Below are 110863 nucleotides of genomic sequence, written 5' to 3' on the forward strand. Positions count from 1 at the left end.
ATGGCGTTGATCCGTTGGCGGCCCGGGCGACCGGCTGCTGCGCCAGGCAGTCGCCCAGGCCGCTGACAGGTGCCGGTGCCAGCCCTGCACCTCACCCCACGGCCTCTCCGCCACCCGTCCCCGGTGTGCGATGCCGACTGGCATCGTCAGGAAAGGCGAACATGAGCATTGCTGACACGAAGGACCCGGCCATCGCGACCGCCGAGACGCCCCCGCCCATGACGGCTGCCGACGTGATCACCACGGCCGCGCCGGCCGAGGAGGAGGTCGCCGAGGACACCGACGGCGCCGCCGCCGCCGCCGCGTCCGAGTGGGACGACGAGGAGGACACCCTCGCCCTCCGGCAGGCCCGCAAGGACGCCGAGCTCACCGCGTCGACCGACTCGGTCCGCGCCTACCTGAAGCTCATCGGCCGCGTGAAGCTGCTGACCGCCGAGGAGGAGGTCGACCTCGCCCGCCGGATCGAGGCAGGCCTCTACGCCGGCCACAAGCTGCACGAGGCCATCGAGGGCGGCGGGAAGCTCGCCACCCAGCTGCGGCGTGACCTGACCTGGATCGTCCGGGACGGTGAGCGCGCCAAGGACCACCTGCTGGAGGCCAACCTCCGCTTGGTGGTCTCCCTCGCCAAGCGCTACACCGGCCGCGGGATGGCGTTCCTGGACCTGATCCAGGAGGGCAACCTGGGGCTGATCCGCGCGGTGGAGAAGTTCGACTACACCAAGGGCTTCAAGTTCTCCACGTACGCGACCTGGTGGATCCGGCAGGCGATCACCCGCGCGATGGCCGACCAGGCCCGGACCATCCGCATCCCGGTGCACATGGTCGAGGTCATCAACAAGCTCGGCCGGATGCAGCGGGAGATGCTCCAGGAGCTGGGCCGCGAGCCCACGCCGGAGGAGCTGGCCAAGGAGATGGACATCACCCCGGAGAAGGTGGTGGAGATCCAGCAGTACGCCCGGGAGCCGATCAGCCTGGACCAGACCATCGGCGATGAGGGCGACAGCCAGCTCGGTGACTTCATCGAGGACTCCGAGGCCGTCGTGGCCGTCGACGCGGTCAGCTTCACCCTGATGCAGGACCAGCTGACGTCCGTGCTGCAGACGCTGTCGGAGCGGGAGGCCGGCGTCGTGCGGCTGCGGTTCGGGCTCACCGACGGCCAGCCGCGCACCCTGGACGAGATCGGCCAGGTCTACGGGGTCACCCGCGAGCGGATCCGCCAGATCGAGTCCAAGACGATGTCCAAGCTGCGTCACCCCAGCCGCTCCCAGGTCCTGCGCGACTACCTCGACTAGCAGGACCGGCCCCCGCACGGCGCAGCGGCCGGTGACCTGATCGGGTCACCGGCCGCTGCGGCGCGCGGCTTGGCGCCCGACCAGCACTCCTGCGCGGGCCGCGCGGCTCAGGTCTGCTGGAGCAGCCGCCCGAAGGCGGGGGACCGCCGGAGCGTGACCGTCCGCCCGCCGAGCGCGGCGACGTCGAGGTGGTCACGGACGAGCTCCAGGGCGGCTCCGGACAGTGCGGTCACCGACCCGGCGTCGATCACGTCCACCCGCACCGGTTCGCGGCCGTAGCGGCGCTGGAAGGCCGCCACGACGTCGGCGTCCACCGCGCCGGCCAGGCACAGGGCACGCCCGTCGGCGGTGTTCAGCAGCCGGACCAGGCCGCGCGGGCCCGTCGGGGACGACGTCACCCGGCCAGTGTGCGGCGGGATCGACGTCAGGGCTCGTCCGATGTGACGTGAGCCCACCGACTAGGTTCACCACGACGAAGTGCACGGTCGGTTCGATGAGGTGGGCGCAGTGGGCAGGTCGGTGCTGGTGACCGGTGGGAACCGCGGGATCGGGCTGGCCATCGCCCGCTCGTTCGCCGAGGCGGGTGACTCCGTGGCGGTGACCCACCGCGGCAGTGGCGCCCCGGAGGGGCTGTTCGGGGTGCAGTGCGACGTCACCGACGCCGCCGCCGTCGACCGCGCCTTCACCGAGGTCGAGGAGCACCAGGGGCCCGTCGAGGTCCTGGTCAGCAACGCCGGCATCACCCGGGACGGGCTGCTGCTGCGGATGGGCGAGGACGCGTTCACCGACGTCATCGACGCCAACCTCACCGCCGCCTACCGGGTCGCCAAGCGGGCGGCGCCGAAGATGGTGCGCGCCCGCGCCGGGCGGATGATCTTCATCTCCTCGGTCGTCGGGCTGCTCGGCTCGGCCGGGCAGGTCAACTACGCGGCGAGCAAGTCCGGCCTGGTCGGGCTCGCCCGTTCCATCGCCCGCGAGCTGGGCGGCCGCAACATCACCGCCAACGTGGTCGCGCCGGGGTTCGTGTCGACCGACATGACCGCGGAGCTGCCCGAGAAGCGGCAGCAGGAGATCCTCGGGCAGGTGCCGCTGGGCCGGCTGGCCGAGGCAGACGAGATCGCCGGCGTCGTCCGCTTCCTGGCGGGCGAGCAGGCGGGGTACATCACCGGGGCGGTCGTCCCGGTCGACGGCGGACTGGGGATGGGGCACTGATGGGCATTCTGGACGGCAAGAAGATCCTGGTCGCCGGCGTGCTGACCGAGCAGTCGATCGCGTTCTCGGTCGCGCGTCTCGCGCAGGAGCAGGGCGCCACCGTCGTCCTGTCCAACTTCGGCCGGGCCCTGTCGCTCTGCCAGCGGATCGCCAAGCGGCTGCCGCAGGAGGCGGCGGTGGTCGAGCTGGACGTGACGAACACCGAGCACCTGGCGACGCTGGCCGACCGGCTGCGCGAGCACGTCGACGGCCTGGACGGCGTGGTGCACTCCATCGGCTTCGCGCCGCAGGAGGCGATGGGCGAGGGGTTCCCCGAGGTCGCGTGGGAGCACGCGGCGACGGCGTTCCAGGTCTCGTCCTGGTCGCTGGCCTCGCTGACCCAGGCCTGCCGCCCGCTGTTCGGCGACACCGCCTCGGTGGTCGGCCTGACCTTCGACGCCACCGTCGCCTGGCCGGTCTACGGCTGGATGGGCGCGGCGAAGGCGGCCCTGGAGTCGACGTCCCGGTACCTGGCCCGGGAGCTGGGTCCCGAGGGCGTCCGGGTCAACCTGGTCGCGGCCGGCCCGCTGCGCACCATGGCGATGAAGTCGATCCCGGGCAGCGCTCAGTTCGAGGAGGCCTGGGAGGGTCGCGCCCCGCTGGGCTGGTCGGTCACCGACACCGAGCCGGCCGGCAAGGCCGTCACCGCGCTGCTGTCGGACTGGTTCCCGGCCACGACGGGTGAGATCGTGCACGTCGACGGCGGCTTCCACGCCGTGGGGGTATGACGGTCTGGTGACCGACCTCGCTCGCCCCCGGCACCCGCTCCCCGCCGGGGCCTCCATCACCCCTCCCGACCAGCAGCCCGACGAGTCCCCGTCGCTCGCGGTCCGCAACAACGGCGGCGTCGAGCCGGCACGCACGGCGGCGCCGGCCGGGCGCCGTGAGGCGCTGCTGGTGCTCGGCTTCGGTGGCCCGGAGGGCACTGACGACGTCATGCCGTTCCTGCTCAACGTCACCCGCGGCCGGGGCATCCCGCCCGAGCGGCTGGAGGCAGTCGCCGAGCACTACCACCACTTCGGCGGCGTGAGCCCGATCAACGACCAGAACAAGTCGCTGGTCGCCGCGCTCGAGGCCGAGCTCACCGGCGCCGGCATCGACCTGCCGGTCTACTGGGGCAACCGCAACTGGGCGCCCTACGTCGAGGACGCCTGGCGGCAGATGGCCGACGACGGCATCGAGCACGCCTACGTGCTCGCCACCTCGGCCTACGCCTCGTTCTCCGGGTGCCGGCAGTACCACGAGGACGTCGCCCGGGCCCGGGTCGCGCTGGAGCTCGACCCGTCCGCGCCGACCGGCCCGACGGCGGAGAAGCTGCCGCACTACTTCGACGCCCCGGGGTTCGTGCAGGCCAACGCCGAGGCGCTGGCCGCCGCGATCGCCTCGCTGCCCGAGGAGGTGCGCGGCACCGCGCGGCTGGTGGCCACCGCGCACAGCATCCCGAACGCGATGGCCGCGGTGGCCGGGCCGGGCGGGGGCGCCTACGAGGCCGAGCTGCAGCAGGCCGCCCAGCTGGTCGTCGAGGCGGCGGCGCCGGGGCGCGACGTCGACCTGGTGTGGCAGAGCCGCAGCGGGCCGCCGTCGGTGCCGTGGCTGGAGCCCGACGTCAACGACCACCTGCGGGCGCTGGCGGAGTCGGGGGAGACCGCCGTCGTCGTCTTCCCGATCGGCTTCATCTCCGACCACCTCGAGGTCATCTGGGACCTGGACAACGAGGCCGAGGAGACCGCCGGCGAACTGGGCCTGGCCTTCGCCCGGGCGGCGACCGCGGGCACGCACCCGGCGTTCGTCGCCTCGCTGCGGGAACTGCTGGCCGAGCGCCGGGCGGGCGGCGAGCCCCGGCTGGGCACCAACTGCCCGGCGTCCTGCTGCTTCGTCCAGCGCCCGGCCCGCCCGGCGGCCTGACGCCCGCTCCGCACGCTCTCCGTGCGCATCGCCCGTGCTGCGGCGCGGGCACAGCGCACGGAGCGTGCAACGCGGCCCTGCGCGGCAGCGCAGGAGCCGGTGGGACGGCGCGGGAGCGCCGCGGCTCAGCCCCGCGGGACCCAGTTGTAGGCGGCGACCGTCGCCTCGCGGACGGCGGTCGCCAGCGGGCGCAGGGCCTCGTCGCGGGCCGCTGCCTGGGCGTGGGTGACCGCGGCCCCGGGCGCGTCGGCCATCGCCAGGTCCAGCACCTGGGACAACCGCTGCGCCCGGCCGAGCACCGACAGCGCCACCGGGTCGTGGTCGGCCGGCAGCCCGGGTGCGTGCACGGTCCGGGCCAGCCCGGCCAGCAGCCCGGGCACCTCGGGGTTCCACCGGGCGAGGTCCAGCGCGGCGAGCGTGCGGGCGGAGTCGCCGACGGCGAGGTCCAGCGCACCGGAGACCGCCCGCAGGTTGCCCTCCACCGGCGGTGCCAGGGGCGGGGCGCCGTCGAGGGACACCGCCGTCCAGGAGACCGCCTCGGGCCCCAGCGCCTCCGGGACCAGGGCGAGCCGGGTGCCGACGGCAGCCTGCCTGGCCTCCAGGCCGAGCGCCACCAGTCCTGGTACCGCCGGCAGGCCCCGGGTGTCACCGGGCACCGGCAGCACCAGCCGCAGCCGTTCCTCGCCCAGGCCCCGTAGCGCGCTCAGCGCCCAGCCCAGCGGTACCGCCTCGTCGGTGCCGGGCAGCCCGACGACCCGGTGGGCCGTCTCGCCCAGCAGGACGTCGAGTGCCTCGTCGTAGGAACTGCGGCCGGTGAGCCAGGCGGTGGCCCAGACGGCGAACCGGCCGGCGGCGATGTCGTGCACGGTGAACGAGGCTACGACGGCCGCGCCACTGGCCGCCGCCCGACCGACCGGCCATGTCCCGTGGGTGTGGTCCCGTGGGCCGTGCAGGCGTGGGACGGCGACCGGATGGCGCGTTCGCGTGCCAGACTCGGGAGCGTGCCCGCCTGGTTGCTCTGGTTGATCGCCTCAGGCCTGTTCGCGGCCGGTGAGGTCGCCAGCCTGGACCTGGTCCTGCTGATGTTCGCCGGCGGCGCGCTCGGCGGCATGGGCGTGGCCCTGCTGGGTGGGGACCTGCTCCTCCAGGTGATCGCCTTCATCGTCGTCTCGGCCGGGCTGCTGGTCCTCGTCCGGCCCGTCGCCAAGCGGCACCTGGTCGACCGCACCCCCGAGCAGATCGACGGCGTCGCGACCTACGTCGGCCGCGAGGCCGTGGTCAGCCAGCGCGTCGACAACACCGCCGGCCGGATCCGGCTGGGCGACGACGAGTGGACCGCGCGCACCCAGCTCGACGACGAGGCCTACGACGTCGGCGCCGAGGTGCGGATCGTGCAGATCGAGGGACCGGTCGCCTACGTCAGCCATCTCTGAGTCGACGTCCGGGTGACCGGGAGCCCCCAGGGGTCCTCAGGTGGCGCCGGACGGGGCAAGATCAGATCGACGCACCACTCCTAGGAACGGAGCACCGCCCTCGTGGAACCCGCCCTGATCGCTCTGATCGTGATCGCCGTGCTGGTGGCCTTCGTACTGGCCAAGAGCGTGACGATCGTCCCGCAGGCGCAGGCGAAGGTGGTCGAACGCCTGGGCCGGTACAGCCGCACCCTCTCGCCCGGGCTGGCGCTGCTCGTGCCGTTCGTCGACCGGGTGCGCGCGACGATCGACCTGCGCGAGCAGGTCATCTCCTTCCCGCCGCAGCCGGTCATCACCGCCGACAACCTGCAGGTCGGCATCGACACCGTCGTCTACTTCCAGGTCACCGACCCGCGCCTGGCGGTCTACGGGATCGCCAACTACATCACCGGCATGGAGCAGCTCACGACCACGACGCTGCGCAACGTGGTCGGTGGGCTGAACCTCGAAGGTGCGCTGACCGGCCGGGACGGCATCAACTCCCAGCTGCGCACCGTGCTCGACGGCACCACCGGCCCGTGGGGCCTGCGGGTGGCCCGGGTGGAGATCAAGGCGATCGACCCGCCGCCGTCCATCCAGGACTCCATGGAGAAGCAGATGCGCGCCGACCGCGACAAGCGCGCGGTCATCCTGACCGCCGAGGGGCAGCGGCAGTCGGCGATCACCACGGCCGAGGGCCAGAAGGCCGCCTCGATCCTCTCCGCGGAGGGGAAGAAGCAGGCCGCGATCCTCGACGCCGAGGCCGAGCGGCAGAGCCGGATCCTGCGGGCCGAGGGTGAGCGCGCCGCGCTGTTCCTGCAGGCGCAGGGGCAGGCGAAGAGCATCGAGACGGTGTTCCAGGCCATCCACGACGGCAAGCCCGACCAGGGCCTGCTGGCCTACCAGTACCTGCAGACGCTGCCGAAGATCGCGCAGGGCGACGCCAACAAGATGTGGATCGTGCCCAGCGAGTTCAGCAAGGCGCTGGAGGGGCTGTCCAAGCTGGGTGGTGGCGACGACGGTGAGGGGCAGCGCAGCTGGCTGGACGTCGACGCGTCCTCCGGCGCGCAGGGCGCGACCCAGGCGCCGGCGTCGTCCCTGGACACCAGCAACTGGTTCGACTCGAACCTGCCGCCGGCCGCCGAGCAGCCCGAGGCCAAGATCTCGCTGTCCAGCATCGCCGACGCGGCGGGGGAGACGGCGCCGCAGATCCCCAAGCCGCCGCCGCTGTCACAGGTCAAGCAGGACGTGCAGGAGAGCGGCCCGGCCGCCGACCCGCGCAACCGCTCCGCGGACGACGACCCGCTCGAGCTGCCCCCGGGCTGACCCGGTGAACGCCGATGGCCCAGAACTCATCGAGTTCTGGGCCATCGGCGTTCGGCCCTCTTCAGGGGCCCGCCCTGAGCGTGCGAAGGGTGGGGAGAAGAGGGTCCTTAATCCTTGAGCAGGCCCTCGCGGAGCTTGGCCAGGGTCTGGCTGAGCAGCCGGGACACGTGCATCTGGGAGATGCCGATGTCCGCGGCGATCTGCGACTGGGTCATGTTGCCGAAGAACCGCAGGATCAGGATGCGGCGCTCACGCGGCGGGATGGTGGCCAGCAGCGGCTGCAGCGACTCGCGGTACTCCACGCCCTCCAGGGCGGCGTCCTCCTCGCCGAGGGTCGCCGCGAGGGTGGGGGAGTCCTCCTCACCGGAGAGGCGCTCGTCCAGCGAGCTGCTGCGGTAGGCGTTGGCCACCGCCAGGCCCTCGAGCACCTCTGCCCGGGGGATGCCGAGGTGCTCGGCCAGCTCGGACGGCGTGGGGGCGTGGCCGTTCTTCTGCGACAGCTCGCTGACCGCCGCGTTCAGCGAGAGGTGCAGCTCCTGCAGCCGCCGCGGCACGCGCACCGACCAGCCCTGGTCGCGGAAGTGCCGCTTGATCTCGCCGGTGATGGTCGGCACGGCGAAGGAGAGGAACTCCACCCCACGACTCGGGTCGAACCGGTCGATGGCGGCGATCAGGCCAAGGGTGCCCACCTGGAGCAGGTCGTCGAAGGGCTCGCCGCGGTTGCTGAACCGGCGGGCGAAGTGCCGGACCAGCGGCAGGTGCTCCTCGACCAGGATCTCCCGGAGTCGCTCCCGCCGCGGGTCGCCCTTGTCCAGGGTGGCCAGCTCGGCGAACAGCGGTGCGGTCCGCTCGGCCCGCTTGCGGTTGTCCGACATCGGCACCGGGTCAGCAGCCGGCTCCGGGGTCGTTGCGGAGGACTCCGTGGGGGCATCCTTCGGGGTGTCGGTGGGGTCGGTCATCTCGGTCTCCGAGGCGGTGTCGGCGACCGCAGGGGCGTCAGCGGCAGGGGCCGGGGACCCGAGGGGCTCACCGGAGCCGAGGACGGCGTCGTCGGCAGCCGGGGAGTCCGGAGCAGCCGACCGGGTCACCGTGCGACCGACACGTCGGGGTCGGACTGCTCGGTCAGGGCGTCGATCGCGCTGTAGCGCCGCAGCTTCTTGACCAGGCTGATGCAGGCGACGGGTGTGCTCCGGCCGTCGCCGGCCGCCACGATCGACTGGTCGCTCGGGCCGGCCTCGACCGTGTCGACCAGGGTGTGCAGCACGGCCCAACCGAAGCCGTCGCGCGGGACGTCGACCCCGGTCGCCGTCGGCACCCAGGCGTCGATCCGCAGGCCGTCGCGGGCGGCCTCGAAGACGACCGTGAGCGGTGCGTCCCCCAGGGCGACGGAGGACAGCGTGGCGCAGGCCTCGTCGACCGCGAGCCGCAGGTCCTCGACCGCGTCGAGGTCGAAGTCCATCCGCATCGCCAGGTCACCGGTCATCGCCCGCACCGCGGGCAGCTGGGTCGGCGAGGTGGGGACCCGCAGCTCCAGCCGCTCGGTGCGCCGCTCGCCGGTGGCGGCGCCCGTCGTGTCGACCATGCGTCGTTCGCTCCTTCGTCGTCCCCCGCACCCCCGGACGGGAGCGCGGTTGTCCGTCTTCGCGCGCCCGTCCCGCGGCTCCGGTCCGGAGCGCGGACGACGAGCGGCCGCTCAGCGACGGGTGTCGGGCCTGACCCGGCTCCCTTGACGGTAGACCGACCGCCTTGCTGCGTTGCCCACTGGGGCGCACGGCAAACCCCCGTTCACCCGCCGGAGGAGCTGCCACGGCACCCGGTGGGGTGACGTGGTGACCACCCGTGTTTGAGCCCACCCGGTCGTGCACATCCCTCCGGCGTGAGACTGCGGCGCAGTGACGTGCACGCCCCGGGCTGGACCCGGCGTCGCGCTGGCAAGGGGTTCTCCTACCAGGACGAGGACGGGGCGCTGATCAAGGACGACCGGCTGGACCGGTTGCGGGCCCTGGCCATCCCGCCCGCCTGGAAGGACGTCTGGATCTGCCCGTGGCCCAACGGCCACATCCAGGCCGTCGGCACCGACGCCGCCGGCCGGCGGCAGTACCGCTACCACGACGAGTGGCGGGCCAAGCGGGACGCCGCCAAGCACGAGCGGGTGCTGGAGATATCCCACCAGCTGCCCGACGTCCGGGACGAGGTGGTGGCGGCGCTGCGCACCCGCGGGCTCAACCGCGAACGGGTGCTGGCCTGCGCCGTCCGGCTGCTCGACCTCGGCGCCTTCCGGGTGGGCAGCGAGCAGTACGCCGAGGACAACGGCACCTACGGGCTGGCGACGCTGCGCCGCGACCACGTGTCGGTGCGCGGGGAGCGGGTCTTCTTCCACTACACCGCCAAGGGCGGCATCGACCGCGAGGTCGAGCTGCTGGACCGGCCCACCGCCACCGTCGTCCGGCAACTGCTGGAGCGGCCCGAGGACGAGGGGCAAGAGCTGCTGGGCTACCGGCTCGCGGACGGCAGCTGGCACGACGTGACCAGCGACGAGGTCAACGCCTTCCTCAAGGAGGTCAGCGGGGCCGAGATCACCGCCAAGGACTTCCGCACCTGGACGGCGACGGTGATGATGGCCGCCACGTTGGCCGAGACGCCCACCCCGCGCAGCCAGACGGCACGCAAGCGTGCGGTGCGGGAGGCCTACGTCAAGGTCTCCGAGCAGCTGGGCAACACCCCGACGGTGTGCAAGACCAGCTACGTCGACCCCCGGGTGGTCGACCGGTACGAGCACGGCGAGACGGTCGCCGGCGCGCTGGCCGAGGCCGCCGGAGCCCCCGACGACCGGACGGCGCAGCGCACCATCGAGGCGGCGGTCTGCTCCCTGCTCAGCGCCTGACGAAGGACCCCGTCGCCCCCCACGCCTCGCAAGCTCGGCGCGGGCCCCTGCGACGGGGCCGAACGACGACGGCGCCCCACCTCCGGAGAGGTGGGGCGCCGTCGTCGTGTCGCGGCAGGCCTGGGGTCAGGCCTTCTCGGCGATCGTGAACAGGTCGATGAGGCCGGTGACCTCGAGCGGCCGGGTCACGGCGCGGGTGTTGGCCACCAGCCGCAGGCCGACGTCGCGGGAGCGCGCCGACTTCTGGGTCTCGACGAGCACGGCGAGGCCGGCGGAGCCGAGGAACTGGACACCGCACAGGTCGACGACCAGGGCGGTCGGCTGCTGCTCGAGCTGGGTGTCCAGGGACGCGCGCAGCACGGGCGCGGTGAAGGTGTCGACCTCGCCGACGACCGTCACGGTGACCGTGCCGTCGTCGTCGGTGGACGTCGACAGGGTGATCACGTCGTCGAAGGGGGCGTCGTTCGTGTCAGCCGGGGCTGACACGTCGCGCGAGCCCTCGGCGGGTGAGTCGGATGAGGTCACGGACTGCAGCTCCTCTCAGCGGCGATGCCTGGCGGGCACGCGGATGCCCGGACAATGTACTGCGGTACACCGTCCGGCCCGACACGGCCCGGGACACCGAGGTTCCGGAACGCCTCCCGAGGAGCTCTCGGGCAGGCCACGGCTGGCTGCTCAACCGTGGCGCCCAACCTAGTCGTGTCATGATCGCGGCACCAACTCCGCGCGCGTCGGGCCGCCGGGGCGGCCGGCCCGGCGCGCTGCGGCTGGGGTCAGGTGCCCTCGATGACGTGGACCGCGCTCTCCTCCGGCCCCTCACCGCCGACCGGGGCGTCGGCGAAGGCCTCGACGTCGTCGCCGGTGCGGTTGGTGCCCGAGTCGCTGAGCCGGTCGGTGTCCTCGTCCTGGTCGAGCTGGGCGAACGCGCGGTCGGGGTCCTCGGCCGGGCGCACGTCGGACGCGTCCTCCGCGACCTCCCGCTCCAGCCGGCCGCTCAGCGACTCGCCCTCGGCCTGCTCGCGTGCCGTCGTCCCGAAGTCCACAGCCTGGTGCTGGCGGTCGCCGGGCTCGGGGGCGAACTCCGGGTCCTCGGCGCGGGCCATGGTCGGGCTGTCGTCCTGGGAGACCTCGGGGATCCCGTTGTCCTCGGGGAAGACGTCCCGGGCGGTCTGACCCTCGGGGCCGACGTCGCCACGGGGGCCGTCGGCCGTGCCGGTGAGGCCACGCTCGTCGTCGGGGAACTCGGCGTCGTTGAGGGCGGAGTCGCGGGCGGCGCGGTCGGGGTCGGTCATGGGAGCTCCTCCGTTCTGCGCGCCCCGGCGGTGGGCGCGCTCGTCCGTCCGTGGACGGGGGAGCCGGTCGGGTGACCGGCGTCGTGGTCCGGCCCTACCCGACCCTCTGCCGGGCATGCGTGATCCAGCTCCCGCCCGCCGCATGGCACCGGGTGCCGCGGGTACCGCCGCGAGCATGGCGATCACAGACGAGGTGCAGCGGCTCGGGCGACCGGTCCGCCGCTGGGCCCGTACCCAGCAGGAGGAGTACACCCAGGGAGAGGCCCGGCCGCTGGCCGCGGACCTGGGGGCGATGAGCGTCTACCTGGGCCTGGTCGGGGCGGCGGCCACCGCCATCCGGGTGTCGGGCCGCGAGCTGCCCAGCCGGATCCCCCTCGGGGACGCGGTCCTGCTGACCGTCGGCACCTTCCGGCTGGCCCGGCGGATCGCCAAGGACCCGGTCACCGCCCCGGTGCGCGCACCGTTCGTCAGCTACCAGGGGACGTCGGGCGAGGCCGAGGTCGCCGAGGAGGTTCGCGAGCACGGGGGCGTCAAGCACGCCGTGGGGGAGCTGCTGACCTGCCCGTTCTGCATGGCCCAGTGGGTCGGTACGGGCTTCGTGCTCGGGTACGTGACCGCGCCGCGGGCGACCCGGCTGGCCGCGCTGACCATGACGATGGTGGCCGGTTCCGACGTCCTGCAGTTCGCCTACGACGCCATCCAGAACGGCGGGCTGCGGTCCGACGACGGCGAGGAGGCCGGGAGCCTGACCGGTCAGGAGGTCTGACCGCGAGCTCGGCGTCACGCTGCGTGGCCGTCGGGGGCCGGCGGGACCGCACCCCGGCCGGCCGCTGGCTCCCTCGACCGGGTGGTGCGCTGCGGTGCGTGACCGTCTCGCGCTGCCGCGCACCCGCTGGGGCACCTATCCTCTGATCTTGTCGAGGCGGGGTCGCGGACCCCGGGGCGAGGAGGTAGTCGTGCGGTCGATCTGGAAGGGCGCGGTCTCCTTCGGCCTGGTCAGCATCGCGGTGAAGCTCTACTCGGCCACCGAGGACCACGACATCCGCTTCCACCAGGTGCACAAGACCGACGGTGGCCGGGTCAAGTACAAGCGGGTCTGCTCCGTGGACGGCGAAGAGGTCGAGTACGGCGACATCGGCAAGGGCTACGAGCTCCCCGACGGCCAGCTGGTCGTGCTGACCGACGAGGACTTCGACCAGCTCCCGCTCGGCACCACGCACGAGATCGAGGTGCTCCAGTTCGTCGACCAGGAGCAGATCGACCCGATCCACTTCGAGAAGACGTACTACCTGGAGCCCGACGGCGTCGCGACCCGCCCCTACGTGCTGCTGCGCACCGCGCTGGAGAACGCCGGTCAGGTGGCGATCACCAAGATCGCCATCCGGCAGCGCGAGTCGCTGGCGGCGTTGCGTGTGCGGGAGGGCGTGCTGGTGCTGCACACCATGCGCTGGCCCGACGAGATCCGCCGGCCCGCCTTCACGTTCCTGGACGAGGAGGTGCCGGTCCGCCCGCAGGAACTGGCGATGGCCGAGTCGCTGATCTCCACGATGGCCGGGGACTTCGACCCGACCCAGTTCACCGACGACTACCGCGAGGCGATGGCCGCCCTGCTGGAGGCCAAGCAGTCCGGCGGTGAGGTCCAGGCCGCACCGGAGGCCGCCGACGACGGCGGCGGTGCGGTGGTCGACCTGATGAGCGCCCTGCGGCGCAGCGTCGAGCGGGCCGGCGGCAGCACACCGGCCGCCGGGTCGGACGACGGCGGGGACGACGCGGCGGACGACGCGCCGGCGGAGAAGGCGACGGCTCGCAAGGCGCCGGCCAAGAAGGCGGCCGCGGGGGAGAAGACCCCGGCGAAGAAGGCCCCTGCCCGGAAGGCGGCGCCGAAGAAGGCAGCGGCCGCGGAGGACGACGCCCCGGCGAAGCCGGCCAAGCGCGCCGCCCGTCCGCGCAAGACCGCCTGACCCCGGGTGGCCGCCGCCGATCCGCTGACCCCCCGCCGGGCCGGGCCGGACCCGACCCGCGCTGCCGAGCCGGCCGGGCGGCCGCTGCCGGTGGTCACCGCTGACGGCGTGCCCGAGGACCTGCCGCCGATGCTGGCCGCCGTCGGCGACCTGCCCGCCGACGGCGACCTGCGGTGGGGCTACGAGTTCAAGTGGGACGGCGTCCGGGCGCTGGCGCACGTGCGTTCCGGGCGCCTCCGGCTGCGGGCGCGCAGCGGCAACGACGTCACCGCCAGGTACCCCGAGCTCGGTCCGCTGCCGGCGGCCCTGGCCGGCCGCGGCGCCGTGGTCGACGGCGAGGTCGTCGCGCTGGACGCCCGGGGCCGGCCGGACTTCGGGCTGCTGCAGGGCCGGATGCACCGCACCGGGCCGGAGATGGCGAGGCTGGCGGCGGCCGCCCCGGTCAGCTACCTGGTCTTCGACCTGCTGGCACTGGACGGCGAGAGCCTGCTCGGGCTGCCCTACACCGCCCGCCGCGACCGGCTGGACGCACTCGGCCTGGGCTCGGACCGCTGGGTGACCACCCCCTGGTTCCGCGGCGACGCCGCCGGGGTGGGGCAGCAGGTGCAGGGGGCCAGCCGGGAGAACGGGCTGGAGGGCGTCGTCGCCAAGCGGCTGGACTCGGTCTACCGGCCGGGTGGCCGCGGGCCGGACTGGCGCAAGGTCAAGAACTTCCGCACCCAGTCGGTCGTCGTGGGTGGCTGGCGTCCGGGGGCCGGGCGGCGGGCCGGCGGCATCGGCTCCCTGCTGCTCGGGGTGCACGACGAGGACGGCCGCCTGGCCTTCGCCGGGCACGTGGGCACCGGCTTCACCGCGCGGGCGCTGGCCGACCTCGAGCCGCTCCTCACCCCGCGGGCTACCGCACCGTTCGCCGATGCGCTGCCCCGCGAGGTGACCCGGGACGCGCACTGGGTCGAGCCGACGCTGGTCGGCGAGGTGGTCTTCACCGAGTGGACCCGCGAGGGCCGGTTGCGGCACCCGTCCTGGCGCGGGCTGCGCGCGGACCAGGCGCCGGCCGACGTGGCGGTCGAGCCGTGAGGCAGCGGGTGCAGATCGAGGGCCGCCAGCTGGAGGTCTCCAACCTGGACAAGGTGCTCTTCCCCGAGGTGGGGTTCACCAAGGCCCAGGTCATCGACTACTACGTGCGGATCGCGCCGGTGCTCCTGACGCACGTGGCGCACCGGCCGGTCACCTTCACCCGGTGGCCGAACGGCGTCGACGGGCAGGCCTTCTTCGAGAAGAACAACGCCCGGCACGCCCCGGAGTGGGTGCAGACGGTGACCGTCCCCTCGCCCGGGTCCTCGCGGGGCCGGGAGACGTTGGACATGGTGCTGCTCTCCGCCGTCCCCGACCTGGTCTGGTCGGCGAACCTGGCGGCGCTGGAGGTGCACGTGCCGCAGTGGCAGGTGGACGAGGCCGGGACGGCGCGGCTGCCCGACCTGCTGGTGCTCGACCTCGACCCGGGCCCGGACACCGGGGTGGTCGAGTGCGCGCAGGTGGCGCACCGGCTGCGCGAGCGGCTGGTCGCCGACGGGCTCGACCCGGTGGTGAAGACCTCGGGCTCCAAGGGGCTGCAGGTCTACGCCCCGATCGAGTGCGCGGACAAGGAGCACCCCAGCCGGTACGCCAAGGCGCTGGCCCAGGAGCTGACCGGGCAGACGCCGGAGGAGGTCGTCTGGCGGATGGAGAAGGCGCTGCGGCCGGGCAAGGTGCTGGTCGACTGGAGCCAGAACAACACGGCGAAGACGACGGTCGCGCCGTACTCGTTGCGCGCCCGGCCGTTCGCCACCGTCTCCACCCCGCTGCGCTGGGCCGAGGTCGACGCGCTGCGCGAGGGCGGCGACCCGGAGTCGGTCCGCTTCCGCACCGACGACGTCCTGACCCGGGTCGCCGAGCACGGCGACCTGTTCGACGTCGCCGCCCGCACCCGCGCCGCCCTGCCCTGACGGGAGTGCCCCCACCGACCCGCCCGGCGGGGGACGCGGCGACCCCTGGGACCATTCCGGGCGTGTCTGGACCCGATCCCCGTGCTCCCTCCACCGCCGACCTGGGGCGGCTGGTGGTCCGCTGCCCCGACCGGCCGGGCATCGTCGCGGTGCTCTCCGGGCTGATGGCCGAGGCCGGCGCCAACATCACCGAGTCCCAGCAGCACTCCTCGGACCCGTCCGGCGGCACGTTCACCCTGCGGCTGGAGTTCGTCCTCGCCGACCTGGCCACCCGCCGCGCCGAGCTGGAGGCCGCGCTCGCCGGCCTGGCGGGGGAGTGGCGGTTCTCCTGGCGGTTGACCGAGGCGGCACGCACCCCACGGCTGGCGGTCTTCGTCTCCAAGGCCGACCACGTGCTGCAGGAGCTGCTCTACCGGGTCGACGCGGGTGACCTCCGGGCCGAGATCGCCGCCGTCGTCTCCAACCACCCCGACCTGGAGCCCGTCGCCCGGGCGCACGGCGTGCCGTTCCACCACGTCCCGGTCACCGCGGACACCAAGGACGCCGCGGAGGCGCGGGCGCTGGAGCTGATCGGGGACGTCGACCTGGTCGTGCTCGCCCGGTACATGCAGATCGTCTCGGCCGACTTCTGCAGCCGCTTCCCGGAGCGGCTGATCAACATCCATCACAGCTTTCTGCCGGCCTTCGTGGGTGCGAACCCGTACCGGGCCGCGCACGACCGCGGCGTGAAGCTGATCGGGGCGACGGCGCACTACGTGACCGCGGAGCTGGACGCCGGCCCGATCATCGAGCAGGAGGTGGCCCGGGTCGACCACCGCGCCACCGTCGAGGACATGCGCCGGATCGGTCGCTACGTCGAGCGCCAGGTGCTGGCCCAGGCGGTGACCTGGCACGTCGAGGACCGGGTCGTGGTCGAGGGCGACCGCACCATCGTGTTCGCGTAGCTCTCCGGCCCCGTGCAGGGCCCCGCCGCGAGCTTGCGAGTGGTGGGGGGCACGGGGTCCTTCTATTGACTCAGTCAAGACAAGCGGGTTGAGTGGTCGGCGATGGAGACGACCTGGGCAGAGCAGCTGCGGACGGCGGGGCTGCGCGTCACGCGGCCACGGCTGTCCGTGCTCGGGGTGCTCGCCGAGCACCCGCACGTCGACGCCGACACCATCGCCACCGCCGCACGCACCGTGCACCCATCGATCTCGCCCCAGGCGGTCTACGGGGTGCTCAAGGCGCTGGTCGGGAGCGGGATCGCCCGCCGCATCGAGCCGGCCGGTGGGCCGGCGCTGTACGAGCTGCGGGTCGGCGACAACCACCACCACCTGGTCTGCCGGGAGTGTGGGCTGATCGCCGACGTCGACTGCGTCGTGGGCCAGGCCCCGTGTCTGCAGCCCTCGGACGCGGCGGGTTTCGCCGTCGACGAGGCCGAGGTCGTCTTCTGGGGACTCTGCGCCGGCTGTCAGGTCGCGCGCAGGACGCACGTGCACGGCACGAACAGTGCAATCGAAGAGGGAGTGATCGCATGACCGACGTCGCATCGCAGGGACCTGCCGCCAGTGAGGCCGACCGGGCCGTCCTGACCAACCGTCAGGGACACCCGATCTACGACAACCAGAACCAGCGCACGGTGGGCTCGCGTGGCCCGGCCACGCTGGAGAACTACCAGTTCCTGGAGAAGATCAGCCACTTCGACCGGGAGCGCATCCCGGAGCGCGTCGTGCACGCCCGCGGCGCCACGGCGTTCGGCGTCTTCGTGGCCGACGGCACCGTCGGCGACGAGCCGATCAGCACGTACACCCGGGCCAAGCTCTTCCAGGAGAAGGGCAAGGAGACCGAGGTCGCGCTGCGCTTCTCCACCGTCGCCGGTGGCCGGGACTCCTCCGAGGCGGCGCGTGACCCGCGCGGCTTCGCGGTGAAGTTCTACACCGAGGACGGCAACTGGGACCTCGTCGGCAACAACCTGGGTGTCTTCTTCATCCGGGACGCCATCAAGTTCCCCGACTTCATCCACTCGCAGAAGCCCGACCCGGTGACCTTCGAGCGCCAGGTCGCCAACCGGGTCTTCGACTTCTGGTCGCAGTCGCCCGAGGCGCTGCACATGATGACGCTCGTCCTGAGCCCCCGTGGCCTGCCGGCGAGCTACCGCACCATGCAGGGCTTCGGCGTGAACACCTACAAGTGGGTCAACGCCGCCGGTGAGACCAAGCTGGTGAAGTACCACTGGCTGCCCAAGCAGGGCGTCAAGTCGTGGACCGAGGCCGACGCCGCGGTCGCGCAGGGCAACGAGCTCGGCGTGCACACGAAGGACCTCTACGAGGCCATCGAGCGCGGCGAGTTCCCCTCCTGGGACCTGCACGTCCAGCTGATGGACGACCACGACCACCCGGAGCTGGACTTCGACCCGCTGGACGACACCAAGGTGTGGCCGGAGAACGAGTTCCCGCTGCGCAAGGTCGGCACCCTGACGCTGAACCGCACGCCGCAGGACTTCTTCACCGAGAGCGAGCAGATCGCCTTCGGCACCGGTGTCCTCGTCGACGGGCTGGACTTCTCCGACGACAAGATGCTGGTCGGCCGGACGTTCTCCTACTCCGACACCCAGCGCTACCGGGTGGGCCCCAACTACCTGCAGCTGCCGGTGAACCAGCCCAAGGGCGTCAAGGTCGCCACCAACCAGCGCGACGGGGCGATGGCCTACGGCGTGGACCTGGGCCCCGGCCAGAACCCGCACGTCAACTACGAGCCGTCGATCCTGGGCGGCCTGCGTGAGGCCGAGTACCCCACGCACGACGAGCAGGGCCCGGAGATCACCGGCCGGCTGACCCGCAAGCGGATCGACCGCACCGACGACTACACCCAGGCCGGCCAGCGCTACCTGCTGTCCGAGCAGTGGGAGAAGGACGACCTCGTCGCCAACCTGATCGCCAACCTGTCGCAGTGCGACCGGCCGATCCAGGAGCGGATGATGTGGCACCTCTTCATGGCCGAGGACGAGCTGGGCCAGCGGGTCGGCGAGGGCCTGGGCATCAGCGCGGACGACGTCCGGGGGATGCAGCCGCTGCAGACCCAGACGCTCACCGAGGCGGAGCTGCAGCGCGCGGCCAACCTGGGCAAGAACGGCCCGCGCGACGTCTCGGGCCTGACGATGACGCACTGCGTGCCCAACGAGCACGTCGTCCTGGCCAAGTGACATCGGCTCAGTGACACACGCGGGCTGAGCCCGCACCGTCAGACCACTGCGGGCCGCGACCGGGGACTCCCCGGGCGCGGCCCGCAGTGCTGTGCCGGGTCGGTCAGGCCTGCGCGGCGACCGGGTGGGCCGCGGCGTCCGGCGTCGGCTCGGTGGCGAGGTCGGCCTGCCACAGGTCGGGGCCGAACACCTCGTACTGGATGTCCCGGCCCGGCACGCCGCGGTCGATGAGCGCGCTGCGCACCGCACGCATGAACGGCAGCGGGCCGCACAGGTAGTACGCCGCGCCGTCGGGCAGGTCGACCGCGGCCAGGTCCATCATCCCGGCGTGCACGCCGTCGGTGGGCAGCGTGCTGTCCGCGCCGTTCTCGTACCAGACGTGCAGCGAGGCGTTGGGCAGCTGCTGGACGTCGGCGCTGGCCTGCTCGCGCAGCGCGAAGGAGCTCTCGTCGAGGTCGGCGTGCAGCAGGGTGATCGGCAGCCGTGACCCGGCGGCGGTGAGGTGCGAGATCATCCCGGCCATCGGGGTGATCCCGATGCCGGCGCTGGCGAAGACCACCGGGCGGCCGGAGTCGTCGAGGACGACGTCCCCGAACGGCAGCGACATCGTCAGCACGTCGCCGACCTGCACCTGGTCGCACAGCAGGTTCGAGACCTCGCCGTCGGGCTTGTCGCCGCCGAGCACCCGCTTGACCGAGAACTGGCGGTGCTCGCCGTCGTCGGCGCGGGTGAGGCTGTACTGCCGCGGCTGGTGGACGCCGTCCGGCATCTGCACCTTCACCGAGACGTACTGGCCGGGCAGCGAGGTCTTTACCAGCCGGTCGTCGATCCGCTTCACCCGGAAGGTGACGACGTCGGCGGTCTCCTCGGTCTTCTCGGCGACCTCCCACTCGCGCCAGACCGTCTCCGGGCGCACCCCGCGGGAGCTGTACAGGCCGCGCTCCATGTTGATCAGCGCGTAGGCCATCAGCCAGTAGACCTCGTCCCAGGCCGCGGCCACCTCGGGGGTGACGGCGTCACCGAGCACGTCGACGATCGCCCAGAACAGGTTGTCGTGGACGACGTCGTACTGCGCGGGGGTGATGCCCAGCGAGGCGTGCTTGTGCGCGATCCGGGCCAGCAGGTGCTCGGGCACCTGCTCCGGGTCCTTGACGAGTGCACTGGCGAAGACGGCGACCGAACCGGCCAGGGCCACCTGCTGGGTGCCCTCGGCCTGGTTGCCGCGGTTGAACGTGCCGTCGAGCAGCTCGGGGTGGGCGCCGAAGAGGTGCGCGTAGAAGCGTCGGGCGATCTCCTCGATGTTCTCGGCGACGACCGGGAGGGTCGCCTCGATGACCGGACGTGATCGATCGGACAGCAACATGAGCTCCTTGCGTTGACGTGTGCTCTTCCCGTCCCCGGGTTCCGGCGGGCGGAGGCACCCCCGAGTCTGGTGGGGGCCGCCCGGTTCCGCAGCAGGTCTTTGGTCATCACCGACGGTCGGGGCGGCGGCAGGGACCCGGTCTGGTCTGGATCGGTGACCGGAGCTGATCGAGCGGGTTGCCACGACCCGCAGGGAGCGGGCATCGTCCGGCCCGGTGCCGGGTCCAGTCCCAGCACCGGGCGCATCGAGCTGGTGCCCGAGGTCCCGGACCGTGGAGAGGACGCGCATGAACGGAGAGCGACAGGACCTGTGGGGCGTGGCCCGGGAGCTGACCGCCACCGCGGCCGGCGCGCACAGCGGCCGGGCGGCACACACTGTGCACGGCGGCCATGAGGCGACTCTGCGGCAGACCGTGATCGCGTTGCGCGCCGGTGCGGGGCTCGCCGAGCACGAGAACCCCGGCGAGGCGACCCTGCTGGTGCTCGAGGGGCGGGTCCGGCTGACCTCCACCGCCGCCCCCGAGGAGCTCGGGAAGGGTGAACTGCTCGCCATCCCGGCGGAGCGGCACGCCCTGGAAGCGCTCGAGGACTCCGTCGTCCTGCTGACGGTGGCGAAGCTGCCGGCCTGAACGCGCCGTCAGGTGGAGGAGCAGTCGATGGACGACCCGGACGCCGCGGTGCTGTTCGCCGCTGCCGCTCACCTCGACGCACTGGCGGCGCGGACCACCGGCGGCAGCTGGACGATCGGTGGGTTGCTGGCGTCCCGGCCGGAGGTCGTCGCCCGCTCGGCGGACGGGAGCACCGAGCACGTGGCCGAGGCCCGGGCGCGGACGGCGGAGTGGATCGTCACCCTGTCCCCGGCGGTCGCCGGCCCGCTGGCCGCCTGGCTGCGCTCGGCCGCCGACGCGACGCCGGCCGACCCACACGCGCTGGCGGTCGCCCGCGCGCTCACCGGCTGAGCCGGGGCGTCAGTCGGTGGGGCGGTCGCCGTCCTGCTCGGCGAGGAAGCGCTCGATCTGCGCGCCGAGCTCGTCGCCGCTGGGCATCTCGCCACCGAACCCGAGCAGGCCGGTCTCCTCGCGGGAAGCGGCGAAGGAGTCGAACTGCTCCTCGAGGGCGCTGACCACCGCGGTGTTCTCGCTGGAGCGGGCGATCTGCTCGTCGACCTCGGTACGGTGCGCCTCGGCCGCCTCGCGGAGCGTCTCGGTCGGCACGAGGAGGCCGGTGAGCTGGGTCAGGTGCTCGAGCAGGGTCAGCGAGGCCGCCGGGTAGGTGGCCTGGGTCAGGTAGTGCGGCACGTGGGCGGCGATGCCGAGCGCGTCGACGCCGGCCTCCCCGAGCCGCAGCTCCAGCAGTGCACCGACGCTCCCGGGGATGCGCATCTCACCCCAGTACAGGGGGTAGGACTCGATCAGCTGCCGCCGTGTCGCGTGCGCGGTCACGGTCACCGGGCGGGTGTGCGGCACCGGCATCGGGATGGCGTGCAACGCGACGGCCGAGGTCACGCCCAGCCGGTCGACCAACTGCAGCACTGCGGCGACGAACCGCTCCCAGGCGTAGTCGGGCTCGGCGCCGTGCAGCAGCAGGAACGGCGTCCCGGCGTCGTCCTCCAGGGCGTACAGCCCGATCTCCGGGGAGGCGATGGAGACGTACCGGTCGCCGGAGAACGTCATCCGTGGCCGGTGGCCCCGGTAGTCGACCAGCGCATCGACGTCGAAGCGGGCGATGAGCCGGTTCGGCAGCGCGTCGAGCAGGTGGGCGCCGGTCAGTGCTCCGGCGTGCGCGGCGTCGAAGTCGCCGGCCAGGTGGTGGACGAGCACCAGGCCCCGGCGCTCCTCGGGGGTGGCCACCGCCGCCTCGCGGGCGAGGAACGGCTCGGCCTCGGGGAGCACCTCGACGAGGTCCTCCGGTCGCTGGGGCACGGGACGTCCTCCTGACGGCTGGTCGGACTGCACGTGGTCACCAGCTCCGCGGACGGCCGGTGCATTCCCATCGTCCCCCCGCCGGGGGACGTCGGTCAGCTGCCGGGCGTCGTGTCGGCCGGCTCGCGCACCAGGTGGGTGCCCGAGGCATCCCGGACCAGTTGCTCCCGCGTGCCGTCGTCGGCGATCTCGGGGTTGTTGCCGTCGAGCACGTCCCGGCCGTAGCGGTAGGCGACTGCGAGCAGCGCGGCCACCGGCACCGCCAGGAACGCCCCGATGATCCCGGCCAGGCTGGCGCCGGCGGTCACCGCCAGGATCACCACCGCCGCGTGCAGGTTGAGCCCGCGCCCCTGCAGGATCGGCTGGAGCACGTTCCCCTCGATCTGCTGCACCACGATGATCAGCCCGAGCACGATCAGCGCCGTGGTCAGGCCGCTGTCGACCAGCGCGATCAGGACGGCGAAGCCACCGGCGACGAAGGCACCGATGATCGGGATGAAGGCGCCGAAGAAGGTGAGCACGGCCAGCGGCACCACCAGCGGCACGCCGAGCACGAGCAGCCCGATGCCGATGAACAGGGCGTCCACGAAGCCGACGATGGCCTGCTGGCGGATGAACTCCGACAGGGTGCGCCAGGTCTTCAGCGACAGGGCCGCGACGTGCGGTGCGGCCTGCGGGCCGGTCTGCGCCGCCAGCCACGGCACCCACTTCGGGCCGTCCTTGAGGAAGAAGAAGGTCAGCACCAGCGCGAGCACGAGGTTGATCAGCAGGCCGCCGATCGTGGTCGCGGTCGTGACGGCGTAGCCGGCGATGTTCTGGGCGTTGCTCTGCACCGAGTCGATGATCGAGTCGACGGCGTTGCCCACCTGCTGGTCGTCGATGTTGAACGGCGGGCCGGCCAGGTAGTCCTGCACCTGCTCCAGGCCCTGGGTCACGCCGTCGGCGACCTCCTCGACCTGGCCGACCACCTGGGGGGCGATGACGGCGATGATCCCGCCGAAGGCGCCGAGGAAGAGCAGCAGCACGAGCAGCGACGCCAGTGCCGGCGGCCAGCCGTGGTGGCGGAGGAAGCGGGTGACCGGCCAGAGGACGGTGGTGAACAGCAGCCCGAGGACGACGGGGAGCAGGACCACCCACAGCTCGCCGATGACCCGCCCGAGGATGAGCAGGGCGATGACGATGAGGATCAGTTCGGCCGAGGCGACCGCCACCCGCCGGCTCGCGGCCTGCAGGCGCCGGGCCCGTTCCGGCCCGGGGATCGGCGCCCGGGTGGTGGCGATCTCGTGCTCGTCGGTCCCGGTGCCGGTGCCGGTCTCGGTGTCGGTGTCGGCCCGGCTCGCACCGGTGTCCTCGCCGCGCTCGTCGGCGGCGGGCTCAGCGGCGTTCGCGGTGCGGTGTTCGTCGGGCATGCGTTGATCCCAACACACCCGCGCGTGTCCCACCGGTCGACCGGACGTGATCTGTGCGGCGTCGCCGCGCGGATCGTCGGAGGCACGTCGTAGGTTCCCGGCATGCCGAAGACCGCCACCGCCGACCGGGTCGATCACGACGGGCTGCTCGCCTTCCTGCGCCCCCGGCACAAGGCCCTCCTGCTCACCCACCGCAGCGACGGGAGCCCGCAGCTGTCCCCGGTGGCGTGCGGCGTCGACGACCAGGGGCGGGTGGTGGTCTCCACGTACCCGCAGCGGGCCAAGGCGGTCAACGCCCGGCGTGACCCCCGGGTCTCGCTGTGCGTCCTCTCCGACGACTTCGACGGCGCCTGGGTGCAGGTCGACGGCCAGGCGGAGGTGCTCGACCTGCCCGACGCGCTCGACCCGCTGGTCGACTACTTCCGGTCGATCAGCGGTGAGCACCCGGACTGGGACGAGTACCGCGCCGCGATGCAACGTCAGGGCAAGTCGCTGCTGCGGGTCACCATCGAACGCTGGGGGCCGGTGGCCACCGGTGGCTTCCCGCCGGCACCGGCCTCGTCCTGACCCGACGCGGGGGACCGACACGCCGCGACAAGGGCAAGAGCTTGCACTGGGCGGTGCAAGCTGCTGAGCTTGCGCCATGCCCTTCGTGCTGACGATCGACCAGCGGGACAGCCGCCGCAGCCCGGACCGGGTGCCCGAGGTGCTGTCCGCGCTCAGCGGGGTGCCCACCGTCCTGCGCTTCGAGCGCACCGCGGGCGACGAGGTCCAGGGCCTGCTCGACGACCCGGTCGTGGTGGTCGACGTCGTGCGCCGGCTGGTGCGCGACGGCGGATGGAGCATCGGGATCGGGGTCGGCCCGGTGCACACGCCGCTCCCGGGGAGCACCCGGGCCGGGTCCGGTCCGGCGTTCATCGCGGCCCGCGCCGCCGTCGAGGCGGCCAAGCGCCGTCCCGTCCGGCTCGCCGTCCGGGGGGTGGCCCCGGAGCCGGCGGCGGATGCGCAGGCGGTGCTGACCGCCCTCGCCGCGCTGGTCGAGCGGCGCAGCGACCAGGCGTGGGAGGCGATCGAGCTGGTGGAGCGCGGGCGCACGCAGGCAGAGGCGGCCACCGAGCTGGGCGTCACCCGTCAGGCGGTGGGGCAGCGGCTGGGCGCAGGCCTGTGGGACGTCGAGCGGGACCTGCACCCCACGGCGGCACGCCTGCTGGCCCGGGCGGCGGGATGAGCGTCGCCGCACTCGTGGTCCTCGGCGTCCTGGCGGTGGCCGGAGCCGCCCTGACCCCGCACACCGACCGCCGGGGCAGCCGCTTCGGCGGGGTGCTGCTGGTGCTGCTGCTGGGCGCTGCCGCCGCGCTGGCCTGGCGGGCGGGCCGGGGCGGGGACGGGGTGGAGGTCGGCGGTCAGTTGCTCGCGGTCGCCTCCGCGGCGCTGGGCGGGGGCCCGGTGGCCACCGCCGTCCTCCGGGCCGCCGACCCCGACCGGGTGCCGGGGCGCCGGCGCGCCTCGGACCCGGAGGTGCTGCGGGGCGGCGCCTGGATCGGCGTGCTGGAGCGCTCCGCCATCGCGGTCACCGTCCTCGCCGGGTTCGCCGAGGGGCTCGCCGTCCTGATCGCGGTGAAGGGGCTGGGGCGGTTCAACGAGCTGAAGGCCCCGGTGGCGTCCGAGCGGTTCATCATCGGCACGCTGGCCAGCGGCCTCTGGGCCCTCGGCTGCGTCGGCGTCGCCGTCCTCCTCCGCGACTGAAAGCGGACCACCAGGATGGCCATTCTGGCGGTCCGCTCTCAGTCGGAGAAGACCTCGATCTGGGCGCCCATCTCCACCAGCCGCTCGTAGAGCTGCTCGTAGCCGCGGGCGATGATGTCCACGTTCCGCAACACGGAGTCGCCCTTGGCCGCCAGCATCGCCAGCAGGATGCAGACCGCCGGGCGCAGCGCCGGCGGGCAGACGATCTCCGCCGCCGACCAGCGGGTCGGCCCCTCCACCAGCACCCGGTGCGGGTCGAGCAACCGCACGTCGGCGTTCAGCCGGGTCAGGTCGGAGAGGTGGATCGCCCGGTTGTCGTAGACCCAGTCGTGGATCAGCGTGCTGCCGGTGGCCGTCGCCGCGATCACCGCGAAGAACGGCAGGTTGTCGATGTTCAGCCCCGGGAAGGGCATCGGGTGCACCTTGTCGATGGGCGCTCGCAGCTGCGACGGGTGCAGGGTGATGTCGACCAGCCGGGTGCGACCGTTGTCGGCCGGGTACTCCGGTGACAGGTCGAAGGACAGCCCCATCTCGGCGAGGATGGCCAGCTCGATCTCCAGGAACTCGATCGGGGCCCGGCGCACGGTCAGCTCCGAGCCGGTGACGATCCCGGCGGTCAGCAGGCTCATCGCCTCGACCGGGTCCTCCGACAGCGGGTAGTCGACGTCGGCGTCGAGCACGGGCTTGCCGGTGACCACCAGGGTGGTGGACCCGAAGCCCTCGATGCGCACGCCCAGCAGCTCCAGGTACAGGCAGAGGTCCTGGACCATGTAGTTCGGGCTGGCGTTGCGGATCGTCGTCGTCCCGTCGTGCCGGGCGGCGGCCAGCAGCGCGTTCTCCGTCACCGTGTCCCCGCGTTCGGTCAGCACGATCGTCCGGTCCCGCGCCACGGGCGGGGCGACGGTCGCCCGGTACTCCCCGGCGTGCGCCTCGACCTCGAGCCCGAAGGGGCGCAGCGCGATCATGTGCGGTTCGACGGTGCGGGTGCCGAGGTCGCAGCCGCCGGCGTAGGGGAGCCGGAAGTCCTCGGCCCGGTGCAGCAACGGCCCCAGGAACATGATGATGCTGCGGGTGCGACGGGCCGCGTCGGCGTCGATCGCGGAGAGGTCGAGCTGCTCGGGGACGACGAGGGTCAGGTCCCGCCCGGCGGCGTCCCAGGAGGCGGAGACGCCGATCGAGGTGAGCACGGCGAGGATCCGGTCGACCTCGACGATGCGGGAGACGTTGCGCAGCGTCGTCCGGCCGCGGTTGAGCAACGCGGCGCACAGCAGCGCGACCGCCGCGTTCTTCGACGACTTCACCGTGACGCTGCCCGACAGCGGCGTGCCACCCCGGACGCGCAGGTGGGTGGGGCCGGAGCGGCCCACGCTGATCAGCTCACTGTCCAGCGCCGCCGACAGCCGGCCCAGCAGCTCGAGGGTCAGGTTCTGGTTGCCCTGCTCGATCCGGGCGATCGCGCTCTGGCTGGTGCCCAGCCGCTCGGCCAGCTGCAGCTGGGTGAGCCCGCGGTGCCGCCGGGCGCCCCGCACCAGGGCGCCGATCTGGCGGAGGGACTCGGTCGTCGTGTCCTCGGTCAGCGTCATCGTCGACCACGGTATGTCACAGATGAGATCCGGACGGTCGTGGTACGCAGTCCTCCGGTCCGTCAGGATGGGGCATGGTCTTCTGGATCGCCGTCGGCGCCGTGCTCACCCTGTTGCTGGCGGTGGCCTGGTGGCTGGACCACTCGGCCCGGCGGCGCGGGTCCCGGTCCCAGCACCACTCCGACGTCTGGTACGAGGTCCGGGAGGGCCGCCGGGACGCCGAGGTCCTGAGCCCGTTCGTCCGGGACAACTCCTGGACCAGCTGGAACCGGCGGAACCGCCGCTGAGTCACCCGCCCGGGGGCGCTGGGTGTCGAACGTGCGGCCGCTGGACATGATGGGGGGAGCCGGACCCCGGCCCCACCTGCGAGGAGAACCCGTGTCCCAGACCCCGGTGCCGTCCGGTTCCGTGTCCCACCCCGAGCTGCTGGCCGTCTACGTCAACGACCACATCGCTGCGGCCGCCGGCGGCATCGAGCTGGTCTCCCGGATGATCGGGGTGCATCGCGGGACGGAGCGCGAGCAGCCCCTCCGGCAGCTGCTCGACGAGCTCCGTGAGGAGAAGGCCGCGATCATCAGCATCGCGCAGGCGCTGGACTTCCCGGTGCGCCAGTACAAGCAGGTGGCCAGCTGGATCGCGGAGAAGGCGAGCCGGGCGAAGCTGAACGGGCACCTGCTCAGCCGGTCCCCGTCCAGCGACCTGGTCGAGTTCGAGTTCCTCGCCTCCGCCGTGCGGGGCAAGCGCAGTGGCCTCGAGACGCTGCGGATCGCCGCCACCGTGGACAGCCGGATCGACGCCGACCTGCTCGACCGGCTGATCCAGCAGGCCAACCGCCAGCACGACTGGGCCACCGAGGTGCGCCGGGACGTCGCGGCGAGGGTCTTCGGTGGCGACCCGAGCGCCCCTGACCTCGCTGCTGACAACGGCAACGGTGACGGTGGTGGTGGCGACAACGACGGCACCACGGGCGGCCAGGGCTGAGCTCCCGCTGCGCGGGGCCGGGGGCGGCGGTAGACACGTCGGCATGTGCCACGACCACGACAGCCGCCCGCCTGCGCCACCCACCGTCGGGCCCGTCGCCGAACGGGGCACCCTCACGCTGACCGCCGCCGACGGCACCCGGTTCTCCGCGGCCTACGCCGCATCCGCCACCGCGCCGCGCGCCGGCGTCGTCCTGCTGCCCGACATCCGGGGCCTGCACCCGTACTACGTCGCCCTGGCGGAGCGGTTCGCCGAGGCCGGGCTGGCCGCGGTCGCCGTCGACTACTTCGGCCGCACCGCGGGGATCGCCGAGAACGGCACCCGCGAGGAGGACTTCGACTGGGGGACGCACATCCCGCAGACCACGTCGGCGGGCGTCGACGCGGACACCACCGCCGGGATCGAGTACCTGCGCAGTCGCACCCACCCGTCGCTGCCGGTGGTCACCGTCGGGTTCTGCTTCGGCGGCAGCCATGCCTGGCGGCAGTCGGCCGGCGACCTGGACCTGGCCGGCAGCGCGGGCTTCTACGGTCGGCCGAGCATGGTGGGCGAGGCTGCGGACGGCGCCCAGAAGCCGGTCGTCATGATCATCGCCGGCGCCGACAGCGCCACCCCGGTGGCCGAGCAGCGGGAGCTGGCCGCCCGGATGCGGGCGGCCGGGGCCGACGTCGACGAGGTCGTCTACGAGGGGGCGCCGCACTCGTTCTTCGACCGGTCCTTCGACGAGTGGGCCGAGGCCTGCCAGGACGCCTGGCGGCACGTGCTCGCCCTCACCGATCGGGTGAGCGGCTCCTGAGCGGGCGGCCGGAGGACGCCACCGGGCTCCTAGGCTCGGTGGCGTGACCGACCCGCAGCCGTCCCAGCAGCCCATCGACCCCGGCGTCATCGCCCTGGCCGCGCAGGTCTTCGACCTGGCGCGGGAGGGCGACACCGAGCAGTTGGTGGCCTACCTCGACGCCGGGGTGCCGGCCAACCTCACCAACGACAAGGGCGACACCCTGCTCATCCTGTCGGCCTACCAGGGCCGCGCGTCGACGGTGGCCGCGCTGCTGGAGCGCGGGGCGGACCACACCCGGGCCAACGACCGCGGTCAGACGGCGCTGGCCGCCGCCGTCTTCAAGCAGTCGGCGGAGACGGTGCGCAGCCTGCTCGCCGCCGGCGCCGACCCGGACAACGGCCAGCCCAGTGCCCGGGCGACGGCGCAGTTCTTCGACCTGCCGGAGATGACCGCCCTGCTGGAGGGCCCCACCGCCTGACCGGTCGCGCGGAACGGTGCGGTCAGCCCTCGTCGTCCTGGTCCCGCAGGACCCGCAGGACGCCGGAGAGGCCCTCCTGCAGGGCTGCGAGCTCGGCCGGGCGCAGTGCCTGCAGGACGGCGGCGTCGGTCTCCACGTCCGACGCCATCAGCCGGCGGACCACCCGGACCCCGGTCCGGGTGGGGGTGAGCACCCGGCCACGGCCGTCCCGGCTGTCCGCGGTCCGGTCGACCATGCCCGCGCGGACGAGCCGGTCGACCAGGCCGGTGATGGTGGCCGGGCTCACCTCCAGCAGCTCGCTGAGGTGCTGCGGGGTCATCGACTCCTCGATCACCAGGAAGGTCAGCCCGCGCAGCTGCTGGAGGGTGAGCGGGGTGTCCAGCAGCGGGCCGAGACGGCGGCGCATGCTGTAGTCGCCGATCTGCGCGCCGACGCACAGCACCGCCAGCACCTCGGCGGGGAGGTCGCGCCAGCCCTCGGGCCAGTCGTCGGGCACGTCGTCGGGGTCGGGCACGGTGGTCTCGATGGTCATGCGCACCTCCTCCGGGGGAGTGTCGGCGTTCACCGGTAGTTTGCTCGAAGCTAACTACTCGGTGCAAGCTGGCCGGGTCCACTCCCGACACCGGCCCCGGCCGTGGAGGAACGCGTGTCCCGTCTCGCCGTCCTGTCCCTGCGGAACCGAGCCCTGGTGGCGCTGGCCACCATCGCGGTGCTGGTGTTCGGGCTGATCTCGGCGGGCTCGCTGAAGCAGGAGCTGATCCCCAGCCTGCAGATCCCCGCGGCCGTCGTCGTCGCCGCCCAGCCCGGCGCCTCGCCCGACGTGGTCGAGCGCCAGGTCGTGCAGCCACTGGAGCAGGCCATCGGCACCGTGGACGGCGTGGTCGCCACGACCTCCACGGCCAGCACCGGGCTGGCGACGGTCGCCGTCGAGCTGGAGTACGGCTCGGACATCGACCGGGCCACCGCCGCGCTGCAGACCGCGGTCAGCCGGGTGCAGGCCCAGCTGCCGGCCGACGTCGAGCCCGAGGTGCTGGCCGGGTCGCTGGCCGACCTGCCCGTCGTGCAGCTGGCGATCGCCGCGCCGGGCGACACCGCCGCCCTGTCCGACCGGATCGACTCTGCCGTCGTCCCGCTGTTCGAGCAGGTCGAGGGCGTCCGCGACGTGACGGTCACCGGGGCCAGCGAGCCCCGCGTGCAGATCGCCCTGGACCCGGCCGCCCTCGCGGCGGCCGAGATCCCGGCCGCCGCGGTCACCACCGTGCTCGAGGAGAACGGCGTGGTGCTGCCCGCCGGCACGGTGACCGAGGGCGAGCAGACCCTCTCGGTGCAGGCCGGTGACCGGCTCACCTCGGTCGAGGAGCTCCGCGCCCTCCCGCTGACCGGTGCCGACGGCGCGGTCACCTCGCTGGGCGCGGTCGCCACCGTGGAGCTGGGGGAGGCGCCGGCGACGTCCTACTCCCGGGTCGACGGCCAGCCGGCCCTCTCGGTCGGGCTGACCCAGACCCCGGACGGCAACACCGTCGACATCTCGCACGCCGTCGAGGACCTGCTCCCGCAGGTGCGGGAGCTGCTGGGCGAGGGCAGCACGGTGGCGGTCGTGTTCGACCAGGCGCCGTTCATCGAGGAGTCGATCGAGGGCCTGGCCACCGAGGGCGGCCTGGGGCTGCTGTTCGCCTTGATCGTGATCCTGGTCTTCCTGGCCTCGGTGCGGTCCACGCTGATCTCGGCGGTGTCGATCCCGGTGTCGCTGTGCGTCACCTTCATCGGGCTGCAGGTGGCCGGCTTCTCGCTGAACATCCTCACCCTGGGCGCGCTCACCGTGTCGATCGGCCGCGTGGTCGACGACTCGATCGTGGTCATCGAGAACATCAAGCGGCACCTCTCCTACGGCGAGGCGCGCACCAAGGCGATCCTCGGCGGCGTCCGGGAGGTGGCCGGGGCGATCACCTCCTCGACCATCGCCACCGCAGCGGTGTTCCTGCCGATCGCGCTGGTCGGGGGCCTGGTGGGCGAGCTGTTCCGGCCCTTCGCGCTCACCGTGGCGATCGCCCTGATCGCCTCGCTCGTCGTCTCGCTGACCATCGTCCCGGTCCTCGCCTCGGCGTTCCTCAAGGCGCCGGAGACCGACCGGGAGGACACCGAGGAGCTGGCCCGGGAGCGGGAGGCGGCCGAGGCGGCGGAGCGACGCACCTGGTTGCAGCGGCTGTACGTGCCGGCGCTGCGCGGCGTGCTGGCCCACCGCCGCTGGACCGTCGCCGGAGCGCTGGCCGTCTTCGTCGGCACGCTGGCGCTCACCCCGCTGCTGCAGACCAACTTCATCGGCGACGCCGGCGAGGACACCGTCACCGTCACCGCCGCCCACCCGGCCGGCACCAGCCTGGCCGCGCAGGACGAGCGGGCCCGCGTGCTGGAGAGCGCGCTCGGCGAGGTGCCCGGGGTGGCGACCGTGCAGACCACGGTCGGCTCGGCCGGCGGGTTCGCCGCGTTCAGCGGTGGCGGTGGCACGCCCACGGCGACGTTCTCGCTGACCCTGGCCGAGGACGGCGACCCCGAGGAGACCCGCGCGGAGATCCGGACGGTCGCCGAGGAGCTCCCCGACGTCGGTGCGGTCACCGTCGCCGCGGCCGGCTCCGGGTTCGGCAGCTCGACGGTCGACGTGCTGGTCCAGGCGGCGGACGCCGGCGTGCTGGCCGAGGCCGCGGACCAGGTGCAGCAGGCCGTGTCCGAGGTCCCCGGGGCCACCGACGTCACCAACGACCTGTCGGCCGGGCTGCCGGTGGTCCGGGTGGACGTCGACCCGGTGGCGGCGGCCCAGGCCGGGCTGACCGCGGCGCAGGTGACCCGCACCCTCGCCGGGCTGACCAACGCCGTCCCGCTCGGGGAGATCGACGTCGACGACGCCAGCACCCCGGTCTACCTGGACCCGGTGCAGGCCCCGGAGACCGTGGAGCAGCTCCGCGCCGTCGTCCTGCCGACGGCCGGGGGCCTGGTGCCGCTCACCCAGCTGGCGACGGTCGAGGAGGAGCAGGCCCCCAGCTCGATCAGCCGGGTCGACGGCGAGCGGAGCGCGACCGTGTCGGCGACCCCGGCCGGCACCGACCTCGGGGCGCTCACCGCCGAGCTGCAGGCAGCGATCGACGGACTGGACCTGCCGGCCGGCGCCGAGGTGTCGATCGGCGGTGTCGCCGCCGACCAGGGCGAGGCCTTCGCCGACCTCGGCCTGGCCCTGGTGATCGCCGTGGTGATCGTCTACCTGGTGATGGTGGCGACCTTCCGCAGCCTCACCCAGCCGTTCATCCTGCTCGTCTCGGTGCCGTTCGCCGCGACCGGTGCGCTGCTGATGCTGCTGGTCACCGGCACCCCGCTGGGCGTGCCGGCGCTGATCGGGGTGCTGATGCTGATCGGCATCGTGGTGACCAACGCGATCGTGCTGATCGACCTGGTCAACCAGTACCGGGAGCAGGGGCGGCCGCTGGCCGAGGCGGTCAGCGAGGGTGCCCGCAAGCGGCTGCGGCCGATCGTGATGACGGCGGCGGCCACGGTGCTGGCCCTCACCCCGATGGCGTTCGGGCTGACCGGCGGCGGGGTGTTCATCTCCCAGCCACTGGCCCTGGTGGTGATCGGCGGCCTGATCACCTCCACGGTGCTGACCCTGCTGCTGGTGCCGGTGCTCTACACCTCGCTGGAGACCCGCCGCGAGCGGCGGGCGGCCAAGCGGGCCGGTGCGCCGGAGCCGGAGCCGGCGGCGGAGGAGCTGCAGCCGGCCTGACGCCCGCTGTGCAGTTCCGGTCGCCGGCGGCGGCGTGTCCGCCCGTGTCGGCGACCGGAACTGCTCACTCGCGGGCGGGGGAGGCGGACGACGGGGTGGGCGCCGGGCCCGCGGCGCGAGGGCGGCCCGGCAGGAAGGCGGTCAGCACCGCCAGCGCCAGGCACGCCCCGCAGCCGATCGCGGCCAGCGCGGTGTAGCCGCTGGACGGCGGCAGGTCCGCACCGGCCGGGGTGAGCGCCTCCAGCACCGTGGCGCTCAGCGCGCTGCCCAGCGCGAACCCGACGTAGCGCAGCACCTGGTTGAGGCTCATCGCGCTGCCGGTCTCCCCGGCCGGCACGGCACCGACGACCAGCCCGGGCAGCGCGGCGAAGGTCAGGCCCACGCCGAACCCGGCGACCGCCATCGCCACGAACAGCTGCCACAGCTCCTCGCGGACCAGGCCGAACAGCACGGTGCCCAGCAGGAGCACGAGGGCGCCGACCGGCAGCACCACCCGCGGCCCGGCGGCCCGGTCCAGCGGCCGGCCGATCCGGCTGGCCAGGAAGCTGGCCACGGAGAACGGCAGCAGGATCAGCCCGGCCACCACGATCGAGGTGCCGAAGCCGTAGCCGGAGGACTCCGGGGTCTGCGCCAGCCGGGGCACCGAGGACAGCAGCAGGTAGTTCGCCAGGCCGACGAGCAGGGCGGCGCCGTGTGCAGTCGCGGCGACCCGGCCGCGGGCCAGCCGCAGGTCGACCAGCGGGGCCTCGGCGCGCAGCTGCCACACCGCCCAGGCGACCAGCGCGAGGACGGCGACGACGGCCAGCCCGAGCACCGAGGGTGAGGTCCAGCCCCAGCTGCCGGCCTCGCCGAGGGCCAGCAGTCCGGTGGCGAGCCCGATGCCGAGCAGCACCGCCCCGGCGACGTCCAGCCGCCGGGGCGGCACGTCGGGCGAGGGCGGGTAGACCAGCGCGGCGGCGGCCAGGGCCAGCACGCTGGCACCCGCGCCGAACCAGAAGGCGGCGTGCACCCCGCCGAACTCGGCGATCGCGCCGGTCAGCGGGTAGCCGAGGCCGACGCCGGCGGCGACGGTGACCGACAGCGCCGCGACCGTGGACCGGGAGCGCTCACCGGTCAGCGCGGTGCGCGCGGTGGCGATCGCCAGCGGGGTCAGCCCCAGCCCGAACCCCTGCAGCCCGCGGCCGGCGATCAGCCAGCCCAGCCCCAGCGGCAGCGCGGCGAGCACGCTGCCCAGCAGCACCACGGTGAGGACGACGAGCACCACGGTGCGGCGGTGCCGGCCGTCGCCGAGCCGCCCGATCACCGGCGTGGCCACCGCACCGACCACCAGGGTGATCGTGAGCGACCACTGCGCGCTGGTGATCGAGACGTCGTTGGCCGCGGCGATCGCCGGGACCAGCGGGGCGCCGAGGCTGCTGATGACCGCGACGAGCATGGCCAGGTAGAGGAGCACCGGGACCAGTGCCGGCCGGGCCGGCGACACGGGAGGGGCGGTCACGTCGGCGACGATAGTTGCGGCCTGCACCCCGGCCGGGGTGCGTCTTCCGCCCAGCGGCGGCCCGGCGCGGCGCACTGGGTAGCGTCGGCTGAGCTGGTGCAGAGGTCGACACGAGGGAGCGGGATGCCGGACTGGGTGCAGGACGCGGTGTGGTGGCACGTCTACCCACTGGGCTTCGTGGGCGCTGAGCGCGAGGCGACCGAGGTCGTGACGCACCGACTGGACCTGCTCACCGGCTGGCTGGACTACGCCGTCGAGCTGGGGGCCAACGGACTGGCGCTGGGGCCGGTGTTCGCCTCCAGCACGCACGGCTACGACACCGTCGACCACGGTCGGATCGACCCGCGGCTCGGGAACGACGCCGACTTCGACGAGCTGGTCGCGGCCGCCCACGAGCGAGGCCTGCGCGTGCTGCTCGACGGGGTGTTCAACCACGTCGGCCGCGAGCACCCGGCGTTCCAGGCGGTCGTCGACCGGGGGCCCGACGCGCCCTCGGCGGCCTGGTTCCGGCTGCGCTGGCCGGACGGCTGGCAGCCCGGCGTCGTCCCGGAGTACGACACCTTCGAGGGGCACGGCCAGTTGGTCGCCCTCGACCACTCGGCTCCCGCGGTCGCCGACTGGGTGGCCGAGGTGATGACGCACTGGCTGGACCGCGGCGCCGACGGCTGGCGGCTGGACGCCGCCTACGCCGTCCCGACCTCGTTCTGGGCCACCGTGCTGCCCCGGGTGCGCGAGCAGCACCCCGACGCCTACGTCGTCGGCGAGGTCATCCACGGCGACTACGCGCAGGTGGTGCGGGAGTCGACGATGGACGCGGTCACCCAGTACGAGCTGTGGAAGGCGATCTGGAGCTCGCTCAACGACGGCAACCTGCACGAGCTGGCGCACGCGCTCGGCCGGCACGACGGGTTCCTGGACACGTTCGTGCCGCTGACCTTCGTCGGCAACCACGACGTCACCCGGATCGCCAGCCGGCTCGACGACGTCGCCCACCTGCCGCACGCGCTGGCGGTGCTGTTCACGGTGGGCGGCACGCCGTCGGTCTACGCCGGCGACGAGCAGGCCTTCACCGGGGTCAAGGAGGACCGGGCCGGCGGGGACGACGCCGTCCGGCCGCCCTTCCCGGAGTCCCCGGACGAGCTGGCGCCCTTCGGTGAGCCCACCCGGCGGCTGCACCAGGAGCTGATCGGGCTGCGCCGCCGGCACCGCTGGCTGCACACCGCCCGCGTCACGCCGCTGCACCGGGAGAACCAGCAGCTCAGCTACGCCGTGGCGGGGGAGGGGCAGCGGCTGGTGGTCGCGCTCAACCTGGCCGACGGCGCGGTGACCGTGCCGGCGGGCGGGGCGGGGGAGCTGCTCGCCGGGACGGGCACCGTGCGGCAGCCGGGCAGCGACCGCGCGGCCGTCTCGCTGCCGGCGCACGGGTGGGCCATCCTGGCCGGGTGAGCAGGGCCCGGGTGAGGAAGTGCACAGCCCGTTCCGGGAAGGACGGGCGGCGGGACGGCGTCGTCCCTGTACGTGACTGAGCCAGCTGTCCGGACGCCGTCCCGCGCCTACGTGATCTGGCTGGTCGGCCTGGTGGCCTACGCGGTCGCGATCTTCCACCGGGCCTCCCTCGGCGTCGCCGGGATCGAGGCGCAGGAGCGGTTCTCCGCCGGGGCGTCGGCGATCTCGCTGTTCCTGGTGCTGCAGCTGGCCGTGTACGCGGGCCTGCAGGTGCCGGTCGGTGTGCTGCTGGACCGGTTCGGCTCGCGGAGGATGATCGTGGCCGGCGCGGTCACGATGGCCGTGGGGCAGCTGGTGCTCGCCCTGGCCGACAGCGTGCCCACCGCGGTCGCGGCCCGGGTGCTGGTGGGTGCCGGTGACGCGATGACCTTCATCAGCGTGCTCCGGCTGGTGCCGCTGTGGTTCCCCGGGCGCACCGTCCCGGTGGTCACCCAGCTCACCGGGATCCTCGGTCAGGTCGGCCAGATCGTGGCCGCCTACCCGCTGGTCGCGCTACTGCACACCGCCGGCTGGACGCCGACCTTCCTGGGCGCCGCTGCGGTCAGCGTGCTGGTCGGCATCCTGGTGCTGGTCGCGCTGCGCGACGCCCCGCCCGGCACGCCCGCCCCGACCGTCGCCGACATGGCCACCGTCCGGGCGAACCTGGCGGCCGCCTGGCGCGAGCCGGGCACCCGGATCGGCCTCTACACGCACCTGGTCACCCAGTTCTCCGGCACCGTCTTCGCGCTGCTGTGGGGGTACCCGTTCCTGACCGTGGGCCAGGGGCTGGCGCCCGGGACGGCGGCCGGCCTGCTGACCCTGCTGGTGCTGGTCGGGATGGCGTTCGGGCCGTTGCTGGGCCGGCTGGTCGGGCAGTGGCCGCTGCGCCGCTCCAACCTGGTCTTCGGCATCCTCACCGTCACCGCGGTGGTCTGGACCGTCGTGCTGCTGTGGCCGGGCCCCGCTCCGATGTGGCTGCTGGTCGTGCTGGTCGTGGTGCTGGGCACCAACGGCCCCGGGTCGATGATCGGCTTCGACTACGCCCGCACCGAGAACCCGGTCGAGCGGTCGGGCAGCGCCACCGGCTTCGTCAACGTCGGCGGCTTCTTCGCCTCGCTGTGCACCGTGCTGGCGATCGGCTTCGTGCTCGACGCGATGACCCCGGGCAGCTCCACGGACTACTCGCTGGACGCGTTCCGGGCGGCGTTCGCCGTGCAGTACGTCTTCTGGGCCATCGGGCTGGTGGGGGTGCTGACCCACCGGCGGCAGCTGCGCGCGCGGATGGCCCGGGACGGCGTCGTCCTGGTGCCCCTGGTCACCGCGGTCAGCGCCCGGCTGCGCGGCACGTCGGCCTACTCCCGGCCGGACGAGCGGCCGGACGGGCCCCCGGCCGACCGCTGAGCGCCGCGGCGGGCGAGCACGATCGCGTAGTCGAACCGCCGGCCGTCGCGCTCGACCGGCAGCACCAGGTGCTCGACGTCGGTCGCCCCCAGCAGTGCACTCAGCCGGTCGGCGAGCGCCGGGGCCGGGTCGGCGGACCAGATGGCCAGCACCCCGCCCGGGCGCAGCGCGGCCAGCGCGGTGCCCAGCCCGGCCTCCTCGTACAGCGGTGCGTTGGCCTGGTGCACCAGGAAGCCGGGGCCGTTGTCCACGTCGAGCAGGACGGCGTCGTACCGTCCCGGCCGTTCGGCCAGCAGCACCGCGACGTCGGCGGTGTGCAGCTCCAGCCGGTCGCGGGCGAGCTCCGGCAGCCCGGGCAGCAGACCGGCGCCGGCCCAGCCGACCAGCGCGGGCTGGAGCTCGGCGACCTCCACGGCGGCGACCCGGGGCTCGGCGAGCACGGCGGCCGCCGTCCAGCCCAGGCCGAGCCCGCCGACCAGCACCCGCAGCCGGTCTCCCGCGCAGCGGCGCAGCGCCTCGACCGCCAGCGCCCGCTCGGTGCTGGTGTCCACGTCGTCCATCGCGAAGACGCCGTCGACGACCAGCTCCGTCACCGGCCCCCGCCGGCGCAGCACCACCTCGCCGTGCGGCCCGGAGGCGCGCCCGAGCTCGACGGGCTCGTCGGGGGTCACGGTCGGCCCGGGCGCAGCCGCAGCGCCTGGCCGGGGCGGAGCTGGGCGCACGCGTCGACGTCGGCGTCGGTCACGTACCCGATCACCGGGTAGCCGCCGGTCACCGGGTGGTCGGCGAGGAACAGCACCGGCAGCCCGGACGGCGGCACCTGCAGTGCCCCGCGGACCATCCCCTCGCTGGGCAGCTCCCCGGCGCGCAGCCGCTCCAGCGGTGCGCCGTCCAGCCGCAGGCCGACCCGGTTGCTCTCGCTGGTGACCGTCCAGGCCTGGCCGGTGAGGGCCGCCCAGCCGGCGTCGCCGAACCAGTCGGCGCGCGGCCCGGGCAGCACGGTGGCGGTGAGCTCGCCGGCGGTGGGTTCGGGCACCGGCGCCAGGTCGACACCCGGGGCCGGGTCGACCGGCTCGCCGACCGGGAGCACGTCACCGGTGGCGACCACCGCCGGCCCGAGCCCGGCCAGCAGGTCGGTGGCCCGGGAGCCCAGCACCGGCGGGACGGCGATGCCGCCGCGGACCGCGAGGTAGGTGCGCAGCCCACTGGCCGGCGGGCCCAGCCGCAGCTCCTGTCCCCGGCGCAGCACCGTGGGCGCGGCGTGCGGGGCGCCGGGGCAGCGCGCACCGGTGCTGACCACCAGCAGGTCGGCCTCGGCGCGGACGGTGAGCCCGCCGAAGGTCACCTCGAGCACCGCGGCGTCGGCGCGGTTCCCGACCAGCCGGTTGGCCAGCGCGGCCGACGCCCGGTCGCAGGCGCCCGAACGGCCGATGCCCAGGGCTGCCTGCCCGGGCCGGCCGAGGTCCTGCACGGTGGTGAGCGGCCCGGTCGCCAGCACGGTGAGGCTCACCGGCGTACCGCCGCGAACCGCACCGTGGTGCCGGGCCGGAGCAGCGCGGCCGGCTCGCGGGCCAGGTCGAACACGGCCACCTCGGTGCGCCCGATCAGCTGCCAGCCGCCCGGCGACTCCCGCGGGTAGACGCCGCTGAACTCCCCGGCCAGCGCGACCGACCCCGGCGGCACCGCGGTGCGCGGGGTCGGCCGGCGGGGCACCTCCCACTGCCCGCCGGGCTGGGTGAGGTAGCCGAAGCCGGGGGCGAAGCCGCAGAAGGCCACCGTCCACTCGGCCCCGGTGTGCCGCTCGACCAGCTCGTCCGGCGTGAGGCCGAGCAGCTCGGCGGCCTCGGCCAGGTCGGCGCCGTCGTAGTGCACCGGCAGCTCGACGGTGTCGCCGACGGCCCGCGTGTCCGGCCGCGGGGTCGTCGTCCGGACCGCGTCGGCGACCGCGGCCAGGGTGGTGACCGCGGGGTCGGTCATCAACAGCACGGTGTGGGCGGCCGGCACGACGTCGACCACGCCGTGCGGCGGGTCGGCGCTGAGCGCGGCGTACAGCGCCAGGACGTCGTCCAGCCCGTCCAGCTCGACCAGCAGGGCGGCGCTCCCGCTGGGGAGCAGCCGCATCAACCGGCGAAGGGGGCGAGCTCGACCCCCGCCGTGGTCAGCGCGGTGCGCACCTGCCGGGCGATCTCCACCGCACCCGGGGTGTCGCCGTGCACGCAGATCGAGCCCGGCTGCAGCGTCAGCTCGCCCCCCTCGACGTCGGTGATCGGTTCGCCGGCGGCCATCGCCACGCACCGCGCGGCGATCTCGGCCGGGTCGTGCAGCACCGCGCCGGGCAGCCGGCGGGAGACCAGCGTGCCTTCCGGGGTGTAGGCGCGGTCGGCGAACGCCTCGTGCACCACGGTCAGCCCCGCCTCGGCGGCCAGCCGCAACCACGCGGAGCCCGGCAGGCCCAGCACCGGCAACGTCCGGTCGTAGGCGACGACGGCGGCGACCACCGCGGCCGCCTGCTCCTCGTGGTGCACGATCGCGTTGTAGAGCGCGCCGTGCGGCTTGACGTAGCGCACCCGGTCGCCGGCGATCCGGGCGAAGCCCTCCAGCGCACCGATCTGGTAGACGACGTCGGCGGTCAGCGCCTCGGGTTCCACGTCGATGAACCGGCGACCGAAGCCGGGCAGGTCGCGGTAGCCGACCTGGGCGCCGATCGCGACGCCGGACTCGACGGCCTTGGCGCAGACCCGCCGCATGATCGTGGCGTCACTGGCGTGGAAGCCGCAGGCGACGTTGGCGCTGGTGACCAGGCCGAGCAGGGCGTCGTCGTCGCCGAGCGTCCACTGGCCGAAGCCCTCACCGAGGTCGGAGTTCAGGTCCACACGGGTCATGTCGACAGCCTCCCTCACGCGAACAGGTCGATGACCGGGCGGATCGAGTTGATCGCCAGGTACAGGGTCAGCAGCCAGGCGATCCAGCCGATCACCAGCAGCCAGCGCGGGTAGCGGTAGCCGTTGAGCAGGTCGGTGCGGCGGGTGGCCACCCAGAGCAGGACGGCGATCCCGATCGGCAGCAGCAGCCCGTTGAAGGCCCCGGCGAACACCAGCAGCGTGGTCGGCGCGGTGCCGATCAGCACGTAGACCAGCGAGGTGAACGCGATGAACCCGACGACCAGCAGCGAGCGGGTGCGGTCCGACGTCCTCGTCCGGGAGGTCACGAAGGACACCGAGGTGTAGGAGGCGCCGATGACGCTGGTGATCGCCGCGGCCCACAGCACGATGCCGAACACCCGCAGGCCGACCTCGCCGGCGGCCTGCTCGAACGCCGACGCGGCCTGGTTGGTCGGGTCGAGCGCCGCGCCGCCGGTGACCACGCCGAGGATCGCCAGGAAGAGCACGACCCGCATGACCGCGGTGATCAGGATGCCGGTGACCGAGCCGCGGGTGATGTCCCGGACCCGGCCGGGGCCGGAGATGCCCGAGTCGAGCAGCCGGTGGGCGCCGGCGTAGACGATGTAGCCGCCGATCGTGCCGCCGACCAGCGTGGTGATCGCCAGCACGTCGATGTCCTCGGGCAGGACGACGTTGCGCAGCGCCTCGCCCACCGGCGGGCCGGAGGTGATCGCGACGTAGGTGGTCAGCACGATCATCACCAGCCCGAGGACGACGACGATCCGGTCGACCGCGACCCCGGCCCGCTTGCTCAGGAAGATGCCGATGGCGATCAGCGCCGACAGCGCCCCGCCGAGCTTCGGGTCGAGCCCGAGCATGGCGTTGGTGCCCAGGCCGGCACCGCTGACGTTGCCGATGTTGAACACCAGCCCGCCGATCAGCAGGAAGGCGGCCATCACCCAGCCGAGGCCCGGGGCGACCAGGTTGCCCAGCTCCTGCGCGCGCCGGCCGCTGACGCCGATGACCCGCCAGACGTTCAGCTGCAGCGCGATGTCGATCAGGATCGAGATGACGATCGCGAAGGCGAACGCGGCGCCCAGCTGCACGGTGAAGGTGGTCGTCTGGGTGATGAACCCGGGACCGATGGCCGAGGTGGCCATCAGGAACATCGCGCCGAGCAGGGTGGAGCGGGTGCTGGAGGCGAGCCGCCCGTTGGGTGCGGTGGACGGCTCGGCGGGGGTGCGTTGCGGTTCGGCTGCCATGGCTGCTCCCGGGATGGGGTCGAGTGGGCCCGCGGTGGCGAGGGGTCGCTGTCCGAGGGGTGGTGCCGTTGGCGACCGAACCTAGGGAGTTGTTGAACAATCCTTCAAGAGGATGGCGCGACAATTTACTGCGCGGACACATCAGGAGACGGCAGGATGTCGGCATGCCCGAGCCCACCGACGCCGCCTGGCTGCGCACCGTGGCGCACGAGGTGCGCAGCTTCGACCGCTCCAGCACCGCCGAGCGGGTCGCCGAGCTGCTGCGCTCCCGGGTGATCGAGGGCGACCTGCCGCCGGGCACCCGGCTGTCGGAGGAGCAGCTGGTCGAGGTGCTGCACGTCAGCCGGAACACGCTGCGCGAGGCGTTCCGGCTGCTCACCCACGAGGGCCTGCTGGTGCACCGGCTGCACCGCGGGGTGTTCGTGCCCGAGCTGGACGAGGACGACCTGGTCGACCTGTACCGGCTGCGGCGGACGATCGAGTGCGACGTCGTCCGCCGGCTGGAGGGTCTGGACGCCGTCCGGCTGCGGCCGCTGCACGACGCCGTCGCCGCCGGTGAGGACGCCGCCCGGCGCGGCGACTGGGGCGCCGCCGGCACCGCCAACATGCGCTTCCACCAGCAGCTGGTGGCGCTGGCCGGCAGCCGGCGGATCGACGAGACGACGGCCCGCCTGCTCGCCGAGCTCCGGCTCGCCTTCCACGCCATCGCGGTGCCGCAGCGGCTGCACGAGCCGTACGTCAGCCGCAACCGTGGGCTGCTGGACCTGCTGACCGCCGGGGAGGTGGAGCAGGCGGCCAAGGAGCTCGAGGCCTACCTGCACGACTCGGAGGCCGAGCTGCGCGCGGCCCACCGCGACCGACTCCGGAGGAACCCGTGACCCTCGTCCCCGCCGCCGACCCTGCCGCTGCGCGGGCGTCGTTCCGCGCCGGCCTCGCCGTCCCCTCGTCGGGCTGGGCGCCCGGGCACACCCAGGCCAACCTGGTCGTGCTGCCCCGGGACTGGGCCTGGGACATGCTGCTGTTCGGCCAGCGCAACCCGCAGCCGGTACCGCTGCTGGACGTCACCGACGCCGGGTCGTACCGCACCGTGCTCGCACCGGACGCCGACCTGCGCACCGACCTGCCGCGCTACCGGGTCTGGCGGGACGGCGAGCTGGTCGACGAGCCCACCGACGTCGCCGACCTCTGGACCGACGACCTGGTCGCCTTCCTGATCGGCTGCAGCTTCAGCTTCGAGACCGCCCTGCTGGACGCCGGGGTGCCGGTGCGCAACATCGAGCAGGGCCGCAACGTGTCGATGTACCGGACGGACCGGGAGTGCCGGCCGGCCGGGCGGCTGTCCGGGCCGCTGGTGGTGTCGATGCGCCCGGTGCCCGGGCACCTCGTGGCCACCGCGGTGCAGGTGACCGCGCGGATGCCCGCCGTGCACGGGGCGCCGGTGCACGTCGGGTCACCGGCCGCGCTCGGCATCGCCGACCTGACCCGGCCCGACTTCGGCGACCCGGTCGAGTTCGCCGTTGGCGACGTCCCGGTGTTCTGGGCGTGCGGCGTGACGCCGCAGGCCGCACTCATGGCCTCCCGGCCGCCGTTCGCGATCACCCACGCCCCGGGGCACATGTTCGTCACCGACGTCCCGGACGCGGAGTACCGGCAGCCCTGAGCCGGCTCAGCGCTCCCCGGCTCGAAAACACGCGGCGATCTCCTGCTCCCGGGCGGCCTCCTCGGCGCTGCTCAACTGCTCGGGCGCTTCCCAGCTCAAGCCGGACCCGGTCTGGACGTCGAGACCGAGCTGCTCCAGACACGGGGCGACGAGGGCCTCGTCGACCGGGCCGGTCGGGAACGTCGGCCACGACGGCAGCGGGCCGCTGAGCATCGGGGACAGCGACTGCTGCCCGACCGGGCTGGTGACCTGCACCTCCCCAGCGGTCCAGGTGACCGGGGAGATGACCACCCCCAGCGGGACCCCGTCGACCAGCGGCAGCGGGTCGAAGTCGCGCACCAGCTCACCGCCGGAGGTCCGGTCCAGACTGGGGGAGTACTCGGCCTCCAGTCCGGGCTCGCCGAGCACGACCAGCGTGCTGGTCTCCGCGGAGCCGTCCATCAGGGCCAGCGGTCCGGTCCACAGCGGCACCCCGCCGATCACCGGCGTCATCTCCGCGGGCTCCGCGCCGCGCGGCCCGGTGAACCAGGTCCAGACCCACTCCGTCCCGGCGCGGGCGACCACCACGGCCCATCGGTGGCCGCCGGGGACGTCGGCGGCGTAGACCACCCGCCCGGTGCCCGGCTCCGGCTCCGGTCCGCCCCAGTCGACGACGTCACCGTCCGGCCCGACCGGGCCGGTCCACGGGGCGGCGGCCATCGCGGCGAGGAAGTCCTCGTCGTCGGCGAGGGAGCCGCGGACGGGCGCCTCGACCAGCTCCGACTGCGGGGCAACGTAGGTGCTGGTGACTGGCGCCGGGGTCGAGGTGGCGGTCGCGGCCGGCGGCTCGGTCACCGCCGAGTGGGCGAGCGAGGCACCGGTGCCCAGGAGCACGACGGCGAGGGCGCCGGTGGCCCAGCTGCCGGCCCGTCGCCGTCGGTGCCGGTCCAGTGCGACGGCGCGGGCTGCGGTGTGGCCGTCGTCGGCGGGCCCAGCGCGCTCGGCGATCCGGTGCAGCCGGTCGGCGACGGCCTGCCCGGCGTCCGCGGTCACGTCGGCCTCCGGTAGATGGCGTTCGGGTCGTCGCTCGGCTGCGGCCGCACGGCGAGGGGAGCGGGGGTCGGCGCGGGCGCCGCCGCAGGAGCCGGCCGCTGGACCGGGAGCGGAGCCGGTGTCCCCGGTCGGCGGTAGATCGCGTACGGGTCGGCTGGGTCGGTGGTGGGGCCAGGCGTCACCGGGGGGTCCGGGACCGCCACCGGCGGGGGCTGGGGGGCGGCGACCGGTTCGACCGGCTGGTCCGGCTCGACCGGTTCGCTGGCCAGCAAGGGGGCCAGGGTGGCCAGGGCATCGGCGAGGGCGGCCCCGACCTCGGCGGGGGAGCAGCCCAGCAGCGTCGCGACGTCGTCCTCGTCCTGCGCCTCGTGCAGTCGGAGCACCGCCACGGCGCGGGTGCGCGGGTCCAGCTCGGCGAGCGCCGCCAGCCACCGGTGGTCCGGGTGCTCATCCGGCTCCGCCGCGAGCACGCTGTCCCGGCCGGTCGCGGGGAGACGGGTCCGGCCCAGCGTGGCGGAGACGAGCGCGTCGTGGGTGTCGGCCAGGGCGGTCGCCGGTGCGCCGAGCCGCCGCCAGCGGCGGTGCGTCCGGGCCAGGGCCGCCACGAGCAGCTCGTCGGCCGCGGCGGCGTCGCCGGTGAGGAGCAGGGCCGTTCCGCGCAGCTCCTGCTCGTGCTCGGCCACGAACGCGGCGAAGCCGTCCCGCCGCTGGTCCACGCCCACCCCTTCCGGCCCGCCGTCGATGGCGGCACCGTATCGGTGCGGTCGTGTTCCGTCAGCGAGGCGGCACACTGGCCGCTGATGTGCCCCGCCCCCGACCCTGCTGTCGTCGCCCGGTTGCGCGCGGCCGGCTGCGTGTTCGCCGAGGACGAGGCGGTGCTGCTGCTGGCGGCGGCCGCGTCGGCTGCCCAGCTCGACGGCCTGGTCGCGCGCCGGGTGGCGGGCGAGCCGTTGGAGCAGGTGCTCGGCTGGGCAGAGTTCTGCGGGCTGCGGTTGGCCGTCGAGCCGGGCGTGTTCGTGCCGCGGCAGCGCACCCGGCTGCTGGTGCGGGAGGCGGTCGCGCTGGCCTCCTCGGGCTCGGTCGTCCTGGACCTGTGCTGCGGGGTCGGCGCGGTGGGTGCGGCGGTGGCGGCCGTCGTCCCGTCGGTCGAGCTGCACGCGGCCGACCTGGACCCGGTCGCCGTCCGCTGCGCGCGGCGCAACGTGTCGGGGGCGGTGTACGCGGGCGACCTGTACGACCCGCTCCCGGAGTCACTCCGTGGCCGGGTCGACGTCCTGGTGGCGAACGCGCCCTACGTGCCCACCGAGGCGATCGCGTTGATGCCGCCGGAGGCCCGCGACCACGAGGCACGGGCCGCGCTGGACGGCGGGGTCGACGGGCTGGACGTACAGCGTCGGGTGGCGGCGGGGGCGCCGGGCTGGCTGGCGCCCGGCGGTGCACTGCTCATCGAGACGGGCCGGCAGCAGGCGCCGGCGACGCGGGCCGCGTGCACCGCCGCCGGGCTGACGGCCCGGGTCGTCGAGGACGACGACCTGGCGGCCACCGTGGTCGTCGCCGTCCGCGGGGCCTGAGAGACGAACGGCCCCCTCCCTGGCGGGGGGAGGGGGCCGCTGGCGCGGTCAGGTCAGGAGGGCTCGACGCCGAACGCGGTGGCGAGCTTCTCGATCTTGCGGGCCCGGCCGAGGCGGGGCAGGTCGCTGCCGTCGCGGATGACCTGGCCGCGGGCGTCGAAGTCGGCCAGGAAGTCCCGGGCCCAGGCGACGTCCGACGGTGCCGGGCTGATGACCTCGTTGATCACCGGGAGCTGGTCCAGCTGCAGGCACAGCTTGCCGGTGAGTCCGAGGGAGACCGTCAGCGCCGACTGCTCGCGCAGGATCGGGTGGCTGGTGCCCACCGTGGGCCCGTCGATCGGGCCGGGCAGGCCACCGACCCGGCTGGCGATGACCAGGCGGGAACGGGGGTAGGCCATCGCCAGGTCGTCGGCGCTGGTGCCGGTGTCGCGGCGGTAGTCACCGCTGCCGAAGGCCAGCCGGAAGGCGCCGCGGGCCGAGGCGATCCGCACGGCCTCCTCGATGCCCAGCGCCGACTCGACCAGCGCGAGCACCGGGGTGGAGCCGCCCAGCCGGTCGAAGGTCTCGGTGACGTGCTCGGCCGCCTCGGTCTTGGCGAGCATCACGCCGGCCAGGCCGGGCAGCCCGGCGAGCGCGGCGACGTCGTCGGCCCAGAACGGGGTTGCGTGGTCGTTGATCCGCACCCACGCCCGGTTGCCGGGGGCGGAGAGCCACTCGACGACGTCGGCCCGGGCATCGGGCTTGCGGGCCGGGTCGACCGCGTCCTCGATGTCCAGCACGATCTGGTCGGCGCGCGACTCGTGCGCCTCGTCGAACAGCTCGGTGCGGGCGCCGTTGACCAGCAGCCACGAGCGCGCGATTCCGGGGTCTACGTTCCTGCCTCTGTGCACCGGGACATTGTGGTGTCCGGGCTCACGGGCGTGCCGCGCGGGGTGCCCGCCGGGGTGTCGCTCGCGGTGTCGGGCGCCGGCCGGTCAGGCTGCGCGGCGGCCGAGCAGGTCGAGCAGACCCACCCGCCAGTCGACCTCGACCCGCCGCCCGGCCCAGTCGCGCGGACGGACGAGGTCGAACCGGACCAGTTCCGGCGCCCGGCCGGGTGTGCGGGCATCGGCCCACAGCAGCGCCAGGTGGTCGCGCCGGCGCAGGTCGGGGGCACCGTCGATCGCCAGCTGCAGGCGCTGCTGGGCGACCGGCGCCTGCCGGTAGAAGTCGCGCAGGCCCTGGGTGTCGGCGGCGGGCAGCTCGCCGTCGTCGGAGTGCCAGACCCGCAACACCTCGGTGGGGGTGCGCAGGATCAACCCGCTCATCGGCAGCCCGAGGTTCTCGTTGCCCGGGTCGACCAGCTCCAATTGCGTGCCGAACGGGTGGTCGTGGTGCTCGGCGTAGGGGCGCAGTCGCTCCATCGCCTCCCGGCGGACCAGCTGGTGGTCCAGGTGCCGGTCGGCGGCCGGCTGCCAGCCGTGCGCCGCGTGGATCTCGCGGCTGACGGTCAGGCCGCCGAGCAGTGCGTCGCGCACCTCGACCAGCAGCGGCTGCAGTCGCCGGAAGGCGGCCTCGGGCCTGTTCTCCACGTCGAGCAGTCTGCCGGGCGGGGGTGACAGTCTCCCGGCACCGGGCGGGGAGGATCAGCGGGTGTCCCCTCCGCAGTCGCCCTCCGGTCGTCCGGTCACCGTCGTCACCGGCGGGAGCCGGGGCATCGGCGCCGCCACCGTCGACCACCTCGCCCGGCAGGGCCACGACGTGGTCGTCGGCTACCGCTCGGGGCGGGACGAGGCGGCTGCGGTGGTCAGCGCAGCGCAGGCCCACGGGGGCCGGGCGGTCGCCGTCCGGGCCGACGTCTCCGACCCCGACGACGTCGACGCGCTCTTCGCCGCCGCGGCGGAACAGCTGGGGCCGGTCACCGGGCTCGTCGCCAACGCCGGCCTGACCGCCCACCTCGGCGACCTGGCCGACACCCCGGTGGACGTCGTCCGCCAGGTGATCGACGTGAACCTGCTGGGCGTCGTCCTGTGCGTCCGCCGGGCGGCGCAGGTCATGTCCCAGCGGCGGGGCGGGCCGGGTGGCTCGATCGTCACCGTCTCCTCCAGCGCGGCGACGCTCGGCTCGGCGCACGAGTACGTGCACTACGCGGCGGCGAAGGCCGGGGTGGACGCGCTGACCATGGGCCTCGCGAAGGAGCTCGCGGACGACGGCGTCCGGGTCAACGCGGTGGCGCCGGGGCTGGTGCGCACCGACATCCACGCCGGCGCCGGCGACGCGGGCCGGCTGGAGCGGGTGACCGCCCGGGTGCCGATGGGCCGCCCGGGGGAGCCGGACGAGATCGCTCCGGCGATCGCCTGGCTGCTGGGCCCGGAGGCCGGCTACGTCACCGGCGCCGTGCTGCGGGTGGCCGGCGGGTTGTAGGTCACCAGTTCGGGACCGTCGTGTCGCGCTGGATGAACTCCAGTCGGTTGCCGACCGGGTCGTCGGCGTAGCAGCGGCGGTGGCCCGGAAAGCCCTCGGTGTCCCAGCTGATCGCGATGCCGTTGTCGGTGAGCAGCGCAGCCAGGCCGTCGAGGTGGTGGACCCGGATGCCGGGATGGGCTTTCCGGGCGGGGCGGAAGTCGGCTTCCACGCCCAGGTGCAGCTCCAGCCCGTCGCCACGTACCCACAGGCCGCCGCGAGCGGCCAGCTGCGGTGGCTTGGGCAGCTCGACGAGGCCGAGCACGTCGACCCAGAAGGCGCGGCACCGGTCCTCGCTGCCGGCCGGGATGGCCAGCATCACGTGGTGTGCGCTGAGGCCGAACGCCGTCGCGTGGTCCGGTCCGTAGCCCTGGTCGGAGGTCACGCCCGGAGTCTCCCCGGGCTTAGGGCCGTCGCGACCACGTCGATCAGCTGGGGGAGCAGGGTGCCGTCCGGGTCGTGGTCGGGGTCGACCTCCGTGAGCACCAGCCCGGCGCAGGCGGCATTGCCGCAGAACACGTCGAGCGCACCGGCGAGCTCGCCGAGGGAGAGGCCCGCCGAGTGCGGGAAGTTGGCCAGCGGGACGTCGTTGGTGTCGAGCACGTCGACGTCCAGGTGCACCAGGAAGGTGCTGCAGACGGCTTCGAGGCGCTCGACCGCCTCGGCGGCCTTGCCCGCCGGGGCCGCGCGCACGACCGGTGCGGGGGTCGCCGACAGCCGGTGTTCGACGAGGCGGGTCCACTGGTCGGTGTCGAGCTCACCGGGGTCGAAGCCGAAGAGCTCGAGGTGGTCGCCGGGCAGCAGGGGGGTGCGGGGGCCGATGTCGGCCAGCGCCGGGGCGCCGCCGCCCAGCAGGTGCGTGACGCCCATGGTGTCGAGGACGCCGGAGGTGCTGCCGGCGGGGGTGTTGAGGTCGGCGTCCCCGTCCACGTAGGCCAGGCCGACGTCATCGTGTCGAGCCAGGCCGGCCAGGACGCCGAGGGTGACGGTGCAGTCGCCGCCCAGCACCAGCGGTCGCCGCCCGGCGGCCCGGATCGCGGCCACCCGGTCGGCGACCTCGGTGACCACCTCGACCACCCGGTCGAGAGCGCGCACCCCGTCGACCGGCGGGCTCGGGCGGTGGCGCCGGACGGCGAGGTCGCCGGTGTCCTCGACGTCCAGGCCGGCCGTGCGGAGCGCCGCGACGAGACCGGCTGCACGGAGGGCGGCCGGGGCCTTCTCCTGCCCGGCGTTGTGCGAACCGGCGCTGGTCGGGACGCCGAGGAGACCGAGTCCGAGGGCCATGGCCGCGAGCGTGGCAGCGGTCGCCCGACGTCGGCCAGGGCGCCGGCCGAGGTTGGCAGGGGTGCGTCGATCCGTGGCCGGGGTCTTGTCGTGACCGGGCAGAACTGTCGTACCCCTCGCCTAGGTTCGGGGTGTGTTCGAGGCCGGTGGGTTCGGGGTGGCGGTGACGGTGTCGCCGCGGTCCTCGTCCCTGGCTGAGTGGCCGCCACCGCCGGCAGGGGTGACGCGTCGGCGTACCCGGTTGTCGGAGGTGCTGTCGCCGCGGGGCTTCTCCGATGCCGGGCTGGTCGGGGAGTTGGCTGCGCTCGCCGACGTGCGGGCGCAGCTGGCTGCCTATGAGGCGGTGGTGGTGGCGGAGTTGGCTCGGCGTCGGCCGGTGGAGTGGGACCTGTCCGAGGAGCAGCCGGGTCACGGAGTCGAGGACTGGGCCCCGGTCAGGGTGCCGGTGGGGGTGTCGGAGTTCCTGGCCGATGAGCTGGCGCTGGTGGCGGGCATCTCGCGGACGGCGGCCACGGTGCTGGGCGAGCGGTCCCTGGTGCTGGTGCGTGAGCTGCCGGCCACCTGGGCTGCGTTGGCCGACAGCCTGATCGACCCGGCGCGGGCGAACGCGATCGTGCGGGCGCTGGGCGGCCAGTCGGTCGATGCCGGAGGCCGGGTGGAGCCGGGGATCGTGGCCGAGGTGGAGGCCCAAGCGCTGGGGCGGGCGGTGGCGGGGGAGACGCCGCGGCGGTTGCAGGAGCGGACGGCGGCGGCATTGATCGCGCTGGACGAGGCGGCGGCCGATCGGCGGCGGAAGCAGGCCGAGCGGTGTGCGGATGTGACCACCCGGGCCACCGCCGATGGCATGGGTGAGCTGGTCGCGGCGATGCCGATGCCGGTGGCCGCGGCGTGCCGGGAGGCGGTGGACGCCTACGCGCGGATGGCGAAGGTCGAGGGTGATGGGCGGCCGATCGGTCAGCTCCGGGCGCAGGTGATGGCCGACTTGATCTTGCGTCCGTGGGACACCAGCCGGGAGCCGGTCACCGCACATCTGCACGTGCAGGCGCCGCTGCCGGCGCTGCACACCCGCCCCACCGATGGTCGTGCCGCGCCAGGTGGAGCGCTCAGCGCACCGAGCGGTGGGCGCAGCGCGCCGGGCGATGGCCTCAGCGCGCCGGGCGATGGGCGCAGCGCGCCCTCCGATGACCGGGACGCCGCCACGGTGGACGGGGCGCCGATCACCGCCGGGCAGCTGCGGGAACTGCTGGTGCAGCTGGACGCGATCTGCCCCGGTGGGCTGCAGGCACCCACCGGCGGCGGCACCCTGGCCATCGACCTCACCGACCCCGTCACCGGCGCGCTGCGGGCGACGGTGACCCGCCCGGAGCTGGAACGGCTGGCCCGCCACGGCTGCCGCACCCACCCCGACCGGGACTGCGGATGCGCGGTGCTGGACCGGCCACCGGCCGTCGACCGGTACACGCCGACCCCTGCGCAGTTCCGCTTCGTGCGGGCCCGGGACCGCACCTGCCGGCACCCCGGCTGCCGGCGACCGGCCGCCCGCACCGACCTCGACCACGTCTGCGCTCACCGCGACGGCGGGGCCACCGACTGCACCAACCTGTGCTGCCTGTGCCGGCGACACCACCGGCTCAAGACCCACGCACCCAGATGGCGCTTCACGATGACCGACAACGGCGTCCTGACCGTCACCACACCCTCCGGCGTCACCCGCACCACCCGACCACCGGGCCTCCACACATCCGCCGTCCGCCACCTGGTCGGCAGCGGCGGCCCACCGCCGGACGACGACGACCCGCCGCCCTTCTGACACCCACAACCTGCGGTTGCTCAGGACACGGGGGAGTCGCTGACCTCTCTCACCGCTCGCGAGGGGAGGTCGGCTGGGCGAGTTGAGCCGTCATGCGATCGCGGGGCGAGCGCGACCGCTGGTGCGGGTGTGACACCTGTGCCCCATGGGGCGGGACCGCAATTCCGGGAAGCCAGTGGGCCCTGTTCAGGTCACAGCGCGGGCACAACGGGCCGATAAGCGCATCGTGATCCGTCATCACCTCGCAGCGAGCTCGGCGCGGAGCCCTCAGTGGTTCGACCCGGAGCACCAGGCCGACATCCTCGCGGCCTTCGACAGCCAGCTCACCGCCGGCCTGCACGATCGCGGGCCGAACAGCCCGCGACCGGAGCGGGTCCGCGAGCTGGGCCAGCTGGCCGCGGCCAGCGCGCTGCCGGCCCGCGCAGCGCTGCTGCGCTGGGGTGCGCTGCCCGGCTCGGTCCGCGCGCACCTGCTGACCAGCTGGTACGGCAGCCAGGTCGCCAGGAGCTCAGCCGCCTGACCTCCGCGGGGTGCACACCGGGCCCTTGACGGGTGACGAACCGCGCCCCAGTGCGCGCGGCCGCTGTCGACCCGTGCCGGGTCGAACGGAGCGCCGGCACCGGCCGTTCCGGGTCAGGTGGCGCGCCGCCCACACCCACCCGCACGCCCGCGGCGTCCGGCGCGGACATGGCGCTCAGTCCCAGGGCTCCCCGCAGGCAGCGCAGCGGCCTGCCGCCGTCCGCTCGGTCAGCCGGCCGCAGGCCGGGCACACCTGGTCCAGCCAGCACGCCGGGTCCCCACCCTCCGGCTCGGGCCGCTCCGGCTCCTCCGGCACGACGGCCCTCAGTCCTCGTCCGACGGCGCGAAGCGGGCGAGGGCCTCGATCGACGGGCAGGTGTAGTACGCGCCGGTCAGCGGGGTCAGGTAGCCGGTGAGCCCGTCGCGGATCCCGTCGGTCGCCCCGGCCATCCGGCGGAGCATCTCGGTCAGCCGCCACTGGTCGCGGGCGAACCCGACGAACGCCGTCCCGTGGTCGGTGACCCCGCCGTAGGCGACGTTGCGCCGGAAGATCGGCTTCTCCTCGCCGTCCACCTCGACGGTGGTGCGGGCGACGTGCGCGCTGGGCAGCATCACGTCCTCGGGCAGCTCGACGCTGTCGGGCTTGGTGCGCCCCATCATCATCTCCTGGCCGTGCACGCCCAGGCTCTCCCAGGTGGCGCTGTCGTGCCGCCACACCTGGTAGAGCACGATGCTCGCTCCCGCGCCCGGCTCGCCCGCCGGCACCGCCGCGACCTCGGCGGCGGTCAGCAGCGACGGGTTCTCGGTGCCGTCGACGAAACCGGTCAGGTCCCGGTCGTGCCGGTACAGCCAACCGGTGACCTCCGCGCCCACCCGGGCGACCCCGGCCAGGGCGGCGAGCACGGCGCGCGCGTTGTCGAACACCGCGGTCCGGTCGCCCCCGGCGACCCAGACCCAGGCGTCGTGCTGGGTCGCCGGCATCCGGTAGCGGCCGGCGCCGACGAGGTCCTCGGTCCAGCCCGCGGCGTCCGCCGGGGCGTCGTCCGGGGCGACCTCGGCCCACAGCTCCGGCCGGAGGCCGACCACCACGTTCACCCCTCCGGTGGAGGAGAGCGGACCGATGAGCCCGGCCACCCCGCGGACCAGGTCCGCCGCGGAGCAGCCGGGCTCGAGGTCGAGCTCCAGATAGCAGTGCTCGGGGGTGCCGAGGGCGAAGATGCCCGGCTGCGTCGTCACGCCGCCCACCCTGCCCGACCGGCACGACCCGGCATCAGCTGGTCGGCGGCTCGTCCTTGCCGGCCTCCTCGAGGGCGTCGGCCTCCTCCTTGGTCTTGTGCACGGCCTTGTCGGCGTGCTCCGGCGGGCCGTAGACCGTGTAGAGCACCAGCGGGTTCACGCCGGTGTTCAGGAAGTTGTGCTTCTTGCCGGCGGGGACGACGACGAGGTCACCCTGGGCGACGTTCTTCTTCTGCCCGCCCACGACGGCCTGACCGGTGCCGCTGACGAAGGTGAGGATCTGGTCGATCTCCTCGTGCACCTCCTCGCCGATCTCCCCACCCGGCGGGATCGTCATGATCACCAGCTGGGTGTGCTCGCCGGTCCACAGCACCCGACGGAAGTCGGCGCTCTCCTCGGCGACGGTGGCGATGGTGAAGTGCTCCATGGCTGCCGTTCCTCCTCTGCTCCAGTAGCTCCTGCCGGCGTGTGCCGGCTCATGATCAGTGAAGAGCAGCGCGGCCTCCGGCGCGATCCGAGCCCGCTGGCCGGGCGACACGGGCCGGACGGGCCCTCCGCCCCTGCCGTCCACCGGGCGGGTAGGAGAAGCTGTGTCGGTGCCGGGTACCGGCAGAGCACACGCAGACGAGCACAGGAGACGGCGTTGACGCAGCAGCCAGGAGCCCAGCCGGAGAACGCAGCCCTCGCGGCCGAGCGGGACGAGGCGGCCACCGAGCTCGCCGCGGTCGAGGGTGAGGTGTCGACCCGCGCCGTGGTCGCGGGGGGCGTCGTCGTCGGGCACGACGGCTCGGACTGCGCGCAGGAGGCGCTGCAGTGGGCAGCCGGGCTGGCCGAGCGCGCCTCCTGGCCGCTGCACGTCGTCCGCGGCTGGCGGATCGCCACCGCGCCGCAGCCGGCCAGCTGGGAGCCGGGCTACGTGCCGCCGATCGGCGAGTACGAGCAGGCGGTGCAGGCCGACCTGGAGGCCGACGTCCGGGCCGTGCTGGGCGCTGAGCGGGCCGGCGGGGTCACCTGCCACGTGGTGCACGCGGCCCCGGTGCGCTCGCTGATCGAGGCCGCCCAGGACGCCGACCTCCTCGTCGTCGGTGCCCGCGGGCGGGGCGGCTTCGCCGGCCTGCTGCTCGGCTCGGTCAGCGACCAGGTCACCCGGCACGCCCCGTGCCCGGTCACCGTCGTGCGCAGCCAGCGCAAGGACTGACCCGCGTGGCGGTCCCGCACCCCGTCCCACCGGCCTTCCTGCGGGCGCACACCCGGCTGGACCGCCCGTCGCTCGTCCCCGAGGTGCAGCTGCACGTCGCCGACGACGTCGTCGCGCTCTGGGAGGCGATGGAGACCGAGGGCGGCGGCGCCGGCGAGGACCCGCCGTTCTGGGCCGCGGCCTGGCCCGGCGGCCAGGCGCTGGCCCGGCACGTGCTCGACCACCCGGAGCTCGTCGCCGGCCGCCGGGTGCTCGACCTGGGGGCCGGCAGCGGCCTGGTTGCCGTCGCCGCCGTGCTGGCCGGGGCGAGCGGGGTGCTGGCCAGTGACGTCGACCCGTACTCGCACGCGGCGGTCGGGCTCAACGCCGAGGTGAACGGGGTCACCGGCATCGACGTGGTCGGCGACGTGCTGGACGAGGAGCTGCCGGCGATCGACGTCGTCCTGGCCGGCGACGTCTGCTACGACCGCGAGATGACCGCCCGGGTGCTGCCCTTCCTCGGTGCGGCCTGGCTGCGCGGGGCCACCGTGCTGCTGGGCGACCCCGGGCGCGCGTACGTCCCGAAGGAGGGCCTGCTCGCGCAGGCGGAGTACGACGTGCCCGACGCCGCCGGGGGCGCGGTGCGCCGGACGACGGTGTGGCGGCTCCCCTGAACCTGCGCCGTCCCACCGGCCCCAGCCGTCACTCTGCTCCAAGCCCGCCCCACCGCCGGGTGCGAGCCGTGGCACATGGCGACGAAAGACGCTCCCGGGCATTGTCACGGCCGGGTCACGGCCTCTACCTTGGCCAGGTCCGGTCGGACGTCTCGTCCCCACCCGGGGAGCCCGCACCGGATGCCGCCGAGTCGCTGCCCGCAGCGAACCGGGGACCCACCGCACCACTGGGGTGAATCCCGCCCGGGCAACCGCCCGGCCGGGTAGGGCCGCTTCCCGCCCGAACCCGTCAGCTGACTCGGTAGGCGGCCACGGAAGACCCACGGAGCCCTTCTCTTCATGTCCCGTCGCACCACCGCGTCCTCGTCGGACGAGCAGCTGCCCACCACCGAGGTGCTCCCGCTGCTCTCGACCGGTGACGCCCCGACCGCCCGGCAGACCCGTCGTCGCCAGCCGCCCGGTGGGCTGGGTCGACCGACGCTGTACCTGAGCGTCGCGGCCGCCGGCGCGATCCTGGTCAACGTCCTCGTCGGCGGTGAGCCGGACGCCCGGGCCGAGGCCGCCGTCGAGCCCGCCGGCGTCGCCGCCCAGCTCGACCTGAGCTCGCAGCAGACCGCGACCGCCCTCGTCGACGGGCGGCTGACCGACCGGCTCGGCCAGCTGGCCGCCAACCGCAGCCAGCGCGAGGCCGAGCAGGTCGCCGCCGCCCAGGCGCAGGCCGCCGCCGACCAGGCTGTGCTGGACGCCCAAGCCGCCGAGGCGGCGCGGCTGGCCGCCGAGGCCCAGGCCGCGGAGGAGGCCCGGATCGCCGCCGAGGCCCAGGCCGCCGCCGAGGCCGAGGCCGCGGAGGAGGCGGCCGCCGCTCAGCGGGCCGCCGCCCGCGCGCCCGCGCCGGCCGCCCCCGCTCCCGCCCGGGCGCCGGCGGCCCCGGCCGCCTCGTCCGGCTCGGGCTCGTTCCAGGACTACGCCCTCGGCAAGCTCGGCGGTGACCAGGCGGAGTTCTCCTGCCTGGAGAGCCTCTGGGGCAAGGAGAGCGGCTGGAACCCGAACGCCCAGAACCCGACCAGCACCGCCTACGGCATCCCGCAGTTCCTGGACTCCACCTGGAAGAGCACCGGGATCGCCAAGACCTCCGACGGCTACCGGCAGATCGACGCGGGGCTGATCTACATCAACAACCGCTACGGCTCGCCGTGCGGCGCGTGGTCGCACTCGAAGGCCACCGGCTGGTACTGAGCCACCGGTGGTGCGCAGCGAGGCCCGGGTCCGGCTGGACCCGGGCCTCGCTGCGTCCGGGCCCCCGCGCGGGTGGCCCTCCTGTGCGCCGGCGCGGGACCATCGGGGAGGATCGAGGGGTTCGACCACCGAGACGAGGAGAGCGCTGACCCGTGGGCAAGCACCGCGCACCCGAGGGCGCCGCGACGGACTTCGACGCCGCCACCAGCGCCCTGACGGACGTCACCGGCGACTACACCGTCGACGTCACGCACACCCGGATCGGCGTCCGGGCCCGGCACGCCATGGTGACCACCGTGCGGGGTGCCTTCACCGACTTCTCCGGCACCGCCCACCTGGACACCGCGACGCCGGCGGCCAGCAGCGTCCAGCTGCGGATCGCCACCGCGAGCATCGACACGGGCACCCCGGACCGGGACGCGCACCTGCGCTCGGCCGACTTCCTCGACGTCGAGCAGCACCCCGAGATGGTGTTCGTCTCCACGTCGGTCGAGCAGGTCGACCGGGACGTCTACCGGGTCACCGGCGACCTCACGATCAAGGCGGTCACCCAGCCGGTCTCGATCGACTTCACGCTCACCGGCTCGGCGCTGGACCCGTTCGGCAACATGCGGGTGGGCTTCGAGGGTGCGCTGGCGATCAAGCGCAGCGAGTGGGACCTGACCTGGAACGCGGTCCTCGACACCGGCGGCGTGCTGGTCAGTGACCGGATCCAGGTGGAGTTCGACGTCTCGGCGATCAAGGACGCCTGACCGGCGCGCTGTGTCCCAGGCCACCCCGGCCGCTAGGGTGGCACTCAGTGCCACGTGGCGCGCCGGTGGACCGGCCGGCTCCGCGACGGCAACCCCGGCGACGACGGCGTCGCCCGGGACGAGGCGAGCAGCAGGGAGTCCGCAGGTGGCGAACGCGTGGTTCGAGTCGGTGGCGGAGGCGCAGCGGCGCGCGAAGCGGCGGTTGCCCAAGGGCGTCTACGGGGCGCTGGTGGCCGGGTCGGAGCGCGGGCTCACCGCGGAGGACAACCTCGCCGCCTTCGCCGAGCTCGGGTTCGCCCCGCACACCGCCGGGTTGAGCAACGAGCGGCAGCTGGGCACCACGATCATGGGCCAGCAGGTGTCCATGCCGATCATGATCAGCCCCACCGGCGTGCAGGCGGTCGACCCCGAGGGCGAGGTCGCCGTGGCCCGCGCCGCCGCCTCCCGGGGCGTGGCGATGGGGTTGTCCTCCTTCGCCAGCAAGCCGATCGAGGAGGTCGTGGCGGCCAACCCGCAGACCTTCTTCCAGATGTACTGGGTCGGCACCCGTGAGGAGATGCTCGGCCGGATGCAGCGGGCCAGGGACGCCGGCGCGGTCGGCATGATCGCCACGCTGGACTGGTCGTTCGCCTACGGCCGGGACTGGGGCAGCCCGTTCATCCCCGAGAAGATCAACCTCGAGGCAGCTCGGAAGTACGCGCCCCAGGTGCTGGCCCGGCCGCGGTGGCTGCTCGACTTCGCCCGCACCCGCAAGCTCCCCGACCTCACGGTGCCGAACATGGTGGCCAAGCCCGGCGACGAGCCGCCGACGTTCTTCGGCGCCTACGGGCAGTGGAGCGCCTCCCCGATGCCCAGCTGGGACGACGTCGCCTGGCTGCGTTCGCAGTGGGACGGGCCGTTCATGCTCAAGGGCGTCATGCGCGTGGACGACGCGAAGCGGGCCGTGGACTCCGGGGTCACCGCGATCTCGGTGTCCAACCACGGCGGCAACAACCTCGACGGCACCCCGGCGGCGATCCGGGCGCTGCCCGCGGTGGTCGAGGCGGTCGGCGAGCAGGTCGAGGTGCTGATGGACGGCGGCATCCGGCGGGGCGGCGACGTCGCGAAGGCCCTCGCCCTGGGCGCCCAGGCCGTGATGATCGGCCGCGCCTACCTGTGGGGTCTGGCCGCCAACGGCGAGGCCGGGGTGGGCAACGTGCTGGACCTGCTGCGCGACGGCCTCGGCTCGGCCCTGGTCGGCCTGGGCCACCGCTCGATCGACGAGCTCAGCCCGGCCGACCTCGTCGTCCCGCCGCACTTCGAGCGACACCTCGGCGAGGACGGCGCCGACGCCCCGGAGGCGCAGCGGTCCTCCGGCAAGGGCACCACCGCCTGAGGTTCCGGGCGGCCGGCGCGATGACTTCCGCCGGCCGCCGCCGTCCTCCCTGCTGAGCGCACCGTCCCTCGGACGCCGGGTGCGCCGTCCCTCGGACGCCGGAGGCCGGCATGACCCACCTGTCCCGGTTCGTCACCGTCTGGTCGGAGCTGCAGGCCGAGGTCGAGCGCGGCCGGCTGCCCGGCTACGCCGCCGCGGTGCGGCACCGCGGCGAGGTCGAGGTGCACACCGGCGGCTCCCTCGAGCTGGGGGGCACCACCCGGGTGCGTCCGGACTCGCTGTTCCGGCTGGCGTCGCTGTCCAAGCCGTTCGCCGGGGTGCTGACGCTGTCGCTGGTCGAGGACGGGCTGCTGGACCTCGACGACCCGGTCGGGCGGTGGCTGCCCGAGCTGGCCGAACCACGGGTGCTGGTCGACCGGGCCGGCCCACTCACGGACACGGTGCCCGCTGACCGCCCGATCACCGTCCGCCACCTGCTCACCAGCACGCCCGGCTTCGGTGGGCTGTGGGACGACTCGCCGCTGGACCAGGCCGTGTACCGGGCCGGCCTCGGACCGGGTCCGCTCCCGCCGGAGCTGACGCCGGAGGAGTACCTGGCCCGGCTGGGCGAGCTGCCGCTGGCCGCGCAACCCGGGGCCAGCTGGCTGTACCACCTCAGCACCGAGGTGCTCTCGGTGCTGCTGAGCCGGGTCTCCGGGTGCCCGCTGCACGACCTGCTGCGCGCCCGGATCACCGGTCCGCTGGGCCTGGCCGACACCGGCTTCTGGGCGACCGACCCCGTGCGGCTCGGCCCGGCGTACCTGCCGGCCGGCGACGGGTTCGAGCTCCTCGACCCCGCCGACGGGCGGTCGTCCGTGCCGCCGGTCTTCGAGGGGCTGGCGGCCGGGCTGGTCTCCAGCGCACCGGACGTGCTGGCCGTCTTCGGCGCGCTGGCCGACGGCGGCGGACCGCTGCTGAGCCCAGGATCGGTGGCCGCCATGACCACCGGAGCGCTGACCACGGCGCAGCGGGTGGAGGCCGCCGACTTCCTCGGCGCCGGCCGCTCCTGGGGCCTGCAGGTCGGCGTCCAGGTCGAGCCAGGGGAGCCGTGGGCGCAGCCGGGCCGGTTCGGCTGGGACGGCGGGACGGGCACCACCGGCTGGGCCGACCCGGCCGCCGACCTGGTCGCGGTGCTGCTCACCAACCGGGGCATGTCCGGGCCGGAGGACGGCATGGACGGGTTCTGGCGGGCGCTGCACCGCTGCCTCTGACCCACTCCTGCGGCAGCTCGACCGGCGCCTCAGCGGGGTCGGTCACCGCCCAGCGCGAGAACCGTGCGCAGCGCGGTGACCAACGCCAGCGGCTGGTCCAGCATCGGGTGGTGGCCGCTGTCGGGCAGGTCGACCACGGGCATCCCGGCCCGGGTCAGCCCGACCATCTCGGTGGCCATCTCGGGGCTGACCAGCCCGTGCTCGCAGCGCAGGAAGGTCAGCGGGACGGCGACGCCGGGCAGCAGGTCGCGCAGCCGCAGCCGGGTGCCGAAGAAGTCCGGGTCGAACTTCCACGTCCAGCCGCCCTCGACGGCCTGCAGCGAGCCGGCGGCCACGTGCTCGCGGACGAAGGGGAGCAGGACGTCCTGCGGCGGCAGGGTCCGGAAGCGGGCCCGCGCCTCGTCCGGGTCCGGGTACACCCGGTGCGGCCGGCGGCGCTCCCGCAGCCGACGCTCGTCCGGCGGCCGGTCGTTGAGCGGGGAGTCCACGACGACGACCGAGCCGATGTCGCCCGGGTGCTCGACGCCCACGGTCACCGCCACCCAGCCGCCCATGCTGTGGCCCACGACGACCGGCCGGTCGAGGCCCTCGTCGGCGGCGACGGCCACCACCTCCCGCGCCCACAGCAGCGGGTCGTAGTCCTCGCGCCGGTCGCTGTCGCCGTGGCCGGTCAGGTCGAGGGCGACCACCCGGCGGCCGGTGAGCAGGGGAGCGACGTGGTCCCACCAGCCGGAGTGGGCCGCACCGCCGTGCACCAACACCACCCCCGGCGCCCCGGCCGGCCCCCAGGCCCGGTAGTGCACCCGCGCGCCCGAGACGACGACGTCCCGGTGCTCCGGCTGCTGGGCGAGGGCCTGGGTGAACCACGTCGGCGGGGTCATCCCCGGATCCTGCCCGACGGCGGCAGCGCGACGAGAACGGGCTGGGAGCTGCCTCCGGGACGCGGAGACAGCTCCCAGCCCGATGTCGAGCTGCGGTGCGGGTCAGCGGCCCTTCAGCAGCTCCTCGAACGAGGTGGTCGGGTCGGCGAACGGGTCGGCCGGCCGGCTGGCGACCGGGCGACCGCTCACCAGCCCGGCGAGCTCACCGGCGGCCCGCTCGACCCGGCCGGCCAGCGACCGGTCGACGCCGCCGCCGGCCCAGTCCTCCGCGGCGGCGAAGACGCCGGTGGGGACGACGACCGCCCGCAGGTAGGCGAACAGCGGGCGCATCGCGTGCTCGACGACCAGCGAGTGCCGCGGCGTCCCGGCGGTGGCGCCGAGCAGCACGGGCTTGCCGGTCAGCGCGTCCTTGTCCAGGACGTCGAAGAACGTCTTGAACAGGCCGCTGTAGGAGGCGGAGAACACCGGGGTGACCGCGATCAGCGCGTCGGCGCCGACGACCGTGTCGATCGCCGTCTGCAGCGACCCGTTGGCGAAGCCGCTGGTCAGGTTGTCGGCCAGGTCGCGGGCGTGCCCGCGGAGCTCCACCACCTCCACGGTGGCGTCCTCCCCGCGGGCGCGCAGCGCCTCGACCGTGGCGGCGGTGAGCCGGTCGGCCAGCAGCCGGGTCGAGCTGGGGTCGCTCAGCCCGGCGCTGACGACGGCGAGGGTGCGGGTGGTCATGCCTGCGCCGCCGTCTCCACGGTCCGGCCGGTCACGTCGTCGGCGGCGTGCACGGTGCTGTCGTGCCCACCGCCGGCGGCGGCGACCAGGCTGGCGTGGGTCGGCGCGTCCGGCACGTGCGCCGGCTTGAGCGCGGCGAACTCGCGGCGGAGCACCGGCACGACCTCCTCGCCCAGGATGTCCAGCTGCTCGAGCACCGTCTTCAGCGGCAGCCCGGCGTGGTCGATGAGGAACAGCTGCCGCTGGTAGTCACCGACGTAGTCGCGGAAGCCGAGCGTCCGCTCGATCACCTGCTCCGGGGAGCCCACGGTCAACGGGGTCTGCGACGTGAACTCCTCCAGCGACGGGCCGCCGCCGTAGACGGGTGCCTTGTCGAAGTAGGGGCGGAACTCGCGGACGGCGTCCTGGCTGTTCCTCCGCATGAACACCTGGCCGCCCAGCCCGACGATCGCCTGGTCGGCGCTGCCGTGGCCGTAGTGCTCGAACCGGCGGCGGTAGAACTCGACCATCCGCTCGGTGTGCTCCGGCGGCCAGAAGATGTGGTTGTGGAAGAACCCGTCGCCGTAGTAGGCCGCCTGCTCGGCGATCTGCGGGCTGCGGATCGAGCCGTGCCAGACGAACGGCGGGACGCCGTCCAGCGGGCGCGGCGTGGAGGTGAAGCCCTGCAGCGGGGTGCGGAACTGGCCCTCCCAGTTCACGACGTCCTCCCGCCACAGCCGGCGCAGCAGCTGGTAGTTCTCCACGGCCAGCGGGATGCCGTCCCGGATGTCCTTGCCGAACCAGGGGTACACCGGGCCGGTGTTGCCCCGGCCCATCATCAGGTCGACGCGGCCGTCGGCGACGTGCTGCAGGGTCGCGAAGTCCTCGGCGATCTTCACCGGGTCGGTGGTGGTGATCAGCGTCGTGGACGTCGAGAGGACCAGCTTCTCGGTCTTGGCCGCGATGTAGCCCAGCGTGGTGGTGGGGGAGGAGACCACGAACGGCGGGTTGTGGTGCTGGCCCTGGGCGAAGACGTCGAGCCCCACCGCCTCGGCCTTGAGCGCGATCGTGATGAGCGACTTGACCCGCTCGGCCTCGGTGGGGGCCCGGCCGGTGGTCGGGTCAGGGGTGACGTCGCCGACGGTGAAGATCCCGAACTGCATCTCGTGCTCCCTCTCGTCTGAGCCGCACTGGTTGAGAGCGCAACTACTGGCTCGTGGAACCGTACGACACCCGGGCGCATTCCCGGCCCCGGACGCGGCAGCGCCCCCCGGCCGGGTGGGCCGAGGGGCGCTGTCGAGCGGGTGCTGGTTACTGCAGGGCGTCGACCGTCTGGTGCTCGCCCACCGAGCCGGCCAGCCGGGCCAGCGCCCAGTCGCCGTCACCGAGGAGGTGGTCGATCGCGGTGAGCCGGCTGGTGTAGTGGCCCACCTTGTACTCGGCGGTGACGCCGATCCCGCCGTGCAGCTGGATCGCCTCCTTGCCGATGTGCCGCGATGCCCGGCTGGTCTGCAGCCGGGCCCGGTCGGCGGCGGCGACCACGTCACCGTCGGCGTCGACGACCAGGGTCGCCCACATGACGGTGCTGCGGGCCAGCTCCAGGGAGACGTACATGTCCGCCGCCCGGAAGGTCAGCGCCTGGAACTTGTTCAGCGGCACCCCGAACTGCTTGCGGGCCTTGAGGTACTCCGCCGTCGTGGTCAGCGCCGTCTCCATCGCCCCCAGCGCCTCGTGCCCGTAGGCGACCCGCGCGCGGGCCTGCGACTTCTCGATGGCGGCGCTCTGGTCGGCGGTGCCCTCACCCAGCGGCTGGGCCGGGGTGCCGGCGAACGCGACCTTCGCCGAGCGGGTGCCGTCGTGGTTGCGGTACCCGGTGCGGGTGAGCCCCTCGGCGTCGCCCGGCACCAGGAACAGCCGGGTGGCCCCGGCCACGAGTGCGCTGACCACCAGCAGGTCGGCGCGGGCACCGTGCGGCACCGGCTCCTTGACCCCGGTCAGCTGCCACGCGCCGCCGACCTCGGTCGCGGTGACCGACTGGGCCGAGGCCTGCCAGCGGGAGCCGACCTCGGTGTGCGCGAAGGCCGGGAGCAGCGTGCCCTCGGCCAGCGCCCCGAGCACCTCGGCGCGCTGCGCGTCGGTGCCCAGGTCGGCCACCAGCCCACCGGCGAGGACGACGGCCTCCACGAACGGCTCGGGTGCCAGCACCCGGCCGATCTCCTCGGCCACGATGGACACCTCCACCGGACCGGCGCCCATGCCGCCATCGGCCTCCGCGAACGGCAGCCCCAGCAGGCCCATCTCGGCCAGCTGGCCCCAGGTCTTCTCGTCGAAGCCCGGGTCGGTGCCGGCCACCCGCCGGCGCTGCTCGCTGTCGCCGTACGCCCGGGCCAGCAGTGCGCTCACTGCCTCCCGGAGACCGTTCTGCTCGTCGTCGTAGCTGAACTCCATGGTTACTTCACAACCCCAGGATCGAGCCGGCGATGATGGTGCGCTGCACTTCGTTCGAGCCCCCGTAGATGGAGACCTTGCGGTAGTTCAGGTACGACGGCGTCGCCACCTGGGCCCACTCCGGCACGTCGGACTCGTCGTCGGCGAAGGAGGCCACCGACAGCGGGCCGGCGATGTCCACCAGCAGCTCGGTGGCGGCCTGCTGCAGCTCCGAGCCGCGCAGCTTCAGCACCGAGGACGCCGGGTGCGGGCGACCGCCGGCGGAGTTGGCCACCACCCGCAGGGCGGTGAGCTCCAGCGCCAGCAGCTCGTTCTCCAGCTCGGCGATCCGGGCGGTCATGTACGGGTCCTCCGACAGCGGGGCCCCGTTGACCGTGATGCCGCGGGCGTGCTCCTTGGCCTCGATCAGCATCCGCTTGGTCGCGCCGATGCGGGCGATGCCGACCCGCTCGTTGCCGAGCAGGAACTTCGCGTAGTCCCAGCCGTGGTTCTCCTCGCCCACCAGGAGGTCCCCCGGCACCCGGACGTCCTCGAAGAAGACCTCGTTGACCTCGAAGCCACCGTCGAGCAGCTCGATCGGCCGCAGGGTCACCCCGGGGGTGTCCATCGGGAACAGCAGCAGCGAGATGCCCCGCTGCCGCTTCTCGGCGGTGGGGTCGGTGCGGACCAGGCAGAAGATCCAGTCGGCGTGCTGACCCAGCGTCGTCCAGGTCTTCTGACCGTTGACCACCCAGTCGTCGCCGTCGCGCACCGCGGTGGTGCGCAGCGACGCCAGGTCCGAGCCGGCGTCGGGCTCGGAGAAGCCCTGGCACCACCAGATGTCGAGGTTGGCGGTGGCGGGCAGGAAGCGCTCCTTCTGCTCCTGCGAGCCGAAGGTCGCGATGACCGGGCCGATCATGCTGGTGTTGAAGGCGAGCGGCTCGGGGACGCCGGCCAGCTGCATCTCCTCGCGCCAGATGTGGCGCTGCAGCGGGGTCCAGTCCCGGCCGCCCCACTCCACCGGCCAGTGCGGCACGGCGAGACCGGCGGCGTTGAGCGCGCGCTGGGCCTCGATGAACTGCTCCTTGGTCAGCTCCCGGTGGGCAGCGACCGCGTCCCGGATCGACTGCGGCACCGCGGTGGTGAAGAAGGTGCGCATCTCGTCCCGGAAGGCCCGGTCCTCCGGCGACAGGTGCAAGCGCATGGGTCCTCATTCCTGACGGCAGCCCTGCCGTCTCGACGTGGGGTGTCGAACATCCCACACCCGCTACCGGGGAGTAACCGGGGGTCGGTCGAACGCCCCGGGTCACCCGCTGTGGTCGCGGTGGCCCCGCCCCGCCCCGAAGGAGGGAAGTCCGCCCGATCGGCTGGAGTGCCGTCTCCGGCGGGACGACGCTGTGGGCAGGGGCGCACCGGCGCGCCGGGTGGACGGCGGGGGGAGGGACGGCATGTCAGCACGGACACGGGCGGTCGGCGAGCCCCAGGCGTCCCCCGAGATCGTGGCCGCGGTCTTCCACGGCGTGAGCGTCAGCGACGCCGTCGCGGTGCTCGTGATCGAGCAGGTGGGCGGCGTGCTGCGGGTCGGCTGGACCAACGAGGGGGTCGCGACCCTGCTCGGCTACGGGCCGGCGGACCTGCACGCGGTGGCCGTCGAGCAGCTGCTGCCCTCGCTGGGCGGCGGGGAGCTCAAGTTGCTCCTCCGCCGGGAGCGGACCGTGCACATGACCCTGCCGGTCCGGTGCGCCAGCGGCGCCCTGCTGGAGTGCACGGTCTCCGCCGTGCCGGTCCCGCCACCGGCCGGACGGCGCTGGACCCTCCGGGTGACCTCCACGGCCAACGAGACCGAACGGGCGCTGCGGGCGACCGCCGACGCCTCCGAGCGGCGCTTCGCCACCCTCACCGAGCGCTCACCGGTGCCCACGCTGCTGTCCGAGCAGGGCATGCGCCTGGCGCACGTCAACGACGCGTTCTGCACCCTGATGGGCACGCAGGCCGAACAGCTGCTCGGCACCGGCTGGCTGGACGCCGTGCACCCCGACGACCTCGAGACGGTGGTCGAACAGGCCATCGCGGTGCTCGAGGGTGGCGACCGCGAGGCGCAGGCGCGGCTGGTCCGGCAGGACGGCACCGAGCGCAGCACGGTCATCCGCTTCGCGCACGTGTTCACCCCGGGGGCGGGCGCCGGCTTCATCGGCACCATCGAGGACATCACCGACCGGCTGGCCTTCGAGGCGCGGCTGGCCCACCAGGCCAATCACGACCCGCTGACCGGGCTGCCCAACCGCACGCTGCTGGCCGAGCACGTGGCCGAGCGCTTCCGCCCCGGCGTCGGCGGCCTGGCCTGCATCTTCCTGGACCTGGACAACTTCAAGGTGGTCAACGACTCGCTCGGGCACACCGTGGGCGACGCGCTGCTGGTCGAGGTGGCCCAGCGCCTGCGGTCGACAGTGCGACCGGGCGACCTGGTGGCCCGCTTCGGGGGGGACGAGTTCGTCGTCGTCTGCCAGCAGGTCTCCGAGGACGGCGCCGTGGCGCTCGCCGAGCGGATCGGGGAGGCGCTGCACCGGCCGCTCACCCTCTCCGGGGTGGAGCTGCACCCCCGGGCCAGCGTCGGGGTCACCGTGCAGACCGCCGAGCACGCCGCCGCCGAGGACCTGATCCGCGACTGCGACATCGCGATGTACCAGGCCAAGGCCGCCGGCAAGGGCCGGATCACCGTGCTGGACTCCGAGGCCCGGGCGCAGGCCCGGGACAAGCTGCGGCTGGTGGCCGACCTGCGCGAGGCGATCGGCCGCCGGGAGCTGACCCTGATGTACCAGCCGATCTTCAGCACCGCCGACGGCAGCGCGGTGACCGTGGAGTCGCTGGCCCGCTGGCAGCACCCCGAGCGCGGGGCGATCCCGCCGAGCACGTTCGTCCCGCTGGCCGAGGAGAGCGGCCTGGTGTCTGCGCTGGGGTCGCTGGTGCTGGACGAGACCTGCTGGCAGCTGACCGAGTGGGACCGCCGGCTGGGCAGCCGTGCACCGCAGCGGGCCAACGTCAACGTCTCGGCCCTCCAGCTGGACGTCAACCTGCACGGCCACGTGCAGGCGGCCCTGCAGCGCCACGGCCTGCAGGCCAGCCGGCTCTCCATCGAGATCACCGAGTCGGCCCTGATGAAGGACCCCGCCTCGGCCCGCGCCGTCCTGCTGCAGCTGCGCGAGCTGGGTGTGCAGGTCTCCATCGACGACTTCGGCACCGGCTACTCCTCGCTGGCCTACCTGCGGCACCTGCCGGTCGACTGCCTGAAGGTCGACCGGTCCTTCGTCGCCGAGCTGGCCGACGGGCACCCCGAGATCACCACCGCGGTCATCGCCCTGGCCCGCAGCCTGGGGTTGGACACGGTGGCCGAGGGCGTGGAGACCGAGGAGCAGGCCGACGAGCTCGCCCGGCTGGGCGCCACCTACCTGCAGGGCTTCAGCCTGGCCGCGCCACTGTCCGGCGAGGACGCCGCCGCCTGGTTCGCCGAGACGGCGACCGCCACCCCCGGAGCAGTCCGGCACCCCGACGTGGAGCTGACGTGACCCCCTCCGCCGCACCGTCCCTGACCGTCGCCCCGCTCTTCGACCTGGAGCGGGTGCTCGGCAGCATCGACAGCATGGCCGCCCAGCGGCCGGTCGCCGCCCAGGTCGTCGCCGAGACGAACTCCGACCGGGCGAGCGCGAAGGAGCTGTCCCGCCTGCTCGGCGCGGACGTCGCGCTGGCCGGCCGGGTGATGAAGCTGGCCAACTCGGCGTTCTACGGGATGCGCGGGCGGGTGACCTCCCTGCAGTTCGCGGTCACCGTCGTCGGCTTCGGCACGGTGCGGACGATGGCCACGGTCGCCCTGACCGACCTGGACGACGAGTCGCTCCTGCCCGACGACTTCTGGGAGGTCAGCACCACCCTGGCGCTGGCCGCCTCGACGCTGGCACCCCGGTTCGCCGAACGCCCGCAGGACGCGCTCTGTCTCGGTCTGCTGGCGCAGATGGGCGTGGCGCTGCTGCACCACAACGACCCCGACGGCTACGCCGAGCTGTGGAGCACCCACCGGTCCGCGGTCGCCCGCCGCACGGCGGAGGTGCACCGGTACGGCATCTCGGCGCTGCGGCTGACCTCCGTGGCGCTGGAGCAGTGGGGCTTCCCGGCGGGCATGCTCCTGCCGCTCAAGCAGGTGGACGACGACGCCTCGTTCCAGGGCGCCCTGCTCCGGTCCGCCTTGGAGGTCACCGGGCGGCTCACCGACGGCGACCACGAGGACACCCCGATCGAGCGGGTCAGCTGCGGTCAGCTGCGCGAGCGGGACGTCGCCCCGGTGCTCGCGCAGGTCCGCACCGACGCCGAGGAGCTGCGCGCCGCGCTGCTGGGCTGACGAAGGACCCCCTCTCCCCCCACGCTTCGCAGGCTCAGCGCGGGCCCCTGAGAGGGGGCCGGAAGACCCGCCGCGAGCGTGCGAGTGGTGGGGAGGAGGGGGTCCTTCGTCAGGTCGCCGGCTCGGGGTTGTCCGGCTGCGGGTCCGAGCCCACCGTGGGCAGGTAGCCCGGTGCCTCGCGGGCCGCGGCCTGGTCCTCGAAGTCCGCGGCGATGTCCAGCAGCTGGGCGTCGTCCCAACGGGCCCCGAAGAAGGAGACCCCGATCGGCAGCGAGTCCCGGATACCGGCGAAGCCGGCGGGCACCGAGATGTTCGGGTAGCCGGCCACCGCGGCCGGGGTGGAGGTGGCGTAGACGAACGCGTCGGCCTCTCCGTCCAGGTACTCGTAGCGGGTCTGCCAGGCCGGGGTGTTGGTCAGGCCGACGATGGCGTCCAGGTCGTCCTCGGGGCCGGCGCCCTGGGCGAGCACCTCGTCGATCGAGGCGCGGGCCAGGTCCCGGATCCGGTTGCGGGTCTCCCGGATCGCGGCGTCCTCCTCCGGCACGGTGGTCGCCTGGGCCTGCTCGAGCAGCTCCTGGCCGAAGTAGGCCAGCTCGACCGGGTCCTGCTCGTTGAACTCGATGATCCCGGCGAGGTCCTTCGGGTGGTCACCGGGCGTGGCGGCCAGGTAGGCGTTCAGGTCCCGCTTGAACTCCGCCAGCAACGCCGGGAACTCGCCCGCGCCGATCTCCTCCTGGTAGGCCAGCTGCACCGGGACGGCGGTCGCACCGGCGGCCTCGATCTGCTTCACCGCCGCCGCGAACACCTCCTCGGTGCGGTCGTCGACCACCGCGGCCTGCTCGGCCGTGAGCGTCCAGACGCCGATCCGGGCCCCCCCCAGCGCGTCGAGGTCCAGGTCGGCGAAGTCGGTGGCCAGGTCGGCGGGGATCTCCGCGGTGGCGGCATCGGCGTCGTCCGCGCCGGCCAGCACCTCCAGCATCAGCGCCGCGTCGACGGCGTGCCGGGCCATCGGGCCGGCGGTGTCCTGCTCGGCGGAGATGGGCACGATGCCGGTCCGGCTGACCAGGCCGAGGGTCGGCTTGAGCCCGACCACCCCGTTGGCCCCGGCCGGGCAGACGATCGAGCCGTCGGTCTCCGTGCCGATCGCCACCTGGGCCAGTGAGGCGGCCACGCCGGCGCCGGAGCCGGAGGAGGAACCGCACGGGTTGCGGTCCAGCACGTAGGGGTTGGCGGTCTGCCCGCCGACGCCGCTCCAGCCGCTGGACGAGGCCTCGCCGCGGAAGTTGGCCCACTCGGAGAGGTTGGCCTTGCCCAGCACGATCGCCCCGGCGTCCCGGAGCCGCCGGGTGATCTCCGCGTCGTCCGGGCGGCTGTCCAGCAGCGCCCGCGAGCCCGCCGTGGTCGGCAGCTGCTCGGTGTCGACGTTGTCCTTCAGCAGGATCGGGATGCCCTCGAGTGGCCCGCGCGCCTGGTTGCGCTGCCGCGCCCGGTCACTGGCGGCGGCGTCGCGCAGCGCCTCGGGGTTGATGCTGAGCACCGCACCGAGGTCGTCGTTGACCGCGGCGATCCGCGCCAGGTAGGCCGTGGTGAGCTGGACGGCGGTCAGGCTGCCGTCGTCCATCCGGGCCTGCAGCTCGGGGATGGTCAGCGCGTCCAGGTCGAGGCCGCGGATCGGCAGGGTCCCGGAGCCGGCCGCGTCCACCCCGGCGCCGGTGCCGGGCTGGCCCGGGTCCGACGGGGCGGCAGCGGTCGCGCTGGCCGGGACCAGCAGGGCGGCGGCGAGCGCGGCGGTGACCGCGGCCCTCCGGCGCAGGGGCAGGGCGGGTGCGCGCATGGGTTCCTCCGAGTGGGCCACGGCCGGGGTAGGTGCACGCTAGGCCCGTCGCCCGGTCCCCGCTCGGTCAACGCGGAGGTCGCCACCCGCCGCGCCGCCGGCCCACCCCCGACGGCGGGGAGAGGGCATGGTGGAGGCGTGTACGACAGCGACTTCGGCCCGGACCTGATGGCCCTGCTCTGCCGGGAGCTGCTCCGCGAGCGCACCGGTGCGCTGATCGCGGAGGCCTGCGCCTGGTCGGTCGGCCTCTCCGACCACGACCACCACCTGCGCGTCCGCGGCCGCGTGACCGCCACCGGGCTCACCCTCGGCGCCCGGGCGGTGACCGGTCAGCCGCTCAGCGGGGAGGAGGACGGCCGCCTCGAGCTGGGCGACGCCCGGCCCGGCAGCTTCCAGGACGCACTGAACGCGGTCACCGCCGACGGCACGCTCTACGCCGAGCACTTCGACCGGGAGGTCGTCGAGCCGTTCGTGCTCGACACCTGCGTCGCCGCGGTCGAGCGTGCCCGGGCGACCCGTCCCGCCGACTGGGCCGAGCTGCTCGACGAGCTCGGGGAGGACGGCGGCGACCTGGTCGAGGTGGTGCGGGTGGGGGAGTGGGAGGCACCGCTGCGGATTGACGCCGAGCACCTGGTGCTGGCGGCGCTGGGGGCGGTGCCGCTGGTGGAGGTGGAGGCGGAGGGCCTGCCGCTGTCCCTGGTGCGCGCGGCGGAGGCGGTCACCCGGGCGGCGGCGCCGGCCGAGGTCCCGGAGGTGGGGCCGGCGGCGGACGAGCTGGCGGGTGCACTGTTCCTGGCCGAGGCGGCGATCGGCACCGCGGGGCTCCCGCGGCCCGTCCCGGTGTCCGCCGCCGACCGGCTGCTGGACGTGCTGCTGGCCGAGGGCCTGCTCCCGGAGGAGCTCCCCGCGCTGCTGCCGCACCTGCCGGTGGAGCCGGGCACGGCCGCGGAGGTACGGGCGACGATCGCCGCCCTCGGGCAAGGAGCCTGACTCAGCCGGCGGTGGCCGGCGGCGGCAGCCGGACGACGTCGGCGGTCACCCCGTGCTCGTGCAGCCGCTCGGGGGCCGGGCTGTCGTAGACGACCAGCAGCTGCGGGCCGGCCGGGTCGTCGTCCAGCAGGCCGATGCCCTCGGCGTGGTCCACCCCGATGCCGAAGGGCAGGTCGAGGTCGCGGGTGAGCAGGTCGCCCCGGACCACCTGCGGCGTGTCGGTGTCCAGCGCCCCGTGCCAGCGGAACACGTGCACCGGCCCGTCCAGGTCCATCGTCGGGCCGGCGAGCACGAGCAGGTCGGCACCGTGCGGGCAGAGGTCGCGGACCCCGAGCCCGGCGAGGTCGAGCACGTGCTTGCGGTAGCGGCGCCCGTCCTCGAACGGCTCGAGCACGAGCCGGCCGGGGTCGTCCGGGTCGACGGCGGGGCGGAGCTCGAGCACCATCGCCCAGCCGCGCAGCACGGGGCCGCGCAGGCCCAGGTACACCCGCTCCCCGGCCACCGCGATGCCCTCGACGTCCAGGCCGTTGTCCTTGCCCGGGATGGCGAGGAAGGGTGCCAGGTGCTCGTCGTCGGCGAGCAGGTCGCGCAGGTCCGGGCCGGACGCGCCGAAGACGGCGGCCCGCTGGGTCCCGCCCGCCACGGTCGTCTCCTGCACCGGTGTGGGCAGGCCGTCGACGTCGGTGACCGGGATCCGCACCAGGACCTGCCGGTTGGCCTGCCCGGTCACCTGGGCGAGCCGGCGGAGCGCCTTGTCCCCGTCGTGCTTGGCCTTGATCCGCTTGCGCCGCAGGCTGTGCGACCCGACGGCCCAGAGGAAGTCGCCGGACCGGGCGATCCCCTCGATGTCGGCCTCCTCGTCGTCGTCCTCGCCCGGCAGGTCGACCAGGTCGGCGAGCCGGCAGCTGGTCTGGTCGGCGTAGCTCCCCGGGGCGTGCGGGTCGTCGGCGACCAGCCGTTCGATCGTCGCCGTCTCGTCACCGGCCACCCAGAGGACCGGGCCGTCACTGCGGACGGCGGAGAGGTTGGTGTGGGTGCCCGCCTCCCGGGCCCCGGTGGTGAAGGACAGCCGGACGGTGCGCTCGATGGTCACGATGGACACCCTGGCACGGCGCGCGCACAGGCCTTCTCAACCCCGCCCCACGGGGTGACCATGGAGGGGCACGCATCCTCCTGGAGGGACCCAGCCATGAGCGACGCAGCCATGGACAGCTCGGCCGGCCGTGCCCGCCGGCCGCACCCCGACCCGCTCACCATGACCCCGGCGGAGAAGGTGATCGCCGAGTGGGAGGCCCGCCACGACGTCGCGGCCCGGGGCTCCCGGCCCAGCTTCGGGACGGTGCAGCACTACCTCTCCGAGACCCGGTCGCGGGAGCGCTGCGACGAGGCGGCGCGCCCCCGCGCGGCCGAGCGGCGCGGCAAGCGCTGAACCGGCCGGGAACCCCCGGACGGCGGGCGCCGTTGCCCGGCCATGGACCTGGTCTGCCCGAAGTGTCAGGGGACGATGCGCACCTACGAGCGCAACGGCGTCCACGTCGACCAGTGCACCGACTGCCGCGGGATCTTCCTGGACCGCGGTGAGCTGGAGCGCCTGGTCGACGCGGAGAACGCCTGGCACGCCCGTCCCGCCCCGGCTGCTGAGCCGCCCCGTCCGACGTCGTCGCAGCAGCCGTTCTCCCACCCGCAGGGCCAGTCGGCGGGGTCGCTGGGCGCCGTCGTCAGCGAGGTGCTCGGCCAGGTGCGCAACAACAGCTCCGGGCACGGCTCCTCGCACGGGTCCTACGGCAAGCCGCGGAAGCAGAAGTCGTTGATCAGCGAGCTGTTCGGCTGACGCCTCCGCGGTTCAGCCGGTCGCGGCGGCCGTCCGGCGGGCCCGCAGTTCCCGGTGGTGCGGGTTCACCATGATGCCGAGCACGTTGCCGAAGGGGTCGACGACGGAGGCGGTGGCGAACCCCTCGCCGTCCCCGTGCTCCCGCACGGGCTCGTGCACGGTCGCGCCCAGCGCCACCAGCCGGTCGAGGGCGGCCGGCAGGTCGTCGACGTCCCAGAAGACGACGGCGCCGGCCGGGGCCGGGGGAACGCCGCCGGGCCGGTACCGGGCGTCGATCAGGCCGAGCTCGTCCTCGCTCTCCCCGACTCGGTACTCCAGGTAGCCGCCGGCCACCCGGTAGTAGGGCTCGATGCCCAGCAGCTCGGTGTACCAGCGCTCGGCCGCGGCCAGGTCGTCGGCGTAGAAGGAGACGGTGGCCAGCTCTCGCAACATCGCGGGGTCCTCTCGTCGGGCGGCGGGCGCCGCCGGTGATGGCTACGAGGACCACGATCCGCGCTGAAGTGCTCACCTCCTGAGCACTTTGCGCGGCATCATCCCCGGCATGCGGGCGGACCGGTTGGTGGCGGGGCTGCTGGTGCTGCAGGCGCGCGGCCGGGTGACCGCCGCCCAGCTAGCCGCCGAGCTGGAGGTGTCCGTGGCCACCGCCCGCCGCGACCTGGAGGCGCTCTCCGCGGCGGGCATCCCGGTCTACCCGCAGCCCGGCCGGGGCGGCGGCTGGTCGCTGGTCGGCGGTGCCCGCACCGACCTCACCGGGCTGACCGAGGCCGAGGCGGCGGCGCTGTTCCTGCTGCTCGGGCCGGCGGCGCAGGGTGGTCCGGCAGCCCGGGCCGCACTGCGCAAGCTGGTGCGCGCCCTGCCCGGACCGTTCCGGGAGGGCGCCCGGGCGGCGGCCGAGGCCGTGGTCGTCGACGGCGCCGGGTGGGGAGGGTCCGACCACTCGCGGCCGCCGGTCGTGGAGCTGCTGCAGCAGGCCGTCGTCCGACGCCGGCGGCTCCGGTTGGGGTACACCGGCCGGGACGGGGTGACGGTCGTGCGAGTGGTGGACCCGTGGGGCCTCGTCGCCAAGGGCGACGTCTGGTACCTGCTCGCCGGTACCCCGCGGGGCCGGCGCACCTTGCGGGCGGACCGGGTGGTGTCCGCGGAGCTGACCGACGAGCCCGCCCAGCGGCCGGCGCAGCTGGAGCTCGCGGCGGTGTGGGAGGAGGTGGTCGCGGAGGTGGAGGGGCGCCGGTCCGCGGTCGCGGCTGCGGTGCTCGTGCCGGCCCGGCTGGTGCCCGTGCTGCAGGCGCTGTTCGGCCGGCACTGCGCGGTCGGGGAGGAGCAGACCGACGGCCGGGTCGCGCTCCGGGTGGCGGCGCACACGGCCCGGTCGGTCGCTGAGCAGCTGGCCGGGCTCGGCGGGGCGGTCGAGGTGGTCGAGCCGGTCGAGGTGCGGACCGAGCTGGCCCGGATCGGCGCGGAACTGGTCGCGCGCCACAGCCGCTGACCGGTTCGCGGTCTCCCCGGCGGGCATGCACGCCCGGGGACGACCGACGACGAGAGGTGCAGCGGGATGACGGAGCAGGGCAGCGTGCTGGTGACCGGCGCGGGTGGGGTGATCGGCGCGGCCGCCGCGGCCGAGTACGCGCGGCAGCCGGGCTGGCGGGTCCGCGGGCTCAGCCGCCGTCCCCCGCGTGGTGCGGGCTGGGAACACCTGGCCGTCGACCTGCGCGACGTCGAGGGCGCCCGTGCCGGGTTGGCCGGGGCAGGCGACGTCTCGCACCTGGTGTTCGGCGCGTACGCCGAGCGGCCGACCGCGCGGGAGCTGTCGGAGGTCAACGTCGGCATGCTGCGGCACACCCTCGACGGGCTCGCCGCGGCAGGGGCGCCGCTGGAGCACGTGACGCTGTACCAGGGTGGCAAGGCCTACGGCGCGCACATGGGCTTCTTCAACACCCCGGCCAAGGAGAGCGACCCGCGGATCGTCCAGCCGAACTTCTACTACGACCAGGAGGACCTGCTCCGCGAGGTCGCCGCCGAACGGGGCTTCCGGGTGACCGTCCTCCGGCCGGAGGGCGTCATCGGCTACGCCGTCGGCAACCCGATGAACCTGCTGATGGTGATCGCGGTGTACGCCGCGATCAGCAGGGAGCTGGGGCAGCCGCTGCGGTTCCCCGGGAGCCTGGCCGCCTACGACGCGCTCTACCAGGTGACCGACGCCGATCTGCTGGCCCGGGCCACGGTGTGGGCCGGGGGCGAGCCGGCCGCGGACGGCGAGGTCTACAACGTCACCAACGGCGACCAGCTGCGCTGGCGCCACCTCTTCCCGGCGTTCGCCCGGGCGTTCGGGATGGAGCACGCCGAGCCGCAGCCGGTGCCCCTCGCCGAGGCGATGGCCGACCGGCGCGACGTCTGGGAGCGGCTGGCCGCGCGGCACGACCTCGTCCCGACGCCGTACGAGGACCTGGTGGGCTGGGAGTTCGGGGAGTTCATCTTCACCTCCGGCTTCGACAACGTCAGCTCGACGATCAAGCTGCGGCAGGCGGGGTTCGCCGACTGCCTGGACACCGAACAGCGCTTCGTCGAGCTGTTCGAGCAGCTGGCGGAGCGGAAGGTCGTCCCGCCGCTGAGCTGAGCCGACGCGGGGCGGGCAGACTGCGGGCACGCCCGGGCACGGACGTTCGCGGCGTGATGGTCCGCGGACGCACCGGCGCGGCCGTCACCGGCCGGTCCGGTGCAGGAGCGCAGATGAAGGTCACCGCCGCCGTCGTCGAGGAGCAGCACGGGCCGTTCGTCGTCCGGGACGTCGAACTGGACGAGCCCGGCCCGGGCGAGGTGCTGGTCCGGGTCGCCGCGACCGGCTTCTGCCACACCGACGGCATCGCCCGCGACGGCGACATGCCCTTCCCGCTGCCCGGGGTGCTCGGTCACGAGGGCGCCGGCACCGTCGCCGCGGTGGGCGAGGGCGTCACCGGCCTCAGCGAGGGCCAGCCGGTGGTCATCGGCTGGCCGTGGTGCGGGCAGTGCCGCAACTGCCTGGACGGCGAACCGCGCTACTGCCTGCGGCTGGGCGAGCTGGTCATCGGTGGGCACCGGCTCGACGGGCCGTCCGCGCTGCGCACCACCGAGGGCAGCCCGCTGGCCAGCCACTTCTTCGGCCAGTCCTCCTTCGCCACCCACTCGCTCACCACCGCCAACGCGCTGGTGCCCATCCCGGCCGGGCTGCCGGTCGAGCTGATGGGCCCGCTGGCCTGCGGACTGGCCACCGGTGCCGGGGCGGTGTTCAACACCGCCCGCCCCCAGCCCGGTGCCTCGCTGGTCGTCTACGGCGCCGGCACCGTCGGGCTCGCCGCCGTCATGGCCGCCCGCAACACCCCGGCGACGACGATCATCGCCGTCGACCGACACGAGTCCCGGCTCCGGCTCGCCACCGAGCTGGGCGCCACCCACGTCGTCGACGCCTCGGACACCGATGCGGTGCAGGCGGTCACCGAGATCTGCGGTGGCCCGGCGGACTTCGCCCTGGAGTGCACCGGGGTGGTCCCGGTCATCCGTCAGGCCGTCGACTCCGTCGGCATGCGCGGCACCTGCCTGCTGATCGGCGGCGCGCCGGCCGGGGCAGAGTTCAGCGTCGACCACATCAGCACGCTGTGGGGGAAGTCGATCGTCGGCACGCTGGGCGGCAGCGACCGCAGCCCGCGCCTGATCGGTGCGCTGATGGACCTCTACGCCGCCGGACGGTTCCCGTTCGACCGGCTGGTCGAGTACTTCCCGCTGGAGCGGATCAGCGACGCGATGGAGGCCTCCTACAGCGGCGCCGTCGTCAAGCCGGTGATCACCATGCCGCAGGGCTGAGGAACGCCACCGAGATCGGGCCGGTGGCGGTCACCCGCCCAGGGAGACCGCCATCAGCCCGCTCGACGTCGTCCGCTGTCGAGCGCGCCGCGCTACCGGTGGACACCGGCCGGGCGGGCGGGGTTCGCTCGGGCGCTGTGGGTAGGGGGACCGCATGCCTGACTACGACGTGAACGAGGCCGGGGTCGCGCACGCCCGGGAGCTGATCGACGCCGGGGAGTACGACGACCAGACCGAGTGGTCCGACGCCGCACCGTCGACCGACGAGGAGAACGAGGAGCGGGAGGACGAGGGCCAGGAGGGCTACGCGCAGTGGCACCTGGCGGTCGACCCGGACAAGGGCGAGGGCACCAAGGGCCGCTACCGGTTCCCCTACGGCGACTTCGCCAAGGTCAACCGGGCGGCGCTGATCCACGCCAAGCAGCGGGCCAGCCAGAACGACCACCCGGAGATCGAGAAGGCCGCCGACGACCTGCTGCAGCGCCTGGACGCCAAGCGTTCGTGACCCAGCGGCTGAGGCGTCAGCCGGGCAGCATGCTGCCGGTCTCCAGGTAGCGGGTGTGCCAGCTGAGCGCCTCGGCGAGCAGGTGCGGGGTGTGCCGGCCGTACGCCCCGCGCTCGGCGCGCTGGTAGTAGTCGGTGAGCAGCGGCCGGTACTCCGGAGCAGCGCAGTGGTCGATGACCAGCTGCGCCCGCTTGCGCGGCGGCAGGCCCCGCAGGTCGGCCAGCCCGTGCTCGGTGACGATCACCGACACGTCGTGCTCGGTGTGGTCGACGTGGGACACCATCGGCACGATCGCGGAGATCGCCCCGCCCTTGGCCGTGGACGGGGTGAGGAAGAAGGAGACGTAGGCGTTGCGGGCGAAGTCGCCCGAGCCGCCGATCCCGTTCTGGATGCGGCTGCCCATCAGGTGGGTGGAGTTCACGTTGCCGTACAGGTCGGCCTCGATCATGCCGTTCATCGCCAGCACCCCCAGCCGGCGGACGATCTCCGGGTGGTTGCTGATCTCCTGCGGCCGCAGCACGATCCGGTCCCGGAACTCGGCCACGTGCGCGTTGAAGTCGGCGATCGCGGTGGGGCTCAGGGAGAACGCCGTCGCCGAGGTCGAGGCGAGCGTGCCCGAGCGCAGCAGGTCGAGCATGCCGTCCTGGATGACCTCGGTGTAGGCGGTCAGCTGCTCGAACCGCGACTCCTGCAGACCGGACAGGACGGCGTTGGCCACGTTCCCGACGCCGGACTGCAGCGGCAGCAGCTCGGCCGGCAGCCGGCCCAGCCTGACCTGGTGCTCCAGGTACTCGATCAGGTGCCCGGCGATGGCCCGGGCGGTGTCGTCGGGCTCGCTGAACGGGGTGTTCCGGTCCGGGGAGTGGGTCTCGACGACGGCGACGACCTTGTCCGGGTCGACCCGCAGGTGCGGCACCCCGATCCGGTCGCCGGGCCGGGTCAGCTGCACCGGGCGGCGGTTCGGTGGCAGCGCCGTCCCGTAGTAGACGTCGTGCATGCCGTCCAGCCCGGCCGGCTGCCAGCTGTTGACCTCCAGCACCACCCGCTCGGCGAGGTCCAGCCAGGTCTTGTTGTTCCCGACCGAGGAGGAGGGGACCAGCTGCCCGTCCTCGGTGATCCCGCTGACCTCGACGACGGCGACGTCCAGCGGGCCGAGGAAGCCCTCCCAGGCCAGCTGGGCGACGTGGGAGAGGTGGACGTCGACGTAGTCGATCTCGCCGGCGTTGATCTTCTGCCGGGCCACCGGGTCGGACTGGTAGGGCAAGCGCAGCCCGATGCCGTCGGCGGCGGCGAGCGCGCCGTCCAGCTCGGGGGCGGTGGAGGCCCCGGTCCACAGGTCGACCTGGAAGGGCTCGCCCGCGGCGTGCGCCGCGGTGATCCGCTGGGCCAGCAGCTCGGGCACGGCCTTGGGGTGCCCGGCGCCGGTGAACCCGCTCATGCCGAGCGTGTCCCCGGGCCGGATCAGCGCGGCGGCCTGCTCGGCCGGCACCACCTTGCGGGCCAGTGCTGCGTTGCGGATGCGACCGGTGTCCATCGTCCTCCGACCTCGTCGTCCCGGGCCTGTCCGGCCCGCGCGCTGGACGCTACGGGCGTGACCATGGTCCTGCCCGGGGAGGGCGGAAGGCCCGGCTGCGGGCCCGGGCGCACCCGGACCCGCAGCCGTGCCTGCAGAGGTCAGACCGTCCGGGGGGAGTCCGACCGCGGCCCCAGCTCGGCCGTCGGGCCGCTGACCTTGTGCGAGCCCTTGACCGTGGCGAAGGAGGTCTCGTAGCCGACCGTCGCCTGCGGGTCCAGCCGCGGGTCGACGGCCAGGCCCTTGTCGCCGTTGCTGCGGATGAACCAGAAGTCCGCCTGCACCCGCTGCGGGGTCACGTCCAGGACGACGAAGCCGTGGCCGATGCCCTCCAGGTAGCGCACCCACGGGTTGGCGGCCTGGAACGCGGCGGTGGTGGCGGTCGCGGCGGCCGCGGAGCCGACGGCCTCCTTGAACCCGTTGCTGGTCACCGACGGGCAGACGAACTCCACGCCGACGGAGTTGCCGTCGCCGGAGTAGTCGGCGAAGTCGGTGGGCAGGTCGTTGGCCCAGGAGGAGTGGATGTCCCCGGTCAGCACCACCGGGTCGGTGCGCTCCGCGGCGGCCATCGCCTCCAGCACCGCGCGCTGGTCGGCCTGGTAGCCGTCCCACTGGTCGGTGTTGAAGACCGAGCCGGGCACCGTGCCGGGCCGGGGGACGGCGAACACCCGGGCGAACACCGTCTGGTTGCCCACCAGGTGCCAGTCGGTGCGCCCGGTGCGGATGCCCTTCGTCAGCCAGTCCAGCTGCGGCGGCTCGGGCAGGTGCCGGCGCGGGTCGGTCAGCGCCGGGTTGAGCTCGCCGTCGACGGTCCCCGGCACCTGTTCGCTGCGGTTCTGCCGGGTGTCGATCACCGACAGCTCGGCCAGGTCACCGAAGCTGAAGCGGCGGAAGAACTGCCGGCCCTTGCTGGCGTGCGGCTGCCACATCGCGGGCTCGCGGATCGGCATCCACTCCAGGTAGGCCTGGAACGCCTTGGCCCGGCGGAACAGGAAGTCGCCCTCGGGCTTGATGCCGTCGGGCTTGCCCGGCTCGGTGTAGGGGGTGGCCGGGTCGTCGTCCCGCTCGTGGTTCTCCGCGCCGAAGTCGTAGGCGTCGTTGGTGATCTCGTGGTCGTCGAAGATGACGATCCACGGGTGCTGCTGGTGGGCCCGCTGCAGGTCCGGGTCGGTCTTGTAGAGCGCGTGCCGGATCCGGTAGTCCTCCAGCGTGACCATCTCGTGGACCGGCTCGTGGTCCCGGATGCCGATCAGCGCGTTGGGCCCGTACCGGTCGCCGGAGCCGGCCACGCCCGCCACCCGCGGGGCGTTGCCGTACTCGTACAGGTAGTCGCCCAGGTGCAGGACGAAGTCCAGGTCGTCGCGGGCGGCGATCCCGCGGTAGGCGGTGAAGTACCCGCCGGTCCAGTTGCTGCAGGAGACGAACGCCATGCGCAGCGCGTGGGTCCGGCCGGGCTCGTCCGGTGCGGTCTGGGTACGGCCGACCGGGGAGGTCTCGCCTGCGCAGGTGAACCGGTAGAAGTAGCGGGTGTAGGGGGTCAGCCGGTTCACCACGACCTTGACGGTGTGGTCGCGGCTGACGTCGGCGACGACGTTCCCGCTGCGCACGATGCGGGTGAACGCCTCGTCGGCGGCGACCTCCCAGCGGACCGGGACGGCCGGCCCGCGGCGGCTGCCGGGCAGGGACTCGGGGGTGGGCGTCACCCGGGTCCAGAGCAGCAGCTCGGTGGCCGTGGGGTCACCGCTGGCGACGCCGAAGCCGAAGACGCCGGAACGGGCGGTCTCGGCCACGGCCGCGCGGGCGGCCTCGCTGGTGAGTCCACCGAAGGTCAGGGCGGCGGCCGTGACGGCCCCGCCCTTCAGCACGGTGCGGCGGGACAGGGGGGCATCAAGCGGCATGGGGGCACTGTCGTTGCACTGGGCGACCAGTCGGCGGTGCCCACGTGAACTCCCGGCGTCCCACGTCCTGCCGTTTCCCCTCCGGGAGCACGGGGCAGGTGCACGGGGCAGGCGAGCCGCGCCGGACCGCCCGAGCGCCCACGGGGAGCGCCGCCGTCCGGCACCGACCCGCGACACGGACGACGACGGGAGCCCCCATGGCCATCGCCACCATCAACCCCACCACCGGCGAGACGCTGAAGACCTACGAGCCGCTCTCCGACGAGGCGCTGGAGGACAAGATCGGTCGCGCGGCCGCGGCGTACCGCAGCTACCGGCGCACCCCGGTCGAGGACCGGGTGCGCTGGCTGCGGGCGGCGGCCGACGTGCTGGACGCCGACACCGACGCGGTCGCCGAGCTGATGACCACCGAGATGGGCAAGACGCTGTCCTCGGCGAAGGCCGAGGTGGGCAAGTGCGCCAAGGCGCTGCGGTACTACGCCGACCACGGCCCGGCGATGCTCGAGCCCCAGCGGCTGGACGCCGACGCCGTGGGTGCCCGGCAGGCCTACGTCACCCACCAGCCACTGGGCGTGGTGCTGGCGGTCATGCCGTGGAACTTCCCGCTCTGGCAGGCGATGCGGTTCGCCGCCCCGGCGCTGATGGCCGGCAACGTCGGCCTGCTCAAGCACGCCAGCAACGTGCCGCAGACCGCGCTGTACCTGGAGGAGCTGTTCCGCAGGGCCGGCTTCCCGGACGACGTCTTCCAGACCCTGCTGATCGGTTCCGGCACCATCGAGCGGGTCATCCGGGACGACCGGGTGGTCGCCGCGACGCTGACCGGCAGCGCGCCGGCCGGCCAGTCGGTCGCCTCGATCGCCGGGGACGCGCTCAAGCCCACGGTGCTGGAGCTGGGTGGCTCCGACCCGTTCATCGTGATGCCCTCGGCCGACCTCGAGGCCGCGGCAGGGGTGGCGGTCACCAGTCGCAACCAGAACAACGGGCAGAGCTGCATCTCGGCGAAGCGGTTCTTCGTGCACCGCGACGTCGCCGAGGAGTTCACCCGGGTCTTCGCGGAGAAGATCGCCGCGCTGACCGTCGGCGACCCGATGGACGAGGGCACCGACGTCGGGCCGCTGGCCACCGAGTCCGGGCTGGCCGACGTGGAGGCCTACGTCGAGGACGCCCGGGCGAAGGGCGCGACCGTCGTGGTCGGCGGCACGCGGGTGGACCGGCCGGGCTGGTTCTACGAGCCCACGCTGCTCACCGGCGTCACCCCGGGGATGGACCTCTACGCCGAGGAGGTGTTCGGGCCGGTCGCGGCGCTGTGGACCGTCGACTCCCTCGACGAGGCGATCGAGATCGCCAACAGCCACCCCTACGGGCTCGGCTCGAACCTGTGGAGCGAGGACGAGGACGAGCGGGCGCAGTTCGTCCGGGACATCGAGTCGGGGATGGCCTTCGTCAACGGGATGACCACCAGCTACCCGGAGCTGCCCTTCGGCGGGGTGAAGCAGAGCGGCTACGGCCGGGAGCTCACCGAGCTGGGCATGCGCGAGTTCATGAACGCCAAGACCGTCTGGGTCGGTGCCCCGAGCAGCGAGCAGCGCGCCGGGGACTCGGCCGGCTCGGCGAACGAGTGACCAGCGGCGGGGCAGGGACGTCGTCCCTGCCCCGCCACGTCACGCCGGCCGTAGTGGCGGGCCGATCCCGGCCACCGCGGCCCGCAGGCACTCGGGCAGCTCGGTGGCCGTGCCCGCGACCCCCGGACCGCCCGCGCTGACCCAGGCGACCAGGCCGGCGGTCCGCTCGGGGGTCTGCACCTCCGACACCCAGAGCGCCGGGCCCGGCCGGCCGGTCCCCGGGGAGCGGTGGGCCAGCCCGGCGAGGGCCGCGCGGTCGCAGCGGCCCAGGCAGTCCGCGGTCACCAGCACCGCGCCGGTGGTGTGCCGCACGGCCTCGGCCACCTGCTCCACGCCGTCCGCCGTGCCGGCCAGCCGGCGCAGTGCCGCGCAGCGGTGCCCCACGCACAGCGCGACCAGCGGCCCGCCGGCGTCCCCACCCGGGACCGGGCGGTGGCTCACAGCAGCAGGCCCCGGTCGGCGACGGCCACGCCTCAGCCCCGCTTCCGTGCCGGCCGGGCGACGGCGCCGTACCGCTGGTGGAACCGCTCGACCCGGCCGGCGGTGTCCAGCACCCGCTGGTTGCCGGTCCAGAACGGGTGCGACGCGGCGCTGATCTCCACGGTGACCATCGGCAGCGTCTCGCCGTCCAGCTCGATCGTCTGGTCGGTGCGGATCGTGGAGCGGGTCCGGTAGGTGGCGCCGCTGGCGGTGTCCCGGAAGACCACGGTGCGGTACTCGGGGTGGATGCCGGCTCTCATCAGGATCGGTCCTCTCGGTCGGCGGTGTGCAGGTCGTTGTCGCGCTGGGGGTCGTCGGCGGGGCCGGCTGCCTCGCAGGGGTCGGAGTGCCACTCGCCGAACGGGTCGTCGAACGCCGTCCAGGTCGCGGGACCGGCGGCCAGTTCGCCGTCGGTGAGCAGGGCGGCGGACAGCGCGGCGGTGACGGCCTCCGCCGGCTGCCGGTGGGTGAGGACGACGAGCTCGACGTCCCGGTCGCCGTGCAGCGGGTCCCAGCGCAGGGCCGCGGCGGCCGCTCGCTGCGGGGCCACCTGCGCCCACAGCTCCGGGTCGTCGCCGATCGTGGCCAGCCACGGCCCGGCGTCCCCGACGCGCAACCCGCCACCGGCGGACTCCAGCCAGAGCGCCCGGTCGTGCTGGCTGGCCAGCCAGAACCGGCCGCGGCTGCAGACCACGCCCTCCAGCAGGACGTCGATCGCGGCGTGCAGCCGTCCGGGGTGGAACGGGCGGCCGGCGGAGAACCGGACCAGCTGGACGCCGGCGTCCTCCTGCAGCGGTGGCTGGCCGGTCAGCAGCGGGTCGTGCGGGGAGCGCGGCCGGGCCCGGCGGCCCGGGCGAGCGGCCCCGGTGAGCAGCGCCGCGGCGCGGCCGGGACGGAAGCGGGCGCGCGGCACCGCGGGCACCAGCCGGTCCAGGACGGCGGTGAGCCGGACCGCGGACCACGGGTCGGCCGCCTCGCCGACGAGCAGCACGGCGTCCGCGCCGGCGACCTGGTCCACCGCCACCTGCGCGAGGGTGCGGTCGTCGTCGGGCGTGGCCGCCAGCCCGCGGTCGGCCAGCGTCTCCTCGCCGGTGGCGGCGTCCAGCCAGCGCTCCGCGTCGACCACGGCGAGGACGTCGACGACCTCGACGTGGTCCGCTGCGGTCGCCGACCGGCCGGCGGGCTCGTCGTCGAGCTCCACCTCCCGCAGGGCCCAGCACAGGTGGTCGCTCTCCAGCGCGGGGTCCAGCTGCAGCACGATCCGGGCGACGTCGTCCCGGCGGGCCAGGGTGCGCAGCAGCGGCAGCAGGTCCAGCTGCAGCGTGCAGGAGAGGCAGCCGTGGGCGAGCTCGACGGCGGTCGTGTGCTCGACCACCCCGGTGGGCCGGTGGTCGCTCGTCGTCCGCAGCACGACGCCCTCGCCGACCCGGCGGAGGTCGTGCTGCACCAGCAGGGTGCCGACCGACGAGGTGAGCAGGTCGTGCGCCGCCAGCGCGGTGAGGCCGGGGTGCAGGCCGGTGATCAGGACGAGCGGGGTCCGGGGCGAGGTCACCCCGCCACCCTAACGTGAAGATGACAATCGTTGTCGTCTACGGTGGCGTCCGGCTCCGACGCGGAGCCCCGAACCGAGGAGGCCCCATGTCCGACTGCTGTTCGTCGACCAGCTGCACCACCGGGCCCGACCCGCTCCCGGGCGTGCCCGGCGTGGCGGCGATCGACCGGCGCAACCGGGCCGAGCGGCGCCGTGACGCCCGGAAGGCCGAGCGCTGATGGCCCGCGGCAACGAGATGGACCTGCTGCCTCACCCGGGCGCGGGTCGCTGACCACCGTGACCAGGACCGTCCCCCCGCACCACCCCCGGAGAGAAGGCACTCCCATGTCCGCGTCCCGCCCCCTGGCCACCCTCGCCGCCGGGGCACTCGTGCTCGCACTGTCCGCGTGCGGCCTGTCCGACGACGGCGCCGCCGCGGACACACCGGGGGAGCAGGTGCTCCGCATCGCGCTGGCCGACCCGGAGGCGTCGCTGTCCGTGCAGGACTACACGACCTCCTCCTTCACCGTGCTGGACCAGGTCTTCGAGCCGCTGGTGCGGTACACCGCCGACGGCGGGTTCGCCCCCGCGCTGGCCGAGTCCTTCGAGGTCGGCGACGACGGGCTGACGATGACCTTCGGCCTCCGCGAGGGCGTCACCTTCACCGACGGCACGCCGTTCGACGCCGAGGTGGCCCGCACCGACCTGCTGCGCTGGGTCGAGGACCCGGACAACAGCTTCCTCGGGCTGACCGGCGTGACCGAGTCGATCGAGGCCACCGACGCCGGCACGATCACCTGGCGGCTCAGCCAGCCCTACCACTCCGCGCTCAACGAGCTGGCCCTCACCAGGCCGGTGCGGTTCACCAGTCCGGCCGCCGCCGGCGAGCCGGTGGGCACCGGGCCGTACCAGGTCGAGTCGCTGGACGAGCAGCAGATCGTGCTGGTGCGCAACGACGACTGGTGGGGCGGCACCCCCACGCTGGACCGGGTCGAGTTCGCGGTCATCCCGGACGCCGCCGCCCGGGTGGCCGCACTGCAGGCCGGCGAGGTCGACGTGATCGGCGGGGAGTACACCGCCCCGCTCGCGCTGGAGGAGGCCGCGGCGCTGGAGCAGACCGACGGGGTGGAGGTGCTCACGACCGATTCCACGACCAACCTGCTGCTCACCGTCAACGCCGACACCGGCAACCCGGCCCTCGCCGACCCGGCGGTCCGGCGGGCGATGGACCTCGCCGTGGACCGCCCGGGCATCGCCGAGGGCCTGTTCGAGGGGCGCGCCACCGCGGCCACCACCGTCTTCCCGGCCAACGTGCCCTACGGCCCCGAGCCCGAGCCGGCCGTCGCCGCGGACCCGGCCGCCGCCGGGGAGCTGCTGGAGCAGGCCGGGTGGACCGGGGACGGGGTGCGCAGCAAGGACGGCGTCCCGCTGGAGCTGGACCTCGTCCTCGACCCCGGGCTGCTGCCGCAGGCGACGTCGCTGAGCCAGGCCGTCGCCGACCAGCTGGGCGAGGTGGGCATCGGGGTGACCATCACCCCGCTGGACAGCACCGCCTACGGCACCACCGTCTCCGCCCGGGACTTCGACCTGCGCTTCTACTCGACCTACGGGGCGCCCTACGACCCCTACAGCACGCTGACGGCCAACTTCCGCAGCGCGCAGGAAGGGCACCTGTTCGCCTCGTCCGAGCTCGACGCGCAGGTCCCGGCCGCGCTGGCCGCGCCGGACGAGGAGAGCCGGCAGGCGGCCTTCGACGCGATCTGGACGACGCTGGCGGAGCAGACCGCCGCGGTGCCGCTGGTGCAGCTGCCCCGGCAGTGGGCGGTGCGCGACACCGTCGAGGGGTTCGAGCTCGGCGCGACCGAGTACGACCTGCCGCTCAGCGACGTCACCGTCTCCGGCTGACCGGTGCGGGGCTCCTGGGTCGCGGCGGCCGGCCGTCGACGGAGCGCGGTCACTGGGCACCCTGCGGCACCAGCTGGCCGCGGTGCTGGCCACCTGCGTCCGGCCGGGCGGCCGGCCGCCGCGCCGGGGAGGGCGTCGCCGTCCTGCTCGTCGTGTCGCTGCTGACCTTCGGGCTGCTCTCGCTGGCGGCCGGGGACGCCGCCACCGCGATCGTCTTCGCCCGCGACGGGGTGGTCACCGCCGAGGCGGTGGCCCGGGTGCGCGCCGAGCTCGGGCTGGACCTGCCCGCCCCCGTCCGGTACCTGCACGGGCTCGGCGGCCTGGTCACCGGTGAGCTGGGCGCCTCGGCGCGCACCGGCCAGGACGTCGCCGGTGAGGTGGCCGCCCGGCTCGGCCCGACGGTCACCCTGGCCACGGCCGGTGCGGTCGTCGCCGTGCTGCTCGGGCTGACCGCCGGGGGAGCGGCCGCGCTGACCCGGCGCCGGGTGGTCCGGCTGCCGATCCGACTGGGCTCGCTCGCCCTGCTGTCCGTGCCGGCCTTCGCCCTCGCCCAGCTCGGCGTGCTGCTGTTCGCGCTGCAGTGGCGGCTGCTGCCGACCCAGGGCATCGCCGGCTGGCCGTCGCTGGTGCTGCCGGCGGCGGTGATCGGCCTGCCGCTGGCCGCCGTGCTCGCCCAGGTCACCGAGGCCCGGCTGCGCAGCACGCTGCGCGAGCCGTTCGTGACCACCGCCCGCGCGCGCGGGCTGTCCCCGGCCCGGGTGCTGCTGGCCACCGCGCTGCCGAACGCGGCCGCCCCGCTGCTGGTGGTCGTCGGGGACGTGGTGGGCACCGCGCTGGCCGCCACCCTGGTCGCCGAGACCGCCTTCGGCTGGCCGGGACTGGGCGACTACCTGGTGCGGGCGCTGCAGTTCCGCGACTGGTACCCGCTGCAGGCCGCCGTGCTGCTGATCGCGGTCGGTGCGGTCTCCGCCCGCGGCCTCGCCGGGTCGCTGGCCGCGCTCGTCGACGCCCGGGCCGGGGTGCGCACGTGACGGCGACGGCCCGCGCCGCCCTCGGGGTGCTCGGGCTCATGGTGCTCGCCGTGCTGATCGGACCGCTGCTCAGCCCGTGGTCCGCGACCGCCACCGACCTCACCGTCGTCCGGGCCGGCCCCTCGGCCGCGCACTGGCTGGGCACCGACCACCTCGGCCGCGACGAGCTGACCCGGCTGCTGGTCGCCGGCCGCACCTCGTTGGGCATCGTGCTGCTGACCGTGGCGAGCTCGCTGCCGCTGGGCCTGGCGCTGGGGCTGCTCGCCGGCTGGCGCGGCGGTTGGGTGGACTCGCTGGTGCTGCGGGCCAGCGACGTCGTCGTCGCCGTGCCGGCGCTGCTGGTCGGGGTGGTGCTCGCCGGCGTGCTCGGCGGCGGTGCCGAGGGACTGGTGCTCGCGTTGGCCGCCGGCGGCTGGGCGGCGTACGCCCGGCTGGTGCGGATGGAGGTGCTGCTGCGCCGGCACGCCCCGGTCGTCCAGGCGCTGACCCTGCTCGGTGCCCGGCCCGGCCGGGTGCTGGCGCGGCACCTGCTGCCGGCGGTCGCCGGACCGGTGCTGGTGGTGGCCGGCACGGACGTCGCCGGCCTGGTGCTCGCTGTCTCGACGCTGAGCTTCCTGGGGCTGGGTGTCCGCCCCCGACCCCGGAGTGGGGGTCGATGATCGTCGAGGCCCGGCCCCACCTGGCCACCGACCCGCGGCTGTTCCTGCTGCCCATGCTGATGCTCGCGCTGCTGGTCCTGCTCGTGCTGGTGCTGGCCCGGCATGCGCAGGCCTGGACCACGCACGGCCGGCCGGCCGTGCGGACCCCCGGGCACCGTGCTCGCCCCGCGCCCGCCGGCAGTCCCACCGGTGTGCTGCTGGCGGTGCGCGGGCTCACCGTGGAGCTGTCCGGGCCGGACGGGCGCCGCCGGGTGGTCGACGGCGTGGACCTCGACGTCGGCCGGGGCGAGGTGGTGGCGCTGGTCGGCGCCAGCGGCTCGGGCAAGTCGCTGACCGCCGCGGCCCTGCTCGGCCTGCTGCCCGAGGCGGCCGGCGCGGTCGCCGGTGGCTCCGTGCGCATGGCCGGGCAGGAGCTGGTCGGTGCCGCCGAGCGCGACCTGCGGCGGGTGCGCGGCGCCCGGGTGGCGCTGGTGCCCCAGGACGTCGGCACCGCGCTGGACCCGCTGCGCCGGATCGGGCCCCAGGTGGCCGAGGCCGCCCGGCTGCACCGCGGGCTCGACCGGCGGGCGGCCGCCGCAGTCGCCCGCGAACTGCTGGTCTGGGCCGGCCTGCCCGACGTCGACCGGGTGCTGCGCGCCCGGCCGGCCGAGCTGTCCGGCGGGATGCGCCAGCGGGTGCTGGTCGCCGCCGCGCTCGCCGGTGGGCCGGAGCTGCTCGTCGCCGACGAACCGACCAGCGCGCTGGACGCCGCCACCGCCGGACAGGTGCTGGCGCTGCTGGCCCGGGCCCGGGCCGAGCGGGGCGCCGCCGTCCTGCTCATCAGCCACGACCTCGGGCTGGTGGCCGAGCGCGCCGACGCCGTCACCGTGCTCGACGCCGGGCAGGTGGTGGAGTCCGGGCCGGTGGCCCGGGTGCTCGGCGCACCCGCGCACCCGGTCACCCGGGCGTTGCGCGCCGCCGCCGCCCCGGCCGCTGCTCCTGCTCCTGCCCGCGTGGGTGCACCGTTGCTCCGGGTCCGGGACGTCGGCGTGCGGTACCCCGCCGGGCGGTGGGGCCGGACGGCGCCCCGGCCTGCGCTGGCCGGGGTGTCGTTCACGCTGCCGCGCGGTGGCGGGCTGGGCGTGGTGGGGGAGTCCGGCAGCGGGAAGACCACCCTCGCCCGGGTGCTCACCGGGCTGCACCAGCCGACCGCGGGCACCGTCGAGCTCGCCGGGTCGCCCCCGGTCGCGGGTACCGGCCACGCCCAGCTGGTCTTCCAGGACCCGGCCACTGCACTCGACCCGCGCCAGCCGGTCGGCGCGGCGCTGCAGGAGGCCCTGCTGCTGGCCCGCCGGCTCGGCCGCCCGGCTCCGCCCGGTGGTGCCCCGGAGCTGCTCACCCGGGTCGGGTTGGCCGCCGGGCTCGCCGGTCGGCGGCCCTGGCAGCTCTCCGGTGGCCAGCAGCAGCGGGTGGTGATCGCCCGCGCGCTCGCCGCCGCGCCCGACCTGATCGTCCTGGACGAGCCGGTCAGCTCGCTGGACGCCGTCGTCCGTGCCGGGGTGCTCGAGCTGCTCCGCTCCGTGCGGGCCGAGGGCGTCGCCCTCGTCGTCATCTCCCACGACCTGGCCGCAGTCGCGGCGCTCACCGACGAGCTGCTCGTGCTGCACCACGGTGCGGTCGTCGACCACGGGGCCACGCCGGCCGTCCTCGCGCGGCTCCGCCAGGAACCCCCCGGACGCACCACCCCTGACCCTGCGCGCCCCGACCGGGACGTCGCAGCACCCCCATCCCTGGAGGAGATCCACCCGTGACCGATCAGCTCACCACCACCGACTGGCGCCGGCTGCTGCACGACTGGGACCGCCAGCAGAGCGGCTACCTGCGGCACCGCGAGGAGCGGTTCACCGCCGCGCTGGACGCGCTCCAGGAGCTCATCGGCGACCGGCTCGCCGCCGGCGGCACCGTGCTCGACCTGGCCTGCGGCCCGGGGTCCTTCGGTGCCCGGGTGCTGGAGCGCTTCCCGGCCGCCCGCGTGGTCGCCGTCGACATGGACCCGGTGCTGGTCGCCGTCGGCGCCGCGGCGCTGGGCGACGCCGACGGGCGGCTGACGTGGGTCGACGCCGACCTCCGCGACCCGGCCTGGCCGCTACGGCTGCCGGTGACCGAGGTGGACGCCGTGGTCAGCTCCACCGCGCTGCACTGGCTGTCGGCCGCGCAGCTGGCCGCCACCTACCGGCGGGTCGCCGCGCTGCTGCCGGCCGGTGGCGTGCTGGCCAACGCGGACAACATGGCCTACGAGCCGGGCCAGGCGGTGCTGACCCGGCTGTCCGAGGCGGCCGAGCGACGCCGGGCCGAGCAGGCCTTCGGCGCCGACGGTGTGCCGGACTGGGACGCCTGGTGGGCCGCCGCGCTGGCCGCCCCCGAGCTGACCGGCGCCGTCGCCGAGCGGGAGCGGCGGAACGCCGCCGAGCGCGGCCCGGACGACCACGCGCCCGGCACCCGGCTCACCGGGCTGCGGATGCACGAGGCCGCGCTGGCCGAGGCCGGCTTCACCGAGGTGGGCACCATCTGGCAGGACCACGACGACCGGGTGCTGCTCGCCGTCCGCTGAGCTGCCGGCGGCGCCCGGCCCGGGCGCCGCCGGTCAGCGGGGGAGGGAGACCTCGCTCGGCCGGCCCACCGGTCGCACCGGGGAGGGGGTGACCCCCGGCCCGTGCCGGGGGCTGCCGCGGCGGGCCAGCCGGCCGACGCTGAGCACGGCGTAGGCGGCGACCGCCATCAGCACGATGGTCCCGCCGGACGGGGTGTCGGCGTACCAGGACACCGCGGTGCCGCTGACCGACACGGTGACCCCGATCAGCGCCGCGATCACCAGGCTGCTCCGGAAGCTGCGGGCCACCAGCTGCGCGCAGCCGGCGGGCAGCACCATCAGCCCGCTGATCAGCAGCAGGCCGAGCACCCGCATCGACAGCGTCACGGTGACCGCGGTGACCACCGCCAGCAGCAGGTTCAGCTGGAGCACGGGCAGCCCGCTGGCCCGGGCGTGCTCCTCGTCCAGCGCGACGGTGAACAGCGAGCGGCCCAACCCGATCGTCACCGCGAGCACGACGGCGGCCAGTACCGCGAAGAGGACCAGGTCACCCCGGGTCGTCGTGGTGAGCGCGCCGAACAGGTAGCCGTCGAGCGTGATCGGGGTGCCCGCCGGCGCCCGGGTGACGACGACGACGCCACCGGCCAGCCCGCCGTAGAACATGATGGCCAGCGCGACGTCGGCGCTGGCCGACCGGCGGGCGCGCAGCACCTCCACCGCCACCGCCCCGGCCACCGTGGCCAGCAGCGCGGTGAGCACCGGCGCGGACCGGGTGACCAGGCCGACCGCCACCCCCAGCAGCGCCACGTGCCCCAGGCCGTCGCCGATCAGCGACAGCCGCCGCTGCACCAGGTAGACGCCGACGGTGGGTGCGGTGAGGCCGACGAGCACGGCGGCCGCGAGGGCCAGCCGCATGAACTCGTAGTTCAGCACGGGGCGCCCGCGTCCGGCAGCGTCACCGTCCTGGTCACCACCTCCGCCAGCGGGCCCAGCTCGTGCAGCACGACGACGACGGCGGCGCCGGTCTCGGCGAGCCCGGCCAGGGTGCTGGCCACCACCCGCTGGCTGGCCGCGTCGACGCCGGCGGTCGGCTCGTCCAGCAGCAGCAGTTCCGGGTCGCCGGCCAGCGCGCGGGCCAGCAGCGCGCGGCGTTGCTGACCGCCGGACAGCTCCGCGAGCAGCCGGCGGTCGGACCCGGCCAGTCCGGCGCCCTCCAGCGCGCAGTCGACGGCGCACCGGTCGGCCTCGCCGAACCGCTGCCAGGCCCGCAGCCGGCTCAGCCGGCCGGAGGAGACCAGCTCGCGCACGGTCACCGGGACGCCGCCGGCCACGGTGTGCCGCTGGGGGACGTAGCCGACCCGGTGCCAGTCGCGGAACCGCGCCCGCGGCACGTCGAACAGCCGCACCTCGCCGGCCTGCACGTCGCACAGGCCCAGCACCCCCCGGACCAGCGTCGACTTGCCGGCCCCGTTCGGCCCGCGGACCGCGAGCACCTCCCCGGGCCGCACCGTCAGGTCGACGCCGGTGAGGACGGCGTCCCGGCCGCGACCGAAACCCCCGCCCCGCACCGTCAGTGCGCTGATCCCGGCAGTGGGGAGGGTGGTGGCGGCACCACCGGGCCGGGCGCTCAGGAGCACTGCTGCCCCGTCCGCAGGCTCGCCAGGTTGGCCCGCATGAGCTCCAGGTAGTCCGCGCCCTGCGACTGGTCGGTGAGCCCTTCGATGGGGTCCAGCTGCCGGGTCTGCGCGCCGGTCTCCCGCGCCACGGTCTCGGCGACGGCGGGGCTGACCAGCGTCTCGAAGTAGATGGTGCGCACGCCGTGCTCGCGGACGAACTCGGTCGCCTCGGTCAGTGCGTCGGTGGACGGCTCCTCGTCCGGCGCCAGCCCGCTGATGCCGAACTGCTCGAGGTCGTAGGCGTCGGCGAGGTAGCCGAAGGCGCTGTGGCTGGTCACCAGCTCCCGGGTCGCGCAGTCGGCCAGGCCGTCCCGGAACTCCCCGTCCAGCTCCGCGAGCTGCGCCCGCAGGTCCGCGGCGTTGGCGGTGTACTGCTCGGCGTTGGTCTCGTCCACGGTGGCCAGGTGGTCGGCCAGTGCGTCGCCGACGTCGGCCATCCGCATCGGGTCGTGCCAGAAGTGCGGGTCGGTCACCGGCTCGTCGGCGTGCTCCCCCTCGGCGTGCTCGCCGTCGGCGTGCTCGCCGTCGGAGTGCTCGTGGTCGTGGTCGTGGGCCTCGTAGGTGAGGGACAGGTCGGCCGCCTCGCCGGCGTCGAAGGCCCGGTCCGCGGCCTGCTGCTCGACGGCGGCGTCCACGGCGGGCTGCAGCGTCGGCAGGAAGACGACGGCGTCGACCTCGGCCGTGGTGGCGACGTCCCGGGGGGTGAGCTCGTACTCGTGCGGCTCGGCGCCGTCGGGGGTGAGGGAGGTGACGGTGGCCAGGTCGCCGGCGACCTGCTCGCTCAGCCAGGCCAGGGGGTAGAAGGCCGCCACGATCGTCAGCCCGTCGTTGCCGGGACCCGCGGCGTCGGCGTCGGCCGTGCCGGAGCAGCCGGCCAGCGCGACTGCCCCGGCGCAGGCGAGGGAGAGTGCGGAGAGCGAGCGGGCGGGACGTCGTCGGGACGGGAGCTGCATGGTCCGATGATCAACGTAATGAGAATCGTTGTCAAACAGGGGGGGCGAGATCGCCGCGGTCGAAGGTCACCCGACCGCGGCGGGCTGCGCCGGCGCAGCAGCCGTCGTCCCGGCAGGGGGTGCGACCGGCGCCGCCGGCCGGCGCGGCCGTCGGCTCAGCCCGGACAGCGAGACGGCGAGCACGGATGCGGTCACCAGCGCCCCGGTCGGGGCCAGCACCGCCCAGGGTGCCCGCTCGACGTAGGGCATGCCCTCGGCCAGCAGCAGCCCCCACTCCGGTGTCGGTGCGGTGGCCCCCAACCCGAGGAAGCCCAGCGCGGCCAGTGCCAGCGCGATGCCCGGCAGCCGCAGCACGGCGTTGCGTGCGGCCGCCGGCAGCACGGCGGGCACCACGTACCGCCAGGTGACCGTGGCCGGGCCCACGCCGAGCACCGGCAGCACGGTGACGTGCCGTTGGCGCCGGACCTCCTCCGACGCCGCCGCCACGTACGCCGCGATCGGCGCCCAGGCGACCAGGGCGACGGCCAGTGCCGCCCCGGCCTGCGACGTCCCCAGCGCGGCGGCGACCAGCACACCGACGATCACCGGGGGTGCGGCGTTGGCCACCTCCACCGGTCCGACCGAGGCGCGTGGCGCCAACCCGACCAGGATCCCGACCACCAGCGTGACCAGTACGACCAGCGACGCCGTCCCGACCGTCTGCACCGCGCCGTGCGCCACCCGGGCCAGCAGGTCACGCCCGCTGGCGTCGGCGCCGAACGGCAGCGCCGCGCTGGGCGCGGCCAGCCGGGGGTGCGCGGAGGTCAGCGGGTCGCGGCCGAGTCCGGCGGCCACCACGGCCACCAGGAGCGCGGCCGCCCCGGTCGGCAGCAGCCAGTCGCGCCGCCGGGACGGGGTGGCCCGGGCCGGCACCGGGACGCTGCCGCTGCGCAGCGCCCGGCCCAGCAGCAACGCCCGGGTCAGCGCGGCCACGCCGCCGAACACCGCGGAGACGCCGAGCAGCAGCAGCATCCCGGCCTGCAGGGTCGGCAGGTCCTGGGCCTCCGCGGCGCCGAGCACCGCGCGTCCCAGCCCGGGGACGGCGAAGACCTGCTCGACGGCGACGGCCCCGCCGGTGAGGCCGACGAGCACCAGGGCCACCTGCGTGGTCAGCGCGGGCAGCGTGCGGCGCACCAGGGCCCGGGAGAGCTGCCCGGCCGACGCGCCGGCCAGCTGCCAGGTGGTCACCCAGCGCTCGGTGCCGGTGACGGTGAGCCCGTCGGCGACCAGCCGGCCGATCAGCCCGCCGGCGGGCAGGCCCATGGCCAGCGCAGGCAGCAGCACCGACGACGGACCGGTCCAGCCGTAGGGCTCGAACCAGCCCAGCCACACCGCTCCGACCAGCAGCAGCACCGAGGCGAGCAGGAACTCCGGCAGCGCCGTGAGCGCGGCGCCGCCCGCACCCCCGGTCCGCCCCTGCCCGCCCCGGGCGACCCGGCGCAGCGGCGGCCAGCACAGCAGCGACGCCGTGACCAGGGCGATCAGCAGGGCCGCCCCCATCAGCGTCACCGAGACGCCGAGGGCCCGGACCAGACCGGGGCCCACCGGGGCCCCGGAGATCCAGGAGGTCCCCAGGTCGCCGCGCACGACCCCGGAGAGCCAGTGCCCGAGCAGCCCGAGTGGCCCGGCGTCCAGGCCCAGCTCGGCCCGGACCGCGGCCAGGGCCTCGGGGGTGGCCTCCTGCTCGGCCGAGCGCGCCCGCAGGATCGACAGCTCCGGGCTGCGCCCGGACAGCCAGGGCAGCACCCCGATCAGTGCCACCACGCCGAGGACGGTGACCGCCCGGGAGGCAGCGGTCACCCATCCCCGCCGTGGCATCGGGTCAGTCCTCGCCGACGGTGGTGTCGGCGCTGATCAGTGCCCGCTCCCGCGGGTCGCGGACGGCACCGGAGACCCCGGCGGCCTCGCCCTGGATGACCCGCTCGTGCAGCATCGGCACTGCCGCGCCGGTGGCCAGGACAGCCCGCTCGGCGTCGATCACCGCGCGCTGGCGCTCCGGGCCGGGGGTGGCGGCCGCGGCTTCGGCCAGGGCGGCGTCCACGGCCGGGTCGCACAGCTGGGAGATGTTGAACGAGCCCTCGCAGGCGAAGTCGCTGTACATGTAGGCGACCGGGTCACCGGAGTCCAGCACCGTGGCGCGGGACAGGATGAACGCGTCGAAGGCCCCGGCCAGTGCGTCGGCCTCGATGAAGGCGTACTCCCGGACGTCCTGCTCCACGGTGAAGCCCACCGCCTCCAGCTGCTGCTCCAGCAGGACCGCGACCTCGGGCAGCTCGGCCCGGTCGGTGAAGGTGCCCAGGGTGATCGTCGTGCCGGCCGGCACGGGGGCCGCGGACGGGTCCGCCTGGTCCTCGCGCAGCCCGGCGGCCCAGGGGACCGCCGGGCCCAGCAGGCCCTCGGCGATGTCGGCGCGGCCCTCGTAGACGGTCTCCACGATGGTGGCCCGCTCGACCGCGGCGCGGGCGGCCGCGCGCACCGCCGGGTCGGCGAACGGTCCGGACGCGGTGTTCAGGTACAGGGTGTTGGTGCGCGGCATCGGCACCTCGTGCACCAGCTCCTCGTCGACCAGCCCGGCCTGGGAGACCGGCACCGCCTCGACGACGTCCGCCGTCCCGGTGCGCAGGGCCGCGGCGCGGGCGGTGCCGTCGGGCACGAAGGCCACGTCGATGCCGGCCGCGGCTGCGGGGTCGCCCCAGTAGCCGTCGAAGCGGTCCAGCGTCGCGCCGGAGGTGCCGTCCACGGCGACCAGCTCGAACGGGCCGGTGCCGGCGCCGACCGGGTCGACCCGGCCGTCCGCGCCGTAGGCGGCCGCGGCGAGCACGGCCAGCTGCGGGCTGGACAGCCGCTGGGGGACCAGCGGGTCGGGCTCACCGGTGGTGACCACGACGTCGGAGCCGTCGGCCACCGCGGTCAGCTCGACGCCGTCCAGGATCCGCGGGCGGGGGGAGGCCTCGTTCGCGGCGGTCAGCGCGGCGGCGGCCTGCTCCGCGGTCAGCTCGGTGCCGTCGTGGAACTCGACGCCCTCCCGGACGGTGAACCGCCAGGTGAGGCCGTCGGTCTGGGTCCACTCGGTGGCCAGGGAGGGCTGGGCGTCGCCGTCGGCGTCCAGCACCACCAGGGTCTCGGCGGTGCTCCAGCGGGAGAGCTTGAACGCGTCGTCGGTCAGCGGGTTGAGGCCCGAGCGCGGCGGCTGCAGCATCGCCAGGGAGATCCGGCCCTCGGCGGCCGGGTCGCTGCTGCCGCCGTCGGCCGAGCTGCTGAAGCAGCCGGTGGTGAGCAGGGCGACGGTGGCGCCGAGCACGAGCAGGCGGGGGGTGCGGGAGGAGGACATCGTTCCGTTCTCTGTGGGGTGGAGGGTGCTGCGGTCAGGCGGGGAGGGTGGGGACCGCGGCGAGCAGGTCCCGGGTGCGCGGGTGTCCGGGGCGGGTGAGGAGAGCGGAGGTCGGCCCCCCCTCCACCACGAGGCCGTCGTCGAGCACGACCGTGCGGTCGCAGAGCCGGGCGACGACGGCGAGGTCGTGGGAGACCAGGAGCAGTCCGAGGCCCTGGCGGGCGGAGAGGTCGGCCAGCACCTCGACCACCTGGTCGCGCACCGGCAGGTCCAGCCCGCTGACCGGCTCGTCGGCCAGCAGCAGCGCCGGTCCGGGGGCCAGGGCCCGGGCCAGCGCGACCCGCTGGGCCTGCCCGCCGGAGAGCTCCCCGGGCCGGCGTCCGGCCAGCTCGGGGTCCAGGCCCACCCGGGTCAGCGCCGTCGCGACGGCGGCCGGGTGGTCACCGGGCACCTGCAGGTGCCGCAGCGGCACCGTGACGAGCTCGCGGACGGTCGAGCGCGGGTCCAGCGACCCGGCCGGGTCCTGCGGCACGTACTGCACCAGCCGGCGGTACCAGCGCAGCGACGCGGTCGGCCCCGGGCGGACGGCGCGACCGGCGAAGGTGACCGTGCCGCGGTCGGGGCTCTCCAGGCCGAGCAGGCAGCGCAGCAGCGTCGACTTGCCGGAGCCGGAGGTGCCGACCAGCCCGACCCGCTCGCCGGGAGCGACCTGGAGGTCGACCCCCTGCAGCGCCGGCACGACGTCGCGCGGGCCCCACGGCCGCCGCCGGGGCAGCCGATGACCGCGCACGATGCCCGTGGCGGTCAGCACCGGGCTCTCGACCGGGCGGCTCACGAGGCCGCACCCACCCGGGCCGGGAGCGCGCCGGCCCGGGCAGCGCCCACGAGCACGGCGCTCTGCTCGTGCTGCGGTGCGGCCAGCAGCCCGGTGATCGGGGCGTCCTCCACCACGGCGCCCTCGTGCAGCACCACCGCGCGGTCGCACAGCGAGGCGGCCACGGCGATGTCGTGCGTGATGAAGAGCAGCGCGGCGTCCCGGCTGGCCTCGCGCAGCACGGCGACGACCTGTGCCTGGGTGACCAGGTCGAGGGCGGTCGTCGGCTCGTCGGCGACCAGCAGCCCCGCCCGGGAGGCGAGGGCCATGGCGATGCAGACGCGCTGCCGCTGGCCACCGGACAGCTCGCCGGGGGTGCTCCGCAGCACCCGGTCGGCGTCGTCCAGACCGACCGCCGCCAGCAGCCGGGTGCGCTCGCTCGCCAGCGCGGCGCCGCGCAGTCCCCGGTGGTTGCGCAACGGCAGGGCCAGCTGGGCGCCCACCGGCACCAGCGGGTTGAGCGCGGCGGCGGGGTCCTGGCCCACCGCGGCCACCCGCGCCGTGCCGGGTCGACGGGGAGGCGGCAGCCGGGTGACGTCGGCACCGGCCACCCGCACGCTGCCCCGGACCTCGGCACCGACGGGGAGGGTGCCCAGGACCGCGGCGGCGGTGAGCGACTTCCCCGATCCCGACGCGCCGATCAGGGCGACCCGCTCGGTCGCCGCGATCTCGAGCCGGACGCCGCGCACCAGCTCCAGGCCGCCGAGGGAGATCGTGAGGTCGTCGACGACGAGGGCCGCCCCCTGCCCCTCCGGCGCCCCTGGACTGATAATCATTGTCGGGAACCTACCTGGTGGTGTCCGGCGGTCGTCAGCTGCCCGTCCCGGGCCGGTCGTCTTCCTGCAAACCGGTTGCAATACGGTGCTCGGCGCGAGGACCCACTCGCAGCCCGGCCGGGCGACCCCCGCCGCCGGTACGACGCACCCCCTGGAGGAACCCCTTGGCCGCACGCACGTCCTCCGGCCGCCGGGTGGGCGCCGTCCGCCCCGAGCTGTCCGACCTGCTCCGCAGCACCGGGGTGCTGCCGCAGTCGGCGAGCACCCCCGAGGAGGCCCGGGAGCTGCTGGCCCGGGACGGGGCGGTCGTCGTCGCCGAGCCGACCCCCGGCCCCGAGGCGCTGCCGGTCGTGGCGGCCCAGCTCTACGGCGACCGGTTGCGTCAGCTGTTCGCCGTCCGCCCGCTGCGCCAGCAGTCCGGCGAGCTGCTCGGGCTGCACAGCGACGGGGCCCACGTGGTCGTCGACGTGCACGGCCGGACCGTCAACCTCCGCGACCCGGACGAGGACGGGCTGCTGCAGCGCTGCGTCCGGCCCGCACCCGAGGGCGGGGACTCCTTCCTGGTGGACGGGTACGCACTCGTCGACGCGCTGGCCACCGGGTGCCCGGAGCTGCACGCCTTCCTGACCGGCACCGACGTCGACTACTTCGGCGGATGGGCCACCGCGCCGCACGAGGTGCCCCGCACCCCGCTGGTCCGCCGGCTGGTCGAGCACACCCGGGCCGGCCGCCGGGTGGTCCGGTCCAGCGAGACCGCCGTCCCGGTGCCGCGCGAGCCCCGTGCCGCCGAGCACGACGCGCAGCTGGACCTGTGGGCCGACGTGCTGGCCACGGCCGTCGACGTCGTGCCGCACTTCCGGCTGGAGGCGGGCGAGGTGCTGGTCGTCGACAACTACCGCTGCCTGCACGGCCGCGACCCGTTCACCGGCCAGCGCGACGTCGACGTGCTGACGGTGATGACCGCGGACGCCTGGTGAGCGACGCTCCACCTCTCCTGCAGGTGCGGGACCTCACCGTCGGTTTCTGCGGGCGTCCCGTCGTGGCCGGGGTCTCCTTCGACCTCGCCGCCGGCGAGCGGGTCGCCCTCGTCGGCGCCTCCGGCTCGGGCAAGACGCTCACCACGCTGGCGCTGCTCGGGCTGCTGCCACCGGACGCCGTCGTCACCGGCAGCGTCCGGGTCGACGGCACCGAGGTGGTCGGCGCCGCGGAACGGGAGCTCCGGCCGCTGCGCGGACCGGTCACCGCCCTGGTGCCGCAGGACCCGGGCACGTCGCTCAACCCGCAGGTCCGGGTGGGCCGGCAGGTCGCCGCACCGCTGCGCCGGGCCGGGGTGCGGCGCAGCGCGGCTGCCGCGCGGGCGGCCGAGCTGCTGGCCGAGATGCGACTGCCGGCCGGCAGCGGACGGCGCTTTCCCGTCCAGCTCTCCGGCGGGCAGCGGCAGCGGGCCGCACTCGCCCTGGCGCTGGCCGCCGGTCCGCGGCTGCTGGTCGCCGACGAGCCGACCTCGGCACTGGACGCGACCGCGCAGCACGGCGTGCTCGCCGTGCTCGGCCGGGCCACCCGCGAGCGCAGCGCCGGGCTGCTGCTGGTCACCCACGACCTGGCTGCCGCGGCCACCACGTGCGACCGGGTGCTGGTCCTGGCGGAGGGCCACCTGCTCGCCGACGGGCCGCTGCGCGAGGTGCTGGCCGGGCACGCCCACCCCGCGGTGCGCGCGCTGGTCGAGGCCACCGCTGCGCTGAGCCCGCCGGCCCTGGTGGGCGCACGGTGAGCGCCGAGCTGCTGCTCGCCGCCCGCGGGCTGACCCGCCGGTACCGCGGCAGCGCCGGGCCGGCGCTCGACCGGGTGGACCTCGGCCTGACCGCGGGGCAGCGGCTGGCGGTGGTGGGGGAGTCCGGCGCCGGCAAGTCGACGCTGACCCGGCTGCTGCTGGGGCTGGAGCGGCCCGACGGCGGGGAGGTCACCTACCGCGGCCGGCCGGTGCAGCCGGGCCGGCCGAGCGCGCTGCGCTGGTTCCGCCGTGCCGTGCAGGTGGTGCCCCAGGACCCGGGCCGCTCGCTCAACCCGCGGATGCGCGTCGGCCAGGCCGTCGCCGAACCGCTGCGCTGCCTGCAGGTACCGGGCGACCACCGGGCCCGCGTCGCCGAGCTGCTGCGCGCCGTCGGGCTGGACCCCGACGCCGCCGGCCGGTTGCCGCACGAGTTCTCCGGCGGCCAGCGGCAACGGATCGCGCTGGCCCGGGCGCTCGCGCCGCGCCCGGAGGTGCTGATCGCCGACGAGCCGGTCAGCGCGCTGGACGCCGCCGTCCGGCTGCAGGTGGTGGAGCTGCTGCGGGCGGTCAGCGACGCCGAGGGCGTCGCGCTGCTGGTGGTGTCGCACGACCTGGGCGTCGTCACCGCGCTCTGCTCCGACGTCGTGGTGCTGGCCGCCGGCCGGGTCGTGGAGTCCGGGCCGGTGGCCCGCGTGCTGACCGACCCGGCCAGCCGCGAGGCGCACGCGCTGGTCGCCGCCGTCCCGCGGCTGGTGCTGGCATGACCGGTGCCGGCCGGACCGGGCGGATCACCTGGGAGCCGTTCGTGCTGTTCCGGCGGCTGCCGGCCGTGCCCCGGCTGCTGCTGCTGTCCCAGCTGGCGTTCAACATCGGCTTCTACCTGGTGGTGCCGTTCCTGGCGGTGCACCTCACCGAGGACCTGGCGCTGGCCGGTGGGCTGGTCGGCCTCGTGCTCGGCGTGCGCACCTTCAGCCAGCAGGGGCTGTTCTTCCTCGGCGGCGGGCTGGCCGACCGGTTCGGCGTCAAGCCCGTCGTGGTCATCGGCTGCCTCGTCCGGATCGCCGGGTTCGGTGTGCTCGCCGTCGCCACCTCGCTGCCCGCCGTGCTCGCCGGCACGGTGCTGGTCGGCTTCGCGGCGGCGTTGTTCTCCCCGGCCGTGGAGTCCGCACTGGCCGACCAGGGCCACCGGCTGGAGGCCGCCGGGGTGGTCACCCGGGCCGAGGTCTTCGGCCTGGACGCCATCGCCAGCAAGCTCGGTTCGGTCACCGGGCCGGCGCTCGGCGCCGTCCTGCTCACCGTGCCCTTCAGCGTCACCTGCTGGATCTCCGCCGGCGTCTTCGGCGTGGTGCTCGCCGCCCACCTGCGCTGGCTGCCGCGCGACCTGCGCACCGAGGGCAGCGGGGAGGAGAGCGTGCTCGCCGGGTGGGGGCACGTGCTGCGCAACCGCACCTTCCTGGCCTTCACCGCCTGCTACTGCACCTACCTGCTCAGCTACAACCAGCTCTACCTCGCCCTCCCCGTGGAGCTCTCCCGGGCGACCGGCGGCCAGGGCGCGCTGGGCTGGCTGTTCGTGCTGGCCGCGGTGTCGGTGCTGCTGTTCCAGCTGCGGGTCACCGCCCGCGCCCGGCGGGCCGGGGTGCAGCGGGCGCTGCCGTTCGGCTTCGCGCTGATGAGCGCGTCGTTCCTGCTGGTCGCGGTCTGTGCCCCGCTCGCCCCGCCCGACGGGATCTGGGCGCTGGCACCGGCGGTCGGGATGGTGCTGCTGCTCTACACCGGCCAGATGGTCGCCGTGCCCCTCGCCCAGGACCTGGTGCCCCGGCTGGCCGGGGAGCGGCGGCTGGGTGCCCACTTCGGCTTCCTCGCCTCCGCCGGCGGTGCCGCGGTGCTCGTCGGCAGCACCGGGGTGGGCGCCCTGCTCGATCTCGCCGACCGGCCGCAGCCGGCCGCCGCCGTCCCGTGGCTGGTGCTCGCCGCCCTGCCCGCGGCCTCGGCCGTCGGCCTGGCGCTGCTCACCCGGCGGATCGTCCGCACCCCTGCGGCGGGGGCACCGGCGCCCGCCGTCCCCGCCGAGGAACCGCTGCACCCGTGACCGGCCGACCGAGAAGAGGGACCATGCCCCGCCCCGCCGTCCGCGCCGCCGGTGTGCTGCTCGCGCTGCCCGCCCTGCTCGCCGGCTGCTTCGCCCCGGCCGCGGAGGAGTCGGCCGGCAGCGGGCAGCGGCTGGCGCTGGCGCTCGCCTTCCCCCCGGTCGCTGCGCTCTCCCCGTTCTCCGACGACGCGGTGCTGATCACCCGGATGGGCGTGGGGGAGACGCTGGTGGGGCTGGACGAGGCCGGCGAGCCCGCCCCGCTGCTGGCCGAGAGCTGGGGCCGGGTCGACGAGCGCACCGTCACCCTCGACCTGCGGGAGGACGTGCGGTTCCACGACGGGACGCCGCTGAACGCCGAGGCGGTCGTCGGCGCCCTGACCGCGGCAGCCGCCGCAGCGCCGGCCCCCCGGTCGATCGACGGCCTGGGCCTCACCGCCCGTGCGGTGGACGAGGACACGGTCGAGGTCCGGGTGGCCGAGCCCGACCCGCTGCTGGTGCACCGGCTGGCGGCCCCGGGGCTGGTGGTCCTCGCTCCCGCGGCCTACGCCGACCCGGCGGCGCCGAACCCGGTGGGCGCCGGCACCGGGCCGTTCGAGCTGACCGAGCTGCGCGGCGCGTCGGGCGCGACCCTCACCGCGGACGCCGACCACTGGGCGGGCGCCCCGGAGCTTGCCGGGGTGGACGTCACCTTCCCCGCCGACGCGGCCGCGCGCACCGCCGGGCTGCGGGCCGGCGAGCTGGACGTGGCGGTCAACCTGCCCATCGCCCACCTGCCGACGCTGACCGACACCGAGGTGCTCTCCGTGCCGTTGCCGCGGCTGGTCTCCGTCTCCCTGGACACCGCGGACGGGCCGTTCGCCGACCCGGGCCTGCGCGCGGCCGCGGTCGCGGCGATCGACCCGCAGCCGGTGGTGGACGGCGTGTACGAGGGTCGGGCCGACGTCGCCGAGGGGCTGTTCGACGACGACACCGCCGGGCAGCTCGACCGGCCGGCGGTCACGCTGCCCCCGGCCGCCGACCCGGCCGGGACGAGCATCCGGCTGGCCACGTACTCCGACCGGCCCGAGCTGCCCGAGGGGGCCGCGGTGCTCGCCGAGCAGCTGCGGCAGGCCGGGTTCACGGTGGAGGTCGTGGTGGCCGAGTACGCCGCGCTGGAGACCGACCTGCTGGCCGGTACCTACGACGCGGTGCTCGCCAGCCGGCTCTACCTGGGCGACACCGGCGACCCGGTCGGCTACCTCTCCGCCGACCTGACCTGCGCGGGCAGCTACAACCTGGCCCGGCTCTGCGACCCGGCGGTGGACGCCGCCGTCGCCGACGCCGCGGCCCTGACCGACCCCGAGCAGCGCCGGGCCGCTGCGCTGCGGATCGAGGCCCGGGTGCTCTCGACCGGCGCCGTGGTGCCGGTGCTGCACGAGCGGACCCACACCGGGTACGCGCCGACGGTCAGCGGGCTGGCCGTCGACCCGTTCGACCGGCTGCTGCTGGGCACCGAGACGACGGTCGAGGAGTGACCGCCGCCGGCCGGGTGCGGCCGGTGGCACCGACCCGGCCGCGGCGCACTCCCGGACGGCTCCGGTCGGGCCTGCTCCGCCCCGCACTGACCGGGCTGGGTGCGGTCGCCGGCACCGGGCTGCTGGTCGGGGCGCTGCCCTGGCTGTCCGGGGACGACCCGGCGCGCACCGTGCTGCGGGCCCGGGAGGTGGAGCGCGAGCCCGACCCGGCCGCGCTCGACGCGCTGCGCGAGCAGCTGGACCTCCCCGCCGACCCGGTCCGCGGCACGGTGTCCTGGCTCGGCCGCGCGGTCACCGGCGACCTCGGCACCTCCTGGGTCAGCGGGCAGCCGGTCGCCGAGGTCGTCCCGCCGGCGCTGGGCGTCTCCGCGACCCTCGCCGGGACGGCGGCGACCGTGGCCGTCGTGCTCGCCGTGCTGCTCGCACTGCCCGCCGTGCGCCGGGCCGCCGACGGCCGCGCCGACGGCGGCTGTGCGGCGGGGGTGCTGGCCGCCGCACTCGCCGCGCTGCCGGAGTTTGTGCTGGCCGTCCTCGGGGTCGCGGTGGTGGCCGTGGGCTGGGGGCTGCTGCCGACGTCGGGGTTCACCGGCCCGGAGCACCTCGTGCTGCCCGTCCTGGCCCTCGCCCTGCCGGCCGGGGGACTGCTCGGCCGGGTGCTGGCCGGCGCCGTCCGGGAGACCGCGGGGGAGGCATGGGTGCGCACCTGGCGGGCCGCCGGCGTCTCCCGGACAGCCGTGCAGGCCGCTGTCGCCCGGCGGGCGCTGACCGTCGTCGTCCCGCAGGTCCTGCTGCTCCTCGTCGGGCTGCTCGGGGCCGGCGCCGTGATCGAGGCGGTGTTCGACGTGCCCGGGCTCGGCCGGGTCGCGCTGGCCGGTGCGCTGGCCCAGGACCTGCCGGTCGTGCAGGCCGCCGTCGCGGTGCTGGTGCTGCTCGGTCTGGCGGCCGGCGGGGCCGGGGTGCTGCTGCACCGTGCGCTGCTCGGGCCGGCGGGCACCGACGGCGGGCTGTCGCCGGAGCTCCCACCCCCGGCGCCCGGCGCCGGTCGGTGGGCGGCCGGGCTGCTCGCCGTGCTGCTGCTGGTCGTCCTCGCCGGCGTGCTGCGCGACCCCGCCGCCCAGGACCTCGGCGACCGGCTGGCGGCGCCGTCGTGGGCGCACCCGCTGGGCGCGGACGCGCTCGGCCGCGACGTGCTCGCCCGGTTCGGTGCCGGTGCCCTGCCCTCGGTGGGGCTGGCCCTGCTGATCAGCGCGGTGGTCCTGGTCACCGGCGTCGCCGCCGGGCTCCTCGGCCGGGGGCGGGCGGGGCTGGCCGACGTGCTGAACGCGCTGCCGGCGGTGGTGGTGGGCATCGCGGTGGCCGCCGTCGCCGGGCCCAGCCTGGCCGGCGCGGCCGTGGCGGTGAGCCTGGTCGCCTGGATCCCGCTGGCGGTGCACACCCGGACCCTGGCCGCCGAGGTGCGCGCCTCGGGCTTCCACCTCGCGGCCCGCACCAGCGGGGCCGGTCGCTGGCACCTGGTCCGGCACCACCTGCTCCCGATGGTCCTGCCGCCGGTCGGCCGGCACGCGCTGCTGCGGGTGCCGCACACCGCGCTGGCGCTGGCCGGGCTGTCCTTCCTCGGCCTCGGGGCCGGCGCCGAGTCGCCGGAGTGGGGGCGCAGCCTCGCCGACGGGGTGGTCTATCTGGAGCGGGCGCCCTGGCTGGTGGCGGTGCCCGCCGCGGGGCTGGCGCTGCTCGGGGTCGCCGCCGGCCTGGTCCGCACCGGCCGCTGAGCCGGCGGACCGCCCTCGGCCTCGCGGGCGGCGGCCCGCCAGGCCGAGGAGCGCAGCAGCCGCAGCCCGTTCAGCGCGACCAGCACGGTCGACCCCTCGTGCCCGGCCACGCCCAGCGCCAGCGGCAGCGTGCCGATCAGGTCCCAGGCCACCAGGACCACGATCACGGTGCCGGCGACCACCAGGTTCTGCACGACCAGTCGGCGGGCGCGGCGGGCCAGCGCGAGCACCGTGGGCAGCGCGGACAGGTCGTCGCGGACGACGATCGCGTCGGCGCTCCGCAGCGCCAGGGCCGACCCGATGCCGCCCATCGCCACGCCCACGTCGGCGGTGGCCAGGGCCGGGGCGTCGTTCACCCCGTCGCCGACCAGCGTGACCCGGTGCCCGGCCCGCTGCAGCTCGCCGACCGCGGCGGCCTTGTGCTCCGGCAGCAGCCCGGCCCGCACGTCGACGAGCCCGGCTTGGGTGGCCAGCGCGCGGGCGGCACCGGCGTTGTCGCCGGTGAGCAGCACCGGCTCGGTGCCGGTCTGCCGGCGCAGCGCGGCGACGGCACCGGCGGCCTCCGGGCGCAGCCGGTCGGCGAGCGCCAGCACCCCGGCCGGGCGGCCGTCCACGGTGACGACGACGGCGGTGCGACCGGCGGACTGCTCCTCGGCCACCAGCTCGGCGACCGCCTCCTGCCCCGGCGCCGGCGCGGCGACGGTGACCGCGCGGCCCCCGACCGTGGCGGCGACCCCCGACCCGACCGCGGCCCGGAAGCCGGTGGCCGGGGCCACGGAGAGCCCGGCGACGCGGGCGGCGGTGACGACCGCGCGGCCGATCGGGTGCTCGCTGGGCCCCTCGGCCGCGGCGGCCAGGGCGAGCAGCTCGTCGCCGGTCGTCCCCGGCAGCGGGCGGACGCCGACCACCGCGGGCGTGCCGTCGGTGAGGGTGCCGGTCTTGTCCAGCGCCACCACCGTGGTGGCGCCCAGCTGCTCGAGCACGACGGCGGAGCGGATCAGCACCCCGTGCCGGCTGGCGTTGGCGATCGCCGACAGCAGCGGCGGCATGGTGGACAGCACCACCGCGCACGGCGAGGCGACGATCATGAAGGTCATCGCGCGCAGCAGCGCCTCCTGCAGCGACCCCCCCGAACAGCTGGGGGACGCCGAACACGGCCAGCGTGCTGACCACGACGCCCATCGAGTACCGCTGCTCCACCTTCTCGATGAACAGCTGCGTGCGGGCCTTGGTGGCGCTTGCCTCCTCGACCAGGGTCGCGATCCGGGCGATGACCGCCTCGGCCGCCGGCCGGTCGACCCGGACGGTCAGCACCCCGGTGCCGTTCGACGTCCCGGCCCAGACCTCGTCGCCGGGCGCCTTGTCCACCGGCAACGGTTCGCCGGTGATGGACGCCTGGTCGACGTCCGAGCCGCCGTCCAGCACGGTCCCGTCGGCCGGCACCCGCTCACCCGGCCGGACCACCACCACGTCGCCGGCGGTCAGGTCGGCGGCGGGCACCGCCCGCTCCTGCCCGCCGGCCAGCACGGTGGCCTGCTCGGGGGCGAGGTCGGTGAGCCCGCGGACGGCGTCGGCGGTGCGGCGGGTGGCCACCGTCTCCAGCGCGCCGGAGGTGGCGAAGATGACGATGAGCAGCGCGCCGTCGAAGACCTGGCCCAGCGCGAGCGCGCCGATCGCGGCCAGCACCATGAGCAGGTCGACGTCCAGGGTGCGGTCGCGCAGCGCGGTGAGCCCGGCCCAGGCCGGCTCCCAGCCACCGGTGCCGTAGCAGCAGAGGTAGAGCGCCCAGGCCAGCGGCTGCGGCCCGTCCAGCAGCTGCACCAGGCCCCCGGCGAGGAAGAACGCCAGCGCCGCGGCGGCCCAGCGCACCTCCGGCACCGCTGCCCAGCCGGGCAGCCGCGGCGGCCGAGCAGGAGCGGGGACGGCCTGCTGCGGGGCATGCGTCAGGGTCACCGTGGCACCCTACCTGCGCAGATGCGCAGGCACGCAAGTCGACGTCCGGCCTAAGGTGCAGGGATGGCACACACCGGCATCGACGGCTTCTCCATGCCGTCCGGCGACGCGGTGCGGCGGGCCGCGGAGGCGTTGCGCATGCTAGGTGACCCCACCCGGCTCAACGTCCTGTGGGCGCTGATGCAGGGCGAGACGTCGGTCGCCTGCCTGGCCGAGCTGGCCGGCACCTCGCCCACCGCGGTCAGCCAGCACCTGTCCAAGCTCCGGCTGGCCGGCCTGGTCAGCAACCGGCGCGAGGGCACCTTCGTCTACTACCAGCTGGCCGATCCGCACGTGGGTGCGCTGCTGCGCCAGGCGCTCTCCCACGCCGGGCACCCGGTCGACGACCGGGTGCCCGCGCCCCGCTGACCTGACCGCGGTCAGCCGGCGGCGGGCTGCCCGTCGCCGTCCGGCCGGGTGCCGCGGTGCCGGACCAGCCGCGCGGAGTTGACCGCCACCGCGACCGACGAGGCGTTGTGCAGCACCGCGGCGAGCACGGGGGAGAGCGCGCCACCACCGGCGACGACCAGCCCGATGCCGTTCACCGCGATCGACATGCCGTAGTTCTGCCGCACCACGTCCAGCGTCTGCCCGCCCAGCTCCCGCAGGTCCAGCAGGTGCCGCAGGTCGTCGCCGACCAGGGCCACGTCGGCGGTCTCCACCGCGACGTCGGTGCCGGAGACCCCCATGGCGATCCCGATGTCGGCCGCGGCGAGCGCGGGGGCGTCGTTCGTGCCGTCGCCGACCATCGCCACGGTGTGCCCCTCGGCCTGCAGCGCCGCGACGACCTCCTGCTTGTGCTCGGGGAGCACCTCGGCCCGCCACTCGGTGACCCCGAGCTCGGCGGCGACGGCGGCAGCGGTGCTCTCGTGGTCGCCGGTGAGCATCACGATCCGCCGCACCCCGGTGGCCCGCAGTGTCTCCAGCACCTCCCGGGACTCCGGGCGCACCTCGTCCCGCAGGCTGACCAGGCCGACCAGCTCGCCGTCGACCGCCAGCAGCAGCGGGGTCTCCGCCGCGGCACGCAGCCGGTCGAGCCAGTCGCGGGCCGCGTCGCCGACGGCCACGCCCTCGCTGGCCATCAGCGGCTCGCTGCCCAGCAGCAGCACCCGGCCGTCGGCCTGGGTGCGCATGCCCAGCCCGAGCAGCACCTCGCACTCCTCGTGCGGGGGGATGAACACGTGCCGCTCCTCGGTGGAGCGGATCACCGCCTGGGCCAGCGGGTGCCGGGAGTGCACCTCGGAGCTGGCGGCGTAGCCGAGCACCCGTTCGGGCGTCCAGTCGTCGGAGAAGGAGACGACGTTGGTGACCACGGGGCGGCCGATGGTCAGCGTGCCGGTCTTGTCGAAGACGACGGCGTCCACCCGGCCGGCCGCCTCCAGGTGTGCCCCGCCCTTGATCAGCAGGCCGCGGGAGGCGCCGTTGCCGATCGCGGCGCTGACCGCGGTCGGCGTGGCCAGCCCGACCGCGCAGGGGCAGGCGATCAGCAGCATCGTCATCGCCCGGCGCACGTCCTGGGTGACCAGCCAGGTCAGCCCGGCGAGGGCGAACGAGGCGGGCACGAAACGGCGGGAGAAGTTCTCGCCCACGGTCTGGATCGGCGCCCGGTCGTCGGTGGCCTGCTCGACCCGGGCGATGATCCGCCCGATCGCGGTGTCCGACCCGGTCGCCGAGGCGCGCACCACCAGGCGGCCGCGCAGGTTCACCGAGCCGGCGTGCACGGTCGCCCCGGGGGTGACCGAGACCGGCAGCGGCTCGCCGGTGATCGCGGCCTGGTCGACCACGCCGGTGCCCTCGACGACCACGCCGTCCACCGGCAGCGTCGTCTGGTCGTGCACGACCACCAGGTCACCGACGCGCAGCCGGGCCAGGTCGACCTGCCGCTCGACGTCGGGCTCGCCGCCCTCGCCGGGCACGATCACCCAGGCGGTGGTCTCGGTGCCGGCCAGCAGCGCGGAGATCGCCCGCCGGGTGCGCCGCAGGGTCACCGACTGCAGCCACTCGCCGATGTTGAGCAGCCAGAGCACGGTCAGCGCGACCACGTTCTCCCGCAGCAGCAGGCTGGCGATGGTGGCGGCGGTGACCAGCGCGTCGGTGCCGGCGGACCGCTTGCCGGCGAGGGCACCCGCGGCGCCCTTCACGAACGGGTAGCCGGTGAAGATCGTGAGCGCGGTGGCGACCAGCCGGCTGCGGCCGGAGAGCACCGGCGGCCGGCCGAACCCGTACCGGCGCACCCCCAGCAGGGCCAGGGCGGCACCTCCGACGGCGATCCGCACCAGCTCGCCGTTGGCGACGTCGGCCGAGCGCGGCGGGCGGGCGACCTCGGCGGCCGCGGGGAGGGCGACCGCCGAGGCGGCCACCCGGAGGACCTCCGCCCGCGGGTCGGCGTCGGGGTGCAGCCAGACCAGCACCTGACCGGTGACCGGGTAGGCGTGTGCGGCGCGGACGCCGGGCACCGCGTCCAGCAGGTCCTCCAGCGCCACTGAGCGTGCGGGTGCGCCGGTCAGCGCGGGGACGGCGAGCCGCAGCCGGCCGCCGGCGTCGCTGACCAGCCGGGCGGTGCCGGTCGCCGTCTCCACAGTCAGTGCTGGTGGTCGTGGCCGCCGGAGCGGTCGGCCGGCGGGGGCACCTGCTCGCCGAGGTCGGCGTAGGCCTGGGCCCGCACGTCGCCGGCGGCGAGCCGGGCCTTCTCCACGCCCACCTCGGCGCGGCGGGCGCCGCGGATGCCCCACTTCGTCGCCCCGACCGCCAGCCGACGGGGCAGGCTGCCGGTCTCACCGCGCTCGGCGGCGCGGACGACGACGACGCCGACGACGCCGGTCGCCACCGTCCCGGCCGCCTTGCGCAGCACCCGGCCGGCGGTCGCACCGCGGTTCTTCTTCGACTCGCTCATCGACGTGCTCCTCGTTGGGTCGGCCTGGGGGTCCTGCATGAGAGCGTGGGTCCGCCCACGGTAACGGGAACCGTGTTCGATGTTCGGAGGGGAGTCGGTCATCGCCGAGGTGCGGGTCGACGACAGCAGGGTGGGGGAGGGGCGAGCGCCCGACCGGGCCGGCCTGCGCAGCACCGACCTGCTCGGTGGGCTGGTCGCCTTCCTGGTGCTGCTGCACTTCCTCGCCCCCGCGGCCCTGCAGCAGCCGGTGGTGCTGGCCTGGAGCACCGTCTTCGTCGCCGTCTGCCTGCAGGCGCTGCCCTTCCTGGTGCTCGGGGTGGCGTTGTCGGCCGCGATCGGCACGCTGGTGCCGCCGTCCTTCTTCGCCCGGGTGCTGCCCCGCCGTCCCGGGCTGGCCGTGCCGGTGGCCGGGATGGCCGGCGTCGTCCTGCCCGGCTGTGAGTGCGCCTCGGTGCCGGTCGCCGGCAGCCTGGTGCGCCGCGGGGTGACCCCTGCCGCGGCGCTGGCCTTCCTGTTGGCGGCGCCGGCGGTCAACCCGGTGGTCCTCGTCGCCACCGCGGTGGCCTTTCCGGGCCAGCCGGAGATGGTGGCCGCCCGGTTCGTGGCCTCGCTCGGCGTCGCGGTCGTGATGGGCTGGCTGTGGACGCTGCTGGGCCGCAGCGAGTGGCTGCAGCTGGCGCGACTGCCTGTCCCGGCTCCCGGGGGCACCCGCTTCACCGACTACCGCGAGGCGATGCAGCACGACCTGGTGCACGCCGGCGGCTTCCTGGTGGTGGGCGGCGCGGCCGCGGCGACGCTGGGGGTGCTCGTGCCCCGGAGCTGGCTGGACGCGGTCGCGGACTCCCCGGTGCTGGCGGTGCTGGTGCTGGCCGGGCTCGCGGTCGTGCTGGCGATCTGCTCGGAGGCCGATGCCTTCGTCGCGGCCAGCCTCACCTCCTTCTCGCTCACCGCCCGGCTGACCTTCCTCGTCGTCGGCCCGGCCGTCGACGTGAAGCTGATCGCCCTCCAGGCGGGGACCTTCGGCCGGGGGTTCGCCGCCCGGTTCGCGCCGGTCACGCTCGTCGTCGCCGTGCTGATCGCCTCGGCCGTGGGGGCGGTGCTGCTGTGAACGGCCGCCCGGACCGGACCACCCAGCAGGTGCTCCTGCTGCTGCTCGGCGTCGTCGTGCTCGTGGTGGCCGGGAGCGACCGGTACCTGGACTACGTGCGGGCCGGGTTCCGGCCGTTCCTCCTCGGGGCCGGGGTGGTCGTGGTGCTGCTGGCGCTCAGCGGTCTGCGCCGGAGCCGAGGTGCGGCCGGGCACGACCACCCGGGCCCGGCGGTCGGGTGGCTGCTGGCCGCGCCGGTGGCGGTGGTCCTGGTCGTCGCCCCGCCGGCGCTCGGCTCGTACACCGCCAGCCGGCAGTCGGCGGCCCCCGTCGCG

111 protein-coding genes, 1 pseudogene and 1 riboswitch (1 of these 113 only partly in view) are annotated in these 110863 nt (G+C 74.9%); of the genes and pseudogenes, 63 read left to right on the plus strand and 49 right to left on the minus strand.

The genetic code is table 11. From position 1 onward, the window contains the following. Positions 1–161 precede the first annotated feature (161 nt). Positions 162–1292: an RNA polymerase sigma factor gene (locus O2W15_RS21560; RefSeq protein WP_331253889.1), complete on the plus strand. Its 1131-nt coding sequence runs from the start codon at positions 162–164 to the stop codon at positions 1290–1292. A 107-nt stretch (positions 1293–1399) separates the two neighbouring features. On the opposite strand, the gene O2W15_RS21565 is transcribed toward O2W15_RS21560, so the two are convergent. Then, complete coding sequence (locus tag O2W15_RS21565; RefSeq protein WP_269163511.1) at positions 1400–1690, minus strand: hypothetical protein; 291 nt, start codon at positions 1688–1690, stop codon at positions 1400–1402. Positions 1691–1799: 109 nt separating this feature from the next. On the opposite strand from O2W15_RS21565, the gene fabG reads away from it, so the two are divergent. Genes fabG through O2W15_RS21580 form a run of 3 tightly spaced genes read left to right on the plus strand, consistent with a single transcriptional unit; the run spans position 1800 to position 4448 of the window. Next, the gene (gene fabG, locus O2W15_RS21570) at positions 1800–2504 is read left to right on the plus strand and encodes a 3-oxoacyl-ACP reductase FabG (RefSeq protein ID WP_036338415.1); all 705 of its coding nucleotides are present in this window, start codon (positions 1800–1802) and stop codon (positions 2502–2504) included. Continuing rightward, positions 2504–3271, plus strand: a complete 768-nt coding sequence (fabI, locus tag O2W15_RS21575) for an enoyl-ACP reductase FabI (protein ID WP_229681909.1) — start codon at positions 2504–2506, stop codon at positions 3269–3271. The genes fabG and fabI overlap by 1 nt, the downstream gene beginning before the upstream one ends. Positions 3272–3278: 7 nt before the next feature. Continuing rightward, positions 3279–4448 carry a ferrochelatase gene (locus O2W15_RS21580; protein WP_269180925.1) on the plus strand — a complete coding sequence of 390 codons (1170 nt, stop codon included), beginning with the start codon at positions 3279–3281 and terminating at the stop codon, positions 4446–4448. Between the two features lie 125 nt (positions 4449–4573). Here O2W15_RS21580 and O2W15_RS21585 read toward each other — a convergent pair whose 3' ends face one another. Continuing rightward, entirely contained in the window at positions 4574–5314 is a 741-nt protein-coding gene (locus tag O2W15_RS21585) for a hypothetical protein (RefSeq protein ID WP_269180926.1), read from the minus strand. Between the two features lie 135 nt (positions 5315–5449). Here O2W15_RS21585 and O2W15_RS21590 point away from each other — a divergent pair, with 135 nt between their 5' ends. Beyond that, positions 5450–5881 (plus strand): NfeD family protein, encoded by a 432-nt coding sequence (locus tag O2W15_RS21590; protein WP_269163507.1) that lies wholly within the window; start codon positions 5450–5452, stop codon positions 5879–5881. 102 nt (positions 5882–5983) lie between these two features. Further along, on the plus strand, positions 5984–7225 hold the full coding sequence (locus tag O2W15_RS21595) for an SPFH domain-containing protein (protein ID WP_269180927.1): 1242 nt from the start codon (positions 5984–5986) through the stop codon (positions 7223–7225). Positions 7226–7332: 107 nt separating this feature from the next. Here O2W15_RS21595 and O2W15_RS21600 read toward each other — a convergent pair whose 3' ends face one another. Both O2W15_RS21600 and O2W15_RS21605 read right to left on the minus strand, forming a co-directional pair. Then, complete coding sequence (locus tag O2W15_RS21600) at positions 7333–8184, minus strand: RNA polymerase sigma factor SigF (protein ID WP_269180928.1); 852 nt, start codon at positions 8182–8184, stop codon at positions 7333–7335. 125 nt (positions 8185–8309) lie between these two features. Then, complete coding sequence (locus tag O2W15_RS21605) at positions 8310–8807, minus strand: ATP-binding protein (RefSeq protein ID WP_269163504.1); 498 nt, start codon at positions 8805–8807, stop codon at positions 8310–8312. Between the two features lie 294 nt (positions 8808–9101). Between O2W15_RS21605 and O2W15_RS21610 the strand changes: the two genes are divergently transcribed. Beyond that, positions 9102–10109, plus strand: a complete 1008-nt coding sequence (locus O2W15_RS21610; protein WP_269163503.1) for a DNA topoisomerase IB — start codon at positions 9102–9104, stop codon at positions 10107–10109. A gap of 126 nt (positions 10110–10235) precedes the next feature. Here the strand turns inward: O2W15_RS21610 and O2W15_RS21615 are convergent, their stop codons facing one another. After that, entirely contained in the window at positions 10236–10634 is a 399-nt protein-coding gene (locus O2W15_RS21615) for an STAS domain-containing protein (protein ID WP_036338397.1), read from the minus strand. Positions 10635–10882: 248 nt separating this feature from the next. Beyond that, positions 10883–11401 carry a hypothetical protein gene (locus O2W15_RS21620; protein ID WP_269180929.1) on the minus strand — a complete coding sequence of 173 codons (519 nt, stop codon included), beginning with the start codon at positions 11399–11401 and terminating at the stop codon, positions 10883–10885. 175 nt (positions 11402–11576) lie between these two features. Between O2W15_RS21620 and O2W15_RS21625 the strand changes: the two genes are divergently transcribed. From O2W15_RS21625 to O2W15_RS21655, 7 genes are all read left to right on the plus strand, one after another. After that, positions 11577–12167, plus strand: coding sequence for a DUF1360 domain-containing protein (locus O2W15_RS21625; protein WP_269163501.1), 591 nt, complete (start codon positions 11577–11579; stop codon positions 12165–12167). A 190-nt stretch (positions 12168–12357) separates the two neighbouring features. Further along, on the plus strand, positions 12358–13362 hold the full coding sequence (gene ku, locus O2W15_RS21630; RefSeq protein ID WP_269180930.1) for a non-homologous end joining protein Ku: 1005 nt from the start codon (positions 12358–12360) through the stop codon (positions 13360–13362). Positions 13363–13368: 6 nt separating this feature from the next. Further along, positions 13369–14439: a non-homologous end-joining DNA ligase gene (gene ligD, locus O2W15_RS21635; protein WP_269180931.1), complete on the plus strand. Its 1071-nt coding sequence runs from the start codon at positions 13369–13371 to the stop codon at positions 14437–14439. Further along, the gene (gene ligD, locus O2W15_RS21640) at positions 14436–15347 is read left to right on the plus strand and encodes a non-homologous end-joining DNA ligase (protein WP_269180932.1); all 912 of its coding nucleotides are present in this window, start codon (positions 14436–14438) and stop codon (positions 15345–15347) included. The genes ligD (O2W15_RS21635) and ligD (O2W15_RS21640) overlap by 4 nt, the downstream gene beginning before the upstream one ends. Before the next feature lie 62 nt (positions 15348–15409). Continuing rightward, positions 15410–16291 (plus strand): formyltetrahydrofolate deformylase, encoded by an 882-nt coding sequence (gene purU, locus O2W15_RS21645; RefSeq protein WP_269163497.1) that lies wholly within the window; start codon positions 15410–15412, stop codon positions 16289–16291. A gap of 102 nt (positions 16292–16393) precedes the next feature. Further along, a complete protein-coding gene (locus O2W15_RS21650) occupies positions 16394–16864 on the plus strand; it encodes a Fur family transcriptional regulator (protein ID WP_269180933.1) in 471 nt (156 codons plus the stop codon). Beyond that, complete coding sequence (locus O2W15_RS21655; RefSeq protein ID WP_269163495.1) at positions 16861–18528, plus strand: catalase; 1668 nt, start codon at positions 16861–16863, stop codon at positions 18526–18528. Before O2W15_RS21650 ends, O2W15_RS21655 begins: the two co-directional genes overlap by 4 nt. Positions 18529–18631: 103 nt before the next feature. Here the strand turns inward: O2W15_RS21655 and O2W15_RS21660 are convergent, their stop codons facing one another. Continuing rightward, complete coding sequence (locus O2W15_RS21660) at positions 18632–19891, minus strand: FAD-binding oxidoreductase (RefSeq protein WP_269180934.1); 1260 nt, start codon at positions 19889–19891, stop codon at positions 18632–18634. 286 nt (positions 19892–20177) lie between these two features. On the opposite strand from O2W15_RS21660, the gene O2W15_RS21665 reads away from it, so the two are divergent. Continuing rightward, the gene (locus tag O2W15_RS21665; RefSeq protein WP_269180935.1) at positions 20178–20519 is read left to right on the plus strand and encodes a cupin domain-containing protein; all 342 of its coding nucleotides are present in this window, start codon (positions 20178–20180) and stop codon (positions 20517–20519) included. 27 nt (positions 20520–20546) lie between these two features. Continuing rightward, complete coding sequence (locus O2W15_RS21670; protein ID WP_269180936.1) at positions 20547–20849, plus strand: hypothetical protein; 303 nt, start codon at positions 20547–20549, stop codon at positions 20847–20849. Between the two features lie 9 nt (positions 20850–20858). Here O2W15_RS21670 and O2W15_RS21675 read toward each other — a convergent pair whose 3' ends face one another. Together O2W15_RS21675 and O2W15_RS21680 are read right to left on the minus strand one after the other, a co-directional pair. Next, a complete protein-coding gene (locus O2W15_RS21675) occupies positions 20859–21812 on the minus strand; it encodes a proteasome assembly chaperone family protein (RefSeq protein ID WP_269163491.1) in 954 nt (317 codons plus the stop codon). A gap of 95 nt (positions 21813–21907) precedes the next feature. Then, entirely contained in the window at positions 21908–23221 is a 1314-nt protein-coding gene (locus O2W15_RS21680; protein ID WP_269163490.1) for an AI-2E family transporter, read from the minus strand. 102 nt (positions 23222–23323) lie between these two features. Here O2W15_RS21680 and O2W15_RS21685 point away from each other — a divergent pair, with 102 nt between their 5' ends. The 3 genes from O2W15_RS21685 (at position 23324) to O2W15_RS21695 (ending at position 24967) form a co-directional block, all read left to right on the plus strand. Continuing rightward, positions 23324–23788: a PPOX class F420-dependent oxidoreductase gene (locus tag O2W15_RS21685; RefSeq protein ID WP_269180937.1), complete on the plus strand. Its 465-nt coding sequence runs from the start codon at positions 23324–23326 to the stop codon at positions 23786–23788. A 76-nt stretch (positions 23789–23864) separates the two neighbouring features. Next, the gene (locus tag O2W15_RS21690; protein ID WP_269163488.1) at positions 23865–24449 is read left to right on the plus strand and encodes a hypothetical protein; all 585 of its coding nucleotides are present in this window, start codon (positions 23865–23867) and stop codon (positions 24447–24449) included. Next, positions 24446–24967: a hypothetical protein gene (locus O2W15_RS21695; protein WP_269180938.1), complete on the plus strand. Its 522-nt coding sequence runs from the start codon at positions 24446–24448 to the stop codon at positions 24965–24967. Before O2W15_RS21690 ends, O2W15_RS21695 begins: the two co-directional genes overlap by 4 nt. Before the next feature lie 38 nt (positions 24968–25005). Here O2W15_RS21695 and O2W15_RS21700 read toward each other — a convergent pair whose 3' ends face one another. Next, positions 25006–26550 (minus strand): helix-turn-helix domain-containing protein, encoded by a 1545-nt coding sequence (locus O2W15_RS21700; RefSeq protein ID WP_269163486.1) that lies wholly within the window; start codon positions 26548–26550, stop codon positions 25006–25008. Between the two features lie 74 nt (positions 26551–26624). On the opposite strand from O2W15_RS21700, the gene O2W15_RS21705 reads away from it, so the two are divergent. The 4 genes from O2W15_RS21705 (at position 26625) to O2W15_RS21720 (ending at position 28787) form a co-directional block, all read left to right on the plus strand. Further along, positions 26625–26837: a hypothetical protein gene (locus O2W15_RS21705; RefSeq protein WP_269163485.1), complete on the plus strand. Its 213-nt coding sequence runs from the start codon at positions 26625–26627 to the stop codon at positions 26835–26837. A 91-nt stretch (positions 26838–26928) separates the two neighbouring features. After that, positions 26929–27531 (plus strand): hypothetical protein, encoded by a 603-nt coding sequence (locus O2W15_RS21710; protein ID WP_269180939.1) that lies wholly within the window; start codon positions 26929–26931, stop codon positions 27529–27531. Positions 27532–27574: 43 nt separating this feature from the next. Continuing rightward, positions 27575–28327, plus strand: coding sequence for a dienelactone hydrolase family protein (locus O2W15_RS21715; protein WP_269180940.1), 753 nt, complete (start codon positions 27575–27577; stop codon positions 28325–28327). Positions 28328–28370: 43 nt separating this feature from the next. Then, positions 28371–28787: an ankyrin repeat domain-containing protein gene (locus O2W15_RS21720; protein WP_269180941.1), complete on the plus strand. Its 417-nt coding sequence runs from the start codon at positions 28371–28373 to the stop codon at positions 28785–28787. 22 nt (positions 28788–28809) lie between these two features. On the opposite strand, the gene O2W15_RS21725 is transcribed toward O2W15_RS21720, so the two are convergent. Further along, positions 28810–29319 carry a MarR family winged helix-turn-helix transcriptional regulator gene (locus O2W15_RS21725; RefSeq protein ID WP_269180942.1) on the minus strand — a complete coding sequence of 170 codons (510 nt, stop codon included), beginning with the start codon at positions 29317–29319 and terminating at the stop codon, positions 28810–28812. A gap of 114 nt (positions 29320–29433) precedes the next feature. On the opposite strand from O2W15_RS21725, the gene O2W15_RS21730 reads away from it, so the two are divergent. Beyond that, the gene (locus tag O2W15_RS21730; RefSeq protein ID WP_269180943.1) at positions 29434–32556 is read left to right on the plus strand and encodes an efflux RND transporter permease subunit; all 3123 of its coding nucleotides are present in this window, start codon (positions 29434–29436) and stop codon (positions 32554–32556) included. Positions 32557–32620: 64 nt separating this feature from the next. On the opposite strand, the gene O2W15_RS21735 is transcribed toward O2W15_RS21730, so the two are convergent. Next, a complete protein-coding gene (locus tag O2W15_RS21735) occupies positions 32621–34054 on the minus strand; it encodes an MFS transporter (RefSeq protein WP_269180944.1) in 1434 nt (477 codons plus the stop codon). Between the two features lie 123 nt (positions 34055–34177). Here O2W15_RS21735 and O2W15_RS21740 point away from each other — a divergent pair, with 123 nt between their 5' ends. Further along, on the plus strand, positions 34178–35500 hold the full coding sequence (locus O2W15_RS21740; RefSeq protein WP_269180945.1) for an alpha-amylase family glycosyl hydrolase: 1323 nt from the start codon (positions 34178–34180) through the stop codon (positions 35498–35500). 72 nt (positions 35501–35572) lie between these two features. Next, positions 35573–36940: an MFS transporter gene (locus tag O2W15_RS21745; protein ID WP_269163477.1), complete on the plus strand. Its 1368-nt coding sequence runs from the start codon at positions 35573–35575 to the stop codon at positions 36938–36940. On the opposite strand, the gene O2W15_RS21750 is transcribed toward O2W15_RS21745, so the two are convergent. Genes O2W15_RS21750 through O2W15_RS21770 form a run of 5 tightly spaced genes read right to left on the minus strand, consistent with a single transcriptional unit; the run spans position 36892 to position 41084 of the window. Then, positions 36892–37611, minus strand: a complete 720-nt coding sequence (locus O2W15_RS21750; RefSeq protein ID WP_269180946.1) for a spermidine synthase — start codon at positions 37609–37611, stop codon at positions 36892–36894. The genes O2W15_RS21745 and O2W15_RS21750 overlap by 49 nt on opposite strands. Further along, the gene (locus O2W15_RS21755) at positions 37608–38450 is read right to left on the minus strand and encodes a biotin-dependent carboxyltransferase family protein (RefSeq protein ID WP_269180947.1); all 843 of its coding nucleotides are present in this window, start codon (positions 38448–38450) and stop codon (positions 37608–37610) included. The genes O2W15_RS21750 and O2W15_RS21755 overlap by 4 nt, the downstream gene beginning before the upstream one ends. Next, positions 38447–39061 (minus strand): 5-oxoprolinase subunit B family protein, encoded by a 615-nt coding sequence (locus O2W15_RS21760; RefSeq protein WP_269180948.1) that lies wholly within the window; start codon positions 39059–39061, stop codon positions 38447–38449. Before O2W15_RS21760 ends, O2W15_RS21755 begins: the two co-directional genes overlap by 4 nt. After that, entirely contained in the window at positions 39061–39822 is a 762-nt protein-coding gene (locus tag O2W15_RS21765) for a LamB/YcsF family protein (RefSeq protein ID WP_269163473.1), read from the minus strand. Before O2W15_RS21765 ends, O2W15_RS21760 begins: the two co-directional genes overlap by 1 nt. 14 nt (positions 39823–39836) lie before the next feature. After that, entirely contained in the window at positions 39837–41084 is a 1248-nt protein-coding gene (locus O2W15_RS21770) for an NRAMP family divalent metal transporter (protein ID WP_269180949.1), read from the minus strand. Between the two features lie 164 nt (positions 41085–41248). Between O2W15_RS21770 and O2W15_RS21775 the strand changes: the two genes are divergently transcribed. Beyond that, positions 41249–41962, plus strand: a complete 714-nt coding sequence (locus O2W15_RS21775) for a GntR family transcriptional regulator (RefSeq protein WP_269163471.1) — start codon at positions 41249–41251, stop codon at positions 41960–41962. Beyond that, on the plus strand, positions 41959–42744 hold the full coding sequence (locus O2W15_RS21780) for a putative hydro-lyase (RefSeq protein WP_269180950.1): 786 nt from the start codon (positions 41959–41961) through the stop codon (positions 42742–42744). The genes O2W15_RS21775 and O2W15_RS21780 overlap by 4 nt, the downstream gene beginning before the upstream one ends. A gap of 6 nt (positions 42745–42750) precedes the next feature. On the opposite strand, the gene O2W15_RS21785 is transcribed toward O2W15_RS21780, so the two are convergent. Beyond that, entirely contained in the window at positions 42751–43776 is a 1026-nt protein-coding gene (locus O2W15_RS21785; RefSeq protein ID WP_269163469.1) for a hypothetical protein, read from the minus strand. Continuing rightward, positions 43773–44492 carry a hypothetical protein gene (locus O2W15_RS21790; RefSeq protein WP_269180951.1) on the minus strand — a complete coding sequence of 240 codons (720 nt, stop codon included), beginning with the start codon at positions 44490–44492 and terminating at the stop codon, positions 43773–43775. Before O2W15_RS21790 ends, O2W15_RS21785 begins: the two co-directional genes overlap by 4 nt. Before the next feature lie 84 nt (positions 44493–44576). Here O2W15_RS21790 and O2W15_RS21795 point away from each other — a divergent pair, with 84 nt between their 5' ends. Further along, positions 44577–45347, plus strand: a complete 771-nt coding sequence (locus O2W15_RS21795) for a putative protein N(5)-glutamine methyltransferase (protein WP_269180952.1) — start codon at positions 44577–44579, stop codon at positions 45345–45347. Between the two features lie 53 nt (positions 45348–45400). Here the strand turns inward: O2W15_RS21795 and O2W15_RS21800 are convergent, their stop codons facing one another. Next, positions 45401–46237, minus strand: coding sequence for an HpcH/HpaI aldolase/citrate lyase family protein (locus tag O2W15_RS21800; RefSeq protein WP_269163466.1), 837 nt, complete (start codon positions 46235–46237; stop codon positions 45401–45403). 84 nt (positions 46238–46321) lie between these two features. Then, positions 46322–46918: a hypothetical protein gene (locus tag O2W15_RS21805; protein WP_269180953.1), complete on the minus strand. Its 597-nt coding sequence runs from the start codon at positions 46916–46918 to the stop codon at positions 46322–46324. A gap of 61 nt (positions 46919–46979) precedes the next feature. Between O2W15_RS21805 and O2W15_RS21810 the strand changes: the two genes are divergently transcribed. After that, complete coding sequence (locus tag O2W15_RS21810; RefSeq protein WP_269180954.1) at positions 46980–47750, plus strand: SDR family NAD(P)-dependent oxidoreductase; 771 nt, start codon at positions 46980–46982, stop codon at positions 47748–47750. A gap of 1 nt (position 47751) precedes the next feature. On the opposite strand, the gene O2W15_RS21815 is transcribed toward O2W15_RS21810, so the two are convergent. Beyond that, positions 47752–48174 (minus strand): hypothetical protein, encoded by a 423-nt coding sequence (locus O2W15_RS21815; RefSeq protein WP_269180955.1) that lies wholly within the window; start codon positions 48172–48174, stop codon positions 47752–47754. Further along, entirely contained in the window at positions 48171–49073 is a 903-nt protein-coding gene (locus tag O2W15_RS21820; RefSeq protein ID WP_269180956.1) for an arginase family protein, read from the minus strand. The genes O2W15_RS21815 and O2W15_RS21820 overlap by 4 nt, the downstream gene beginning before the upstream one ends. A gap of 220 nt (positions 49074–49293) precedes the next feature. Between O2W15_RS21820 and O2W15_RS21825 the strand changes: the two genes are divergently transcribed. Both O2W15_RS21825 and O2W15_RS21830 read left to right on the plus strand, forming a co-directional pair. After that, entirely contained in the window at positions 49294–50883 is a 1590-nt protein-coding gene (locus O2W15_RS21825) for an HNH endonuclease signature motif containing protein (RefSeq protein WP_269180957.1), read from the plus strand. Positions 50884–51109: 226 nt separating this feature from the next. Next, on the plus strand, positions 51110–51403 hold the full coding sequence (locus O2W15_RS21830; RefSeq protein WP_036335222.1) for a hypothetical protein: 294 nt from the start codon (positions 51110–51112) through the stop codon (positions 51401–51403). A 323-nt stretch (positions 51404–51726) separates the two neighbouring features. On the opposite strand, the gene O2W15_RS21835 is transcribed toward O2W15_RS21830, so the two are convergent. After that, entirely contained in the window at positions 51727–52638 is a 912-nt protein-coding gene (locus O2W15_RS21835; protein ID WP_269180958.1) for a Dyp-type peroxidase, read from the minus strand. A 34-nt stretch (positions 52639–52672) separates the two neighbouring features. Continuing rightward, entirely contained in the window at positions 52673–53065 is a 393-nt protein-coding gene (locus O2W15_RS21840; protein ID WP_036335220.1) for a cupin domain-containing protein, read from the minus strand. Between the two features lie 216 nt (positions 53066–53281). Here O2W15_RS21840 and O2W15_RS21845 point away from each other — a divergent pair, with 216 nt between their 5' ends. From O2W15_RS21845 to O2W15_RS21870, 6 genes are all read left to right on the plus strand, one after another. Further along, complete coding sequence (locus O2W15_RS21845) at positions 53282–53836, plus strand: universal stress protein (RefSeq protein WP_269180959.1); 555 nt, start codon at positions 53282–53284, stop codon at positions 53834–53836. Positions 53837–53841: 5 nt separating this feature from the next. Continuing rightward, on the plus strand, positions 53842–54489 hold the full coding sequence (locus O2W15_RS21850) for a class I SAM-dependent methyltransferase (protein ID WP_269163458.1): 648 nt from the start codon (positions 53842–53844) through the stop codon (positions 54487–54489). Positions 54490–54663: 174 nt separating this feature from the next. Continuing rightward, a riboswitch (cyclic di-AMP (ydaO/yuaA leader) is annotated at positions 54664–54812 on the plus strand. A 16-nt stretch (positions 54813–54828) separates the two neighbouring features. Further along, entirely contained in the window at positions 54829–55725 is an 897-nt protein-coding gene (locus O2W15_RS21855; RefSeq protein WP_269180960.1) for a transglycosylase SLT domain-containing protein, read from the plus strand. Positions 55726–55877: 152 nt separating this feature from the next. Next, a complete protein-coding gene (locus O2W15_RS21860; RefSeq protein ID WP_269180961.1) occupies positions 55878–56477 on the plus strand; it encodes a YceI family protein in 600 nt (199 codons plus the stop codon). A gap of 145 nt (positions 56478–56622) precedes the next feature. Beyond that, positions 56623–57852 (plus strand): pre-mycofactocin synthase MftD, encoded by a 1230-nt coding sequence (mftD, locus tag O2W15_RS21865; protein WP_269180962.1) that lies wholly within the window; start codon positions 56623–56625, stop codon positions 57850–57852. Between the two features lie 110 nt (positions 57853–57962). After that, complete coding sequence (locus tag O2W15_RS21870; protein ID WP_269180963.1) at positions 57963–59102, plus strand: serine hydrolase domain-containing protein; 1140 nt, start codon at positions 57963–57965, stop codon at positions 59100–59102. A gap of 29 nt (positions 59103–59131) precedes the next feature. Here the strand turns inward: O2W15_RS21870 and O2W15_RS21875 are convergent, their stop codons facing one another. From O2W15_RS21875 to O2W15_RS21895, 5 genes are all read right to left on the minus strand, one after another. After that, the gene (locus O2W15_RS21875; protein ID WP_269163453.1) at positions 59132–59983 is read right to left on the minus strand and encodes an alpha/beta fold hydrolase; all 852 of its coding nucleotides are present in this window, start codon (positions 59981–59983) and stop codon (positions 59132–59134) included. A gap of 102 nt (positions 59984–60085) precedes the next feature. Further along, complete coding sequence (locus O2W15_RS21880) at positions 60086–60706, minus strand: FMN reductase (RefSeq protein WP_269163452.1); 621 nt, start codon at positions 60704–60706, stop codon at positions 60086–60088. After that, on the minus strand, positions 60703–61848 hold the full coding sequence (locus tag O2W15_RS21885) for an LLM class flavin-dependent oxidoreductase (protein ID WP_269180964.1): 1146 nt from the start codon (positions 61846–61848) through the stop codon (positions 60703–60705). Before O2W15_RS21885 ends, O2W15_RS21880 begins: the two co-directional genes overlap by 4 nt. Before the next feature lie 148 nt (positions 61849–61996). Then, a complete protein-coding gene (locus O2W15_RS21890; RefSeq protein WP_269180965.1) occupies positions 61997–63133 on the minus strand; it encodes an acyl-CoA dehydrogenase family protein in 1137 nt (378 codons plus the stop codon). A gap of 7 nt (positions 63134–63140) precedes the next feature. Next, entirely contained in the window at positions 63141–64316 is a 1176-nt protein-coding gene (locus O2W15_RS21895; protein ID WP_269163449.1) for an acyl-CoA dehydrogenase family protein, read from the minus strand. Positions 64317–64560: 244 nt separating this feature from the next. Here O2W15_RS21895 and O2W15_RS21900 point away from each other — a divergent pair, with 244 nt between their 5' ends. Then, a complete protein-coding gene (locus O2W15_RS21900) occupies positions 64561–66675 on the plus strand; it encodes a putative bifunctional diguanylate cyclase/phosphodiesterase (protein WP_269180966.1) in 2115 nt (704 codons plus the stop codon). Beyond that, entirely contained in the window at positions 66672–67502 is an 831-nt protein-coding gene (locus O2W15_RS21905) for an HDOD domain-containing protein (RefSeq protein WP_269180967.1), read from the plus strand. The genes O2W15_RS21900 and O2W15_RS21905 overlap by 4 nt, the downstream gene beginning before the upstream one ends. A 109-nt stretch (positions 67503–67611) precedes the next feature. Here O2W15_RS21905 and O2W15_RS21910 read toward each other — a convergent pair whose 3' ends face one another. Next, entirely contained in the window at positions 67612–69336 is a 1725-nt protein-coding gene (locus O2W15_RS21910; RefSeq protein WP_269180968.1) for an amidase, read from the minus strand. A gap of 138 nt (positions 69337–69474) precedes the next feature. On the opposite strand from O2W15_RS21910, the gene O2W15_RS21915 reads away from it, so the two are divergent. Continuing rightward, entirely contained in the window at positions 69475–70326 is an 852-nt protein-coding gene (locus O2W15_RS21915; protein WP_269180969.1) for a hypothetical protein, read from the plus strand. Position 70327: 1 nt separating this feature from the next. Here the strand turns inward: O2W15_RS21915 and O2W15_RS21920 are convergent, their stop codons facing one another. Beyond that, positions 70328–71419, minus strand: coding sequence for a DUF3616 domain-containing protein (locus O2W15_RS21920; RefSeq protein ID WP_269163444.1), 1092 nt, complete (start codon positions 71417–71419; stop codon positions 70328–70330). A gap of 96 nt (positions 71420–71515) precedes the next feature. Between O2W15_RS21920 and O2W15_RS21925 the strand changes: the two genes are divergently transcribed. Together O2W15_RS21925 and O2W15_RS21930 are read left to right on the plus strand one after the other, a co-directional pair. Then, the gene (locus O2W15_RS21925; RefSeq protein WP_269163443.1) at positions 71516–71755 is read left to right on the plus strand and encodes a hypothetical protein; all 240 of its coding nucleotides are present in this window, start codon (positions 71516–71518) and stop codon (positions 71753–71755) included. A gap of 42 nt (positions 71756–71797) precedes the next feature. Continuing rightward, complete coding sequence (locus tag O2W15_RS21930; protein WP_269180970.1) at positions 71798–72157, plus strand: TFIIB-type zinc ribbon-containing protein; 360 nt, start codon at positions 71798–71800, stop codon at positions 72155–72157. A gap of 12 nt (positions 72158–72169) precedes the next feature. On the opposite strand, the gene O2W15_RS21935 is transcribed toward O2W15_RS21930, so the two are convergent. Next, positions 72170–72589 carry a VOC family protein gene (locus tag O2W15_RS21935; RefSeq protein WP_269180971.1) on the minus strand — a complete coding sequence of 140 codons (420 nt, stop codon included), beginning with the start codon at positions 72587–72589 and terminating at the stop codon, positions 72170–72172. A gap of 109 nt (positions 72590–72698) precedes the next feature. Between O2W15_RS21935 and O2W15_RS21940 the strand changes: the two genes are divergently transcribed. The 4 genes from O2W15_RS21940 to O2W15_RS21955 all read left to right on the plus strand — a co-directional run bounded on the left by O2W15_RS21940 (position 72699) and on the right by O2W15_RS21955 (position 76496). Continuing rightward, on the plus strand, positions 72699–73643 hold the full coding sequence (locus O2W15_RS21940; RefSeq protein ID WP_269180972.1) for a helix-turn-helix transcriptional regulator: 945 nt from the start codon (positions 72699–72701) through the stop codon (positions 73641–73643). 66 nt (positions 73644–73709) lie between these two features. Then, the gene (locus O2W15_RS21945; protein ID WP_269180973.1) at positions 73710–74771 is read left to right on the plus strand and encodes an SDR family oxidoreductase; all 1062 of its coding nucleotides are present in this window, start codon (positions 73710–73712) and stop codon (positions 74769–74771) included. Positions 74772–74884: 113 nt separating this feature from the next. Beyond that, the gene (locus tag O2W15_RS21950) at positions 74885–75991 is read left to right on the plus strand and encodes an NAD(P)-dependent alcohol dehydrogenase (protein WP_269180974.1); all 1107 of its coding nucleotides are present in this window, start codon (positions 74885–74887) and stop codon (positions 75989–75991) included. A 154-nt stretch (positions 75992–76145) separates the two neighbouring features. Further along, positions 76146–76496, plus strand: a complete 351-nt coding sequence (locus O2W15_RS21955; protein WP_269180975.1) for a hypothetical protein — start codon at positions 76146–76148, stop codon at positions 76494–76496. A 16-nt stretch (positions 76497–76512) separates the two neighbouring features. On the opposite strand, the gene O2W15_RS21960 is transcribed toward O2W15_RS21955, so the two are convergent. Next, on the minus strand, positions 76513–78030 hold the full coding sequence (locus O2W15_RS21960) for an acetyl-CoA hydrolase/transferase family protein (RefSeq protein ID WP_269180976.1): 1518 nt from the start codon (positions 78028–78030) through the stop codon (positions 76513–76515). A gap of 140 nt (positions 78031–78170) precedes the next feature. Beyond that, a complete protein-coding gene (locus tag O2W15_RS21965; protein WP_269180977.1) occupies positions 78171–79967 on the minus strand; it encodes an alkaline phosphatase D family protein in 1797 nt (598 codons plus the stop codon). A 197-nt stretch (positions 79968–80164) separates the two neighbouring features. Between O2W15_RS21965 and O2W15_RS21970 the strand changes: the two genes are divergently transcribed. Beyond that, positions 80165–81589 carry an NADP-dependent succinic semialdehyde dehydrogenase gene (locus O2W15_RS21970; protein ID WP_269180978.1) on the plus strand — a complete coding sequence of 475 codons (1425 nt, stop codon included), beginning with the start codon at positions 80165–80167 and terminating at the stop codon, positions 81587–81589. Positions 81590–81628: 39 nt separating this feature from the next. Here O2W15_RS21970 and O2W15_RS21975 read toward each other — a convergent pair whose 3' ends face one another. Genes O2W15_RS21975 through mrf form a run of 3 tightly spaced genes read right to left on the minus strand, consistent with a single transcriptional unit; the run spans position 81629 to position 83621 of the window. Beyond that, positions 81629–82030: a hypothetical protein gene (locus tag O2W15_RS21975; RefSeq protein ID WP_269180979.1), complete on the minus strand. Its 402-nt coding sequence runs from the start codon at positions 82028–82030 to the stop codon at positions 81629–81631. Positions 82031–82062: 32 nt separating this feature from the next. After that, positions 82063–82329, minus strand: coding sequence for a type B 50S ribosomal protein L31 (locus tag O2W15_RS21980; protein WP_269180980.1), 267 nt, complete (start codon positions 82327–82329; stop codon positions 82063–82065). Further along, on the minus strand, positions 82329–83621 hold the full coding sequence (gene mrf / locus O2W15_RS21985; protein ID WP_269180981.1) for a ribosome hibernation factor-recruiting GTPase MRF: 1293 nt from the start codon (positions 83619–83621) through the stop codon (positions 82329–82331). The genes O2W15_RS21980 and mrf overlap by 1 nt, the downstream gene beginning before the upstream one ends. 86 nt (positions 83622–83707) lie before the next feature. Here mrf and O2W15_RS21990 point away from each other — a divergent pair, with 86 nt between their 5' ends. The 6 genes from O2W15_RS21990 to O2W15_RS22015 all read left to right on the plus strand — a co-directional run bounded on the left by O2W15_RS21990 (position 83708) and on the right by O2W15_RS22015 (position 89785). Then, positions 83708–83839: a hypothetical protein gene (locus O2W15_RS21990; protein ID WP_269180982.1), complete on the plus strand. Its 132-nt coding sequence runs from the start codon at positions 83708–83710 to the stop codon at positions 83837–83839. A 106-nt stretch (positions 83840–83945) separates the two neighbouring features. After that, positions 83946–85505, plus strand: coding sequence for an ABC transporter substrate-binding protein (locus O2W15_RS21995; protein WP_269180983.1), 1560 nt, complete (start codon positions 83946–83948; stop codon positions 85503–85505). Next, the gene (locus O2W15_RS22000; protein ID WP_269180984.1) at positions 85418–86536 is read left to right on the plus strand and encodes an ABC transporter permease; all 1119 of its coding nucleotides are present in this window, start codon (positions 85418–85420) and stop codon (positions 86534–86536) included. Before O2W15_RS21995 ends, O2W15_RS22000 begins: the two co-directional genes overlap by 88 nt. Further along, positions 86533–87195 carry an ABC transporter permease gene (locus O2W15_RS22005; RefSeq protein ID WP_269180985.1) on the plus strand — a complete coding sequence of 221 codons (663 nt, stop codon included), beginning with the start codon at positions 86533–86535 and terminating at the stop codon, positions 87193–87195. The genes O2W15_RS22000 and O2W15_RS22005 overlap by 4 nt, the downstream gene beginning before the upstream one ends. Further along, entirely contained in the window at positions 87192–88985 is a 1794-nt protein-coding gene (locus O2W15_RS22010) for an ATP-binding cassette domain-containing protein (protein ID WP_269180986.1), read from the plus strand. Before O2W15_RS22005 ends, O2W15_RS22010 begins: the two co-directional genes overlap by 4 nt. Continuing rightward, positions 88982–89785, plus strand: a complete 804-nt coding sequence (locus O2W15_RS22015) for a class I SAM-dependent methyltransferase (protein WP_269180987.1) — start codon at positions 88982–88984, stop codon at positions 89783–89785. The genes O2W15_RS22010 and O2W15_RS22015 overlap by 4 nt, the downstream gene beginning before the upstream one ends. Positions 89786–89818: 33 nt before the next feature. Here the strand turns inward: O2W15_RS22015 and O2W15_RS22020 are convergent, their stop codons facing one another. From O2W15_RS22020 to O2W15_RS22050, 7 genes are all read right to left on the minus strand, one after another. Then, entirely contained in the window at positions 89819–90697 is an 879-nt protein-coding gene (locus O2W15_RS22020; protein WP_269180988.1) for a metal ABC transporter permease, read from the minus strand. Then, positions 90691–91401, minus strand: a complete 711-nt coding sequence (locus O2W15_RS22025; protein ID WP_269180989.1) for a metal ABC transporter ATP-binding protein — start codon at positions 91399–91401, stop codon at positions 90691–90693. Before O2W15_RS22025 ends, O2W15_RS22020 begins: the two co-directional genes overlap by 7 nt. Further along, positions 91392–92393: a metal ABC transporter substrate-binding protein gene (locus O2W15_RS22030; RefSeq protein ID WP_269180990.1), complete on the minus strand. Its 1002-nt coding sequence runs from the start codon at positions 92391–92393 to the stop codon at positions 91392–91394. Before O2W15_RS22030 ends, O2W15_RS22025 begins: the two co-directional genes overlap by 10 nt. Positions 92394–92459: 66 nt before the next feature. Continuing rightward, positions 92460–94250, minus strand: coding sequence for an ABC transporter permease subunit (locus O2W15_RS22035; protein WP_269180991.1), 1791 nt, complete (start codon positions 94248–94250; stop codon positions 92460–92462). A gap of 4 nt (positions 94251–94254) precedes the next feature. Continuing rightward, complete coding sequence (locus tag O2W15_RS22040) at positions 94255–95763, minus strand: ABC transporter substrate-binding protein (RefSeq protein ID WP_269180992.1); 1509 nt, start codon at positions 95761–95763, stop codon at positions 94255–94257. A gap of 34 nt (positions 95764–95797) precedes the next feature. After that, a complete protein-coding gene (locus tag O2W15_RS22045; RefSeq protein WP_269180993.1) occupies positions 95798–96598 on the minus strand; it encodes an ABC transporter ATP-binding protein in 801 nt (266 codons plus the stop codon). Next, entirely contained in the window at positions 96595–97413 is an 819-nt protein-coding gene (locus O2W15_RS22050) for an ATP-binding cassette domain-containing protein (protein WP_269180994.1), read from the minus strand. Before O2W15_RS22050 ends, O2W15_RS22045 begins: the two co-directional genes overlap by 4 nt. Before the next feature lie 164 nt (positions 97414–97577). Between O2W15_RS22050 and O2W15_RS22055 the strand changes: the two genes are divergently transcribed. From O2W15_RS22055 to O2W15_RS22080, 6 genes are read left to right on the plus strand one after another with little or no spacing between them, the layout of a single operon-like run. Continuing rightward, positions 97578–98390 carry a TauD/TfdA family dioxygenase gene (locus tag O2W15_RS22055; RefSeq protein ID WP_269163418.1) on the plus strand — a complete coding sequence of 271 codons (813 nt, stop codon included), beginning with the start codon at positions 97578–97580 and terminating at the stop codon, positions 98388–98390. Then, positions 98387–99184 (plus strand): ATP-binding cassette domain-containing protein, encoded by a 798-nt coding sequence (locus tag O2W15_RS22060; RefSeq protein ID WP_269180995.1) that lies wholly within the window; start codon positions 98387–98389, stop codon positions 99182–99184. The genes O2W15_RS22055 and O2W15_RS22060 overlap by 4 nt, the downstream gene beginning before the upstream one ends. Continuing rightward, a complete protein-coding gene (locus O2W15_RS22065; protein WP_269180996.1) occupies positions 99181–99948 on the plus strand; it encodes an ABC transporter ATP-binding protein in 768 nt (255 codons plus the stop codon). The genes O2W15_RS22060 and O2W15_RS22065 overlap by 4 nt, the downstream gene beginning before the upstream one ends. Next, a complete protein-coding gene (locus O2W15_RS22070) occupies positions 99945–101273 on the plus strand; it encodes an MFS transporter (RefSeq protein WP_269180997.1) in 1329 nt (442 codons plus the stop codon). Before O2W15_RS22065 ends, O2W15_RS22070 begins: the two co-directional genes overlap by 4 nt. A gap of 23 nt (positions 101274–101296) precedes the next feature. Next, positions 101297–102787: an ABC transporter substrate-binding protein gene (locus O2W15_RS22075; protein ID WP_269180998.1), complete on the plus strand. Its 1491-nt coding sequence runs from the start codon at positions 101297–101299 to the stop codon at positions 102785–102787. Further along, complete coding sequence (locus O2W15_RS22080; protein ID WP_269180999.1) at positions 102784–104556, plus strand: ABC transporter permease subunit; 1773 nt, start codon at positions 102784–102786, stop codon at positions 104554–104556. The genes O2W15_RS22075 and O2W15_RS22080 overlap by 4 nt, the downstream gene beginning before the upstream one ends. On the opposite strand, the gene O2W15_RS22085 is transcribed toward O2W15_RS22080, so the two are convergent. Beyond that, on the minus strand, positions 104463–105677 hold the full coding sequence (locus O2W15_RS22085; protein ID WP_442928888.1) for a heavy metal translocating P-type ATPase: 1215 nt from the start codon (positions 105675–105677) through the stop codon (positions 104463–104465). The genes O2W15_RS22080 and O2W15_RS22085 overlap by 94 nt on opposite strands. Before the next feature lie 79 nt (positions 105678–105756). Beyond that, positions 105757–106245, minus strand: a pseudogene (locus O2W15_RS22090) (HAD-IC family P-type ATPase); the annotation flags it as partial. 327 nt (positions 106246–106572) lie between these two features. Here O2W15_RS22090 and O2W15_RS22095 point away from each other — a divergent pair. Beyond that, a complete protein-coding gene (locus O2W15_RS22095) occupies positions 106573–106917 on the plus strand; it encodes an ArsR/SmtB family transcription factor (RefSeq protein ID WP_269181001.1) in 345 nt (114 codons plus the stop codon). An 11-nt stretch (positions 106918–106928) separates the two neighbouring features. Here the strand turns inward: O2W15_RS22095 and O2W15_RS22100 are convergent, their stop codons facing one another. Both O2W15_RS22100 and O2W15_RS22105 read right to left on the minus strand, forming a co-directional pair. Beyond that, complete coding sequence (locus O2W15_RS22100; RefSeq protein WP_269181002.1) at positions 106929–109127, minus strand: heavy metal translocating P-type ATPase; 2199 nt, start codon at positions 109125–109127, stop codon at positions 106929–106931. A 2-nt stretch (positions 109128–109129) separates the two neighbouring features. Next, a complete protein-coding gene (locus tag O2W15_RS22105) occupies positions 109130–109441 on the minus strand; it encodes a DUF1490 family protein (RefSeq protein ID WP_269163410.1) in 312 nt (103 codons plus the stop codon). A gap of 79 nt (positions 109442–109520) precedes the next feature. Between O2W15_RS22105 and O2W15_RS22110 the strand changes: the two genes are divergently transcribed. Together O2W15_RS22110 and O2W15_RS22115 are read left to right on the plus strand one after the other, a co-directional pair. Continuing rightward, a complete protein-coding gene (locus tag O2W15_RS22110; RefSeq protein WP_269181003.1) occupies positions 109521–110549 on the plus strand; it encodes a permease in 1029 nt (342 codons plus the stop codon). Next, positions 110546–110863, plus strand: the 5' end (the start) of a protein-coding gene (locus tag O2W15_RS22115; RefSeq protein ID WP_269181004.1) for a TIGR03943 family putative permease subunit. Its footprint extends 393 nt past the window's final position; the window shows 318 of its 711 coding nt (coding positions 1–318); it begins with the start codon at positions 110546–110548; its stop codon lies beyond the right edge, outside the window. The genes O2W15_RS22110 and O2W15_RS22115 overlap by 4 nt, the downstream gene beginning before the upstream one ends.

The organism is Modestobacter sp. VKM Ac-2979, from assembly GCF_026967995.1.
Lineage (GTDB): Bacteria > Actinomycetota > Actinomycetes > Mycobacteriales > Geodermatophilaceae > Modestobacter.

Excerpts from the sequence above, each read along its gene's own strand:
- O2W15_RS21560 (WP_331253889.1), top strand. The coding sequence starts at position 162 with ATGAGCATTGCTGACACGAAGGACCCGGCCATCGCGACCGCCGAGACG.
- fabI (WP_229681909.1), top strand. The coding sequence starts at position 2,504 with ATGGGCATTCTGGACGGCAAGAAGATCCTGGTCGCCGGCGTGCTGACC.
- O2W15_RS21600 (WP_269180928.1), bottom strand. The coding sequence starts at position 8,184 with ATGACCGACCCCACCGACACCCCGAAGGATGCCCCCACGGAGTCCTCC.
- O2W15_RS21605 (WP_269163504.1), bottom strand. The coding sequence starts at position 8,807 with ATGGTCGACACGACGGGCGCCGCCACCGGCGAGCGGCGCACCGAGCGG.
- O2W15_RS21620 (WP_269180929.1), bottom strand. The coding sequence starts at position 11,401 with ATGACCGACCCCGACCGCGCCGCCCGCGACTCCGCCCTCAACGACGCC.
- O2W15_RS21625 (WP_269163501.1), top strand. The coding sequence starts at position 11,577 with ATGGCGATCACAGACGAGGTGCAGCGGCTCGGGCGACCGGTCCGCCGC.
- O2W15_RS21650 (WP_269180933.1), top strand. The coding sequence starts at position 16,394 with ATGGAGACGACCTGGGCAGAGCAGCTGCGGACGGCGGGGCTGCGCGTC.
- O2W15_RS21655 (WP_269163495.1), top strand. The coding sequence starts at position 16,861 with ATGACCGACGTCGCATCGCAGGGACCTGCCGCCAGTGAGGCCGACCGG.
- O2W15_RS21660 (WP_269180934.1), bottom strand. The coding sequence starts at position 19,891 with ATGTTGCTGTCCGATCGATCACGTCCGGTCATCGAGGCGACCCTCCCG.
- O2W15_RS21665 (WP_269180935.1), top strand. The coding sequence starts at position 20,178 with ATGAACGGAGAGCGACAGGACCTGTGGGGCGTGGCCCGGGAGCTGACC.
- O2W15_RS21670 (WP_269180936.1), top strand. The coding sequence starts at position 20,547 with ATGGACGACCCGGACGCCGCGGTGCTGTTCGCCGCTGCCGCTCACCTC.
- O2W15_RS21680 (WP_269163490.1), bottom strand. The coding sequence starts at position 23,221 with ATGCCCGACGAACACCGCACCGCGAACGCCGCTGAGCCCGCCGCCGAC.
- O2W15_RS21685 (WP_269180937.1), top strand. The coding sequence starts at position 23,324 with ATGCCGAAGACCGCCACCGCCGACCGGGTCGATCACGACGGGCTGCTC.
- O2W15_RS21690 (WP_269163488.1), top strand. The coding sequence starts at position 23,865 with ATGCCCTTCGTGCTGACGATCGACCAGCGGGACAGCCGCCGCAGCCCG.
- O2W15_RS21695 (WP_269180938.1), top strand. The coding sequence starts at position 24,446 with ATGAGCGTCGCCGCACTCGTGGTCCTCGGCGTCCTGGCGGTGGCCGGA.
- O2W15_RS21700 (WP_269163486.1), bottom strand. The coding sequence starts at position 26,550 with ATGACGCTGACCGAGGACACGACGACCGAGTCCCTCCGCCAGATCGGC.
- O2W15_RS21705 (WP_269163485.1), top strand. The coding sequence starts at position 26,625 with ATGGTCTTCTGGATCGCCGTCGGCGCCGTGCTCACCCTGTTGCTGGCG.
- O2W15_RS21715 (WP_269180940.1), top strand. The coding sequence starts at position 27,575 with ATGTGCCACGACCACGACAGCCGCCCGCCTGCGCCACCCACCGTCGGG.
- O2W15_RS21725 (WP_269180942.1), bottom strand. The coding sequence starts at position 29,319 with ATGACCATCGAGACCACCGTGCCCGACCCCGACGACGTGCCCGACGAC.
- O2W15_RS21740 (WP_269180945.1), top strand. The coding sequence starts at position 34,178 with ATGCCGGACTGGGTGCAGGACGCGGTGTGGTGGCACGTCTACCCACTG.
- O2W15_RS21760 (WP_269180948.1), bottom strand. The coding sequence starts at position 39,061 with ATGCGGCTGCTCCCCAGCGGGAGCGCCGCCCTGCTGGTCGAGCTGGAC.
- O2W15_RS21765 (WP_269163473.1), bottom strand. The coding sequence starts at position 39,822 with ATGACCCGTGTGGACCTGAACTCCGACCTCGGTGAGGGCTTCGGCCAG.
- O2W15_RS21770 (WP_269180949.1), bottom strand. The coding sequence starts at position 41,084 with ATGGCAGCCGAACCGCAACGCACCCCCGCCGAGCCGTCCACCGCACCC.
- O2W15_RS21775 (WP_269163471.1), top strand. The coding sequence starts at position 41,249 with ATGCCCGAGCCCACCGACGCCGCCTGGCTGCGCACCGTGGCGCACGAG.
- O2W15_RS21795 (WP_269180952.1), top strand. The coding sequence starts at position 44,577 with ATGTGCCCCGCCCCCGACCCTGCTGTCGTCGCCCGGTTGCGCGCGGCC.
- O2W15_RS21820 (WP_269180956.1), bottom strand. The coding sequence starts at position 49,073 with ATGGCCCTCGGACTCGGTCTCCTCGGCGTCCCGACCAGCGCCGGTTCG.
- O2W15_RS21840 (WP_036335220.1), bottom strand. The coding sequence starts at position 53,065 with ATGGAGCACTTCACCATCGCCACCGTCGCCGAGGAGAGCGCCGACTTC.
- O2W15_RS21855 (WP_269180960.1), top strand. The coding sequence starts at position 54,829 with ATGTCCCGTCGCACCACCGCGTCCTCGTCGGACGAGCAGCTGCCCACC.
- O2W15_RS21870 (WP_269180963.1), top strand. The coding sequence starts at position 57,963 with ATGACCCACCTGTCCCGGTTCGTCACCGTCTGGTCGGAGCTGCAGGCC.
- O2W15_RS21875 (WP_269163453.1), bottom strand. The coding sequence starts at position 59,983 with ATGACCCCGCCGACGTGGTTCACCCAGGCCCTCGCCCAGCAGCCGGAG.
- O2W15_RS21880 (WP_269163452.1), bottom strand. The coding sequence starts at position 60,706 with ATGACCACCCGCACCCTCGCCGTCGTCAGCGCCGGGCTGAGCGACCCC.
- O2W15_RS21885 (WP_269180964.1), bottom strand. The coding sequence starts at position 61,848 with ATGCAGTTCGGGATCTTCACCGTCGGCGACGTCACCCCTGACCCGACC.
- O2W15_RS21890 (WP_269180965.1), bottom strand. The coding sequence starts at position 63,133 with ATGGAGTTCAGCTACGACGACGAGCAGAACGGTCTCCGGGAGGCAGTG.
- O2W15_RS21895 (WP_269163449.1), bottom strand. The coding sequence starts at position 64,316 with ATGCGCTTGCACCTGTCGCCGGAGGACCGGGCCTTCCGGGACGAGATG.
- O2W15_RS21900 (WP_269180966.1), top strand. The coding sequence starts at position 64,561 with ATGTCAGCACGGACACGGGCGGTCGGCGAGCCCCAGGCGTCCCCCGAG.
- O2W15_RS21910 (WP_269180968.1), bottom strand. The coding sequence starts at position 69,336 with ATGCGCGCACCCGCCCTGCCCCTGCGCCGGAGGGCCGCGGTCACCGCC.
- O2W15_RS21925 (WP_269163443.1), top strand. The coding sequence starts at position 71,516 with ATGAGCGACGCAGCCATGGACAGCTCGGCCGGCCGTGCCCGCCGGCCG.
- O2W15_RS21930 (WP_269180970.1), top strand. The coding sequence starts at position 71,798 with ATGGACCTGGTCTGCCCGAAGTGTCAGGGGACGATGCGCACCTACGAG.
- O2W15_RS21935 (WP_269180971.1), bottom strand. The coding sequence starts at position 72,589 with ATGTTGCGAGAGCTGGCCACCGTCTCCTTCTACGCCGACGACCTGGCC.
- O2W15_RS21940 (WP_269180972.1), top strand. The coding sequence starts at position 72,699 with ATGCGGGCGGACCGGTTGGTGGCGGGGCTGCTGGTGCTGCAGGCGCGC.
- O2W15_RS21945 (WP_269180973.1), top strand. The coding sequence starts at position 73,710 with ATGACGGAGCAGGGCAGCGTGCTGGTGACCGGCGCGGGTGGGGTGATC.
- O2W15_RS21950 (WP_269180974.1), top strand. The coding sequence starts at position 74,885 with ATGAAGGTCACCGCCGCCGTCGTCGAGGAGCAGCACGGGCCGTTCGTC.
- O2W15_RS21955 (WP_269180975.1), top strand. The coding sequence starts at position 76,146 with ATGCCTGACTACGACGTGAACGAGGCCGGGGTCGCGCACGCCCGGGAG.
- O2W15_RS21960 (WP_269180976.1), bottom strand. The coding sequence starts at position 78,030 with ATGGACACCGGTCGCATCCGCAACGCAGCACTGGCCCGCAAGGTGGTG.
- O2W15_RS21965 (WP_269180977.1), bottom strand. The coding sequence starts at position 79,967 with ATGCCGCTTGATGCCCCCCTGTCCCGCCGCACCGTGCTGAAGGGCGGG.
- O2W15_RS21970 (WP_269180978.1), top strand. The coding sequence starts at position 80,165 with ATGGCCATCGCCACCATCAACCCCACCACCGGCGAGACGCTGAAGACC.
- O2W15_RS21980 (WP_269180980.1), bottom strand. The coding sequence starts at position 82,329 with ATGAGAGCCGGCATCCACCCCGAGTACCGCACCGTGGTCTTCCGGGAC.
- O2W15_RS21990 (WP_269180982.1), top strand. The coding sequence starts at position 83,708 with ATGTCCGACTGCTGTTCGTCGACCAGCTGCACCACCGGGCCCGACCCG.
- O2W15_RS21995 (WP_269180983.1), top strand. The coding sequence starts at position 83,946 with ATGTCCGCGTCCCGCCCCCTGGCCACCCTCGCCGCCGGGGCACTCGTG.
- O2W15_RS22010 (WP_269180986.1), top strand. The coding sequence starts at position 87,192 with ATGATCGTCGAGGCCCGGCCCCACCTGGCCACCGACCCGCGGCTGTTC.
- O2W15_RS22030 (WP_269180990.1), bottom strand. The coding sequence starts at position 92,393 with ATGCAGCTCCCGTCCCGACGACGTCCCGCCCGCTCGCTCTCCGCACTC.
- O2W15_RS22035 (WP_269180991.1), bottom strand. The coding sequence starts at position 94,250 with ATGCCACGGCGGGGATGGGTGACCGCTGCCTCCCGGGCGGTCACCGTC.
- O2W15_RS22040 (WP_269180992.1), bottom strand. The coding sequence starts at position 95,763 with ATGTCCTCCTCCCGCACCCCCCGCCTGCTCGTGCTCGGCGCCACCGTC.
- O2W15_RS22050 (WP_269180994.1), bottom strand. The coding sequence starts at position 97,413 with ATGATTATCAGTCCAGGGGCGCCGGAGGGGCAGGGGGCGGCCCTCGTC.
- O2W15_RS22070 (WP_269180997.1), top strand. The coding sequence starts at position 99,945 with ATGACCGGTGCCGGCCGGACCGGGCGGATCACCTGGGAGCCGTTCGTG.
- O2W15_RS22075 (WP_269180998.1), top strand. The coding sequence starts at position 101,297 with ATGCCCCGCCCCGCCGTCCGCGCCGCCGGTGTGCTGCTCGCGCTGCCC.
- O2W15_RS22095 (WP_269181001.1), top strand. The coding sequence starts at position 106,573 with ATGGCACACACCGGCATCGACGGCTTCTCCATGCCGTCCGGCGACGCG.
- O2W15_RS22105 (WP_269163410.1), bottom strand. The coding sequence starts at position 109,441 with ATGAGCGAGTCGAAGAAGAACCGCGGTGCGACCGCCGGCCGGGTGCTG.
- O2W15_RS22110 (WP_269181003.1), top strand. The coding sequence starts at position 109,521 with ATGTTCGGAGGGGAGTCGGTCATCGCCGAGGTGCGGGTCGACGACAGC.